101 protein-coding genes and 1 pseudogene (1 of these 102 running past the window's edge) are annotated in these 113,675 nt (G+C 69.2%); 54 read left to right on the top strand and 48 right to left on the bottom strand.

The window, feature by feature from the left end; genetic code table 11:
• Positions 1-12: the end of a DUF2171 domain-containing protein gene (locus D187_RS18830; RefSeq protein ID WP_002621976.1), read on the top strand. Its footprint begins 228 nt before the window's first position; the window shows 12 of its 240 coding nt (coding positions 229-240); its start codon lies beyond the left edge, outside the window; its stop codon occupies positions 10-12.
• Between the two features lie 6 nt (positions 13-18).
• Here D187_RS18830 and D187_RS18825 read toward each other — a convergent pair whose 3' ends face one another.
• Positions 19-1,437 carry a DUF2156 domain-containing protein gene (locus tag D187_RS18825; RefSeq protein WP_002621975.1) on the bottom strand — a complete coding sequence of 473 codons (1,419 nt, stop codon included), beginning with the start codon at positions 1,435-1,437 and terminating at the stop codon, positions 19-21.
• Positions 1,438-1,521: 84 nt separating this feature from the next.
• Between D187_RS18825 and D187_RS18820 the strand changes: the two genes are divergently transcribed.
• Entirely contained in the window at positions 1,522-2,277 is a 756-nt protein-coding gene (locus D187_RS18820; RefSeq protein WP_002621974.1) for a hypothetical protein, read from the top strand.
• Positions 2,277-2,855, top strand: coding sequence for a hypothetical protein (locus D187_RS18815; RefSeq protein WP_002621973.1), 579 nt, complete (start codon positions 2,277-2,279; stop codon positions 2,853-2,855). Before D187_RS18820 ends, D187_RS18815 begins: the two co-directional genes overlap by 1 nt.
• 12 nt (positions 2,856-2,867) lie before the next feature.
• Here D187_RS18815 and D187_RS18810 read toward each other — a convergent pair whose 3' ends face one another.
• Positions 2,868-3,545 carry a hypothetical protein gene (locus D187_RS18810; RefSeq protein WP_002621972.1) on the bottom strand — a complete coding sequence of 226 codons (678 nt, stop codon included), beginning with the start codon at positions 3,543-3,545 and terminating at the stop codon, positions 2,868-2,870.
• Positions 3,546-3,638: 93 nt separating this feature from the next.
• Here D187_RS18810 and D187_RS18805 point away from each other — a divergent pair, with 93 nt between their 5' ends.
• The 5 genes from D187_RS18805 to D187_RS55260 all read left to right on the top strand — a co-directional run bounded on the left by D187_RS18805 (position 3,639) and on the right by D187_RS55260 (position 9,123).
• Positions 3,639-5,366 carry a trehalase family glycosidase gene (locus D187_RS18805; RefSeq protein ID WP_081713755.1) on the top strand — a complete coding sequence of 576 codons (1,728 nt, stop codon included), beginning with the start codon at positions 3,639-3,641 and terminating at the stop codon, positions 5,364-5,366.
• A gap of 465 nt (positions 5,367-5,831) precedes the next feature.
• Positions 5,832-6,200, top strand: a complete 369-nt coding sequence (locus D187_RS55265) for a type 2 periplasmic-binding domain-containing protein (RefSeq protein WP_155893438.1) — start codon at positions 5,832-5,834, stop codon at positions 6,198-6,200.
• Entirely contained in the window at positions 6,173-7,927 is a 1,755-nt protein-coding gene (locus D187_RS18800) for a hypothetical protein (protein WP_002621969.1), read from the top strand. Before D187_RS55265 ends, D187_RS18800 begins: the two co-directional genes overlap by 28 nt.
• A gap of 33 nt (positions 7,928-7,960) precedes the next feature.
• A complete protein-coding gene (locus tag D187_RS18795) occupies positions 7,961-8,365 on the top strand; it encodes a DUF6392 family protein (protein WP_002621968.1) in 405 nt (134 codons plus the stop codon).
• 2 nt (positions 8,366-8,367) lie between these two features.
• Complete coding sequence (locus D187_RS55260) at positions 8,368-9,123, top strand: hypothetical protein (RefSeq protein WP_155893437.1); 756 nt, start codon at positions 8,368-8,370, stop codon at positions 9,121-9,123.
• Positions 9,124-9,246: 123 nt separating this feature from the next.
• Here D187_RS55260 and D187_RS18790 read toward each other — a convergent pair whose 3' ends face one another.
• Together D187_RS18790 and D187_RS50075 are read right to left on the bottom strand one after the other, a co-directional pair.
• Positions 9,247-10,536 carry an MFS transporter gene (locus tag D187_RS18790; protein WP_002621967.1) on the bottom strand — a complete coding sequence of 430 codons (1,290 nt, stop codon included), beginning with the start codon at positions 10,534-10,536 and terminating at the stop codon, positions 9,247-9,249.
• 78 nt (positions 10,537-10,614) lie between these two features.
• Complete coding sequence (locus D187_RS50075; RefSeq protein ID WP_002621966.1) at positions 10,615-11,187, bottom strand: HutD/Ves family protein; 573 nt, start codon at positions 11,185-11,187, stop codon at positions 10,615-10,617.
• Between the two features lie 207 nt (positions 11,188-11,394).
• On the opposite strand from D187_RS50075, the gene D187_RS18780 reads away from it, so the two are divergent.
• On the top strand, positions 11,395-13,950 hold the full coding sequence (locus D187_RS18780) for a M1 family metallopeptidase (RefSeq protein WP_002621965.1): 2,556 nt from the start codon (positions 11,395-11,397) through the stop codon (positions 13,948-13,950).
• 98 nt (positions 13,951-14,048) lie between these two features.
• Here D187_RS18780 and D187_RS18775 read toward each other — a convergent pair whose 3' ends face one another.
• Together D187_RS18775 and D187_RS18770 are read right to left on the bottom strand one after the other, a co-directional pair.
• A complete protein-coding gene (locus D187_RS18775; RefSeq protein WP_155893436.1) occupies positions 14,049-15,179 on the bottom strand; it encodes a zinc ribbon domain-containing protein in 1,131 nt (376 codons plus the stop codon).
• A 73-nt stretch (positions 15,180-15,252) separates the two neighbouring features.
• Positions 15,253-16,320 carry a DUF2804 domain-containing protein gene (locus D187_RS18770; RefSeq protein ID WP_002621963.1) on the bottom strand — a complete coding sequence of 356 codons (1,068 nt, stop codon included), beginning with the start codon at positions 16,318-16,320 and terminating at the stop codon, positions 15,253-15,255.
• Between the two features lie 313 nt (positions 16,321-16,633).
• On the opposite strand from D187_RS18770, the gene D187_RS18765 reads away from it, so the two are divergent.
• The 6 genes from D187_RS18765 (at position 16,634) to D187_RS18745 (ending at position 20,528) form a co-directional block, all read left to right on the top strand.
• Positions 16,634-17,641, top strand: a complete 1,008-nt coding sequence (locus tag D187_RS18765) for an SIR2 family protein (protein WP_002621962.1) — start codon at positions 16,634-16,636, stop codon at positions 17,639-17,641.
• The gene (locus D187_RS55255; RefSeq protein ID WP_155893435.1) at positions 17,619-17,792 is read left to right on the top strand and encodes a hypothetical protein; all 174 of its coding nucleotides are present in this window, start codon (positions 17,619-17,621) and stop codon (positions 17,790-17,792) included. Before D187_RS18765 ends, D187_RS55255 begins: the two co-directional genes overlap by 23 nt.
• Positions 17,793-17,874: 82 nt before the next feature.
• Positions 17,875-18,078 carry a hypothetical protein gene (locus tag D187_RS18760; protein ID WP_155893434.1) on the top strand — a complete coding sequence of 68 codons (204 nt, stop codon included), beginning with the start codon at positions 17,875-17,877 and terminating at the stop codon, positions 18,076-18,078.
• Positions 18,075-19,139, top strand: coding sequence for an MBL fold metallo-hydrolase (locus tag D187_RS18755; RefSeq protein ID WP_002621959.1), 1,065 nt, complete (start codon positions 18,075-18,077; stop codon positions 19,137-19,139). The genes D187_RS18760 and D187_RS18755 overlap by 4 nt, the downstream gene beginning before the upstream one ends.
• A gap of 66 nt (positions 19,140-19,205) precedes the next feature.
• Positions 19,206-19,934 (top strand): hypothetical protein, encoded by a 729-nt coding sequence (locus D187_RS50070; RefSeq protein WP_002621958.1) that lies wholly within the window; start codon positions 19,206-19,208, stop codon positions 19,932-19,934.
• A 114-nt stretch (positions 19,935-20,048) separates the two neighbouring features.
• Positions 20,049-20,528: a DUF4126 family protein gene (locus tag D187_RS18745; protein ID WP_155893433.1), complete on the top strand. Its 480-nt coding sequence runs from the start codon at positions 20,049-20,051 to the stop codon at positions 20,526-20,528.
• 18 nt (positions 20,529-20,546) lie between these two features.
• Here the strand turns inward: D187_RS18745 and D187_RS18740 are convergent, their stop codons facing one another.
• Complete coding sequence (locus tag D187_RS18740; protein ID WP_002621956.1) at positions 20,547-21,170, bottom strand: gamma-glutamylcyclotransferase; 624 nt, start codon at positions 21,168-21,170, stop codon at positions 20,547-20,549.
• 239 nt (positions 21,171-21,409) lie between these two features.
• Between D187_RS18740 and D187_RS18735 the strand changes: the two genes are divergently transcribed.
• A complete protein-coding gene (locus tag D187_RS18735; RefSeq protein ID WP_002621955.1) occupies positions 21,410-22,303 on the top strand; it encodes a TIGR02587 family membrane protein in 894 nt (297 codons plus the stop codon).
• Positions 22,300-22,680 (top strand): hypothetical protein, encoded by a 381-nt coding sequence (locus D187_RS55250; RefSeq protein WP_002621954.1) that lies wholly within the window; start codon positions 22,300-22,302, stop codon positions 22,678-22,680. The genes D187_RS18735 and D187_RS55250 overlap by 4 nt, the downstream gene beginning before the upstream one ends.
• A gap of 31 nt (positions 22,681-22,711) precedes the next feature.
• On the opposite strand, the gene D187_RS18725 is transcribed toward D187_RS55250, so the two are convergent.
• From D187_RS18725 to D187_RS18710, 4 genes are read right to left on the bottom strand one after another with little or no spacing between them, the layout of a single operon-like run.
• On the bottom strand, positions 22,712-23,515 hold the full coding sequence (locus D187_RS18725) for an alpha/beta fold hydrolase (RefSeq protein ID WP_043430550.1): 804 nt from the start codon (positions 23,513-23,515) through the stop codon (positions 22,712-22,714).
• Positions 23,516-23,524: 9 nt separating this feature from the next.
• Positions 23,525-24,697: an ABC transporter permease gene (locus tag D187_RS18720; protein WP_002621952.1), complete on the bottom strand. Its 1,173-nt coding sequence runs from the start codon at positions 24,695-24,697 to the stop codon at positions 23,525-23,527.
• A complete protein-coding gene (locus D187_RS18715) occupies positions 24,694-25,428 on the bottom strand; it encodes an ABC transporter ATP-binding protein (protein WP_002621951.1) in 735 nt (244 codons plus the stop codon). The genes D187_RS18720 and D187_RS18715 overlap by 4 nt, the downstream gene beginning before the upstream one ends.
• Positions 25,425-26,903, bottom strand: coding sequence for an alpha/beta hydrolase (locus D187_RS18710; protein WP_438356958.1), 1,479 nt, complete (start codon positions 26,901-26,903; stop codon positions 25,425-25,427). The genes D187_RS18715 and D187_RS18710 overlap by 4 nt, the downstream gene beginning before the upstream one ends.
• A gap of 108 nt (positions 26,904-27,011) precedes the next feature.
• On the opposite strand from D187_RS18710, the gene D187_RS18705 reads away from it, so the two are divergent.
• The 5 genes from D187_RS18705 to D187_RS18685 all read left to right on the top strand — a co-directional run bounded on the left by D187_RS18705 (position 27,012) and on the right by D187_RS18685 (position 30,035).
• A complete protein-coding gene (locus D187_RS18705; RefSeq protein ID WP_043430546.1) occupies positions 27,012-27,851 on the top strand; it encodes an LEA/WHy family protein in 840 nt (279 codons plus the stop codon).
• A 109-nt stretch (positions 27,852-27,960) separates the two neighbouring features.
• Positions 27,961-28,353, top strand: coding sequence for an aspartate 1-decarboxylase (gene panD, locus D187_RS18700; RefSeq protein WP_002621948.1), 393 nt, complete (start codon positions 27,961-27,963; stop codon positions 28,351-28,353).
• Between the two features lie 50 nt (positions 28,354-28,403).
• Positions 28,404-28,898: a hypothetical protein gene (locus D187_RS18695; RefSeq protein WP_002621947.1), complete on the top strand. Its 495-nt coding sequence runs from the start codon at positions 28,404-28,406 to the stop codon at positions 28,896-28,898.
• 15 nt (positions 28,899-28,913) lie between these two features.
• Positions 28,914-29,525 (top strand): EcsC family protein, encoded by a 612-nt coding sequence (locus D187_RS18690; protein WP_002621946.1) that lies wholly within the window; start codon positions 28,914-28,916, stop codon positions 29,523-29,525.
• Positions 29,526-29,534: 9 nt separating this feature from the next.
• Positions 29,535-30,035 carry a GGDEF domain-containing protein gene (locus D187_RS18685; RefSeq protein ID WP_002621945.1) on the top strand — a complete coding sequence of 167 codons (501 nt, stop codon included), beginning with the start codon at positions 29,535-29,537 and terminating at the stop codon, positions 30,033-30,035.
• A gap of 7 nt (positions 30,036-30,042) precedes the next feature.
• Here D187_RS18685 and D187_RS18680 read toward each other — a convergent pair whose 3' ends face one another.
• Entirely contained in the window at positions 30,043-31,545 is a 1,503-nt protein-coding gene (locus D187_RS18680) for a sigma-54-dependent Fis family transcriptional regulator (protein ID WP_002621944.1), read from the bottom strand.
• A 201-nt stretch (positions 31,546-31,746) separates the two neighbouring features.
• Here D187_RS18680 and D187_RS18675 point away from each other — a divergent pair, with 201 nt between their 5' ends.
• Positions 31,747-33,141 (top strand): FHA domain-containing protein, encoded by a 1,395-nt coding sequence (locus tag D187_RS18675; RefSeq protein ID WP_002621943.1) that lies wholly within the window; start codon positions 31,747-31,749, stop codon positions 33,139-33,141.
• An 8-nt stretch (positions 33,142-33,149) separates the two neighbouring features.
• Here D187_RS18675 and D187_RS18670 read toward each other — a convergent pair whose 3' ends face one another.
• From D187_RS18670 to D187_RS18645, 6 genes are all read right to left on the bottom strand, one after another.
• Positions 33,150-35,351 (bottom strand): patatin-like phospholipase family protein, encoded by a 2,202-nt coding sequence (locus D187_RS18670; RefSeq protein ID WP_155893432.1) that lies wholly within the window; start codon positions 35,349-35,351, stop codon positions 33,150-33,152.
• 84 nt (positions 35,352-35,435) lie between these two features.
• Positions 35,436-35,816, bottom strand: a complete 381-nt coding sequence (gene trxA / locus D187_RS18665) for a thioredoxin (protein ID WP_002621941.1) — start codon at positions 35,814-35,816, stop codon at positions 35,436-35,438.
• Positions 35,817-35,826: 10 nt separating this feature from the next.
• Entirely contained in the window at positions 35,827-36,150 is a 324-nt protein-coding gene (locus tag D187_RS18660; protein WP_002621940.1) for an FKBP-type peptidyl-prolyl cis-trans isomerase, read from the bottom strand.
• 145 nt (positions 36,151-36,295) lie between these two features.
• Positions 36,296-37,255 carry an outer membrane protein gene (locus D187_RS56380; protein WP_002621939.1) on the bottom strand — a complete coding sequence of 320 codons (960 nt, stop codon included), beginning with the start codon at positions 37,253-37,255 and terminating at the stop codon, positions 36,296-36,298.
• 130 nt (positions 37,256-37,385) lie between these two features.
• Positions 37,386-39,275: an NAD(+) synthase gene (nadE, locus tag D187_RS18650; RefSeq protein ID WP_002621938.1), complete on the bottom strand. Its 1,890-nt coding sequence runs from the start codon at positions 39,273-39,275 to the stop codon at positions 37,386-37,388.
• 76 nt (positions 39,276-39,351) lie between these two features.
• The gene (locus D187_RS18645; RefSeq protein ID WP_002621937.1) at positions 39,352-40,011 is read right to left on the bottom strand and encodes an LON peptidase substrate-binding domain-containing protein; all 660 of its coding nucleotides are present in this window, start codon (positions 40,009-40,011) and stop codon (positions 39,352-39,354) included.
• A gap of 128 nt (positions 40,012-40,139) precedes the next feature.
• Between D187_RS18645 and D187_RS18640 the strand changes: the two genes are divergently transcribed.
• Positions 40,140-40,706 carry a YqaA family protein gene (locus D187_RS18640; protein ID WP_002621936.1) on the top strand — a complete coding sequence of 189 codons (567 nt, stop codon included), beginning with the start codon at positions 40,140-40,142 and terminating at the stop codon, positions 40,704-40,706.
• Positions 40,707-40,717: 11 nt separating this feature from the next.
• On the opposite strand, the gene D187_RS18635 is transcribed toward D187_RS18640, so the two are convergent.
• From D187_RS18635 to D187_RS18615, 5 genes are all read right to left on the bottom strand, one after another.
• The gene (locus D187_RS18635; RefSeq protein ID WP_245591758.1) at positions 40,718-43,054 is read right to left on the bottom strand and encodes an ATP-binding protein; all 2,337 of its coding nucleotides are present in this window, start codon (positions 43,052-43,054) and stop codon (positions 40,718-40,720) included.
• A 212-nt stretch (positions 43,055-43,266) separates the two neighbouring features.
• The gene (locus tag D187_RS18630; RefSeq protein WP_002621933.1) at positions 43,267-43,944 is read right to left on the bottom strand and encodes an HAD family hydrolase; all 678 of its coding nucleotides are present in this window, start codon (positions 43,942-43,944) and stop codon (positions 43,267-43,269) included.
• Between the two features lie 93 nt (positions 43,945-44,037).
• Positions 44,038-44,622: an ExbD/TolR family protein gene (locus D187_RS18625; protein ID WP_002621931.1), complete on the bottom strand. Its 585-nt coding sequence runs from the start codon at positions 44,620-44,622 to the stop codon at positions 44,038-44,040.
• 15 nt (positions 44,623-44,637) lie between these two features.
• Positions 44,638-45,123 (bottom strand): ExbD/TolR family protein, encoded by a 486-nt coding sequence (locus tag D187_RS18620; RefSeq protein ID WP_002621929.1) that lies wholly within the window; start codon positions 45,121-45,123, stop codon positions 44,638-44,640.
• Positions 45,124-45,205: 82 nt separating this feature from the next.
• A complete protein-coding gene (locus tag D187_RS18615) occupies positions 45,206-45,952 on the bottom strand; it encodes a MotA/TolQ/ExbB proton channel family protein (protein WP_002621927.1) in 747 nt (248 codons plus the stop codon).
• 306 nt (positions 45,953-46,258) lie between these two features.
• Here D187_RS18615 and D187_RS18610 point away from each other — a divergent pair, with 306 nt between their 5' ends.
• Complete coding sequence (locus D187_RS18610) at positions 46,259-47,113, top strand: GspE/PulE/PilB domain-containing protein (RefSeq protein WP_002621926.1); 855 nt, start codon at positions 46,259-46,261, stop codon at positions 47,111-47,113.
• A gap of 10 nt (positions 47,114-47,123) precedes the next feature.
• Here D187_RS18610 and D187_RS18605 read toward each other — a convergent pair whose 3' ends face one another.
• The 5 genes from D187_RS18605 to D187_RS18585 all read right to left on the bottom strand — a co-directional run bounded on the left by D187_RS18605 (position 47,124) and on the right by D187_RS18585 (position 55,058).
• Positions 47,124-49,037 (bottom strand): GAF domain-containing sensor histidine kinase, encoded by a 1,914-nt coding sequence (locus D187_RS18605; RefSeq protein ID WP_002621924.1) that lies wholly within the window; start codon positions 49,035-49,037, stop codon positions 47,124-47,126.
• Positions 49,027-51,003, bottom strand: coding sequence for a PAS domain S-box protein (locus D187_RS18600; RefSeq protein ID WP_002621921.1), 1,977 nt, complete (start codon positions 51,001-51,003; stop codon positions 49,027-49,029). The genes D187_RS18605 and D187_RS18600 overlap by 11 nt, the downstream gene beginning before the upstream one ends.
• 27 nt (positions 51,004-51,030) lie before the next feature.
• Entirely contained in the window at positions 51,031-52,665 is a 1,635-nt protein-coding gene (locus tag D187_RS18595) for a right-handed parallel beta-helix repeat-containing protein (protein WP_002621920.1), read from the bottom strand.
• A 276-nt stretch (positions 52,666-52,941) separates the two neighbouring features.
• The gene (locus D187_RS18590; protein ID WP_155893431.1) at positions 52,942-54,531 is read right to left on the bottom strand and encodes a GMC family oxidoreductase; all 1,590 of its coding nucleotides are present in this window, start codon (positions 54,529-54,531) and stop codon (positions 52,942-52,944) included.
• Between the two features lie 137 nt (positions 54,532-54,668).
• Positions 54,669-55,058, bottom strand: a complete 390-nt coding sequence (locus D187_RS18585; protein WP_002621914.1) for a hypothetical protein — start codon at positions 55,056-55,058, stop codon at positions 54,669-54,671.
• A gap of 207 nt (positions 55,059-55,265) precedes the next feature.
• Between D187_RS18585 and D187_RS18580 the strand changes: the two genes are divergently transcribed.
• From D187_RS18580 to D187_RS18565, 4 genes are all read left to right on the top strand, one after another.
• Positions 55,266-55,940 carry a dienelactone hydrolase family protein gene (locus D187_RS18580; protein ID WP_002621913.1) on the top strand — a complete coding sequence of 225 codons (675 nt, stop codon included), beginning with the start codon at positions 55,266-55,268 and terminating at the stop codon, positions 55,938-55,940.
• A 169-nt stretch (positions 55,941-56,109) separates the two neighbouring features.
• Positions 56,110-56,625: a hypothetical protein gene (locus D187_RS50065; protein WP_002621911.1), complete on the top strand. Its 516-nt coding sequence runs from the start codon at positions 56,110-56,112 to the stop codon at positions 56,623-56,625.
• 112 nt (positions 56,626-56,737) lie between these two features.
• Positions 56,738-57,916 carry a metallophosphoesterase gene (locus tag D187_RS18570; RefSeq protein WP_002621910.1) on the top strand — a complete coding sequence of 393 codons (1,179 nt, stop codon included), beginning with the start codon at positions 56,738-56,740 and terminating at the stop codon, positions 57,914-57,916.
• A complete protein-coding gene (locus D187_RS18565; RefSeq protein ID WP_155893430.1) occupies positions 57,913-59,298 on the top strand; it encodes a DUF1444 domain-containing protein in 1,386 nt (461 codons plus the stop codon). The genes D187_RS18570 and D187_RS18565 overlap by 4 nt, the downstream gene beginning before the upstream one ends.
• A 17-nt stretch (positions 59,299-59,315) precedes the next feature.
• Here the strand turns inward: D187_RS18565 and D187_RS18560 are convergent, their stop codons facing one another.
• Positions 59,316-60,674 (bottom strand): thioredoxin family protein, encoded by a 1,359-nt coding sequence (locus D187_RS18560; protein ID WP_043430541.1) that lies wholly within the window; start codon positions 60,672-60,674, stop codon positions 59,316-59,318.
• A 195-nt stretch (positions 60,675-60,869) separates the two neighbouring features.
• Between D187_RS18560 and D187_RS18555 the strand changes: the two genes are divergently transcribed.
• The 5 genes from D187_RS18555 to traB all read left to right on the top strand — a co-directional run bounded on the left by D187_RS18555 (position 60,870) and on the right by traB (position 68,434).
• Positions 60,870-62,237, top strand: coding sequence for a sigma-54-dependent transcriptional regulator (locus D187_RS18555; RefSeq protein WP_002621904.1), 1,368 nt, complete (start codon positions 60,870-60,872; stop codon positions 62,235-62,237).
• A 60-nt stretch (positions 62,238-62,297) separates the two neighbouring features.
• Entirely contained in the window at positions 62,298-64,076 is a 1,779-nt protein-coding gene (locus D187_RS18550; protein WP_043430539.1) for a GTPase, read from the top strand.
• Between the two features lie 227 nt (positions 64,077-64,303).
• Entirely contained in the window at positions 64,304-64,666 is a 363-nt protein-coding gene (locus D187_RS18545) for a helix-turn-helix domain-containing protein (protein ID WP_002621902.1), read from the top strand.
• A gap of 139 nt (positions 64,667-64,805) precedes the next feature.
• A complete protein-coding gene (gene traA, locus D187_RS18540; RefSeq protein WP_043430537.1) occupies positions 64,806-66,818 on the top strand; it encodes an outer membrane exchange protein TraA in 2,013 nt (670 codons plus the stop codon).
• Positions 66,815-68,434, top strand: a complete 1,620-nt coding sequence (traB, locus tag D187_RS18535) for an outer membrane exchange protein TraB (RefSeq protein ID WP_002621900.1) — start codon at positions 66,815-66,817, stop codon at positions 68,432-68,434. The genes traA and traB overlap by 4 nt, the downstream gene beginning before the upstream one ends.
• Positions 68,435-68,598: 164 nt before the next feature.
• Here the strand turns inward: traB and D187_RS18530 are convergent, their stop codons facing one another.
• Both D187_RS18530 and D187_RS18525 read right to left on the bottom strand, forming a co-directional pair.
• Positions 68,599-69,435: an Ig-like domain-containing protein gene (locus tag D187_RS18530; RefSeq protein ID WP_002621899.1), complete on the bottom strand. Its 837-nt coding sequence runs from the start codon at positions 69,433-69,435 to the stop codon at positions 68,599-68,601.
• 171 nt (positions 69,436-69,606) lie between these two features.
• Positions 69,607-71,214 carry a lipase maturation factor family protein gene (locus D187_RS18525; protein ID WP_020918122.1) on the bottom strand — a complete coding sequence of 536 codons (1,608 nt, stop codon included), beginning with the start codon at positions 71,212-71,214 and terminating at the stop codon, positions 69,607-69,609.
• Between the two features lie 133 nt (positions 71,215-71,347).
• On the opposite strand from D187_RS18525, the gene D187_RS18520 reads away from it, so the two are divergent.
• Complete coding sequence (locus D187_RS18520; protein WP_043430535.1) at positions 71,348-71,998, top strand: MBL fold metallo-hydrolase; 651 nt, start codon at positions 71,348-71,350, stop codon at positions 71,996-71,998.
• Between the two features lie 55 nt (positions 71,999-72,053).
• Here the strand turns inward: D187_RS18520 and D187_RS18515 are convergent, their stop codons facing one another.
• Both D187_RS18515 and D187_RS18510 read right to left on the bottom strand, forming a co-directional pair.
• Positions 72,054-72,728 carry a hypothetical protein gene (locus D187_RS18515; RefSeq protein ID WP_002621895.1) on the bottom strand — a complete coding sequence of 225 codons (675 nt, stop codon included), beginning with the start codon at positions 72,726-72,728 and terminating at the stop codon, positions 72,054-72,056.
• A 17-nt stretch (positions 72,729-72,745) separates the two neighbouring features.
• Positions 72,746-75,919, bottom strand: coding sequence for a TonB-dependent receptor (locus D187_RS18510; RefSeq protein WP_002621894.1), 3,174 nt, complete (start codon positions 75,917-75,919; stop codon positions 72,746-72,748).
• Between the two features lie 154 nt (positions 75,920-76,073).
• Between D187_RS18510 and D187_RS18505 the strand changes: the two genes are divergently transcribed.
• Positions 76,074-77,858: a monovalent cation:proton antiporter-2 (CPA2) family protein gene (locus tag D187_RS18505; RefSeq protein WP_002621893.1), complete on the top strand. Its 1,785-nt coding sequence runs from the start codon at positions 76,074-76,076 to the stop codon at positions 77,856-77,858.
• A gap of 7 nt (positions 77,859-77,865) precedes the next feature.
• On the opposite strand, the gene D187_RS18500 is transcribed toward D187_RS18505, so the two are convergent.
• Complete coding sequence (locus D187_RS18500) at positions 77,866-79,158, bottom strand: dicarboxylate/amino acid:cation symporter (RefSeq protein ID WP_002621892.1); 1,293 nt, start codon at positions 79,156-79,158, stop codon at positions 77,866-77,868.
• Positions 79,159-79,344: 186 nt separating this feature from the next.
• Here D187_RS18500 and D187_RS18495 point away from each other — a divergent pair, with 186 nt between their 5' ends.
• Both D187_RS18495 and D187_RS18490 read left to right on the top strand, forming a co-directional pair.
• A complete protein-coding gene (locus D187_RS18495; RefSeq protein ID WP_002621891.1) occupies positions 79,345-81,039 on the top strand; it encodes a GTPase in 1,695 nt (564 codons plus the stop codon).
• A gap of 70 nt (positions 81,040-81,109) precedes the next feature.
• The gene (locus D187_RS18490; RefSeq protein WP_002621890.1) at positions 81,110-83,890 is read left to right on the top strand and encodes a serine/threonine-protein kinase; all 2,781 of its coding nucleotides are present in this window, start codon (positions 81,110-81,112) and stop codon (positions 83,888-83,890) included.
• A gap of 19 nt (positions 83,891-83,909) precedes the next feature.
• On the opposite strand, the gene D187_RS58770 is transcribed toward D187_RS18490, so the two are convergent.
• Complete coding sequence (locus D187_RS58770) at positions 83,910-84,671, bottom strand: M23 family metallopeptidase (protein ID WP_063724997.1); 762 nt, start codon at positions 84,669-84,671, stop codon at positions 83,910-83,912.
• 136 nt (positions 84,672-84,807) lie between these two features.
• Here D187_RS58770 and D187_RS52435 point away from each other — a divergent pair, with 136 nt between their 5' ends.
• Entirely contained in the window at positions 84,808-85,218 is a 411-nt protein-coding gene (locus tag D187_RS52435; protein WP_076606186.1) for a TfoX/Sxy family protein, read from the top strand.
• On the opposite strand, the gene D187_RS18480 is transcribed toward D187_RS52435, so the two are convergent.
• From D187_RS18480 to atpG, 9 genes are all read right to left on the bottom strand, one after another.
• A complete protein-coding gene (locus tag D187_RS18480; protein WP_002621888.1) occupies positions 85,145-86,983 on the bottom strand; it encodes an AMP-dependent synthetase/ligase in 1,839 nt (612 codons plus the stop codon). The two genes, D187_RS52435 and D187_RS18480, sit on opposite strands and share 74 nt — an antisense overlap.
• Positions 86,984-87,167: 184 nt before the next feature.
• The gene (locus tag D187_RS18475) at positions 87,168-87,695 is read right to left on the bottom strand and encodes a hypothetical protein (protein WP_002621886.1); all 528 of its coding nucleotides are present in this window, start codon (positions 87,693-87,695) and stop codon (positions 87,168-87,170) included.
• Entirely contained in the window at positions 87,692-88,096 is a 405-nt protein-coding gene (locus D187_RS18470) for a phage holin family protein (RefSeq protein WP_002621885.1), read from the bottom strand. Before D187_RS18470 ends, D187_RS18475 begins: the two co-directional genes overlap by 4 nt.
• A 141-nt stretch (positions 88,097-88,237) precedes the next feature.
• Complete coding sequence (locus D187_RS18465; RefSeq protein WP_002621884.1) at positions 88,238-89,275, bottom strand: ADP-ribosylglycohydrolase family protein; 1,038 nt, start codon at positions 89,273-89,275, stop codon at positions 88,238-88,240.
• Positions 89,276-89,391: 116 nt separating this feature from the next.
• On the bottom strand, positions 89,392-89,649 hold the full coding sequence (locus tag D187_RS18460; RefSeq protein WP_002621883.1) for a hypothetical protein: 258 nt from the start codon (positions 89,647-89,649) through the stop codon (positions 89,392-89,394).
• 118 nt (positions 89,650-89,767) lie between these two features.
• Positions 89,768-90,172, bottom strand: a complete 405-nt coding sequence (locus D187_RS18455) for a F0F1 ATP synthase subunit epsilon (protein ID WP_002621882.1) — start codon at positions 90,170-90,172, stop codon at positions 89,768-89,770.
• A gap of 31 nt (positions 90,173-90,203) precedes the next feature.
• The gene (locus tag D187_RS18450; protein WP_002621881.1) at positions 90,204-90,749 is read right to left on the bottom strand and encodes a hypothetical protein; all 546 of its coding nucleotides are present in this window, start codon (positions 90,747-90,749) and stop codon (positions 90,204-90,206) included.
• Between the two features lie 42 nt (positions 90,750-90,791).
• Positions 90,792-92,237 (bottom strand): F0F1 ATP synthase subunit beta, encoded by a 1,446-nt coding sequence (gene atpD, locus D187_RS18445; RefSeq protein ID WP_043430533.1) that lies wholly within the window; start codon positions 92,235-92,237, stop codon positions 90,792-90,794.
• A gap of 112 nt (positions 92,238-92,349) precedes the next feature.
• On the bottom strand, positions 92,350-93,246 hold the full coding sequence (atpG, locus tag D187_RS18440) for an ATP synthase F1 subunit gamma (RefSeq protein ID WP_002621879.1): 897 nt from the start codon (positions 93,244-93,246) through the stop codon (positions 92,350-92,352).
• Between the two features lie 212 nt (positions 93,247-93,458).
• Here atpG and D187_RS18435 point away from each other — a divergent pair, with 212 nt between their 5' ends.
• From D187_RS18435 to D187_RS18425, 3 genes are all read left to right on the top strand, one after another.
• Positions 93,459-94,097, top strand: coding sequence for a SanA/YdcF family protein (locus D187_RS18435; RefSeq protein ID WP_051256416.1), 639 nt, complete (start codon positions 93,459-93,461; stop codon positions 94,095-94,097).
• A gap of 105 nt (positions 94,098-94,202) precedes the next feature.
• A complete protein-coding gene (locus D187_RS18430) occupies positions 94,203-94,472 on the top strand; it encodes a hypothetical protein (protein WP_002621876.1) in 270 nt (89 codons plus the stop codon).
• Positions 94,473-94,487: 15 nt separating this feature from the next.
• Positions 94,488-95,630 carry an AI-2E family transporter gene (locus D187_RS18425; protein ID WP_155893428.1) on the top strand — a complete coding sequence of 381 codons (1,143 nt, stop codon included), beginning with the start codon at positions 94,488-94,490 and terminating at the stop codon, positions 95,628-95,630.
• A gap of 24 nt (positions 95,631-95,654) precedes the next feature.
• Here the strand turns inward: D187_RS18425 and D187_RS57110 are convergent, their stop codons facing one another.
• The gene (locus D187_RS57110; RefSeq protein WP_020918121.1) at positions 95,655-96,845 is read right to left on the bottom strand and encodes an SMI1/KNR4 family protein; all 1,191 of its coding nucleotides are present in this window, start codon (positions 96,843-96,845) and stop codon (positions 95,655-95,657) included.
• Positions 96,846-97,022: 177 nt separating this feature from the next.
• Here D187_RS57110 and D187_RS18415 point away from each other — a divergent pair, with 177 nt between their 5' ends.
• Positions 97,023-97,367, top strand: coding sequence for a thioredoxin family protein (locus D187_RS18415; RefSeq protein ID WP_002621873.1), 345 nt, complete (start codon positions 97,023-97,025; stop codon positions 97,365-97,367).
• Between the two features lie 13 nt (positions 97,368-97,380).
• Here the strand turns inward: D187_RS18415 and D187_RS18410 are convergent, their stop codons facing one another.
• A complete protein-coding gene (locus D187_RS18410; RefSeq protein ID WP_155893427.1) occupies positions 97,381-98,442 on the bottom strand; it encodes a terpene synthase family protein in 1,062 nt (353 codons plus the stop codon).
• A gap of 214 nt (positions 98,443-98,656) precedes the next feature.
• On the opposite strand from D187_RS18410, the gene D187_RS18405 reads away from it, so the two are divergent.
• Complete coding sequence (locus tag D187_RS18405) at positions 98,657-100,717, top strand: M3 family metallopeptidase (protein ID WP_002621871.1); 2,061 nt, start codon at positions 98,657-98,659, stop codon at positions 100,715-100,717.
• 319 nt (positions 100,718-101,036) lie between these two features.
• Positions 101,037-102,167 carry a hypothetical protein gene (locus D187_RS18400; RefSeq protein WP_155893426.1) on the top strand — a complete coding sequence of 377 codons (1,131 nt, stop codon included), beginning with the start codon at positions 101,037-101,039 and terminating at the stop codon, positions 102,165-102,167.
• Positions 102,168-102,179: 12 nt separating this feature from the next.
• Here D187_RS18400 and D187_RS18395 read toward each other — a convergent pair whose 3' ends face one another.
• Positions 102,180-102,755: a CDP-alcohol phosphatidyltransferase family protein gene (locus D187_RS18395; protein ID WP_155893425.1), complete on the bottom strand. Its 576-nt coding sequence runs from the start codon at positions 102,753-102,755 to the stop codon at positions 102,180-102,182.
• Between the two features lie 261 nt (positions 102,756-103,016).
• Here D187_RS18395 and D187_RS18390 point away from each other — a divergent pair, with 261 nt between their 5' ends.
• The 6 genes from D187_RS18390 to D187_RS18365 all read left to right on the top strand — a co-directional run bounded on the left by D187_RS18390 (position 103,017) and on the right by D187_RS18365 (position 109,995).
• Complete coding sequence (locus D187_RS18390) at positions 103,017-103,553, top strand: (2Fe-2S)-binding protein (protein WP_002621868.1); 537 nt, start codon at positions 103,017-103,019, stop codon at positions 103,551-103,553.
• Positions 103,550-104,545 carry an FAD binding domain-containing protein gene (locus D187_RS18385; protein WP_002621867.1) on the top strand — a complete coding sequence of 332 codons (996 nt, stop codon included), beginning with the start codon at positions 103,550-103,552 and terminating at the stop codon, positions 104,543-104,545. Before D187_RS18390 ends, D187_RS18385 begins: the two co-directional genes overlap by 4 nt.
• Positions 104,542-106,773, top strand: a complete 2,232-nt coding sequence (locus D187_RS18380) for a xanthine dehydrogenase family protein molybdopterin-binding subunit (protein WP_002621866.1) — start codon at positions 104,542-104,544, stop codon at positions 106,771-106,773. Before D187_RS18385 ends, D187_RS18380 begins: the two co-directional genes overlap by 4 nt.
• Before the next feature lie 571 nt (positions 106,774-107,344).
• Positions 107,345-108,043, top strand: a complete 699-nt coding sequence (locus D187_RS18375; protein ID WP_020918119.1) for a hypothetical protein — start codon at positions 107,345-107,347, stop codon at positions 108,041-108,043.
• Positions 108,044-108,404: 361 nt separating this feature from the next.
• The gene (locus D187_RS18370; protein ID WP_002632684.1) at positions 108,405-108,623 is read left to right on the top strand and encodes a hypothetical protein; all 219 of its coding nucleotides are present in this window, start codon (positions 108,405-108,407) and stop codon (positions 108,621-108,623) included.
• Between the two features lie 448 nt (positions 108,624-109,071).
• Positions 109,072-109,995, top strand: coding sequence for a DUF4382 domain-containing protein (locus tag D187_RS18365; RefSeq protein WP_002632685.1), 924 nt, complete (start codon positions 109,072-109,074; stop codon positions 109,993-109,995).
• A 278-nt stretch (positions 109,996-110,273) separates the two neighbouring features.
• On the opposite strand, the pseudogene D187_RS55245 reads toward D187_RS18365, so the two are convergent.
• Positions 110,274-110,402 (bottom strand): annotated as a pseudogene (locus D187_RS55245) (IS3 family transposase); the annotation flags it as partial.
• Between the two features lie 300 nt (positions 110,403-110,702).
• On the opposite strand from D187_RS55245, the gene D187_RS18355 reads away from it, so the two are divergent.
• From D187_RS18355 to D187_RS18345, 3 genes are all read left to right on the top strand, one after another.
• Positions 110,703-111,458, top strand: coding sequence for a methyltransferase domain-containing protein (locus D187_RS18355; RefSeq protein WP_002632687.1), 756 nt, complete (start codon positions 110,703-110,705; stop codon positions 111,456-111,458).
• Between the two features lie 166 nt (positions 111,459-111,624).
• Complete coding sequence (locus D187_RS18350) at positions 111,625-112,320, top strand: RibD family protein (RefSeq protein WP_020918118.1); 696 nt, start codon at positions 111,625-111,627, stop codon at positions 112,318-112,320.
• Between the two features lie 283 nt (positions 112,321-112,603).
• On the top strand, positions 112,604-113,059 hold the full coding sequence (locus D187_RS18345) for an SWIB-MDM2 domain-containing protein (RefSeq protein ID WP_020918117.1): 456 nt from the start codon (positions 112,604-112,606) through the stop codon (positions 113,057-113,059).
• Positions 113,060-113,675 lie beyond the last annotated feature (616 nt).

The raw sequence follows: 113,675 nt of genomic DNA, 5'->3' as shown, positions 1-113,675 counted from the left end.
CGCCGGGCGTGAGACCCCTCAGGGACCCTGAAGTGTCCGGTGTCCGCGCGCCCAGAAGAGCAGGGCCGCCGCCAGCGACGGAGCCATCACCGCCACGACCATGACCAGCCAGTCGCTCCAGCCCTCGGCGCGCGGCAGGTTGTAGAGCAGGGCCTCGAGCAGGGTGAGGCTCGCATCGCCGGTGATGACCCAGGCCAGCAGGGTGGCGAGCCCCCGGCGCCAGCGCCGCACGAGCGAGAAGAGCGCCACCGTCAGCCCCACGTCGAAGAGCACCCAGGCGGCCTGGATGTGCCAGGAGGGGAAGTGGCTGGTGGTGATGGGCAGCGCGAGCAGCACCGTCCAGGGCACCAGCAGCACCGCGGTCAGCCAGATGAGCAGCAGGGGATGCTCCAGCAGGCTCCTCGCGCCGAAGCGCAGCAGGCTGCCCTGGGCGAAGGCCTGGAGGGAGTCGAACACCGCGAGCACGGGGCCTCGCGTCCGGGGCCACGCCAGGAAGACGGGATCCCACGAATGGGGGCGCAACCGGGACTTGAAGGCCCGCAGGCCCTCGAAGTCATAGAGGGGCTTGCCCAGCCGGCGCGCCAGCCGCAGCACCCCGGCCACCTCGCCCGACAGCGGCGCCAGACCCAGCGTCAGGAAGCTCCGGCCCTCGGCCGCCGCGGCGCGCATCAGCCCGTCCACCAACAACTCCACGGTGCCATTGGGCGCCCGCTTGTCGCGCAGCAGGTGCTGCACGAACCAGCCCTCGCGCGCGTACACGGGAATGGCCGACAGGAAGGCCACCACCTCCCCGTCCCGCTCCGCCACGAGGCAGCGCCGCGCCTCGGGCCGATCGAAGGGCGACAACTGCACCAGGAAGCCCATGGGCGCCATCCGCCGCGACTCCAGCCAGCGCGCCATCAACCGCTCCATCCCCTCGCGCACCGGGCTCGTGGGCTCGCGCACCTCCGCCACGTCCACCGCCCGCACGCGCACACCCTTGGCCCTCGCGCGGCGCAGCTGCTCGCGCAGGTGGCGGCTGTCGCGCAGGCACTCCTCCCACCGCCGCGGATCCCACACCGGCTGCTCGCCGATGAGCAGGGACGCGAGCGGCGTGGCGTGTAACAGCCGTCTCTCGATGGCGAAGAAACACACCCGCCGGCCCTTCGCCGCCGCGTGCGCCGCGAAGCGCTCGGACACCGCGGCGAGCCGCTCCGTGGTGGCGATGGGCGCTCCGGCCACCACCCACGCGCTTCCCGTGTCCACGTAGGCCACGCACGCGTCGTCCCCGTCGAACCAGTACGCGTACCCGGGCTCCAGCACCTGGAAGGACGTGGTGTTCCAACCGTGACGCCGCAACAACTCCAGGACTCGAGACTTCTCCCCGCCTTCCCCGTTCATGGCCATGCCGTGCTCGCGTGTGGGTCCAGGTCCGAGCACGCCCCTGTCGGAGAACACCCACTCGGCCCCTCATTGAAGTGACACGGCGAGGAGCGGCGCGGTAGATAAATCCCTTCCCATCCCTGCAAGGAGTGAGTTGGGTTGACACCTCGACATGTATTCTCCGCTCTGCGCCGCCCGCTGGCGGCGGGGCTCGCGCTCTGGGCGCTCACCGCGCTCGTTCCCCTGAGCGAGGCCCGCGCCGATGAGGAGGAGGAGGACACGCGCCTCTTCCCCCACGCCGGCAACGCGCGCCTGCTGTCCAGCGATGAGGCCGCGCCCATCAAGCACCTCACCATTGGCCTGCAGCGCACGGCGCTGCCCCTGGCGCTGGGCATCGCCGTGGACACCTCGCTGCTCGCGGACATCGCCACCGCCGCCAACGTGGGCGTGCGCTGGGGCGCCGAGTGGGGCATCCACCGCTTCGTCATCGGCGGGCGCTACACGTGGTTCCTCGGCGGGGAGACGCTGTCCGGCGCCATCAACGAGCAGGTGCCTGAAATCCAGCGCGTCGACGTGAACTTCAGCGGGCCCAGCGTCTATGCGCTCTACGGCATCGTGCTCGGGCGCTTCCTGGTGCAGGGCGAGGTGCGCCACTACATCTACCAGAACACCGTCACCACGGCGACCGGCGCGGTGGTGTTCAACATCATCGGCAACCTGTCCGCCGTCGGTGAGCTCGGGGTGCGCTTCTCCGAGGGCATGCCCCTGCGCGGTGCGTTCGGCCTGCGCTACGGAGGCCCGACGCTCGGTGTGTCGCTCGGCCTCGCGTACGTCGACGTCGTCGAGCCCCTGCTGCCCTACAACGAGGGCCGCGTTCCCTTCCTCCCCGCCTTCGACCTGTCCCTGACCTTCTAATGAACCGCCTCGCTCCCGCCCTGCTCTGCTCCCTGCTGGTCACCGCGTGCTCCGCCGAGGTGGCCATCGACTCGGATCCCATCTCCACGACGGTTCCGGTCACCTCCATCTTCGAGCCCACCTATGCCGAGGTGGCCATCGACCTGCCCGCGGACACGCAGGATCTCGCGGTCCTCGTGAAGGAAGTGACCGCCACCCTCACCGTGGTCAATCCCTCGACCGTCTTCACGCTGAACGCGTCGGCGCGCCTGTCCCTCGAGGGCAACGCCACGCCGGATCAGCCCATCATCTACACCCCGCGCAACCTGCCCCCGTACTACGCCAAATCCCAGGAGCTGCTGTCGGCCAACTTCGGGCCCGCCTCGCGCACGGAAGCCACCATCCCCAGCTCGGAGACGTTCCTCAAGGCCGTGCGCCAGCCGCGCATCTGGTTCATCGTGACCAACACCATCTCCAATGCGACGCCCGGCACCGGCGGCCTGCCCGTGGAGATCCGCCTGGAGAACGCCATCCTCCACGTCGTCGTGGAGAAGAACTTCAGCGGCCTGGAGGGCGCGCTGGGCATCACCGGTCTCTAGCACCCGGCTCTCTCACCGCGCGCCCGCCGGACTCCTGGTGGGCAGCGCGAGTGAGCGGTACGCACGCGACTCGGCGAAGGTCGGCAAGTCGGTGGGACGCTGGTGCCACCAGTTCATCACCAGCGTCACCCGCAGGCGCGACGTCCCCGGCAGCTTCCCGTCGGGAATCTGGTTGCGCGCGTCGAGCACGCCGTGGGTGAGGTTGCCCCGAAAGCACGTGAAGCGGTTGGGCCGCGGCATCACCAGATCGAACTCGTCCGTGTCGGGCGCGAGCGAAGGGTTGTCCTCACACGGCAAAGCGCGCGTCACCGCGAGCGCCCCGCCCCGCACCCGGTTCATGAACAGCAGCGAGGTGAAGCGCGGATGCACGAGCGGCCCTCCCTTCAGGGCGAGCTTCTCGTCGCGATCCTGATGGAAGTCCACCTGCACGTCCGTCGTGTACATGCGCGACAACCACCACTCCACCCCCGCCAGCCCCCGGCGCACCGGCACGCGCGGGCGCAGCGCGAGGATGGCCTCCTCCACGAGGTTGGTGGGCTCGCCCAGGTCGAACCAGAAGGTCGTCTGGTAGGTCTGACGCAGCCGCTCGTTGCCCAGCGCGCGCACCCGCCGCCACAGGCGCTGGAAATGGGCCTCGGGAAGAGCGGAGTCCTGGAGGAAGACGAGCGGAGCGGGGGGCGCCATGGACATTCTTCTACACCACCGTCCCATTGCACGCCCGCGCGGGGATGACGAGCGTTGCCCTCTTCGCCAGCCCGTCCTCGCACGGGCCCGGGAGGACCGATGGCCGCCGCTCGACGCTCCAGGAGCGCTCCGTGGATGACGGGGCTGCTCGTCACGCTGGCCCTCCGCGCGAGCGCGGCGCCCGCCCCCGCCACCGCGCCGCCTCCTCCCGCCGCAGCTCATGCCGACGTGCGCGGCTACATCGCGCGCACCTGGGACGCGCTCACGCGCTCACTCGAGTCCTGTGAGGTGGTCGCGGATCCCAAGGTCGCGGGCCGCTCCGTGCTCTACCTGCCCCGGGAGCTCCCCGAGCCCGCCATCGCCCAGCGGCTGCGCCAGAAGTGTCCGAAGGTCGAAGTCCTCCGCCTGCCCCAGGAGATCACCGGGGCGGGACAGGTGGACGTGCGCGCGTTGAAGGCCCAGGGACTGCTCTACCTCGAGCACCCCTACGTGGTGCCCGGCGGCATGTTCAACGAGATGTATGGCTGGGACAGCTACTTCATCATCCGGGGACTCTTGCGCGACGGACGGCGGGAGCTGGCCCAGGGCATGGTGCGCAACTTCTTCTTCGAGATCCAACACTACGGCGCGCTGCTCAACGCCAACCGCACCTACCACCTGTCCCGCTCCCAGCCGCCCTTCCTCACCTCCATGGTGATGGAGATCCACCAGCGGCTCCCGGAGGAAGAGGGCCGCGCCTGGCTCACCGAGGCCTGGCCCTTCCTCGTGCGCGACCATGGGCTGTGGATGAGGGAGGAGCACCTGGCGGGCGACACGGGCCTGTCGCGCTACTTCGACTTCAACGAGGGGCCGGTGCCCGAGCTGGCGGTGGACCAGGGCCGCTACTACCGCGACGTGGTGAGCTACTTCACGCGCCACCCCGAAGAGGGACGGCCCTTCCTGCGCGAGGTGGACCGGGACGCCGTCTCCCCGAGCGCCACGGCCCCCGTGTTCCTCACCCAGGTGTGCCAGCGCGACCCCGGCACCACCCTCTGCACCACCCAGGGCGCCGTCACCCTCACCGAGGACTTCTACCGGGGCGACCGCGCCATGCGCGAGTCCGGCTTCGACATCTCCTTCCGCTTCGGGCCCTTCAGCGCGCGCACGCACCACTACGCCGCGGTGGACCTCAACAGCCTGCTGTACAAGGCGGAGACGGACCTGGAGCGCATCAGCACGCTGCTCGGCCGCGACGCCGAGGCCCGTGCCTGGCACGAGCGCGCCACGAAGCGCCGGGCCCTGGTGGACCGCTACCTGTGGGACGCCGAGCGGGGCATGTACTTCGACTACGACGTCGAGAAGCGCCAGCGCTCCACCTACGAGTACGCGACGACCTTCTACCCGCTCTGGGCGGGACTGGCCTCGCCCGAGCAGGCGCGCGCCGTGGCCGCCCACCTCCCGGACTTCGAGCAGGCCGGGGGACTCGCGATGAGCCGCCGGCGGACGTCCGCCCAGTGGGACCTGCCCTACGGCTGGGCCCCCCTCCAGCTCCTGGCCGTCGAGGGCCTGCGCCGCCATGGCCACGACGCCGACGCGGATCGCCTGTCCCGGAAGTTCCTCGACATGGTCGCCGAGAACTTCCACCGCGAGGGCAACCTGCGCGAGAAGTACGACGTGGTGAAGCGCACCACCGAGGTGCAGGTCACCGCGGGCTACGCGCACAACGTCGTCGGCTTCGGTTGGACCAACGGCGTCTTCCTGGAGCTGTGGCACGGCCTGCGCCGCGAGCCCACGCCCACGAAGCCGCCCGCTTCACCGTCCCAGACGCCACGGCCTCCGGCTCAGTGAGCCGACTGCGCCGCCAGGGGCTCGGGCTCGGGAGCGGATCGTGGCACGAACGGGCCGCAAGCACGCCTACATCGCGACCAAGGCTGGACACCGCCCGAACTCCATGTCGCCGAGGGCTATGACACCACTCATCTGACGGGCTTCGTCGCACGCTCATCCCACACGAGCCGGCTCGCTCCGCCGCAGTTCCACTGTTCACCGAGCGCGCTCAACACGCGGGACGCGACCGTTCGCCGCACTCGATGACATGGTGCGCCAACCCCAACCCCTCCGACTGGGGCTCCCAGGCTTTCTTCTGTGGAGAGTACGCTTTTCCACAGTTTTGCCAGGGCGCATCGCTTTTTCGGGAAGGCACGAACTTTATGACGCAGCAGTAAATACAGCTCCAATCCGTGCACGGTGCCACTGGCACGTCGCTTGTACACATGCGCTGGAACATAGTAGATAAGCAAGAGGATTGATTCGATGCTCAAAATATCGAAAGAGCAAATGCAAGCGCTGTCTCTCTCCAGGGAACTGGCATTCACACAGCGAATGGTCCAGCACTTGGTGAACAGCTTCACGGCGGAACTGAAAATCCATGATTTGAGTGAGCAAGACGTGGAACCGCTGGTACGGCGCGGCATGAAAGAAGCCAATTCATTCGGCGTGGTATCCGAGCGAGACGTGGAATTCTACATCGGATGCATGGTCGTTCTGCATCCAGACTTCGCACGCCATCCGCGCTTTCCATGGGCAGAGCAAGTGCTCAGGAGTCATGAACTCTCTGGCAGCGAAAAGATAGATCATCTCCATAACCATCTCATATGGCGCCCAGCACACAAAAACGTATAGCGCTCCCCATCAATCAGAATGCTGCGCAGGCAGCCAATGGCGTCCTCAAATCCGAGACAGGAGGCCGGCTACCCGACCCGGCTGCGCCAGAAGACTTCAGACTTCGGGAAAGATGGCTGAGCCTCTACGCGTTGTATGGAGGAAAGCTAGAGTCTGACCAATCCTCGACCTGCTCGGTTGGAGCGACGACCGCGCCCTGCGCGGTCATGAGCATCCGTCTAGAGTACCTGCATGCTGACGGCACACCCGTCAAGGGTGCCAGGTACATTGTCGAGTCACCAAAAGGTGAAGTCTGGTATACAGGCACGCTCGACAAGAACGGTCGCGCCCAGATCGACAACGTGCCGCCCGAGCGCAGTTCCTTCGTCTACTACTTCTTGGAAGACTTGGAGATCGAGGAACTGCATGTCAAGCCATCGGCCACTCCTGACAAGGAGGCGCCCAAGGCCGTTTATGAGTCAATGCTCGACTGGATCTGGGGCACTCTGCAAGGAGATTTCAACCCGGATCCTACCATCAGCCAGATAGCCGTCAACACCGCCTTGGGGCTATTCCCCGTAGTGGATCAGGCGTTGGATGTAAGAGACATCATCGCAGGCTTGAAGCACCTCATCGAGTATTACGCTGAAAGCAAGAGCGAGCAGTCGAAACACAAGCCCATTATCGGGCTCGACTATGAAGTCTACCTGTGGCTGAATCTGTTCATCATTGCGCTGGGGTGCATCCCCGAGATCGGCTCGCTTGTCAAAGGGGTACTCAAAGGGCTCATCACATTTATTCACAGGAAAGGGGCTCATGCAATCACGAAGCTTGCCCCAGAACTGTGGTGGTATCTGCTCAAGATCTTCAACTTCTTCGGCAAGTCCAATGCACACGAGTGGCTCAAGCGCCTGCCCGACAACATGGGCAAGTGGATGGACGAGGCAGCCGCCAAGATCAAGCAGAGCTTGGATACCATCCAGGAAGCCCTGAACAAGGGCAAGGAGCACGCCAACGGTTGGTTGGCCCGGACGTTTGCTAGCAAGCAACAAATCGCCGCCCTCATCGAAACCTGCAACCGGATCCAGGGGTCTATCCAGAAGACCTACTCAGCCTTGGATGCGATGAAGGCGAGAATCAATCAATGGCTGCGGGACCAGATAGGCCAACTGTTGCTTGGCAAGTCCCGTAGAAGCATGGTGGGCAGGGCAAGCACGAATGCAGAACCGCACTCGAACATTGTCCGGCAAGAGGCTCAGGAGCCGCCCCGATCCTTGCCAGAGGTGCCGCCACCCCATTCACTCAGACCCGTCCAGCCGCTTGATGTGAACTCCTATGGAAACCAGACGCAGCGCTCAATCAAGGGGGACAGACTAGAAAATGATCACATCCCTTCGTTTGCAGCAAGCAAGAAAGCAGCAGAAAAGCAACTGGGTCGTGAACTCACCAAGGACGAGGCCACCAAGCTGCGTAACCATCTGACGTCCATTACCGAACCTGAAGAGGTACACAAGAACTTCAGCCGCACTTATTTCAATAAGAACAACGCCGGAAAAGTCGCGGAGGATGCACAAGACTTGCAGAAGGCAGCACGGAACGATATGGAAGCACTGCGTGACGCGCTTGGCAGGTCTGGCACCAGTTCTCAAGTTGAAGAAGCCTTCAAGGCAATAGAAGCCAGAAACAAGAGTATTGGCCTCTACGACGACATGAACAAGCTCTTGAATTCCCTGGGCATCAAGAAATGAAGACCGTGTTCCAGGACACAGAGTGGAGATGATATGAGTTCGTTGAAACTGGGAGAGTTGGTTGGCAAGCCGTACGAGTCCGAGGAGGTTCAGGAATTCGTCGCCAGGATGGGAGAACCGGAGGTTGATGATGAGATCGGTGCTCCCGATACGATTTACTACACGTTCGAATCGCACGGCGTGGAGTTGACAACGAATAGCGAAACGAACCGGATCAAAACCATTTTCTTGAAGGCTCCTCTTCAAGATCAATTTGGTTATAGAGGGGAACTGCCTGGTGGGCTAGATTTCTCCATGGGGCGCGCTCAGGTCCACAAGGCGCTGCGTGCGCCGGATGACTCCCGGTCGTTCTACGATGTCTGGGAAGAGGGATCCCACGTCCTGCGGGTAGAGTATTCAGATGAGAAGATCAAGATGATCGTCCTCATGGGAGGGTGAGCATGGAGGACGTCGAGCAGATCAGGTTGCAATTCTTGCTACCGGGCTCTCCGTGGGACTGGAAACAGGAACTGCTGGAGATAATGGAGCGAGGGCCTTTAGGGGAACCTACCCACTGGGGGGAAGCTGAGGGGCTGCGCAATCCCTACCAGCGCAAGGAGTTGATACGTTTCGGTGACGGAGCGCGTCGAGGAGAGGATTCACCCGTGCCAGTACTACTGCGGACGGTTCAGCCACGCTATGGTGTGACGTGGAACATGAGTGACAGTGTTCCTGGGTGGCTGTGCATCGATAGCCGTATGCGGTTGCGACCCGGGGATCCGAGACTCTTCTTTGAAACGGCACAGCAACTGGCCACCGTTCTGCCCGTGGAGTACGGATTGGTGGACATCCAGTTCCAGGGGGCAGCCTCTGAGTTGCTGCTGAAAGGGGGGACCTTGCAGCATCCTCGGGGCTACGTGCGTTGGGGACCAGATACACTCTTTGCGCGGACATTCTTCGGGCCGCGACTGGCGCGACTGATGGGAGAGACCAGTCTTTGGGGGTGTGGAGCCGTGGCGCACAAGCTCGACAACGGTGTGATCATGTTGGACCTGCTACAAGAGCCATGGAAGCAGGGAGCGGTACTGCTCAAACAACGGCAGCAGCAGGTACTGTCCCAGCTTGAACACACGGGCATCTTTTCTCGCTCGGAGGCAGGGTGGACGAAGCCGGGAGAGCGTTGGGTACCTCCGAACGGCGGCCCCAAACAGGGTTGACGCATGGGACATCGGCTTCGGCTGGACCAACGGCGTCTTCCTGGAGCTGTGGCACGGCCTGCACCGCGAGCCCACCTCCCCGGCACGGCCCGCTTCACCGTCCCAGACGCCACGGCCTCCGGCTCAGTGAGCCGACTGCGCCGCCAGGGGCTCGGGCTCGGGCGGCAGGGGCTCGCGCGCCGCCTTCTCCAGGTGGTCCACCCGCCGCAGCTCGGGGAAGCCCCAGGCCCACAGCGCCACCACCACCAGCGTGCCCACCGCTCCGGACACCACCGCCTTCTCCGCGCCCATGTGCTCGGCGAAGGAGCCGGCGCGGAACTCGCCCAGCTCGTTGGAGGCGCCCACGCAGATCATGTTCACCGCGCCCACCCGGCCGCGCATGTCGTCCGGCGTGGCCAGCATCTCGACCGTGCCGCGCACCACCACGCTCACCATGTCCGCCGCCCCCGCCACCGCCAGGGCCACCACGGACAGCGGCAGCGAGTGGCTCAGTCCGAAGACGAGCGTCGCCACGCCGAAGATGGCCACCGAGATGAACATCTTCCACCCCGCCCGGCCGCCCAGCGGACGCGAGGCCAGCAGGATCGCCACCACCGCCGCCCCCGCCGCGGGCGCGCTGCGCAACAGCCCCAGGCCCCAGGGCCCGGTGTGCAGCACGTCCTGCGCGTAGATGGGCAGCAGCGCCACCGCGCCACCCAGCAACACCGCGAACAGATCCAGCGTGACGCTGCCGAGCAGCAGCCGCTGACGGCGCACGAAGTGGAAGCCCGCCAGCAGCGTCGTCATCGAGAAGGGCTCGCTCGAGGAGCGGCCCGTGCGGACCTTCAGCGAGAGCATCCACACCACGGTGAGCGCGCACAGCGCGGCGGAGCCCATGTAGGCCCCCGAGGCCCCCGCCCAGCCATAGAGGACTCCCCCCACGGCGGGACCCGCGATGGTGGCCACCTGCCACGTCGTCGAGTTGATGGCCACCGCGCGGGTGAGATCCTCGGCGGGCACCAGGCGGGGCACGAGCGCCGCGCTCGCGGGCGCGTAGAAGGCCCGCGCCGTCCCGAAGAGCACCAGCACGCCATAGACGAAGCGCACGTCCCGGACGTGGCCCATCGTGAAGGACAGGAGCAGCAGGCTGCACAGCAGCATGACGCTCTGGCACACCACGAGGATGGCGCGCCGGTCCACGCGGTCCGCCACCTGTCCGCCCACCAGCGCGAAGGCCACGAAGGGCAGGAACTGCGCGAGGCCCGTGTAGCCCAGCGCCAGCGCGCTGCCCGTCAGCTCGTACACCTGCCACCCGATGGCCACCGATTCGATCTGCATCGCCAGCACCGCGCACAGGCGGGCGAGCTGGTACAGGCGGAAGTCACGGTGGCGGAAGACGGAGGGTCTGGGCGCGGGGGTGTCGGACGAAGGCATGAAGTCCGGGGGCTCTAACGCAAACCCCCTCTCCTCGCCACTCATCCCCGGCCGGGCGGGCAGGGCCCCGCTCGCGGCTTACCCTCCTCGCGGGGTGAGATGGACGACCACCACGCGGGCGGCTCCCACCCCGCGCACCCGTAGGCTCCCAGGGGCTTCCCAGCCGAGCAGCTCCTGCTCGGCCAGTGGCTCGCCCGACACCTTCGCCCTCCCCTCCAGCCCGTACAGCCACACGCTCCCCGCGCCCTCGATGGAGTGCTCGCCGCCCGCCGCCAGCTCCACCACGTCGAGCCGGGCCTCGGCGAGCTCCCGGTCCACCATGAGGTTGAAGTCGTGCACCGGCCCCCCGAGCAGCCGGCTCTCGAAGGGCACCTCTCCCGGAAAGCGGAACGGCGCACTGCCCCGCTCGAGGACCACCTCGGGAGCTTCCTCCCGGCGCAGCGCCATGCCCTCGCCCTCGAGGAAGAGCAGCGTCCGGTCCACCCCCGGGAACAGGGAGAATGGCCCCGACGAGGCCACCGTGGCGATCGACAGGCGCATGAGGAAGCGCTCCGGCTCCCTCGGGTGCGGCAGCCTCAGCAGCTCCCGGGTGACGCCGCCCCCGTTCTTCCAGGGCATGTCGCGGTAGTCCGTGGGTCCCCATCGTCTCATCGTCGTCCCTCGCGCGCCGCGGCCCATGACTTCACGCCACCCCGGCTCGAACAATGTAGTCTATCAACATACACTCCCTCGCGGGCGGGGAAACGAAGGGCCGGCAGGGGGTGGCGCGGGGAGCCGTTACCCGGTGGACGCCCGAGGGAAAAGGCACGCGCGTCCGGCCCGGCAAGCGCTCGCGCTCCCGCTAGAGTGCCGCCGCCTATGGCTCACCTGACTGAAGACAAGAACTTCCGACTTCCCCTCTCCGTTCGTCCGCGCCGGTACGCGGCGACCCTGACGCTCGACCTGGAGGCGCGCGCGTTCACGGGCGTGCAGACGATCGAGCTGGAGCTGGAGAAGCCCACGGATGAAATCATCCTGCACGCCATCGCGCTGAAGATTGGAGAGGTGCTGTTCCGAACGCAGGATGGCCGCATCTGCGTGTGCAACGACGTGCGCGTGGTGCCGGAGAGCGAGACGGTGGTGCTGCGCTTCCCCGAGCAACTGCCCGCGGGAGCCGGAGCGCTGGACGTGGCGTGGACGGGCCGCTTCACCGAGGGCCTGCGCGGCCTGTACATGGCGGGTAAGGTGGCGGCCACGCAGTTCGAGGCGGCGGATGCGCGGCGGCTCTTCCCGTGCTTCGACGAGCCGGCCTTCAAGGCGCGCTGGGCGCTCACGGTGCAGGTGCCCACGGGGCTCACGGCGCTGAGCAACGGCCGGCTCGAGCGCGAGGAGTCCGACGGCCACCTGCGCAAGCTGTACTTCCAGGAGACGGAGGTGCTCAGCTCGTACCTGGTGGCGCTCGTGGTGGGCCCGCTGGTGGGCACCATCGAGGAGACGGTGGAGGGGATTCCGGTGCGCACCTGGGCGCTGCCGGAGAAGGCGCACCTCACGCGCTTCGGCCAGGACGCGGCGCTCGCGGCCCTGCCCCGGCTCCAGGCGTACTTCGGCCTGCCCTACGCCTTCGGCAAGGTGGACCAGGTCGGCATCCCCGACTTCGAGGCCGGCGCCATGGAGAACGCGGGCCTCATCACCTACCGGGAGATCGCCCTCTTGCTCGACCCGGCCACCGCGCCGCTGTCGGTGCAGAAGCGCGTGGCCGAGGTGGTGACGCACGAGCTGGCGCACCAGTGGTTCGGCAACTGGGTGACGATGGTGTGGTGGGACGACCTCTGGCTCAACGAGGCCTTCGCCACGTGGATGGCGTACAAGATCGTCGACTCGTGGAAGCCCGAGTGGCGGGTGTGGCTGGACTTCGACGCGGGCAAGGCGGCGGCGCTGCACCTGGACGCGCTGCGCTCCACGCACCCCATCCGCGGGGAAGTGCGCAACGCGCACGAGGCCGGTGAGAGCTTCGATCTCATCACCTACGAGAAGGGCGGCGCGGTGCTGCGGATGATCGAGGGCTTCCTCGGCGAGGACGCCTTCCGCGAGGGCATGCGCCAGTACATGCGCAAGCACGCGCGCTCCAACGCGGTGGCGGATGACCTGTGGCGGGCGCTCGCCAACGCCTCGTCGCAGCCGGTGCTGGAGCTGGCCAACGCGTGGATTGGCCAGAACGGCTACCCGCTGGTGAGCGTGTCGCTGGAGGGCCGCACGGTGAAGCTCTCCCAGCAGCGCTACTACTCGGAGCCCGGGGTGAAGAGCAACGAGCGCTGGCCGGTGCCCATGGTGCTGCGCTACGCGGACGCGGGCGGGGTGCGCGAGCAGCGGGTGCTGCTGCGCGAGTCCCACGCCGAGGTGAAGCTGGAGGGCACGGGCGAGGTGAAGTGGCTCGTCGCCAACGCGAACTCCACGGGCTTCTACCGGGTGCAGTACGACGCGCGGGCGCTGGAGCGGCTGTCGGCGAGCGTGGACGCGCTGGCGCCCAGCGAGCGCATCTCGCTGCTCGCGGATCAGTGGGCGCTGGCGCGCAGCGGCCAGGCGACGCTGGCGGCGTTCCTGGACCTGGCGGGCCGCCTCGGCCACGAGGAGGACGACGCGGTGCTGGACGAGTTGGTGGGCCGGCTCGCGTACGTGGAGAGCCGACTGGTGGACGGCGAGGACCAGGAGCGCTTCCGCCGGTGGGTGGAGAAGCTGCTGGGCGCGGGGCTCGAGAAGCTCGGGTGGGAGCCGGCTCCGGGAGAGACGGACCGGGTGAAGCTGCGGCGCGCGGCGCTGGTGCGGGCCATTGGCGGCGTGGCGCGCAGCCGCAAGGCGCTGGCCGAGGCGCGGCCCCGGGTGGAGCGGGCGCTCAACGGGGACACGAGCGCGCTGGAGCCCAACTTGCTCGACGTGGCGGTGAGCATGGTGGCGCGAGAGGGCGACAAGGCGCTGTACGAGAAGCTGCTCGAGAAGATGCCGGTGGAGCCGGATCCGGCGACGCAGCGGCGCTACCTCATGGCCATCACCTCCTTCGAGGATCCGCAACTGGCGGCCGCCGCGCAGCAGCTCTTCTTCGGCGAGAAGGTGAAGATGCAGGACGTGGCGAGCTTCCTCACGGGGCTGATGGCCAACCGCACGGGCCGCGACGCGTGGTGGGCGGAGAAGCAGAAGCGCTGGAAGGACGTGCTGGCGCGCACGGGAGCGGCGCCCATGCTGCTGCGGCGGGTGGTGGAGTCGCTGGGCGCGCTGCGCGAGCGCAAGCAGCTCGACGAGGTGCGCAAGCTCCTGATGGCGCACCCGGTGGAGGAGGCGAAGCAGGCCATGAGCCAGACGATCGAGAAGCTGGAGCAGGACGTGATGCTGCGCGAGCGCGCCCTGCCCGAGGTGCGCGCCTGGCTCCAGAACCAGAAGTGACAGGCAGTCTTTCCTGATGCTTCCCCGAGCGCCCCGTGAGGCCCCGGCTTCACGAGGCGCTCTTCTCTTTCGTGCGGAACGGTTCAGGGACGCAGGGCTCAGCCCTGGAGATCCAGGTCCGAGGCCGACTCCTTCGCCTCCGGGGTGCGTTGCGGAATGAGGTGGCGCGCGACGACGATGACGAGCGTCAGCACGCCCGGCAGGAAGACCCACGGGCCCGGGCTGTGGGAGTTCTTCATCAAGAAGAACCACAGCATGAGCCACACGGACATGAGGGTGAGGAAGAGCGGGTGCATCCCCCCGAGCCCCCGGTGCTTCACCGCCGAGCACGCGAGGAACAGCAACGTGAACTGGGTGAGCGCCACCAGCGGCAACTCTCCACCCCGCGTGCCCGACGCCCACGTACTCGCCGGCGTCCACGGCAGCAGGAGCGAGACGCTGCACAGCACCACGCCCGCCAACACCCACGGGTGCGACGCGGACCCCGGCTCCCCCTCGGGCAAGCCGTCCTCGGGAGGGACGAAGTACCTCCGGCCCTGGTCGTAGCCGAGCAGCCCCGCGGCGAGCATCCACACCCACGAAATGGGCCCGTAGCCCAGCATCAACAAGGCATACGCGCAGACGAGCAACGCGAACGTCTGGCCAACCGCCGGATGCTCCATCTCCCGGGGCAGGTTCGCGAGCGCCGGAGGCAGGGGCGGCACGGGCCGACCCGGGTACTCGGGCGCCTCGTGCACCTGGCGCCACTCGTTCACCGCCGCGAGCGCTCCCCACAGGAGCACCACCCCCGAGCCCATCAGGCCAATGCCCGGGATGGGAGGCGCCACGGAGAGCACCAGCCCCACCCCCACGAGCCCCACGCCCACCAACGTCAGCGAGCCGCCCGGCAGGCGCGCCCGGAAGCGGGGATCATCCAGCAGCCCCTGGAACGTGCCGCCCACCTGCGTCACGGCGACGAACAGCGCGCCCGCGGCCTGGGAGAACCAGTCCCCCCAGGAGTCCGCGGGAGCGGGCCGGTCCCGCTCCTCGTAATCCGGCTCGGCGCCATCCGGATTGTCGTCCTCGGTGTCGGTGACGGCGGTCGCCTCGTCCTCGGCGGCGTAGCGCGACTGGGAGACCTCGGTCCGCTCGTCGTCCTCGTCCGCCTGGACGTTCAGGGGCTCGCCACACTCGGCGCAGTAGTCCAACGACGCATCGTCAATGACGTGACCGCATTTCGAGCAACGCATGAAGCCCCCGAGCGCAACCCGAGCATAGGCCACTCCCACTCCCACCGCAGCCACCCCCTCCCGCCGGGGCTGTTCACCAGAGCATGTCCTGGTCCTCGGTGACGCCGGGCACCGCGGACAGCACATGCGTGTGGCCGTCCACGCGCACCGTGCCCTCGAAGAGCCCCAGGGGCTGGGCGAAGTGGCTCACCACCACCTTGAAGTCATGGTCCTCGCGGTGCACGTGCAGGGGTTGGAAGCTCAGGTCCACCACCCCGTCGTCCGTGCGCAACCGCCAGGGCTTCATCAACTCCTGACGGTCGTACTCGAAGCTGGCGCGGCCCAGGGGGATGAGCCGGTTGCCGAGCCACAAGGCGTTCTCGTTGGTGTGGGAGCTCACGTTGAAGCCATCGACGAGGTTGAGGCCCACGGGGGTGCCATCCGCGAGCCGTCCCGCCAGGAAGGCCCAGCGCCACGCGGTGTGCCGCGCGAGGTAGCCCTGGGTGTAGTCCGTGCCCCCCACGCCCCCGTCGAGTTGGAAGCGCTTGCCCCCCGCCTCGATCGTGCCGAAGGCCAGCATCCCGCCGCGCTTCTGGGTGACATTGACGAAGCCGTCCCCCTCCACGGGGGCGATCACCGACAGCGCCGGAGCCCCCCCGGCCACCAACAGGCTCCCATCCCACTGGAAGGTCTGGAGGCTGCCGGTGCGCAAGCGGCTCACGTCCACGCGCAGCCGGTAGCGCTCGTCCTCCGCGCCGCGCTGCGCCGTCATCCTCCCGCCCAGCGTGCGGAACGACACGGACAGCCCCGCCCCGGGCCGGTTGCCCACCTCGGCCAGCGGACCCGGTGCCCCCAGGAAGCTCACGTCGCAGAGCACCCGCCGCTCCTTCAAGTCCAACGCCACCGCGAAGGCATTGGCCGAGTAGCCCACGTCCACCACCGCGAAGAGCGCCAGCACCTCGCGCGTGGCCGCCAGGGTGTAGTGCCAGCGCTTGCGCTTGAGCAGGCGATCCTTCGCCGCCGACGGGGCCCACCGGCCGCTGAGCTTCTGCAAATCCACCTCGGGCAGTTCGCCCTGGTAGGTGCCAAATCGGGGCTCTCCGGACGCCGTGGCCACGGAGGCCGGCGCCAACATCAGCGTGAGTTCTCTCTCCGGGGTCATGTCGGCTCCAAGTCAGCTCCAAGGTGGGCCCATGCCCGCCCACCGTCTGTTGTCCGTGGGTACGGCCGGAGCGTCGCGCACGGAAGATCCGGCCCCAGTGTGTACAAGTGGCTGAAGCCCACTCCTGCTGGCCAGGTGAAGTGATTGTACCTGAATGAACGGCGGGCGCCTGCCCGTTCCCCCGCCGTGGGAGCACGAGGCACCGATGACGCGGCGCACCTTCCCTGGTGACTTTTCCGGTAGATGTGTCAGACGTTGTTCGTAAGGTAGTGCGCGTGGGGAACAACGGCGGGTACGGGGAAAGAGGGGCTCCATGAGCATGAGCAGTCTGTCGGCGGGTGATTTCGTTGCCAACCTCCAGCGGAGCTTCCAGGAGGGCTCCTTGGAGTTCCTCGTGGGCGCGGGCGCGTCCATCGCGTCGGGATTGCCGTCCTGGAACGAGCTGAACCGCCGGCTGCTGAGTTCCTTCCTGGCCCAGGAGCACAGCGACCTCGAGTTCCAATCTGGCGACCTCGATGTGGCCGCCCGGATCTTCGTGGACAACTTCGGGCGGGAAGCCGTGGTGGACGTCGTGCGCGACAAGCTGCCCGCGGAGCGCTACCTCGACATGCTCCGCGACGCGCTGTACCGGGGCGTCCCCAAGGACGTGAGCAGCATCCACCTGGAACTGGCCGCCATCCTGGCCACCTCGATGGACACGCCCAGGAGGCGGCTGCACGGCCTCTACACCTTCAACTTCGATGATCTGCTGGAGCGCGCGGCGGAGCGCCTGCTGGGAAAGGCACCCGAGGTCATCGTGACCGGGGAGCGGCCCGCGGAGCCACACGTCGTGCACCTTCACGGCTACCTCCCCCCGGCTCCGGGGAAGACATCGTCGGGCACGGTGGTCCTCTCGGAGAAGGACTACCACGAGGCGCGGGGAGACTGGGCGAGCCGCAAACTCGACGATCTCTTCACGGAGGAGAAGAAGACGGTGTTGATGGTGGGTTTGAGCCTGGCCGATCCCCGGCTGCGTGGGTTGTTGCTGGAGCGCGTGAAGAGAGCCCAACGCCACCAGCCCGTGGCCCGCGTCTACGCGCTGCTGTCGAACAATCCGCCCTCGCCCGGTGCGGAACTCATGGAGCGGCTGGCGCGCAACTTCGTGCGGCGGCACCAGGAAGACTTCTGGGCGTCCTGGCAGATGCACGTGCTCAACGTCGAGAGCCACGACGCTCGAAGCGTCCGGGGACCCCCGGCTGCATGCCAACTTCACGGCATCCATGCTGGAGTCATGGACGCACGATCAGATCTTCTCCTCCATGGTCTGTGTGCCCATCCATGACTCGGTCAACTGGGTCCCCATCGGGGTCGTCTACCTCACATCGAATCGACTCAAACCCTTTTGGGCAGGGCTCGACACCGAGGACTACGAGCAACTGGAGACATTGCTCCGCAACACCTTCGCCGAGGTCTTGAAATACGCCCCCATCTAGATGAGAGGACTCCGCTCGGAAGGTGGAGGTGGACGATGGACAGGCCCATGCGAAGATGCACACAGGTGAAGGAGAAGTGGCCATGAAGAAGGTCCAACGGGTCGAAGTGGATGGATTCACGGTGGTGACGGTGGGCGACTCCTCGCTGCACGGACGAGCGAAGGCCCGAGCCCAGGTCAAGGCGATCGCCCAGAAGGCCCGCGAAGAGGAGAGGTTGAATCGACAGGCAAAGCAGTCGTCGACCCAGGAGGCGCTGACCTCGCCTGGAGCCCCGAAGGAGCAATGAGCACGCTCGTCCCGACCCGTCTCCTGTCGCGCCTTGGCCTCGGAGTGCTCGTCCTGGGGATGGCGGTGGGCGCGGGAGGCTGCGTCTTCGCCGCGCCCACCTGGAAGGGCCCCCCGAGCGACCACTTCGATGGCCGGCGCTTCTTCAACCTGGAGCCCCGCGAGCAGCGCATGGGCTTCATGGACTGGATGCGGACGCGCCGGCCCGGCCCGTGGAAGGACTGGCACGACGTGCCGCACGGCCCGCCTCCGCCCGAGCGCGTGGGCCGCGGCGCCCTGCGCGTGACGTTCATCAACCACGCCACGGTGCTCTTGCAGCTCGACGGGCTCAACATCCTCACGGATCCCATCTACAGCGAGCGGTGCAGCCCGGTGTCCTTCGCGGGGCCCAAGCGCGTGCGTCCGCCGGGCATCCGCTTCGAGGACCTGCCACCCATCGACGCGGTGGTGCTCAGCCACAACCACTATGACCACATGGACGTGGCCACGCTGCGGCGGCTCCAGGAGAAGTTCCCCGCGATGCGCCTGTTCGCGGGACTGGGCAACGGGGCGTTGCTCGAGGGCGAAGGTCTGCGCCATGTGACCGAGGTGGACTGGTGGAAGGAGTTCCCGCTCACCCCCGAGGTGACACTGGTGAGCGCGCGCACCCAACACTTCACCAACCGGGGCATGACCGACGGTGGGGGCACGCTGTGGACGGGCTACGTCTTCCGGGGGCCGCACGGAGCGACGTACTTCGCGGGGGACACGGGCTGGGGCCGGCAGTTCGCCGAGGCCCGGGAGCGCTACGGGCCGATGCGGCTGGCGGTGCTGCCCATCGGGGCCTACAAGCCCGAGGGCTTCATGTCACCGGTGCACATCTCGCCGCGCGAGGCCGTGCAGGCCAGCGTGGACCTGGGCGCGCGCCACAGCGTGCCCATGCACTACGGGACCTTCCGGCTCGCGGATGATGGTGAGACGGAGCCCCTGTGGGACCTGGCGGGGGCGCTGGTGGAGCGCGGCGCGGAGGCCCCCAAGTGGTGGGTGCTCGGCTTCGGCGAGGGCCGGGACGTGCCGCCCTGACTTCCGACGTCTGTACACGGGCCCGACATTCCAGGTAGGAAGGCTCCGACAGCGGGAGGCACGGACATGAGCGGCACCCCAGGCAAGAAGGGCGACAGGATCGGGCCGTATCGGCTGGGCAAACGCTACCGGGGCACCGACCCGGACGAGGGTTCCATCCACGAAGCGCACCATGTCGAGACGGGCGCCCCGGTACTGGTGGTGCTCCCGGGCACGAGCGAGGACGGAGGTCCGCGAAGCGCCTGGAGCGTCCGGGCCGAGGGCTCCATCCACCCGCCCTACCAGGCCGTGCACGTCGAGCAGTCCCCCCAGGGACGCGCCTCCCTGCACGACTTGACGCTGCTGCTCATCCGGCTCGCGGGCGCCACCGCGCACATCGAGAAACGCAAGGACGCGCACGACCACTTCAACCGCGTGCCCTCGCGCCTCCGGCGACAGGTGCTCCGCTGGGGACTCGCGGGGGCCGCGGCGGCGACGGTGGCGGGACTCGCCCTCGTCCTCTGGCCTCACGCACTCGAAGAGACGAGAACGCGAACCGTGAACGAGAACCCCGTCGTCTTCTCCGACGGACAGGACCTCGCGTTTCCCATCGCCTCCTACCCGATGCCGGAGAAGCCCTTCAAGGAACAGCGCAAGCCTCCATGCTTCGAGGAAACGGAGGTGGAAATCCGAGGAGGCTGCTGGATTGAACACACGAAGAGGGCCCCCTGCCCGCGCAGCACGGCCGAGTACCAGGGCAAGTGCTACATCCCCGTGAGGAAGCCGGATCCCCCCCCGACCTCCCTCCAGCCCTGACGCGCGGGGAGCGGCAGCCGAGCAGGCAACCCCTGTGTGGGGAATGGTCGCTCCTCGTTGGCATCCCCATCCTCGCTGACAGGCGAAGTGGTCTCAGCCACGAGGGGTGGACACATGAATCGAAGCGACATGATGACCGCGGCGGGGATGGGGGCGATGGCGGGGATGAGGGCGCTGAGTGCTCCGACCTTCCTGAGCCAACACCTGGCCGAAGAGGGAGCGAGCGCGAAGGCGAGTCCCGTGGAGCAGTTCCTCGCGTCGTCGACGACGGCGCGCGTCCTGCCGGTGCTCGCGCTGGGCGAGCTGGTGCTGGACAAGCTGCCAGGGATGCCCTCGCGCCTCGTGCCGCCGGTGCTCCTCATGCGGCTGGCCTCCGGGGCCCTGGTGGGAGCGGCCGTGGCACGGCAGAAGGAGCGGTCCGTACTGGGCTTCGCCGTGGTGGGCGCGGTGGCCGCGTTGGCCTCCTCGTGCGCGCTCTACGCGGTGCGTGAGTTCGCGACCCGCAAGCTGCGCATCCCCAACATCATCGCGGGCTTCATCGAGGACGCGCTCGTCGCGTCCGCGGGCCACCGGCTGACGTCCGCGATGGGATAGGCACGCAAGAGCGCCGCCCTACCTGAGTTCGAGGCGGGCGGCGCGCACGGCACGAACGCGCTCGGCGAGGTGGTCCAGGCCCGTGTCGGGAAGGCCCACCTCGGCGAGCTGTCGCACGGTCTCGTCGAGGTACTCGGCATTGGAGCCGTTCTCGCCCTCGCACCGGGCGAGTCGCTCGATCATCGCCGGCTCGCTCAGGGACGGCTCGTACAATGGGCTGTCGGGATCGGTACAGAACGTCAGCGCGGTGATGAGGCCTCGCGGCGTCCGGGCCTCGAGCCAACAGGGCACGTAGAAGGGCAACAGCATCTCGCGTTCCCAGACGCGCCGTAGATCCTCGCGCACGGTGCGCGCGGCGAGCCGGTAGGCCAGTCCGCGGCAGCGGTGCCCCCGGACGAGTCCCAGACAGAGCCCGGGACGCCGCCCGGTGCCGCGCATCTTCGGGTCGGCGAGGCAGAAGACGCGCTCCCAGCCCTCGAGGGTCGCGGGCCGCCGATCCTCGGGCGAGAACGGCGGCTCCTCGAGCATGGAGCCATAGACGAGCAACCAGGAGTCACTCCGGGTGACGTCATGGGGAGCGGCGGCGAGTACCTGGTCGAGCGAGGCGTCGAGTTCGGCCTGGGTGCGGAGGTGGTAGTTCACGGTTCATTCCCTCGCGCACCAATGCCCGTCAGAGTCCTCCACGCCCCCCACCGAGGAAATGATCCACGACGCCCAGATGCGTGGAGGGAAGGTAGGGCGTGGCGGGTGGGAGGAGAAGGGGCTCGCGGAGGGGAGACGGGAAGGAGCCCATGGCGGCGAGTCCAGGGGCTCATGACCCACCGCGGCGTGCCTTCCGGGAACTGTCCCCCCGTACGGGGCTGGATACATTGGGCGGCGCCATGAATGACGCGCGGCACGAGCCCGAGGGAAACGCCTCGCCGGAGAGGCGCCGCCGCCCGGTGATGGAGTCCCTGCGCGAGTACGGCCGGGGCATCGCGGGCGGGCTGCTCTTCAGCCTGCCGCTGCTCTACACGATGGAGGTGTGGTGGGCGGGCTTCATCACCCGGCCCGCGCACCTGCTGCTCTACCTGCTGGGCACCTTCGTGCTGCTGCTCGGCTACAACCGCTATGGCGGCTTCCGGCGGGACGTGAACTGGAGCGAGGTGTTCACGGACTCGGTGGAGGAGCTGGGGCTCGGGCTGCTGGTGTCCACGGCGGTGCTCTTCCTGATTGGCCGCCTCACCGCGAACAGCTCGTGGCCGGAGGTGGTGGGAATGGTGACGGTGGAAGCGGGCTCCGTGGCCATCGGGATCTCGGTGGGCAGCGCGCAGTTCGGAGGTGGGAGCGGAGGCGAGGGCGGCAAGCAAGGGGACGACGCGAGCAAACGCGACGCGGCCGATCACGTGCCCGGACAGCTCGTCATCGGCTTCTGCGGAGCGGTGCTCTTCGCGGCCAACGTGGCGCCCACCGAGGAGATCGTGATGATCGCCGTGGAGCTGACACCGTTGCGGCAGTTGGGGACGGCGCTGCTGTCGCTGCTGCTCGGAGGGCTCATCCTGTACCAGCTCGACTTCACGGGGGCGAGCCGCTTCACGAGGCGGGGTCACCTGTGGGACGTGCTGGCGGGCACGGTCATCACCTACGCGCTGGCGCTCGTCTCCGGGGCGCTGGTGCTGTGGTTCTTCGGGCGCTTCGACGGCAACGGGTTGTCCATCTGCGTGGCGCAGGTGGTGGTGCTCGGATTCGCGGGGACGCTCGGCGCGTCCGCGGGAAGGCTGCTCATCCAATCATGAAGGCGCATTGGAACTGGCTGGAGTGGGTCGTCTTCGGGGTCAGCTGCGCGCTCGTGGCGGCGGTGCTGGGTTACGTGGCGGTGGACGCATGGACGATGGGCGACACGCCGCCGGATCTGGTGGTCACCGTGGGCAAGCCTCTCCAGGGGAGTGGACACTGGCGGGTGCCCATCACGGTGGAGAACCGGGGGGAGGAGACGGCGGAGGAGGTCCGGGTGGGGGTGGAGCTGCGCCAGGGGGGCGAGGTCCGCGAGCGCTCCGAACTCTTCATCTCCTACGTGCCCCGGCACTCCCGGAGGGAGGGCTGGGTGACCTTCCTCCACGAGCCCTCTCTCGCGGGATTGGAAGCACGGGCGCTCGGTTACGCGAAGCCCTGACCGGTCGTGCGAAAACAGCCGGACCGGCACCTCACGCGCGCGGAAGCGTGGAGACAAACCTCTCGATGATCGCGGTGACGGCCTCTGGCGCATCCTGACTGACAAGGTGCCCCGCATTGGGGACGACATGTTCGGTGATTCCTTCCGCCGCGGCCCACCGAGGCATCGCGGTGGCGATGTTTCCCGTCTCGTCGGCAGCGCCCCTGATCAAACAGAGAGGGAGTGGAGTCCGGTACGAGGGCTCGGGCGTGACGAATCCGACCGTCGCCTTCCAGACCTCGATGAACCGCGGCTTGCTCATCTGCGCGAACGCGCGAACCGCGTCTTCCCGAGCGGCGGACGTCACCGCCGACGCGCGTGCCATGAGAAGCGGAAGTCTCGACTCTGGCACCAACGCGAGTGACGGAGCCGCCAGCTTGAGCAGGAAACGCTCGGTGGCGGTGAGCGGCCCTGTGTTCCAGGTGGCGCCCATCACGATGAGGGCCCTGTAGGACCCGGGGCTCCGCCGAACGGCCGCCTGGGAGAGATTGCCACCGAGCGAGAGCCCAGCCAGCACTGGCTTGAACAGTCGCAGGTGCTCGATGAGCGCGATGAGATCCCGGCACGCGCGCTCCCCGGTGAAGGGTTCACCATTCGGCCTGGATGCCCCGTGTCCGCGCATGTCCCATACCACCACCCGGTGTCCCGACATCGCGAGCCGATCGTACTGCGCGTCGAACATGTGATGGTCGGCGCCTGCCCCATGAGTGAACACGATCGGTGTTCCTTCTCCTCCGCTGTCCGCATAGCGGAGAAGGCACCCGTCGACACGAAGTCCCTGGCTCAGCGTCACCATGGGAGCGGCTCAGGAGCGGCCGAAGATGATGCGCTCGTCGCGCAGCAGGCGGGCCGTCCACGCGAGGAACACCAGCGCGAGCGCCGTGCAGCTCACGAGCCCCAGCACGAAGGGCATGGGGCCGAGGGGCTCGCCGCGCATCAACTCCTGCACGAGCATCTCCTGACCCAGCACCGGCACGGCGAACATCCACGTCTGGCTCTGCACGGGCGAGAGCACCAGCACCATGCCGGGCAGCGTGGGCAGGAGCGACAACATCTGCATGTACGTCTGCGCTTCCTTGAAGGAGCGCGCGAAGGTGGACAGGAGCATCTGTCCCGCCGAGGCCATGAGCGCCAGGGGCAGCACGCCCGCCCACAGGCCCAGCACCGCGAGCGCGTCCAACCGCACCTTCACGCCCAGGTCCTGCAGGGGCACCCGGTTCATCACCAGGAGGAAGGCCACGAGGCACAGCGTCGTCGCCGCGATGGCGAACACCACGGCGGCGAGCCACTTGCCCACCACCAGCGCCTCGCGCCGCACGGGATTGAGCAGCAGGGACTCCAGCGAGCCACGCTCGCGCTCGCCCGCCATGGCGTCGATGGCCACGTTCATCCCGCCCGAGAAGGCGGCGAACACGAGGAAGATGGGGATGATGGACAGCAGGCTCGCCGCCAGCCGCTCCGGCGTGGACAGGTCCACCTCCTCGATCTTGACGGGCGAGGCGAGCTCCGGCGCCACCCCGCGCGCGAGCAGCCGCTGCGCGCCCAGCAGGCCCGAGTACCCGTTGATCAACTGCTGCACCCGGCGGATGGTGGTGCGCGCCTGGTTGCGCGAGTTGTCCATGACGAGGTGCACCTTGGCGGTGCGGCCCGCGGCGAAGTCCTCGCCGTAGTCCTCGGGGATGATGAGCACCGTGTCCAGCTTGCCCGCCTGGATGCGCGCCTCGTAGTCCGCGGGAGGCTCGGTGAGCGTGGCGCCGGAGCGCTCCAGGTAGGCGACGAGGCTCGGGGCATGGGAGCGGCCCAGCACGGGCAGCTCCAGGGGCTTGTCCTTGTTGAGCCAGGAGGCCATGACCGTGAACATGACCCCGAAGAGGAGGGGCCCCAGCAGGGTCATGCCCACCGCGCTCCACACCGAGCGGTGGTCGCGCAGGTGGTCGCGCATCTCCTTGCGGAACACCGTGGACAGCAGCGACTTCATAGCATCAACCCCTGGTCACTGCCGATGATCGCCACGAACGCCTCCTCGAGGTTCTCCCTGCCCGTGCGCGCGCGCAGCTCGTCCGGGGTGCCGTCCGCCACCACGCGGCCGCGCGCCACCACCACGATGCGGTCGCACAGCGCGGCCACCTCCTGCATCACGTGGCTGGAGAACACGATGCAGTGGCCCTGCTCGCGCAGGCGGCGGATGAGCGTGCGCACCGCGCGCGTGCTCATCACGTCCAGGCCGTTGGTGGGCTCGTCCAGCAGCACGTTGCGCGGCCCGTGCACGAGCGCCCGCGCCAACGCCACCTTCATGCGCTCTCCCTGGCTGAAGCCCTCGGTGCGCCGGTCGGCGATGTCCTTCATGTCGAGCAGCTCCACCAGCTCGGCGATGCGCGAGTCGAGCGCCGCGCCGGACAGGCCGTGCAACTCCCCGGTGTAGCGCACGTGCTCGCGCGCGGTGAGGCGCGGGTAGAGGCCGCGGGCGTCGGGCAGCACGCCCAGGGCGCGGCGCACGTCCAGGGGGCGCTCGGCGACGTCCAGGCCGTCCACCTTCACGCTGCCCCGGTCCGGGCGGATGAGCGAGTAGAGCATGCGCAGGGTGGTCGTCTTGCCCGCGCCGTTGGGCCCGAGCAGCCCCGTCACCACGCCGTCCTCGGCGCGGAAGCTCACGTCCTCCACGGCCGTCACCGCGCCGAAGCGCTTGTGCAGGTTCGTCACGTCGATCATGGCACCGGCCCCGCGAAGGAGGTGAAGAAGGGAGGACGGGCCAGGCTCTCGCGGCACTTGGGCTCGAGTCCCTTCACGCTCCCGCGCGTCAGGAAGTCCGCCATGAGGGTGCGCGCGCACCCGACGGAGCTCGTCCCATGGCCCACGCCGGGCAGCACCACGTGCAGGCTGTTGGACAGCGTCTTCTTCGCGTCCTCGGCCCACTGGGGCGGCGTCACGGGATCCAGCTCCCCGGACAGGAGCAGCACCGGCACGTCCGACGTCACCGGCTCCCGGTAGCCCGCGGGCACGCTGCCCCGGGGCCACAGCTCACACGTCTTGAGCGTGTCGCGCAGCTCGCGCTCGCCCATCCAGGAGCCGCGCGTCTCGCGCACGAGGGCCTCCTCGGTGATGAGGGGCACGTCCTCGGAGCACACCACGGACAGGTACATGCCCCGGCTCATGTTCCGCTCGAGGTTGCCGTGCATGGTGACGTAGAGGGCGACGAAGGGGCCCCAGTCGCCCTGGGTGGCGCGGTCCACCACGAGCGGGAGCATGGCGGCCGTCTCGGGCATGTAGAGCAGGGAGTGCAGCGCGCCCACGAAGGCCGTGCGGGTGAGGGTCACGTCCTCGAGGGCGCCGGTGAGGGGGTGCTGCACGCGGGTCTTCAGGGGCTCACGCGCCAGGCTCTCCAGGAGCGTGGTGAAGCGGTCGCGCAGGTTCGGGTAGCGGTGCGAGCACACCGCGTCCTGCTCGCAGCTCGTGAGCAGCAAGTCCAACGAGCGCTGGCCGTCGCGCGCGACGTAGAGGGGGAGCACGAGCGACAGGGGCGCCACGCCATCGAGGATGACGGTGCGCACGTGCTCGGGGTGCTGGCGCAGGTACACGAGCGCGGCGCGGGTGCCGTAGGACACGCCCCAGAGGTTGAGCTTGTCGTAGCCGAGCGCCGCGCGCACCTCGTCCAGGTCATCCATGGCGATGGGTGTGGTGTACAGGCGCACGTCCGCGTCGTAGCTGGCCAGGCACGCGCGCACCTCCTTCTCGCGGAAGGTGTCGTCGAACTGCTCGGTGAGCGGCGCGGTGGGCGGGATGGGATCGCACTCGAGCGGCCGGGAGTCGCCGGTACCGCGCTGGTCCACGAAGACGAGATCCCTCTGGCGTTGGATGCGCTCGAGCAGCGGCATCACCTGCCCGGCCAGCTTCGCGGCGCCCTGTCCGGGGCCGCCGGCCAGGAGCACCAGCGGATCCGACAGGGGCGAGGAGGCGAGCGCGGGCACCACCACGACCTTCAAGGGCACCTTGCGCCCCTGCTTCGCCGCGCGGTCCTCCCACACCTCCAGGGTGCCGCACAGGGCCTGCCTTCCCACGCCCTCCAGGCGGCACGGAGCGAGCGGCAGCGTACGGTTGGACTCCCCGCCCGCGCTCCGGGAGCAGGCGGACAGCGACAACAAGGCGCCGAGCAGGACGGACAACCAGCGGAATTCGCGCGGTCTCAAGGTGCTCAAGACTTACCATCGCCCCCCACCCGGTGCACTGTCCCGGTGACGGCCCGCGCGAGGGGCGATTGAATGGCCCCGGCGCTCTTCCCGTCCGCCTCCCTACCCATGAAGACGAATCGAACCTTCCTCCTCCTCGCTGTCCTTGGCCTCTCGCTCGGCACCGGCTGCGCCGCGCTGCAGAAGATGGCCAAGAATGCCTTCAAGAAGCCCACCCTCACCTTCAAGACGGCGCGCCTGTCCCAGGCCTCGCTCTCCGACGCCACCGTCGACCTCGTCTACCAGCTCAACAACCCCAACCCGCTGGGCCTCAGCCTCGCGTCGATCAGCTACGCCTTCTTCGTCGAGGACAAGCAGGTGGTGGCGGGCACGCCCGCCAAGGGCCTCAACCTCAAGGCCAACGGCAAGTCGGAGCTCGTCTTCCCCGCCAACGTGCGCTTCGCGGACATCGCGCCGGTGGTGACGACGTTCCTCAACAAGGACAGCGCCCGCTACAAGGCCCAGGGCAGCCTCGGCGTGAAGACGCCGCTGGGCGTGCTCAGCTTCCCCCTGGAGCACGAGGGCACCTTCGAGGTCCCCAAGATTCCCCAGGTGCAGTTCCAGTCGCCGCGCATCACCAACGTCACCGTGCAGGGCGCCACGGTGGAGTTCCCCCTGGTGGTGAAGAACCGCAACAGCTTCGCCCTGCCGGTGGCGGGCATCGGCGGCGCGCTCAAGGTGGCGGGCGCCAACGTGGGCAACCTCGCCACGGGCAACCTCGGCATGCTCGAGCCCGGTGGCACCAAGGAGCTCACCCTGCCCCTGAAGATCAACTTCGCCAGCGCCCTGTCCGCGGCCAATGCCCTGCGCTCGGGGGGCAACGCCCAGGTGATGCTCGACGGCCAGTTGCAGTCCGGCTCCCAGAACGTGCCGATGGACATCTCCCAACTCCTGAATTTCCGGAAGTAGTTCGCGGCGGAGAGGAGGGCAGGCTGGCGGACGAGGTGTTGTCGGTTGTTCCCCGGCGCATCCCCCGTTACGGTTGCGCCGGAATTCCCCACGGACCCCGACATCCGCCATGCGCCGAATCCTCTTCAAGTCCAAAATCCACCGCGCGACCGTGACCCAGGCCGATCTGGATTACGAGGGCTCGGTCACGATCGACCGGAACCTCTTGCGCGCCGCCGACATCCTCCCCTTCGAGAAGGTGGCGGTGTGGAACGTGACGCAAGGCACCCGCCTGGAGACGTACGCCCTGGAGGGTGAGGCGGGCAGCGGCGTCATCTGCATCAATGGCGCCGCCGCGCACCTGAACAAGCCGGGGGACCTGGTCATCATCGCCACGTTCGCCGAGGTGGAGGAGAACGAGGCGAGGAACTGGAAGCCGACGGTGGTGTTCGTGGACGCCGCCAACCGCATCGTGCCCGGGGTGACGGAGGAGATTCCGGGCCCGGCGCGGCGCATCGCCTGAAGCACGTCCCGTCCGCCTCGCTCCGCTTTACGCTCCCGCGCGGGCTTGCCATGCTCGCGCGCGAGGGGCGCGCGGAGGCGCTTCGAGAGGCGAGGGACGAGATGAAGTGGACGTGGGCAGGCGCGGTCCTGGTGGGGATGCTCGTCGGCTGTGGGACGAGCCGCGAGGCGTTCCGTCCCAACCCCAACGACGATGATCCATTGGTGGGCTCGGTGAAGGTGGTGCGCGCGCCGCTGAAGGATCGCTGCGAGCAGCATGGGCGCTCGTCGGTGCGCGGCCCGTGTGACGAGGCCCGCTACCTGGCGACCGAGTACACGCGGCGGCTGGCCGTGGGCGACGAGGTGTGCCTGGAGGACGGCTATGGCGAGGAGCCGGGGCCGGCGTGCAAGGCCCGGGCGGTGGTCATCGACACGGCGCCCGACCAGGTGAAGCTCGAGGTGCGCTCGACGAAGCCGGACTCGCGCTGGTTCCAGGTGGAGATGCGGCATGCCTGGTACGAGGAAGCGGCGCTGGTGGACCTGTACCTCGAGGAGCAGGGTTATTGAGGGGAGGAGGGCAGCATGGCGTTCTATGATCCCATCGCCGACACGGTGAAGAAGCTCACCCCCGCGGAGCTGAAGAAGCTGGCGGACACGAAGCTCACGGACCTGGTGCAGCAGGAGGTGCCGCGCGCGCGCAAGCGGGTGCTGGAGCTGGAGCAGCGCTACCCGTCCGCGGGCGTGCGCGAGCGGGCCCAGCGGCTCATCGACGAGAAGAAGCACGTGGCGAGCATGACCGGGGGCATCTTCGGTGCCTTCGGGCTCATGGGGCTGCCCGTGGATTTGACGGTGATGGCGTGGCTGCAGCTCACGCTGCTCGTGGACGTGGCCACGCTGTACAAGGTGAACCTCAAGGGCACGCACGCGCTCAACGAGCTGTTGGACCTGTACGGCTACACGACGGGCGTGGGAACCATCCAGCGCTCGGGGCCGCGGGTGCTGGGCAAGGTGGCCGAGGTGCTGCTCAAGAAGGGGGGCATGCAGACGCTCGGACGGGCGATGCCCCTGGTGGCCGGGCCGGTGACGGCGTACCTCAACAACAAGCACATCCAAACGGTGGGCGACAACGCGGTGCGCTTCTACGAGGGCTTCCACAAGGCGCACGCGAAGACACGCGCCGCCTCGCACAAGTGAGAGCCGCCGATGAGCGAACGCGCCCCCCAGGTGTGTCCCCGGACGGGCGCCTACCTGCGGCCCTACTTCGAGGAGTTGCTGGCGCGCGCCGTGTCGGACGCGCACCTGGCGCGGCTGCCGCTCACGCTGCTGTGGGTGGACGTGGATGAGACCCAGGAGGGCAACGACGCGCACGGCCGCGAGGCGATGGACACGGCGTTGAGCGCGCTGGTGGACGAGCTCGCCGCGGAGCTGGACGGGCGCGGGCCCATCGGGCGCATGGAGGGGGACGCCTTCGCGGCGCTGCTCTACGCGGTGACCCCGGACATGGGCGAGCGGCTCGCGCAGCGCATGTGCCGCCGGTTCGCGGCGAGGCGATTCGGCCCGGAGCCGGGCGGCTTCCACCTCACGGTGTCGGTGGGCGTCGCGGCGATGCGGCCCCAGGAGCCGTATGGCAACCTGCTGGACGCGGCCGAGGCGTCCTGTCTCCAGGCGAAGCAGGCCGGGCGCAACCGGGTGGTGCGGCGCTAGCCCCCGCTCACGACATCCCCAACGCCTTCATCCGGGCCTTGAGCGTGTTGAGCGCGATGCCCAGGTCCGCCGCGGTCCGGGTCTTGTTGCCACCCTGCCGGGCCAGGGCCTCCTGGATGTCCTGGACGGTCAGGGCACTGGGTCGCTTGCGCACGGGCGCCAGGGACTCCACCGGGGAGGAGCCCGTCATCGGCAGGAGCAGCGGCGCCAGCGGCCCCAGCGCGCCTCCGAAGCCCAACGCGCGCTGCTCCAGATAGGAGCGCACCGCCTCGAGCGAGATGAGGGCCGGCGCGCTCGCGTTGCCCTCCAGGGACTGCTGGGCCGCCTCGCGCGCCACCACCGTGCGCACGGTGGACTCCAGCTCGCGGATCTGCCCGGGCCAGTTCGCCCGCGCGAGGAAGTCGAGCGCCTCGGGGGTGAGCTGGGCGTCGTACTGCTGCTCGACCTTGAGCCGGTGCAGGAAGGTGGCGACGAGGTGGGGGATGTCCTCGCGCCGCTCCTCGAGCGTGGGCAGGATGATGAAGTCGCCCGCGGCGAGCCGCTGCGCCAGGTCCGGCCGCAAGTCCGTCTGCCGCAGCGGCACCTTGGAGGCGGAGATGAGGCGGAAGCGGGGCGGGGGCTCGCGGAAGTCCGCCGGAGCGCCCAGCGGCGCGAGGCTCCCGGTGCCCTCCAGCACGTCCACGAGGAAGTCCTGGGCGATGCGCGGCAGGAACTCCACCTCGTCCAGGAAGAGCGTGCCGCCGTTGGCCCCATAGAGCTTGCCCACGCGCGCGAGCGAGGCGCCCGTGTACGCGCCCTTGAGATGCCCGAGCAATTCACTCGTGAGCGAGGCGGGATCCTGTGGCAGCCGCCCACAGTTGAGGATGACGAAGCTGCCCTCCAGACCGCCGCGGCGGTGGATTTCCCGCGCGATGAACGTCTTGCCCGTGCCCGAGTCGCCCCGGAGGAACACCGGCAGCGGGTGGCGCGCGCACCGGTCGATGGAGCGCTCGAGCTGCACCGTGGCCGAGGAGACACGCGGTGTGGTGTGGGGACGGGCCCCACCCTCCAGGGGCATCTCGGCCAGCAGGGTGAGGCGGCTCTTGCCGTTGCCCAAAAGCACCATGTCCCCCGCCTCGAGCACCCGATCCTTCGAGGGGGTGAGGCGCTGGAAGCGCACCCGGGTCTCCTTGCCGGGCACGTCCGGGCGGCCCACGTAGCTGCCATTCTTCGAGTCGAGGTCCCGGTACACCCAGCGGCGATCCTCGCGCAGCGACAGGCGCCCGTGCTGCCGGCTCACCGCCTCGTGGGAGAAGACCACGGTGGACTCCGGCGACCGCCCGAAGATGTAGGCCCGGTCTGGATACAGCGGGGACACCAGATCCTCGATGCCCTCGCGCTGCACGCGCAGCGCCTTGGGCTCGCGGTAGGGCGGATTCCACCCCGAAGACGTGTCCGGCTCGTTCTCCCGCCCCGCCCGCCCCGCGGCGCCCTCGCCTCCCCCCGCTGTGTCCTTGTGCCCGCCTGCCATTCTCACTCCGGGTACGAGACTGCCGTCAGGACTGATAGCAGTTTTGACGTCTGGCGACCGCCCGGAGCGGACTTCCCGGAAGCGATGGGATTAAAAGTCTCTGGTAGCACGGTAATAAATGAGCGAGGGTGCGCTGGCATGCGACGTGCTTGGAACTGGTGCCGGCAACCGGGCGTACGGGCCCTCCTCCCAGGAGCACGCGTGTTCAACATCACTGTCGGGTTCATTGGTGAGAACAGCACCCAGACGGGGATCCTCAAGCGGCGGGAAATCGCCATCGGGAGGGATCCCGCGAACGATCTCGTCCTCGATAACGGCAGCGTCTCACGCACCCACTGTCGACTGGTTGCCATTGAAGGAGCCACCATCGTGTTGGACGAGAACTCGAAGAACGGAACCTGGCTCAACGGCAAGCCCGTGGACCACCCCTCCGTGCTCAAATTCGAGGACGAACTGGTCATCGGACCCTACTCCCTGCGCGTCCAGTCCCTCGTGGGACAAGGCACCGCCCAGGATATCCCCGGGGGGGTCGTTTTGAACCCACGCCTTGGGCACACATCATCCTCCACCCCGGGACAGACGGCGCTGATCCAGGGGCTGTCCTCGCTGGAGAACCGGCGGCAGGAGCTGCGCTGGCTCATGCGCGAGCCGGCCGCCCACCCGCGGGTGGACGGGCTGTTGCGCGCGGCGCTGAGGGATGCCGACCTGGAGGTGCGTCTGACGGGCGCCCTGACGGCGGCCAGGCTGCGCGCCCGGGAGATGCTGCCCCTGTTGCAGTCCTCGGACACGCCCACGCTGCTGCAGGAGGTGGACGAGCCGCGCGAGCGCCGCTTCCTCGAGCAGCTCTGGTACGGGGTCATCCGCTACCTCCAGGAGCGCCGCAACCCAGGGGACACGGTGCCCGGGAGGGATCCGCTCCGGCCGCTGTGGCAGTTGCTGGCGGGGGAGCTCGAGGTGACGGACTCGGCCTCGCTGCTCTTGCACTCGCTGAGCACCCCCCTGGAGACGGGGCCCGGACCCACCGCCCTGCCCCCGGGCGTGCTGGAGGAAGGCGGCCTGTACTTCCTGCGCCGCTCGGGCGTGCCCCTGCAGTGGGTGGCCCCCATCGAACACTGGCTGGGCGCTCCCCCCGTGCGCCGCGTGCGCTCCGCGGGCTTCTTCGTGGCCCGCGTCCCCATGGATCGCCCCCTCGCCAAGTGGGTGGGTCAGCCGCAACCCGTCCGTGTCGTCTCTGACCACGAGCAGGTGTGGTTGGGCTCGTGCAAGGAGGCGGAAAAGCTGTGCGCCCAGCTGTCGGAGCTGGAAGGTGTCACCTTGCGTCTGCCCACGGCGGACGAGTGGGAGATGGCGGCGCGCGGCACGGATGGACGGCGCTACCCATGGGGCAACATGCCCCAGGAGGACTGGGAGGAGTGCTGCTCGCCGTGGGGGGTGGACCACCTGGTGGGGGACGTGCCGGAGTGGACGTTCGAGCCGGACAGCGGCACCCAGTTGCTGCGCGGAGGCGTGGAGGCGCGCACGTGGGTGCGCCATCCCGTCTACGAAGGCGAGGAGGAGTTCGCCGCCGCGCTCCGGTTCGTCATCGCCGGCGTCTGAGCCCCGGCTCACGGCGGCACGTCACGTTGGCCCGGGCAGAGCAGGAGCTGCCGGGCACGCGCCTGGGCCTCGGGGCTCGCGGTGAGCCACTCGCGCACCGCGGCCACCTGGTGAGCCATCGTGGCGCTGTCCGCGGCGCGCTGCAGCTGCGCCACATCGTGCGCCGACAGCGCCCAGCTCAAGGGCGCCGTCTGGCTGAACTCGAAGGGCTGGGTGGTGAAGAAGCACGGCTGTCCGGCGTTCAGCTCGTCCTGCACGAGGCTCAGCAGCTCGTCGTTGCGAAACGACATGCTCGACTCGCGCGCCTGGAGCACCGCCTCGATGGGGGACGTGAGCCCTCCCATCACCGCGCCCGCCCCGCTCTCGCTCAGCTTCGAGAGCCGGCCGTTGCGCAGGTGATCTCGAATCTGCAGCAGCACCACGCCCGAGGTGCACGCGCGGATCCACTGGCGATGCGCGTGCAACCACATGAGCGCCAGGTCCACCCCGTAGTTGTCGTAGTAGCCGGCGTCCACCACCCGCACGCGCGGCGCGGTGGGCAGCGCGCTCGCCGGGCTCATGTAGGGAAACGAGGCGCTCATGCGCGCCGCCGTGGCCACCGAGAAGACGGATTGCTTGCGGGGGAAGAGCTGGAAGAGCTGCACGCCCGACAGCGAGAGCAGGGCCCGGGAAGCCTCCTCGCGCGAGTCTCCACTCGGGTCCGCCACCAGGATGCTCGACTCGGACGAGGTGAGCGCCGACAGATCCAGGTTGCTCACCAGCAGCCGCCGCCCGTCCTCCACCAGCATGGGTGAATACACGAGCGAGGGCAGCCACCCGGAGGCCTCGCCCGGACGCAGCGCCTCGAAGGAGCGCCCCAACAGGCCCTCGGTGTTGCGCACCCAGGTGTGCTCCAGCGAGCGGCCCCGGTCCTCGCCTCCGGGCAGCAGCAGCGAGATGGCCGGAGAGGAGAGGCTGTCCTGCTGCATCACGGCCGGCAGGGAGAAGTCCCCGGGCAGGCCCTCGGCCCGCAGCGCCGTCACCCAGGTGCCCGCCGCCACCATGCCGCCCGAGGCGCCGGTGACCAGACGCACGTAGCGGTGGAAGCCCGGCACTCCCTCGGGCCCCTGGAGCTTGGAGAGCACGTGCGCCGTCCAGGCCGCCGCGCGGATGCCGCCGCCGCTCGTCGCCACCAGCGCCATGCGGGGCTTGGGGCCCGGCGCGCAGGGGCCCCAAGCCTCCTCGGACACGGGCGGCGTGTCCCCGGGAGCGAGCCACGAGGCCCCGGGGGGTGGCTCCGCCCGCATCCGCGCCAGCCACGCCTGGAGCGCCTCCTCGTCGCCGAGCAGGCCCGTGTCCCGGGGAGGGCCCGGACGCGCGCCCGTGTACGCGGGCGGCTGGGACAGGGACAGCTCGGCGTAGACGGAGTCGTCCGCGCACCCGCGCCCGCCGAACAACACCAGGGCTCCGGCGAGCAGGAAGGTGCCCATGTGGCGCGAGGGAAAGAAGAAGCGGACCGCGCCATAGACGGCCCCGCTCAGGCCCACCGCCACGCAGATGACCACCGCGGGAGACACCCAGTTGTGCACCCCCGTGAGCGCCACGTTCGCGGCCACCAGCAGGTAGCCCAGCACGAAGAGCAACAACAACCAGGCCTGCAGCACGTGCAGCACCAGCAGGTGGGTCGAGCGCCGGCGGAAGAACGTCGCCCCGATGCGCCGCAGCAAGCGGTGCCGGCGCCAGTCCGACTCGCTCCAGCGCCGCAACCACTCGGTGCCCCGGGTGAGCAGCACCATGACGCCCAGCGCGGCCAGCTCGCCGAAGAGGAAGGCGAAGTGCCGACGGATGAGGCACGGCACGCTGAGCACGCCCAACAGCAGCGGATAGGTGCCGGTGCGGAACAGGTACCAGCCGAGCGAAGGCGGCACCCCGCCGCGCTTGCCCCGCCGGGGCGCCAGGGCCCACCGCTCGTCCGCGTCCAGCAGGTAGCCGATGAAACACAACTGCCCGAGCAACATCGCCGCGATGAAGCCCGCGATGAACGTCACCCGGGGCACGTCATGGAAGAAGAGATTCGACAGACCCAGCGCGTCGAAGGCGCCCCACACCATGGACACGACGAGCGCCTGGAGCACGAGCAGCACGGGGCTGCGGCTCCACCATTCCAGGAGGGGACGCAGCGGTTGCGCCGTCCTGCCCCGCCACCAGTTGCGCACCCACGCCCAGGACATAGGCCCCGAGCCTGCCCCAGAACGCCTGCCCCGGGAACCCCCACCGCTCACGGGCCGCGGGGGGTGCCCCGCGCGCCCGGGCGCTCAGGCTTGCGGCTCCTTGGCCTTCTTGCTCGCCTCGATCTGCCGATGCACCTCGGCCATGTCGAGCGCGCGCACCTGCCGGATGAGATCCTCCAGGGCCGCCGCGGGCAGGGCGCCGGGCTGCTCGAAGAGCAACACCCCATCCCGGAACACCATCAGCGTGGGGATGGAGCGGATCTGGAAGCTGCCGGAGAGCTCCGGCTGCGCGTCCGTGTCGATCTTCCCGAAGACGATGTCCTCATGCTTCTCGGCGGTCTTGTCGTAGATGGGCGCGAAGGCGCGGCAGGGACCGCACCACGAGGCCCACCAGTCGAGCATGACGATGCCCGGCTTGGAGACCGTGTCCTTGAAATTGTCCTTGGTGATTTCGAGTGTGGCCATGGGAAAGCTCCTAACGGACCTCCAACAATTCCACCTCGAAAAGCAACGTGGAGTTGGGGGGAATGACGGGCGGGAAGCCCCGGGCGCCGTAGCCCATCTCCGGCGGGATGGTGAGCTTGCGAATGCCCCCGACCTTCATGCCCGCCACGCCCTTGTCCCAGCCCTGGATGACCTGACCCGCGCCCAGGCGGAAGGTGAAACCCTCCTTGCGGTCCCGGCTGCTGTCGAACTTCGAGCCGTTGGTGAGCGTCCCCACGTAATGCACCGTCACCGTCTTGCCCGCCACGGCCTCGGTGCCCGTGCCAACCTTCGTGTCCTCCACCTGCAAGCTCATGCGTCATCTCCCATTGGAAAGAATCCCACCTTAACGTCCCCCGTCCGCGCGCCGCACCCGGAAGGCTGCAAAAAGAGCGGCGCGGCGCCCGGAATCGCAGGGCACCGCGCCGTGACTGTCCTGACTTCGTCACTCTCGGGGGGACCTAGAACGTGCCACCCAGGTTGATGGTGCCGGTGTAGCGGCCCGTCCAGGTGTCGGCCTCCACGCCCGTGGAGAAGTCGTTGTTGAGCAGGAAGTTGTAGTTGATGCGCGCATCGGCGGTGAAATCACCGATGTGCGTGCGCAGACCCGCGCCCACCGGGATGTTGGCGTTGGTGTCGTCGCGGAAGCCAGTGTCACCGGCATTGCGGACGTTGTAGCGGTTGAGACCGAGGCCGCCGAGCACGTAGGGCTGCACGGGCGTCGCCGCGAGGCCGAAGGTCAGGGCCGCCTGGCCGCCGTTGCGGATGATGTCCGGACCACTGCCCGCGTTGCCCCGCAGCTCGTTCGCCGCGCCGGAGTAGCCGAGTTCCAGGCCAAACACCTTGCTGGGCTTGATGGCCGCGGTCACGCCCACGGCCGCGCCGGGCCGCACCTCGGGAGCCAGTCCGCCGGTGTAGCCTTCCACACCGCCGCCGACCATCACCGTCAGGCCGCGCATGTCCGCTTCCTTCTTGGGCTTCTCGTCCAGAGCCCTCAGCGCCTCGGCCTCCTTCACGTCGTAGCCGGAGCCGCCAATGGCCTCGGAGTCATGCACGTCGTAGTCGCGCTGCAGCGACGAGGGCTGCTCCCCGGGCAGCAGGCCCGCGTGCGGATCCTGCGCCGGCAGGCCCGCGCCGCCCGTGCCCGGCTGCAGCGGCGTGCAGTAGAGCGTCACCCCGCCCTGGCCTTGGATGATCTGCGAGTTCGGAGCCGAGGGTTGGATCGCGGAAGGTGCCGCCACCTGACCCGATCCTCCGAGCCCCTGCTCTTGGAGGTTCGCATCTCCGGCGCCGCCGATGCCCATGTTGGCCGGGGCTCCCTGATCATGCCCCTGATTCACATCCGTCTCGGCTTCCTGGGCCATCGCGGCGCCGCTCGAGAGCACCGCCGTCACAAGACCCGCCAAAATCTTCTTGTTCATCCGAACCTCCAACCGTCGTGTGGGTGACAGGAAGTTCGTTACCGGTGTGACGATCGGCAAGGAGTGGCCCCCGGGGGAGGGCCGTCCTCCCGCTCCGAGGGCACTCGACCAGACGGCCCTGGAGGACGGGTCAGCCGCGCGTCCAATCACTGCTCGTCACGACGGGCAGTTGCAGGGCGCGCTCGCGATCCAGGTCCAGGTTGCCGATGTGCAAGGACAGCGGGGCCTGCACCCACTTGTAGATGGACTGGAGGAAGAGCCGGATGAACTTCTCCACGTAGCCGCGCAGCCGCTCCGCCTCGACCTCGGGGAACATCGCCTCGAGCGCCAGCATCATCTCGGCGGGCACCAGCTTCTCCCCAGCGAACAGGTAGAAGCACGCGTCGAGGATGGGAAAGGGCATCAGCTCCTCCTCGCCCACCTGGTTGTGCGCCAGCTCCGGCCCGGCCGGCTTGGAGAGCACCTTGCGGATGCCCTCGTGGTTCGTCTGCTCCAGCAGATAGTCCAGGAGGTACATGACGACCGTCTTGGGCACGTTGGCGATGACGGCGAGCGCCCCCATCAAATCTCCACCCACGGTGGTGTAGCCCACCGCGCGCTCGCTCATGTTGCCCGTCTGCAGGAACAGGCCCCCGCTGGAGTTGGACCAGTTCCACATGCGCTGGGCGCGCAGGCGCGCCTGGATGTTCTGCTCGGTGAGGGCCGTGGGCTGGGCGCCGCCGAGCATCGTGCGGGTGACTTCCAGCTCCCGGTCGAACGCCTCCTCGATGGGGATCACCTCGAAGGGCACGCCCAGCTCGCGGGCGATCGTCTCCGCCGCGTCGCACGTGGCGTCACTCGAGTAGCGGCTGGGCATGTAGAAGGCGCGGATGAGGCTGCCCGGGTTGTCGGGCCGCACGCGCCTGGCGTAGCGGTGGGCGACGAGCAGGGTGAGCAGCGAGTCGCGCCCGCCGGACAGGGCGATGCCGAGCACCTTGAAGGCCCGCGTCTTCTCGAAGTAGTCGCCCACGCCGAGCGACAGCGCATCGAGGATGTCCTCGCACAGCGCCTCGCGTCCGGAGCGGCGGGTGTCGGGCCCGGGCAGGAAGAAGCTGCGGTGGGCGGGCACGGGGTAGCGCAGCTTGTCGCGCCGGGTGGTGACGACCTGCGTGCAGTCGATGGTGGGCACCAGCTTGCCGCCCTCGCGCAGCCACGTCTCCCGATCACTGCGCCAGGTGGTGTTCTCCGTGCGCAGGCGCAGCGTGCGGTCCAGGTCCACCACCGCCGCGGCGAAGCCCTGGCGGAAGCGGGGCTCCTCGGCCACGGGCTTGCCGTTCTGGTTGATGAAGCCGCCGCCATCGAAGATGAGGCCGTCGTTGCTGCCCAGCGCGTTGGAGTAGGCGATGGTGCACTGGAAGTCCGCGGCGCGCGTGGCGAGCTGCTCGCGCCGGGTGTCCACGTGGCCCAGCCGGAAGGGCGAGGCGGACAGGTTCACCACCAGCTCTCCGCCCGAATAGGTGCGCCGGCGGATGGGCCCCTCGGGGCTCCAGATGTCCTCGCACACCTCGGGGGAGATGATGCCGAAGTCGAAGCGGAAGAGATAATCGCCGAGCGGAATGCCCCGGAAGTGCTCGTGCATGCCGGGCACGCCGCGGGCGAAGGTGCGCCCCTCGTAGAAGATGCTGTAGGTGGGCAGCTTCTCCTTGGGGACGAGGCCCACCACCTTGCCGCCCGCCACGATGGCGGCGCAGTTGTAGCGCAGGCCCTGATGCGCCACCGCCACGCCGATGAGGAACACGGTCGGCAGCGAGGCCGTCTCCCGGGCGAAGCGCTCGAGCTGGGGCCACTGGTTGTCGACGAAGCCCTGCCACTGCACCAGGTCCTCGGGGGGATAGCCGCCGACGAGCGATTCCTGGAAGACGCCCACGGTGACGTCGTCGGCCGCCATCTGGCGTGCCAGCTCCAGCGCCGCGTCCACGTTGCGGGCGAAGGCACCCACGGTGACGTTGACGCTGGCGAGCCCAATCTTCACGAGCCGCATGGAAAGAGTGCCTCCTCGAACTCAGAACGGGATGAGGCGCGCGAGCAGACGCCCGGACGGCACGCCATGCAAGCGCCTAATTCAGCGGACCCGTCGGCTTGACCGGACTCAAACGCGCGACGAGCTCCGCCACCTCGTCCACCACCTCCAGCAGCCGCGTGCGCACGTCCAGCTCGCACAAGAGCTCCTGGCGCCGCTCGGGCTCCGGCACGATGGCGGCGGCCACCACGTCCGCCAACATGCCCCCCTGGGAGCGCGCCGCGAGCGGCAGGAGGTTCTCCGCGAAGGACACCGGCACGCGTCCGGCCAGGTCGAGCACCGCCTGCCGCAGCCGCTCCTCCTCGGGACCCTGGTAGACCGGGTCCGGCAACGGGTGCACCCGCACCTCCCGGTAGAGCTTGTCGGCGGGAAGCTCCGCGAGCAGCCGGGCGCGGCAGACGCCCTGCAGGAGGATGTTGTAGCGCCCGTCCGGCAGCTCCTCGTGCCAGATGATGAGCCCGGCGCACATCATGGGCTGCAGGGGGGGCCGCTCCGCGTACTGCCCTTCCCAGCCCGGCTCGAGCTGGGCGAGCGCCATCACCTTGTCCCCGGCGAGCGCATCGCGCACCAGGGCCCGATAGCGCGGCTCGAAGATGTGCAGGGGCAGAACGGCGTGCGGCAGGAGGACCGCGGAAGGCAGCGGAAAGACCTTGAGAGCCTGGGTGGTTCGCTCGATGCGTTCGAGGGCCGTCGTCATGGGGGCGCACCGTAGCCCGGTCCCCGGGCCCGGGTGAATGAGGGGGTGTCGCCAGCCGGCAGGCGGGCGTCTTCCGGGGGACGGAAGGCTGATAACGCGTCCACTTTCCGCTAGCGTGCGCGCCCTCGATGACCGAACCCGCTCCCGTGGCCGCCCCTTCCGAGAAACCCTCCTGGTACCGCCGACTCTACCTGCGCGTGGAGTCCCTCTCGTCCACCCCCCATGCCCTGGGCGCCATGATGTTGGTGTCCGTCGTGGACGCCTCGGTGTTTCCCATTCCGCCCTTCGCGCTGCTCGTGCCCATGGTGCTCGCCCAGCCGCGCAAGTGGGTGCGCTACGCGCTGCTCGGCACCGTGGCGAGCCTCCTCGGGGGCTTCATCGGCTACTACCTGGGGGTGCTCGTGCACCAGGGCGCCCTGAGCGCCCTGAACATCAACCTGGATGCGCGCATCGAGCGCTTCGGCATCAACGCCACCGTGGGCGAGCTGCTCGGCCAGAACTTCTGGGTGTTGGCGCTTTTGTGCTCGGTGCTGCCCACGCCCTTCAAGATCGTCGCCATCGGCAGCGGCATGGTGAGCGTGCCGTTGGAGCGCTTCTTCCTCGCGGCGCTCATCGGCCGCTCGGCGCGCTTCTTCGCCGTGTCCGGGGTGATGCGCTTCTTCGGACCCACGGCGCGCAAGTGGCTGCGCGTGTGAGCTGAGCCGCGCTAGGCCGCGGACGAGGTGGCGAGCGCCTCGTCGATGGTGGCCAGCAACTCGTTGGGCCGCACGGGCTTCTCCAGGACGCGGTTGCGCACCGTGCGCACGAAGTCGCGCATGGCCTGGGTGTAGGCCCCGCCGGAGATGAAGACGAGCCGCTCGAGCAGCTCCGGCGCGTGCGCGCGCAGGTGCGAGTAGACGTCCATCCCGGTCGTCCCCGGCATCTGCAAGTCACACAACACCAGATCGAAGCGCTGCCCCGCGCTCACCCACGCCAGGGCCTCGGCGCCGCGAGTGGTGATGACCACGTCGTGCGAGGGCTCGATGAGCATGCGCATGGATTGGGCCAGGCGGGGCTCGTCGTCGATGATGAGGATGCGTCGGCGCGGAGCGGACTCGGCCACGGCACCAGCCGGCTCGGGCTCGGAGGGCGTGGCGGACGTCTGCGTCGCGGCGGGCAGCACGAGCGTGAAGACACTGCCCTTGCCCAGCTCGCTGCGCACCCGCAGCTCGCCGCCATGGGACTGGACGATCTGCTGACAGATGGCGAGCCCCAGGCCCGTGCCCTCGCCGGAGGGCTTGGTGGTGAAGAACGGCTCGAAGATGCGCGAGAGCACGCTGGGAGACATCCCACAGCCCGTATCGGACACCTCCACCAGGGCGCGGCCGAGGCCGTCACCCCCCGTGCGCACGCGCACCTCGTGCCGCTCGGGATTGCCCTCGGGGATGGCCTGCAGCGCGTTGACGAGCAGGTTGAGCAGCACCTGCCCGAGCCGGGCCTCGCAGCCGAGCACCGGAGGAGGTGAGCCGAAGTCTTCCACCAACCGGGCCCGGGCTCGCACCGCGTGAGCCGCCATGCGCATCGCGGGAACCACTACCGCGTTGACGTCCAACATTTCCCGCTCCTCTCCTTCCTGCCGACTGAAGACCTTCAGGTCCCTCACGATGACGCGAATGCGCTCGGCGCCCTCGCGCACGGAGTCCAGTCGGGTGCGTGCCTCGGCGAGGTGCTCGGGCCCCTGCCGCAGGCTGCGCGCCACGCCTTCCAGGTTCAATAGAAGGTAAGCCAGTGGGTTGTTGATTTCATGGCCCACACCCGCCGCCAGGGTGCCGACCGCGGCGATCCGCCCCGCGGAGACGAGCTTCTCCTGCAACTGCCGTTGCGCGGTGAGATCATGGTGGGTGCCCACGACGTACGAGACCTGTCCGCCCCCGCTCGGGATGCGCGACAGGTGCATCTGGCTGAACAGCCGTGAGCCGTCCTTGTGCATCAGCACCACTTCACCACGAAAGTCACCCTCCTCACGCAAGGTGTCTTCCACCCGCTGCTGGATGTCCTGCGCCGCCGCGCAGAGCTCCCACGGGGAGCGGCCCGCCAGTTCCTCCTGCGTCCAACCGCACATCTCCTGGAAGAAGGGGTTGAGGAAGATGATCCGGGGCCCCTCTCCCGGGCGCTTCTCGCAGATGACCACTCCCTCGCGCACGTTGCGCACGGCGGTGGTCAACGCCTCCAGTTGCGTCCTGGCCGCGCCCTGTTCGCGGCGCACCTCCCTCCACAACAGCCCGACGCCGGTGGCGAGCGCCAGCAAGAGCTTGAACCCGAGCAGGCCCGCCACGCGCGCCCCCTCCGCCGACACGAAAACATCCGAGGCCACGAGCGCGTTGCCCATGGACACCGCCACGAGCAGCACCAGGCTGAGCGCCGCCCCCGGTGAGCCGAAGCGCAGGGCCGCCCACACCCCGAGCGGAAAGAGCACGAGCACCTGCGCGTAGACGAGCGAGGAGCCCCGCAGGCCCACGCTGAAGGACCACAGACACACGCCCAGCAACAGCCCCATGAGCGCCAGACCCTCGCGCCAGAGCGTCTCCGGCTTGCGCCGCGCGAGCAGCATCAAGGCCACCCCGGCCCCCAACATCCCCAGCAGGCTCTCCATCCAACCCCGCCAGACGAGCCCTCCCACGGCTTCCCAGGAGAGGGACGTCCGGGATGCGAGCGACAGCACGCCCGACGGGAGGCCCACCAGGGTGCCCGCCGTCGCGGCGCAGGCGAGCACGCCCACGTCCTGGAGACGTGCCTGCCTGGCGGAGAAGCCGAGGTGCCGCAGCAGCCACACCCCCAGCACCGCCTCCAGGGTGTGACCCGCCGCAAGCATCAGCGCCAGGCCGGGGGAGGCGGAGCCCGCGAGCAGCTGGACGCCCAGCGAGCCCAGGAAGACGGCGGGCCAGCGTGAGCGGCCCAACAGAAACAAGCCCGCGAGGGCCACGCCCAGGGAAGGCCACACCGGGTGGGTGATGCCCACGAGCGATGCCTGGGTCATCCCGAGCCAGGAAGACGCGAGATGCACGACCGCCAGCGCGAGCGTTTCGGCGAATCCTCTCGAACCTTCCACACGGAAATGCTCGAGGCGCTGTGATTGCGTCGGAATGGCGGTGCCCCCCACACACGTCCCGGCTCTCAGCGGCGTGGATGAGGCATGTTAACCGGCCCGCCGTGCAGCGGAAACGTCCACCGTCCTGGCTGTTCTCCTACCGAACAGACATTCCCGGGCGCGCTCCCTCAGGAAGCAAGGGCGCGAGGCAGGGCCAGCAGGTGCTGGAGCAGTTCCTCCACCGAGCGGGCGATCACCCGGGCCTGGTGGGTCCGCAGTTCCTCCTCGTCGCGGAAGCCCCATGTCACGCCCACGCCGTACATGCCCGCGGCCCGGGCGGTGTCCATGTCCACGGACGTGTCGCCGATGAAGGCGCACCCGCTCGGGTCCACGCCCAGCTCCGCCGCCACGCCGAGCGCGGCCGTGGGGTCCGGCTTGCGGGGCACCCCGGCGCGCTCACCATAGACGGCCGCGAAGCGCACACCGGGCAGGAGCTCCGTCACCAGCCGGCGGGTGGCCGCGTCGGGCTTGTTGCTGAGCACCGCCAGCTTCACGCCCTCGCCCACCAGGCACTCGAGCAGGGGGAGGATGCCTGGGAACGGCCGGGTCTCATCCAACATGTGCTCGGCGTAGAAGGCGCGGTAGGTGGCGAGCACGGCCTCCCGCGCGTGCGCGTGTGCCTCGGGGACGGCCCGGGCCACCAGCACCTGGGCCCCCTCACCCACGAAGTGCCGGTAGGCCGGCAGCGGATGGGGGGGCAGGCCGTGGGTGCTCAGGGCATGGTTCATCGCCGCGCCAATGTCGTGCAGCGAGTCCACCAGGGTTCCGTCCAGATCGAAGAGCGCGGCGCGAAGGGAGTGGGACATACCTTCCCGCAAACACCAACGCCCCGGTCCGGACAAGTCCGAGACGCGGGGCGCGGGTGGTTTCCAGGCCCGGGGGCCCGGAAGGGACGACGATTACGGCGTGGCGGCGGCGGAGGGCTCGCCAGCGGCGCCCGCCTCGCCCTTCTGCAGGGTGGCGAAGTTGATGTTGTTGTAGCCCGCGCTGGCGCAGCTGAACATCACCCGCTTGATGATGGCGAACTCCACTTCCTTGTGGGCCTGGATGTTCACGTCACCCTTGAAGGCGTTGGTGTTGCCCTCGGCCATGGCGTGGAGATCCTCGAACTGCTTCTTCATGTCCCGCAGCTTCTCCTCCAGGGCGGGAATGTTGAGGTACTCCTCTTTGACGAGATCCTGAACGCGGCCCACGACGTTGCCGGAGATGGAGACCTCTTCCCCGGACACCATCACCACCGGGTTCATCTCCACTTCCTTGACGTTGACCGCCTCGGGCAGCTGGATGTCCTTGGTCATCATCAGCACCTCGCCCGTCGCCGAGAAGTTGGCGATGAGGAAGAGCACGATGATCACGAACATGTCGACCAGGGGCGTGATGAGCACGTCGGCGTTGCCACTCTTGTGACCGTGCGTGCCGTGGCCGAACACCTTGGAGTGTTGCAGCCGTTTGCAGTAGCGCTTACCGGGAGCCTTGATGGCCATGGTGTGGATGCCTTCCTAACCCATGATGGCGGACACCGAGACCTGGGGCAGGCCGGCGCCGATACACTGGTCGATGATCCGCACCAGGTCTTCGTAGTGGACCTTGTCCTCGGTCTGCAGCGTGATGGCAGACTGGTCCGGGAACTGCGACTTGAGCTCCTTGAAACGAGCGAGCAGCGGCGCCAGGTCCAACTTGCCGTTGGCCCCGCGCTTGGCCTCGATCGACGGGAACTCACTCTGATCCGCCACCAGCTTCAGCTCGGTGGGCGTGACGAACAGCGTGAGCTGAACCGTCTTGGTCTGCTCTTCCTGCTTCTGTTCCTCGTCGGTGGAAGGCCCTCCGGCCTGTGCCACCTGGAGACGGCCGATCTGGGTCCAGACCGCCGTCATGATGAGGAAGCTGATGGTCACCGCCATCAGATCGATAAAGGGGGTGAGGTTGATGGCAACGTCGAGCGACTTCTTGCCTTTGCCTCCCCCCAGGTCCATTCCGCCGGCCATGGGGCTCTCCTTTCCTTTCCGGAGCGCGTCGCAGAGCTACCGACAACGCGCCCAGGGTTCAGGTTTCGTCAGGAACGAGGAATTACTCCTCGTCGTGGCCCGCGGACGCCGACACGGTGGCGTTCTTGAACTTGTCGCGATTGTTGACGATCAGGTTGAGCACCGCGACGCTCGTCTCGTTGATGTCGTTGACGATCGACGTGGCACGACCCGAGAGGATGGAGAAGGCGACGACGGCGGGGATGGCCGTGAGCAGCCCGAAGCCCGTGCAGTTCATGGCTTCCGAGATGCCGTTGGCGAGAATGGTCGCCTTGTCGGCCGGGTTCACGTTGGCCACCGCCTCGAAGCAGGCGATCAGACCGGACACCGTTCCGAGCAGACCGGCGAGCATCGCCGCGTTGCCGAGCATGGCCAGGTAGCCGGTGCGCGCCTCGATGCGGGGCGTCTCGCGCAGGCTGGCCTCGTCGAGCGCCGCCTGGACCTCCTCCTCGCCCTTGGGCACGTTCATCAGGCCGGCCTTGATGACCTGCGTGAGCGGCGTCTGCTTCTGGCCGGACACGTAGTTGATGGCCTTGTCCAGATCACCCGCGTAGATGTGCTTCTTGAGGCCGCGCAGGAAGGCCTCCTTGTTGATGGACGCCTTGCCGAACAGCACGAAGGCGCGCTCGACCATGATGGCCAGAGCGAACACCAGGCAGACGGCGATGGGGTACATACCCCACTGACCGGCCTCCCAGCGCTTGGCGACCTCCTCGAAGAAGGAGCGCTCAGCGCCATGGCCGCCGGCGTTGGCAAGAATGGTCAGATTCGTCACAAAGCCCAGGTTCATAGTTGCTTGTTGCCTCCAAAAAACATGCGGACCCGGCGTGACGGGCCTTGCCATTCCGAGCCCCTGATCCCCACCTCTACTTCCGCGTGGATCATTGGCCCGCCATTGGCATCAATTGGGGGCCGACTTTAAGAACGCCTCCTCAAGTGTGTCAAGACACGGCCTGCTCCCTTAGTTGCTGAAATCTCACGGGAATTTTGGCAGGGAACTTCGCCCGGACGGCTGGTCACATGGCGGACGGACGGTCTTTGATGCACCGCGTCGTCCCCTTGACTGGGTGGGTGAGGTGCGACTAAGGCGCCGCGCATGGCCCGAAAGCGGATCGGTGAGTTGCTCCTGGAGCGGGGGGCGATCAGCACGGCCCAACTGGACGCGGCGCTCCTGGCCCAACAGCGCACCCGGCAGCGGTTGGGCGCCACATTGGTGGCCCAAGGCGCGATCACCGAGAAGACCCTGGCGCACGCGCTGAGCGAGGCCCTGGGCGTGCCGGTGATGGATCTGACGGGCCGCGCCCCGGACTGGAGCGCCCTCCACCTGCTGCGCGCTCGCTTCTGCGAGCAGCACGACCTGTTCCCCATTTCCCTGGAAAACGTGGGCGGGCAGCGCGTGCTGATGGTGGCCATGGCGGATCCGCTCGACTCCGCGGCCCTGCAAGAAATGGAGTTCACCACGGGGATGAAGGTGAGCCCGCGCGTGGCGCCCCTGTCGGCCGTGCGCGCCTGCATCCAGCGCTACTACCACCCGGACGTCCCCGCTCGCACCACGTCCTCCACCGGCCTGCCCCTGGCGGACGAGGACGACGTGGAGGAGATCATCCTCGGCCAGGAGGAGATCACGGCGGAGGCCGACGAGATCATCGTTGGCGAGGAGGAGCTGCCCCCGGGGGAGATGACACGCCGCGTCTCGCTCGAGCAGCTCATCCAGGAGCGCGAGCAGAAGCGGCGCGGCACCCGGCGTGGCCCGGCCCGGCGCGCGCCCTCGGGGGACGTGAGCGCCGCGCTGGACTCGCTCTTCGGCGAGCCCCAGGCGCACGCCTCGGCGGTGGACCCGGTGGAGGAGCTGGAACGCAAGTTCTGGGCCCTCATGCGCATCATGGCGCGCAAGGGGCTGCTCACGAACGAGGAGTTCACCCGCGAGCTGGACGACGAGCCCGAGGGCTGAGAACAGGCGTTCAGTCCGGCAGGGGCAGGCGCACCGAGAAGGTGGTGCCCTGACCCAGCACGCTCTCCACGTCCAGCCGGCCGCCGTGCTTCTCCACGATGCGCTGCACGATGGACAGCCCCAGCCCCGTGCCGTGTCCCTCCGTCTTGGTGGTGAAGAAGGGCTCGAAGATGCGCGAGAGGTGTCCAGGCTCGATGCCGCTGCCGGTGTCCTTCACCCAGACCACCGCCTCGCGCCCCTCGCACCGCGAGCGCAGGGACAGCCGCCCTCCGGGACGCATCGCATGGCAGGCATTGGTGATGAGGTTGACGAACACCTGCTCCAGGTTGGCGGGCACCCCGGAGAGCTGCGGCACCTCCCCGAAGTCGCGCTCCACCTCCACCTGCGCCTTGACCACCACGTGCTCGCAGTAGCCCAGCGCCTTGTCCAGCAGCGCGTTGAGCCGCACCGGCTCCGGCTTGTTCTTCGACGGCCGCGCGTAGGACGTCAAATCCCTCGTGAAGCGCAGGATGCGCTGGCCGTTCTCCAGTATCTTGCGCAGCTTCTCCGCGTCCGGGCCTCCCGAGGCCCCCACGGGCACGCGCTGCAGGAGCGCGTCGGCGTACGTCACCACCGCGGTCATCGGGTTGTTGATTTCGTGCGCCACGCTCGCGGCGAGCTGCCCCAGCGAGGCGAGCTTCTCGGCGTGGATGATGCGCTGCTCGAGCTGCGCCACCACCGTGACGTCCTGCCCGATGGCCATGACGCCCTCCACCTCTCCCTGGGAGGAGAGCGACGTGGAGGTGGCGAACGAGGCACGCGCCTCGCCCGAGCGCGTGCGCAGCCGCAGCTCGAAGTTGGGCAGGTCCTCGCCCCTGAGGGCCGCGAGCAGCACGGGCATCAGCCGCAGGTGCTCGTCGCGGTGCACCAGCCACGCCACGTCCCGCCCCAGCACCTCTTCCTTGCTGAAGCCCGTGAGGCGGCTCATCGCCCGGTTGAAGACGACGATCTTGCCCTCGCGGTTGGCCACGACGATGAGGGCGTTGGCCTTCTCCAGCAGATCCTCGAGGTACTTGCGCACGAACGTCAGCTCGTCGATGAGCTTGGCGTTCTTCACCGCCACCGCGACCTGGTTGGCCAGCTGCACGAGCACCCGCTCGTCCTGGTAGGTGTTCATCTCCGCGCGCGAGGCGGGGTACTCCAGGTTGATGGCGCCATAGAGCTGGCCACTGGCCACCAGAGGCGCGCTCACGCCCGCGACGCTGCCCTCGAAGAGCAGCGGCACGCGGCCGGCCACCACCACCTTGCCCGCGGGCAGCGCCGACTCCACCAGGTGCATCTTCTCCGCCGCGCTGCGCTTGAGCACCAGCGGCTCGCGCGAGCCCTCCTTGAGGCGGCCCTCGGCGTAGAGGCTGGTGAGCGAGCCGGTGCGCGCGTCGGTGATGCGGATGCAGAAGGAGCGCCCGGGAAACAGCTCCTTGACGCCGCGCGCCACCGCCGCCACCAGCTCCTCCTCGCTGCCCGCCTCCGCCACGCTGCGCCCCAGGTCCAAGAGCACGCCCTCGGTGCGCGCCTGCTCGAGCAGCGCCTGCTCCACCACCACCAGATGGCCGCGCATGTGCTCCGACTCGCGCCGCCCCACCACCGACACCGAGTCGCCCCGCCGCGTCAGCTCCATCACCACCGCGCCGCCCTGGGGCAGCGCCACCTTCACCTCGCTCGAGCCCCAGTCCTCGGGCACGGGCGTGTCCGCGAGCGCCTCCATCATCTGGTCCACCGTGAGGCCATGGTCGAAGCAGAAGCGCTTGAAGGCGGCGTTGCCCCGCAGCAGCCGCAGCGACAGGTCGCAGAGCGCCGCGGGCACCTCCACCGCCTCGAAGAATGCCCGGAAGGCCTCGGCGGAAGGCTCCTCCAGCCCGGGTACACGGCGCGACTCAGTCGTCATTGGAGCTGGCCTTGTCGAGGTCCAGGATCTGCTGCGACCCCATGTAGGCTTTCGTCTCGAAGCGGGTGATGCGGCCTATCTTGCGGACGATCTCCGCCATGCGTTCCGCCTCGCGATAGATGATGTCCACCGGCTTGTACGCGGCGTCTTCCTCCTTGAGCTTGCGCTTGAGCAGCTCCGCGTAGCCCATCACCGAGGTGAGGGGCTGGTTGAGCTCGTGCGCCGTGGTGCCCGCCAGCGCGACGATGACGGCGTTCTTCTCGCTCTCCTCCAGGCGCGTCTCCACGTCCGACAGCTTGCGCTCGAGCGCCATGCGGTCGCGCAGGTCCGTGAAGATGCCCACGCTGGCCACCTCGCGGCCGCCTTCGTGGACGATGGAGGCCGTCATGTTCACCGGCACGAGCTGCCCGGTACGGCTGACGACCTCCTGGCGGCACACCTCCAGCCGGCCCCGCCCGCCGAAGTCCGGGCCGCGCAGCTGGCGCATGATGCGCCGCGACACCCCCTGCGGGTAGAGCTGGTCCACGTGGAGTCCTCCCAGGGCCTGCGCGGCGGTGTAGCCGAAGATGGCCTCGGCCCCCTTGTTGAAGAGGATGATGCGGCCCTGCATGTCCGCGGCGACGATGGCGTCCACTGAGGAGTCGATGAGCCGCTCCAGGAAGTCCTTGGTGTGGTGCAGCTCGTCGGCCAACAGGCGCGCCTGGGTGACGTCCCGGAAGGAGAGGATGATGGCCCGGCGCCCATCCTCCAGGGGCCCCGCGGAGAAGCACAGGGTGAGGCGACGACCCCCGGGCAGGCGCACCATCATGTCCACATCCGAGCGGGACTCGCCGCGCCGGGCCGCCGTCACCAGCTCCATCAGCACCGTCTCGTCCAACGGCTGGGTGATGTCCACCAGGTGACGGCCCATGGCGGCCTCCGAGGACGTCTCCAGGATGGTCTCGCCCGCGGGGTTGAGGCTGAGCACGCACGCCCGGTCATCGAGGATGGCCACGCCCTCGCGCACGTTGGCGAAGAAGAGGTGGTAGGTCTCCAGCGAGGCGGCCTTGGCCTCGGCGGCGATGCGCGCGGACATCTCGCGCTCCGTCTTGCCGCGCACCGACAAGAGCAGCGAGGCGTTGCGCAGGGCGACCGCCGTGGAGTGGGCCACCGTGTTGAGGAAGTCCATGTCGTGGGGAGCGAAGGTGCGCCGGTCGCTCCCCCGGGCGCGCAGCAGCAACACCCCGCGCACCTCGCCCGTGATGATGAGCGGCAGCGCCACGAGCGTGTGGATGTCGCGCACGGCCAGCTCCTCCTGCACGCCCTCGAACAGCGGATGGTGCGGCGCGTCCTCCACGACGACGGGCTCGCCCGTGCGTGCCGCCTCGCGCACCTCGGGGTAGCGCTCCAGATCGATGGGAACGTCCTGCGGGCCCGAGGCATCGCTGGCGGCCACCACGCGCGCGCCCTGGCCCTCCCGGTCCAACATCACCAGCGTGGCGCGCCCCACGCCAAGCCGCTCGGCGATCCGGCGGGTGACGTCGTGCAGCAGGGCCTCCACATCGAGGCTCTCGGCGTAGTCCGCGGTGAGCTCCACCAGGAGCGCCAGGTCCTGCTGCCTTCGCCGCACCTCCTCGCGCTTGTATTGGTGCTTCATCGCGCGCCGCAGCCGCCAGGCGACCTCATGGCAGCCCGCCCCGGAGGTCATCACCTCCTCGGGGTGGAACGAATCCACGGTGGAGAAGGCCTCCTCGCCCGGCGCCACCCACACCACGACGGAGAGCGCCGCCCCCACGGGCGTGGCGATCAGCGAGGTGAGGGCGGCGTGCGCCTCGGGCAGGGTGAGATCCGCCAGGACAAGGGAGGCCCGCTCGGGGGCCTCCACGCACTGGAAACCCGCCCGGGCCACCGCTTGCCTCAGCGGCTCGCGCGTGGCCAGGACCGCGGGCACCAGGATGACGCCAGGACTGGACTCGGGGACGGACACGCCCCCGACTCTACCCCGGCCGCCGGCTCAGGGGCAGTCGGACTCCCGCGCGCCCATGTCCGGAGCCCGGCCGCACCAGTCCTCGCCCACCGCCAGGCCGGCGTCACGGCCGGGCGAGGAAGAAGCCAACCAGAAGTCCCCCGCCTCGGCGTCCACGAATTCCGGAGCCTTCTCCACGGAATGGGCGTCCCAGCCCGTGCTCTCCTGCCAGGTGGAGAGATCCTGGTCGCGAGAGTCCTTGCGGAAGGTGGGCGCGTCCCCGAGCGGGGAGTAGAGGTTGCCGTCGAAGGACAGGCCGTTCCATTCCGTGCCGACCCGCACCGCCAGGGCCGCGCAGCCCCCGAGGATGTTGTTGCGCACCTCCACGTCCTCGCTCGCGCCCGACTCCCCCTTGCCCACGACCAGTCCATAGGTGGGCATGTTCCACACGGTGTTGTGCACCACCTTCACGTCGATGGCGGTGTCGATGCGGATGCCCGAGCCCTCGCTGCCGTCCGAGTTGACCCCGTCGAACACGCGGTTGCGCCGCAGGACGATGTGGGTGGGCGGAGCTCCCTCCCGGACGCCGCCAATCTGGATGCCCCGGCCGTTGTCGCGCACGTCGTTGTCCTCGAGCGTGACGTCGCGCGCGGACATGTGCACCACCACGCCCTCCCCGCCCGAGGTGGAGGAGCGGCGATGGCCCCAGATGCGGTTGCCCCGGAGCGCCACGCGGGTGCACGTCTTGATGTCCGCGCCGTTCTCCTTGTTCTCGTGCAGGTCATTGTCCTCGACGAGCAGGTTGTCGAACGGAGTGCCCTCCTCGGTGGAGCCTCCCTCGGAGCTCAGGCACTGCACACCATCGCCGGAGTTGTGGTGGATGTCATTGGCGCGCACGGTCACGTTCTTGGAGTTGGTCTGCACACACACGCCGTGGCTGTCCGCTCCGGAGCGCTGGAAGTTGGAGATGGTGTTGCCCTCGATGAGCACGTCCCGGGCCTTGCCGGCGACGAAGACGCCCGCCCCATCGGTCCCGTTCTTGAGCGTGCAGCCACGAAGAATGCCGTGGTGCGCGCCCTCGCCGTGCCAATACGCCGCGAAGGCCTTGTCCCCCGCCGCGTCGAAGGTGATGCCCTCGACACGCCAGTAGGCCCGGCTCACCTGCAACATCGGCGTGCGGCTCCCCGAGCCCCCCTTGAAGACGGGCTTGGCGCCGGGCGCGGCCTTGAGCGTGAGATAGCGCCCGGAGGAACCATCCCGGGCATCGAGCAGCAGCCGCTCCGTGTACGTGCCGGACTTGAGGAAGATGGCCTCACCCGGCTGCAGCAGCGACTGTGCCTTCTCCACCGTGCGCAAGGGCGCCGACTCCGTGCCCGCGGCGGAATCCTTGCCACTGGGGGACACCCACAGGATGCGGGAGAACTCCGGGGGAGGCGGCGGGGATGAAGCCGAATCCGTCGTGGGCGCGGAAGGAGCGGAGGGAGATGCCGGCGCCCCAGGCGTTGCCGGAGCGGTGGGCGCCGGCGTGGAGACGTCCCCGGAGGGCGCAGGAGAGGCCGTCGTCGAGGAGGATAGATCTGGAGCGGAAGGTTCCGTGACCGGAGCGGGTTCTCGTGAGCCACAAGCGACAACCCCCACCAGCACCACGCAAGAGACGACGGACTGCAGCCAGCGGACGCGCATCCACACTCCTTGTATGAGCCGCGATCCCAATGGGGACCCGGAAGACCCGCGCCGGACAGGTCGCCACATCCCGGCATTCCCCCCACCGCTCCTTCCGCTGCTCGTCCGTTCGCGCAGCAGAGGGGCAAGGGAAGTGATTTCAAGGGGTTGATGATCTGCCAGGAAAGGCGCTCCCCGCCCACCCCAGCCATCCAGGTCGCAGGTGGGCCCACCCGAGCAGGGAACGAGCCCCCACTCCTGGTGGAACCTCCTGGCGGGAGTGGGGAGCGCTCCGGTTCAGCCGCCCAACAGCAGTCGTGACGCGAACTCGCCGATCATCACGGACGGCGCGTGAGTCCCCGCCGAGGGAATCGTCGGCATGATCGACGCGTCCGAGATGCGCAGACCCTCGATGCCGTGGACGCGCAGTCGGGCATCCACCACCGCGTCCTCGCCCGAGCCCATGGCGCAGGTGCCCACGGGATGGAAATAGGGAGAGCACGCCTGGCGAAGGAAGGCCACCGACTCCTCCCGGCTCATCCGCTTCGTCGGGGCGACCCAGCTCCTGGTCAACTCACGGAACGCCGGCTGCGACGCGATGTCGAGCCCGAGCTCGAGTCCCGTCAGCAGGGCATCGACATCGGCCTGTTCCGACAGGAGGTTGGGTTGGATCTCGAGCGGGCCATCGTGCCGTGCGGTCTTCATGCGCAGGTAGCCCCGGCTCTGGACCCGGACCAGGCCCGGCGCGATGCAGAAGGAGTTCGCGGGAATCGGGTACCGGGCGCCGATCTCGGCCGAGACATAGGGGATTTGCACGGACACGAACATCAGGTCCGGCACGCGCAGCTCGGAGCGGCTCTTCCAATGAAAGGTGCTGCCCACGAGGTTGTTGTTCAGCGGCATCAGCGACTGCTTCGCCTCGAAGCAGAGCCCGGCCACGATGATGTGCTCCTGGAGGTTCTGCCCCACTCCCGGCAGCGCGGCCACGACCGGGATGCCGAGCCGCTCGAGTTCCTCCGCGGGGCCGATTCCCGACAGCAGGAGGAGGCGTGGGGTGTCGATCGCTCCGGCACAGAGGATCACCTCCCGGGAGGCGCCGACGGAACGCCGCTCGCCCTCACGCAGGAACTCGAGCCCGGTGCAGCGCGTGCCGGACAAGGTCAACGAGAGCACCTGCGCCCCGGTCAGCACCGTCAGCTTCTCGTCGTGCATCACCGGCCGCAGATAGGCGCGCGACGTACCGCAGCGCTCCCCCGCGCGAACGTTCATGTTGATGGGGCCCACGCCCTCGGGGTGGGGCACGTTCACGTCGTCGAGGTACGGCATCCCGTAGGAGCCACCGGCATCGATGAGCGCGGCGGCCACCGGGTGGAGATTCCTGGCGCGCTCGACCCGAATCGGACCGCCCGCGCCGCGCAGGTCGCTGGCCCCGTCCTCCCAGTCCTCCGACTTCTTGAACAGGGGCAGAACGGAGTCGTAGTCCCAGCCGACATTCCCGGCCTCCGCCCAGCCATCGTAGTCAGCCCTGTTCCCACGCGCCCAGATCAACGCATTGGTGCTGCCCGAACCACCCAGCACCCTGCCGCGCGACAAGAGGATGGAGCGGTGAGCGACGTGCGGGCTCGGCTCGTAGAAGTAGGTCTGGGCGTGGGGCGAGCCGATGTTCTCGATCCACCGCAGGGGATCCGAGAGGCTCGCGACACCTTCGTCCGACCCGCCCGCCTCGAGCAGGAGCACGGTCGCGTCGGTGCCTTCCACCAGGCGGCGCGCGAGGACACAGCCCGCCGTTCCCCCACCCACGATCACATAATCGAAATGCCTGGCGAGCACCTCGTGGTGCTCCGCCCCGCGGCGAGGCTCCCCCCCGGACGTGGGCGTGACCGACATGACCTTCCTCCTCTGGCTCGAGCGCCAATACCGGTCACGCACCGTGCCTCTTCGCGACGAAGAAGTCTCCGGAAACACGAACGCCCCGGCCCGAAGGCCGAGGCGTTCCCGGTGAAGCGTGGCGATGCGGCGAGGGCCTACCCGCGACCGTAGTGGCCCCGGCCGCGGGGGACCCAGACCCACTGCTGAGAGGTCTCGGTGTAACCCGGCACCCAGCGCCGCTCGTAGTGACCCGGCTCGCACGCGCGCACGTAGCGGCGGGTCCTCACGCACTGCTCCTCGACCCAGACGCGCTCGTAGTGACCCGGCACCTCCGTGCGCACCGTCTGAAGCTCGTAGCGGCCATCACGGCCCCGCGAATGCGCGGGAGGAGGAGGCGGCGGCGCCCGGTGCGAATCGCGGCTGGGAGCCCAGTTGCTGGCCACGGGAGACGCCGCGTGCCGGGTGTTGTCGGCGGCCGTGGCGGCCACGGGGGTGAACAGGAGAGCGGAGAGAGCCAGGGTGAAGAGTCCGTGCTGAAGAGCCATCGTCGTGTCCTCCCAAATCGTTCTTGCTCCTTCTGACGGGGACCCCGTGCGTTGATTCAAAGCCAGTGTGTTTTCCCCTCGGGCCCTCTTGTCGCCTTCCCCCCGGTTTGCCCGTTGACAGTCCCGAGCGGTGCCCGCTCACGCGCCGGGCGGGCGGACACACGGGCTTTATTCTCCGCCTCCTCCACGGACCACAGGAGCGGACACATGACGAAGCAAGCGAAGCTGACCACGGCGGATGGCGCGGAAGTCGCGGGCTACTTGAAGGCGGCCGAGGGAAGTGCCAGCCGGGGAGCGGTCATCCTCATCCACGAGTTCTGGGGCCTCACGGACCAGGTGCGCGGCGTGGCGGATCGTCTGGCGCGCGAGGGCTTCACCGTGTTCGCCCAGGACCTCTACGGAGGCAAGGTGACGAAGGATCCCGCCGAGGCCACGAAGCTGATGAACGCCCTGGACATGAAGCGGTCCGCCCAGGAGATCTCCCGCGCGGCGGAGGCCCTGCGCCATCGTGCTCCCGGCACCAAGGTGGCGGTGCTCGGCTTCTGCATGGGCGGCGCCCTGACACTCGCGGCCGCGGCGACGGATGGGCACCTCGCCGCCGCCGTCCCCTTCTATGGGATTCCCCCCGAATCGGCCGCCGACGTGAAGAAGATCCGCTGCCCGGTGCAGGGGCACTTCGCCAACCACGATGACTGGTGCTCGCCGGACCGGGTGAACGCGCTGGAGAAGACGTTGAAGGGCGCGGGCGTCTCCACCGAACTCCACCGCTACGACGCGAGCCACGCCTTCTGCAACGAGCAGCGGCCCGAGGTCTACTCGCCCAAGAACGCCGAGCTGGCCTGGAAGCGGTCCGTGGAATTCCTCCACGCCCACCTGGGCTGAGCCGCTCACGGCGCACGGGCTCCAGCCAGGCGGACATGGGCCGGCTGGAGCGCAAGCAGGGCCTCCAGCAGGGCTCCAGCCGCTGCCCCTCCCGGGATGCTGTCCCATCTTCAACAGGGCAGGTCGCACGTCGGGGGACTCCGCCCCCAACGGCCTCGGGAGGAAACGCATGTCCGACATCATCGATCCCAAGGGCTCCGTCCCCGTGAATCCACGCTCCGATGTCTTCGTGGACCAGACGCGCGGGCAAGAGTTGGAGGGAAGCCAGGTACGTGCCGCCGCCTACTCCCTCGACGATGGACCCGTGCTGGTGCGCTCCAGCGATCCCTCGCTGAAGCACCGGGGTCTCACCATAGGCGTGCTCACCATGGTGAGCGTCAGCCTCATCACCTTCTGGATGCCCGGACTCGGCTCGCTCATGGCCGGCTTCTTCGGAGGCTTCTTCGCCAAGCGCTGGAAGCGCTCCTTCATCGCGGCCGCGCTCGCCTCGGTGGCGGTCCCCCTGACGCTCCGCTTCCTCGACATCATGCGGCCCGCGCAGGGGCTCCACGACCTGTATGGCATCGGGATGGTGAACTGGACGATCGTGCACATCATCAGCCTGTTCATCGGTACGGCCATCGGCGTGTACTCGTGCCCCCTGGTGGAGCGCAGTGGCGGTCTGCGGCAAGAACTCCCCGAATAGCTCTCCCCGCGGCACCCGCGCCCGGCCGTGGGTGCCGCTCTTCGGGTGGCGAATGACATCTGGCCCGGAATCGCCGCAGCACCCGCCCTCGCGCGGGTTCTAGGATGGGCTTGTGAGCACACCCCGCATCGAGGCCGCCCTCGCCCTCGCCACTTCCGCCGCCCATCAGGGCCCCCGCTCGACGGCGCCCGATGGGCGAGCCCGCCGCCGCCACTTCGCCATCGGCGATCCCCAGGCGGACATCACCCGCTTCTTCGCCGTGCTGGATCGGCATGGACTGCTCGGCGCGGATGGCCAGCTGCTCCCCGACATCCAACTCATCTCGGTGGGGGATCACTTCGACTGGGGCAAGTCCCCCGAGCGCGACGCCGTGGCCACGAGCGCCGTCCGGCTGATCGCGTGGATGGCCGCGCACCCGGCGGATCAGGCGGTGCTGCTGCTGGGCAACCACGACCTGGGCCGAGTGGGTGAGTTGGCCAGCTTCACCGACGCGCGCTTCGCCACCGCCCAGGTGGAAGCGGACGGCATCTACCGGGGAGGAGACGTCGACGAGGCACGGGAGCGCGACTTCCTCGCCCGCCACCCCGAACTCCCCAACGTCGAGCTGGTGGCACGCGACTTCGGCACCTTCCGCGAGGAGCAACGCCGCTGGGTCGACTACCTGCTGCGCGCCCGGCGATTCCGGGTGGCCCATGCCGCCGCGGAGCGGATGATCGTTCTGCACGCGGGAGTGACTCGCGAGGATCTGCACGCGGTGGGGCTGTCCGAATCCCTCCATTCGCACGCCGCCTCCGTGGTGGAGACCCTCAACCAGGCACTCGACTCCGCCGTGTCCGCCTGGACGCGAGGACCCTTGCACATCCCCGGGCTGTACCGGCCTGGCGACGCCACGTACGGCGAGGGCCGGGGCATCTTCTACCACCGTCCAAGTCTGAGCCCCGAGGACACCCTCCACCGCGACGCCACCCCGCGCCGACGCTTCGATCCCCGCCGGCTGCCACTCGGCCTCACCCAGGTCGTGGGCCACACCCGGGACAAGCGCTGCCGGGAATTGCTCGTGCTGCCTCACGACACACCCCATGACGGCGTGCTGCGCTACCTCGTCACCGATGGCACCACCATCGACTACCGACCCGGCACACCACTTGCCTCCCACCCGGGCGAGGCCGTGCTCCTCTTCACCGATGGCGGGATGCGGGAGTCGCCGTTGGAGTCCTTCCAGCTACTCGACCTCGATACCCGGGGTCCAGCGACGCCCCTGCCGGGCACCGCGCCGGGAGAGCTCCCATGACGAGGGTCTGGCGGAAATCGATGCTGGTGCTCCTGGGGCTGCTGGGTCTCGGCGGATGCGCGGGGCCCTCCCGGACACAGAAGTCCTCTGCCCTCGAGGAAGCCCGGCGCGCCGAGGAACGGCTCGCGGAGCATGTGGAACTCCAGGAGTCCTCCGCCGACGGTGACGAGCGGGCGGAGCGCGAGTCCTTCGCTCAAAAGGCCATCGCGGCCCTGCGCGACGAGGGCGAGACGCTTCCCATCCGCTACGACGCCGAGGGCTTCCTGCTGGAAATTGGCGACAAGGACCCGAACACGGTGTTCCTCGGCAACTTCTTCGACGAGTACCGCGCCACGCCCCCCGAGCAGCGCCACGAGGTGCTCCGCCGCCTCACCCACGTGCGCTCGGCGCCCACGATGCCGGAAGCCTTCGCCGACATCAGACCCCACCTGATGCCCGTGGTGCGCGGCCGCACCTTCTTCGAGCGACTCCGGCTGGAGGTGAAGGGCCGGAAGGATCTCGCCACCCTCCTGTCCTGGAAGCCCCTGGGCGGATTTCTCGGCGTGGGCATCGCCTTCGATGGCCCGGACACCTTGCGCTACATCGGCACGGACGAGCTGCGGCGCTGGGGCATCTCCTTCGAGGAGGCGCTCGCGCTCGCGCTGGAGAACCTGCGCCGGCGCAGCTCCGAGTCCCTCGAACAACTCGCCCCCGGCACCTGCCAGGCGCCCTGGCAGGACACGTACGCGGCCTCGCGACTGCTGCTCGAGGAGGTGGTGCGCCGCTGCCCGGTGCGCGGAGAGCCGGTGGTGCTCGTGCCACACCGCGACCTGCTTCTCATCACGGGCTCCGACGACGAGGATGGCTTGAGCCGGGTGGCGAGCATGTCCCTGGACGCCCTGCTGGCCCCTCGCGCCGTGGATGGACGCGCCCTGCGTCTGACGTCCGGAACGTGGGTGCCCTTCATGCCCGAGCGGCTCAGCAATGCCTGGAAGGACTTCCGCCAGCTCGAGCTCTTCACCCGGGCCCGGGACTACGACGAGCAGACCCAGCAGCTCGACAAGCACTACCAGGACACGGGCGAGGACGTCTTCGTGGCCGCCTTCACGCCCTATCAGGACGAGCACGGGCGGAGCCTCAGCTACGCCGTCTGGCAGAAGGGCATGACCACCCTGCTGCCCCGCGCCGATTTGATCTTCTTCGTGGACCCCGATCAGGGAGAGCGGGCCCCCCCCGTGGGGGTCGCGCGGTGGGAGGACGTGGCGAAGGTGACCGGCGCACTGGGCGCCCCGGTCGAGGGGCTCTATCCAGAGCGCTACCGCGTCCGCGACTTCCCCACCGACCAGCAGCTCGCCCGGTGGCGTGCGGACCCGGGCGACCTCTTCGACGAGAACGAGCGCTGACGGCACGAGGGCGGCGACTACGGCGCGCGCTGCCCCTTCACCTCCGCCAGCTTCTTCTCCAGCGAGGCCACCGTGCGCGGCGAGGCCTGCACCGCGGAGAGCGACTTCGCATAGGCGAGCGCGTCCTCCAGCGTGCGGGCCGCCTCGTCGCGCTCTCCCCGGGCGAGGTGGATCTCCGCCCGCTCCGAGAGCACCCGCAGCCGCCGGCCTCCCTGCACCTTCGCCAGGGCCCGGGTGCTGGCGGCCAGCGCGTCGTCCAGCCGGTTCAGCCGCCGGTAGAGGTTGGCCAGGCGCGCGGGCGGGTTGTAGTCGTTGGGGAGATCCCGCTCGCTCTGCTCGATGGCCGGCACCGCGCGCATCGGCTCGCCCAGCACCAACGCCGCCGACATGCGGTGCGAGTCGAACACGGAGCGCGCATCGGGCGTGGGCGCGCGGGCGGCCTCGCCCTCGAGGAACGACAGCCACTGTCCGGCGAGCGCCTTCGCCCCGGCCTCATCCCCCGCGTGCTTGCGCGCCTCGACGAGCAGCTCGTACACCCCTGAGCGGTCATCCACCGGCATCGCGAGGTCCGGAGACAGCGCCTGACGCCCCTTCTCCTCCAGCGCGGCGATCAGCTCCTTGGCACCCGGAGTCTCCGGCGGCACCTGGAGGGCACACGACAGGCCCAGGCCCGCGGCATTCGCCCACGAGGCCGACGGAGGCACCCGGGGCAATTCCGCCAGCGCCGCGCGCGCGCACGCCTCATGACGTTTCGCCCCGTGCTGCGCGACGAGGAGCGACTCCAACGCGCGCCCACGACGGGACCAGTCCGCGGGGGCCTCGGCGAGCGCCTGGGCGAGCACATCCGCCGCCTCGGCCGATTTGCCCTCGCCATAGAGCGCGTCGCCTCGAGCGAGCAGGGCCTCGGGCCCCTGGGCCTCGCCCCGGTACGCGCGCTCCCCGTCCTCGAAGAGCTTCTCCAACTGCGCCACGGTGGCGCTGCCCGCGAAGCGCACCAGCGCCTTCTCCTCCTTGGGATCGAGGATGAAGAAGGTGGGCCAGAACTCCACGGGGTACTTCTCCAGGAAGGCCGCGCTGGAGGGCAGGTCCGTGTCCACCTCGAGCCAGACGAAGCGGCCCGCATGCCGCGCGAGCGCCGCGTCCGTGAAGACATAGGCACGCATCGAGCGGCAGGTGTGACACCACGGAGCCCAGGTATCGACGAACAGGGGCAGACCTCGCGCCCGGGCCTCCGCGAGGGCGCGTGGATAATCATTCTCGATGAACGGCAGGGCGGCTGAGGCGTGCGCGGCGGGCGACTCGGACACGGACGCGCCTCGCTCCGTGGCGCACCCCCATACCCCCACGGCGAGCAAACAGAAGATGGGCAGTCTCATGGGCCCGGCACCCTAGCCTGGAGCCGAGCGAGGGAGAAAGCAGAGGGGCCGCTTCCCTCTCACCCGCCGCTCCTCGTGCCCACCTTGGAGGGCAACGCGTGACCATCCCCCGCGAGCCCGGTGGTAGGCTGCATGTGCGCAACCCACCGGCGAGGGGACCCGCTTCACTCTCTTCCCGCCCCCATGAGGGACCTAATGAGCGGCCGAGTCCTCCTTGTCGATGACGACCCGAGCATGGTGGAGCTGCTGCAGACGCGCCTCACCCGCCGCGGCTTCTCCGTCACCTCCGTGACCCAGCCGGAAGCGGCCGTGCCCCTGGTGATGGAGCAGCCCTTCGACGTGGTGCTCACGGACCTGAACATGAAGGGAATGAGCGGCACGCAGTTGTGCGAGCGCGTGGTGGCCAACCTGCCAGATCTCCCCGTGGTGGTGGTGACGGCCTTTGGCAGCATGGAGACGGCCGTGGCCGCCATCCGCGCCGGCGCCTACGACTTCATCACCAAGCCCGTGGAGATGGACGCACTGGTGCACACCCTCACGCGCGCCGTGCAGCACTCCCAGCTCAAGGGCGAGGTGGTCCGGCTGAAGAAGGTGGTCACCGAGTCGCAGAGCCTGGGCGGCCTGCTCGGCTCCAGCCCGCCGATGCTCAAGGTGTACGATCTCCTCACCCGTGTCGCGGACTCGGACACCACCATCATCATTCACGGCGAGAGCGGTACGGGCAAGGAGCTGGTGGCGCGGGCACTGCACGACAAGAGCCGACGCGCCTCGGGCCCCTTCGTGGCCGTCAACTGCGCGGCCATGCCCGAGGCGCTGCTGGAGAGCGAGCTGTTCGGTCACGCCAAGGGCGCCTTCACCGACGCCAAGACGGCCCGCGCGGGCCTCTTCGCCCAGGCGCACGGGGGCACGCTCCTGCTCGACGAGGTGGGGGAGATGCCCCTGGGACTCCAGCCCAAGCTGCTGCGCGCCCTCCAGGAGCGCCGGGTGCGTCCGGTGGGCGGCAACCACGAGGTGCCCTTCGACGTGCGCGTGGTGGCCGCCACCCACCGGGACCTCGAGGGCATGGTGGAGGAGCAGCGCTTCCGCGAGGACCTCTACTACCGCCTCAACGTCGTGCAGTTGGAGCTGCCGCCCCTGCGCGCGCGCGGCGGCGACTGCCTGCTGCTGGCCCAGCACTTCATCGAGCACTTCGCCGCGCGCGCGAACAAGCGCGTGACGGGCCTCGGCGAGGCCGTGGCCGAGCGGTTGATGAGCTACAGCTGGCCCGGCAACGTGCGCGAGCTGCGCAACTGCATCGAGCGCGCCGTGGCCGTCACCCTCACCGAGCGTCTCGCCGTGGACGACCTGCCGGAGAAGATCCGCGCCTACCGCGCCTCGCAGGTGGTGGTGGCGAGCCTGGACCCCTCCGAGCTGACCACGCTGGAGGAGGTCGAGCGCCGCTACATCCTGCGCGTCATGGAGGAGGTGAAGGGCAACAAGTCACTCGCGGCACAGATTCTCGGCCTGGACCGCAAGACGCTCTATCGCAAGCTCGACCGTTTCAAGGAGGGTACGGGAGAGTAGTCCCCCCGCACCGCTTTCCATGGGCATCCCGCCCAGCGCGTGCTGTCCTCCGGGAACTGGATGAACGACCTCGCCCCCCTGCGCACCGCGCTCGAGTCCGCCCTCGCCCTCCTCCCCTCCCCCGATCACTTCGTCGAAGAGGGCGACGCGGACACCGCCCGCCGCCTCCATGAGCGCCTGAGGCGCGACCTGCTGCCCCGGCTGGGAGGCACGGACGCGCCCCTCCTGCTCGTGGCCATCGCCGGACCGAACAACGTGGGCAAGTCCACGCTCTTCAACGCACTGGTGGGCACGCCCCTGTCCCCGGCCCGGCCCGAGGGTGGCCTCACCAAGCAGTGCCTCGCCGCCGCCCACCCGGACACCTGGACGGGCTCGCTCCGGGACTTCCTCACGCGCCGCTACGACATCGTCCTCGTGGCGCCGGGCGAGACGGCCCCGGTGGATCAACCCGGGCCGGCGGGACGGCTCTATCTCGTCCTCGCCGACGCCGTGCCCCGAGGCCTCGTGGTGATGGACACGCCGGACTTCGACAGCGTCTACCGCGACAACCGCGAGCGCGCCGAGGCCCTGCTGGTCACCGTGGACGTGCTCGTCTTCGTCGTCAGCCGGCAGACGTACCAGAACGCCGCCCTGGTGGACTTCCTGCGCACGGCGGTGGGCCACGGGCACCCCTATCTCCTCGTCTACAACGAGGCCACTCGCGAGGAGACGGCCCGGGGCCACCTGGAGAAGCTGGCCGAGGACGTGGGCCACCCCGCCCTGGCGCGCTACCTCGCGCCCCACCAACCCGAGGTGGAGGCCGGCGAGAAGCCGCTCGCGACGCACCCGCTCGACGGCGGCCCCCCGCTGTCCTCGCTCCTGGGAGAGCCCGAGCACACCCGCGCCCTCAAGGCCCGCGCCCTGGAGGCCTCGCTCCGGGACGCGCGCGCGGACATGGAGCGGCTGGCCGAGGCCTCCACCCGGGCCGCGCGGGAGCCCGAACGGTTGCGGCAGCGGCTGCGCCACGAGCTGCTCGGAGTGGGCCGGGCCGCGGCGCTCAAGGCGGTGCCGGCGGATGTGCTGGTGGAGGCCTTCCGTGACGAGCTCGACGCGCGCAGTGCCTTCCACCGCTACGTGCGCCTGCCCTTCCGGGGCCTGGCCACGGCCCTCACGTTCCTCTCGCGCCAGGTGCGCCGCTCGTTCACCGGCCCCGAGCCCACCGCCGCCCCGGTGCCGCAGGCGACCGAGGACACCCTGCGCGATGGCGTGCGCCGGCTGGTGGAGGGCTTCGCCCCGGAGGTGGCCGCCTGGCGGGGAGAGGCCGCCACGCGCGAGCTGCTCGCCCAGGCCTTTGGTCCCGCGACCCTCGCGCGCCTGGAGGAGCCGTTGGGCGTCGAGGGGCTCCACTCGCGACCCGAGGAACGTGAGGGCCTGTACGGCTTCTGCCGTGGACTGGTGGCCCAGGAGCTCCACGGCGGCGCGCGCGAGGAGTTGCTGCAGACGCTCGCCACGCTCGTCTACTCGGTGCCCTCGGGCGCCGCCGCCGCGGTGACGGTGGCCACGGGGGGCCTCGGCCACGACGCGGTCATCTGGGCCGGCACGCTCCTGTCCACCCCGCTGCTGGAGCGTTTCGTGGACCTGCTGGGCGCGGACCTGCGCGAGCGCGTCACCCAGCGCTGGGCCGACTCCCATGGCGCCCTCCTCGCCCAGGCCCTGGAACAGCGCTTCTTCGCGCCGCTCCTGGGCTCCCTGGACACCCAGGTGGCCGGGTGGGAGCGCACCGCGAAAACCCTGTCCGAGACAACCTCGCGAATCTCCCTCACAAGAGCAGTCGTGTCAGACCCCTCCCGCATGATGTAGTTCACCGCGACACGCGGACCACGAGGTGGGTGGGAGTTCGTCGTACATGGGTTGGAATCTGGCTCGGTGCGGAGTGGAGAAGCAGGTTGGGGACAGCGAAGTGGGGGTGGGCGAGGGGGTTCGGGGTGACTTCGGAAATAGGGTCGCGGAAGTGACCTTTGCAGTCCTGTTCCAACAACCTGATGCGTCGTATTCCGCCGTGCCTACACTGTAGGGTGGGTTCAGGTATGGATAAGAAACTGGCGAAGACGATTGGAGAGGCCGCGCGTTCGGCCCGTCTGCGTGCGCAACTCACCCAGGCGGATGTAGCGGAGATGGTGGACCTGGTGACGGAGGTGTACGGACGAATCGAGCGCGGCGGCATGGTGCCGAGCGTGCCGACGTTGTTGAGGCTGTGCCGGGCGCTGCGGATCTCCGCGGACGAGTTGCTGGGGCTATCGGGTCCCGACGGAGCGCTCAAGCTGAGCGAGCCACCCAACGAGCAGGGCGAGAAGCCCGAGGTGAGGGCAGTGCTCAGGGTGCTGCGCCAGTTGGACTCCGGGCAGATCAAGCTTCTGGGGCGGCTCGCGGTGGCCCTCAAGAAGGAGTAGAGCGTCCACGAGTGTCAGGTGGGATCGTATGCCGGGCAGGCTTCCGTGCCCCCTCCTACAGTGAACCCCGGGGCATTGCTTGACCGGGGAGGTTGGCCGGGGAATTCTGCGCCCCGTGCTCGTGGACCACATACGAAGAATGGCCGCCTTGGTGGTGATGCTGCTGGTGGCTGTGGGCGTCGAGGCCCACGCCGAGCAGCTCCCCACGGTGGTCATCACCGGCGAACCCGTCGCCCCGTCGCCCGCTCAAGACGGAACTGGCTTGTGCGCCGCGTCACGGGTGTCGACGAATCCGGCCGCGGACTTCCCCACGAGTAACTCCGCCTTCAACTTCGGGGTGAACACCTTCCTGGACACCCCGCCGGACGCCGCCAATCCGAACGCGCGCGTCAGCTTGGTGCTCCGGACGTTGTTCGATCTGTCGAACAACAACGACTCCGGGTTGAGGCTGAGTTACGGCGACTTCGAGAACGCCGCCCCTGGGTGCCGCAGCGGCGGTTGTGACTTCATCGTCAACGACACCTACACCTCATTCGCGACCCGGCTCCGCGGTTACTTCCACGTCACCTCGGCCATGGTGGGTCTGCCGGTTCATTTCGGCTTCTACGCCGACGACGCGGTCGCCTTCACCATCTACGACAAACAGTCCCAGGCCTATCGGGTCATCAACCGGCCCCCGCAGCTCGGAGCGCCCACCTGGCGCACCACCAACAGCGTGACCTTCCTGAAGGACGGCCTCTACGCCGTGGAGATCCTCTACACGGAGGTCACGGAGCACGCCGCGTTGGAAATGTCGGTGTTCGTGGGAACCTTCTCCGACTTCGAACGTCCGGCGAATCAATCCCCCGTCGTCAAACTGAAGGACGCGGGCTTCGCTCTCGTCTCGCCCGTCTCGCTCTACCAGACGGAGACCGGGCGCCCGTCCTACCCGCAGGACCCCAACAAGTGCCAGCAGTGCAACCGCCAGTACGCGAACACCTCGGGCAACAACGGCTGCGACCCCAGCTACTACTGCAACGGAGCGGCCCTCTGCGCCCCCTGTGACTCGGCCTTCTTCTGTGGTCCGAGTTGCTCTCCCTGTGGCGGAAACACGCCCCTGTGCGTCAATCGCAACGGGACCTTCACCTGCGGCCAGTGCACGGATGACTCCCAGTGCAACGGCCTCCGCTGTGACCCGCTCACCAACCAGTGCGGTGGCTGCAACACCGACGCGCAGTGCCCCAGCGGTCAGCACTGCGATACCGAGCAGCACGAGTGCCGTGAGTGCATCACCGACGAGCACTGCGGCCGCGGCCAGTCCTGCACCAACAACACCTGCCAGGCCTGCTCCACCAACGACAGCTGCGCGGGCACCTCCTGCAACTGCTGCCCGGACGGTCTCCAGTGCGCGTCGCCCACCCCCGGTGCGCCCCCCTCCTGCGTCGAGTGCACCAACGACACCCAGTGCTCCGACGGCAAGCGCTGCGACACCGCCAATGGCCGCTGCGTCGCGCAGGTCCCCGAGTGCAACACCTCGGAGCGCTGCGGCTCCCAGTGCGCCAAGTGCCCCACGGATCGCCCCTACTGCCTCGACGGACAGGTCTGCGTCACCTGCCGCACGGACCTCGAGTGCGGTGACGGCAAGTTCTGCCTCAGCGGGGAGTGCGCCTCCTGCACCACCAACAACCGCTGCGGCTCGCGCTGCGAGGCCTGCCCCTCGGAGACCCCCATCTGCCTCACCGACGGCACCTCCGCTGGCAGTTCCTGCGTCGGCTGCACCGAGGACTCCCACTGCGGCCCCGGCGGCACCTGCGACCCCGTCTCGCGCACCTGCTCCACTCCCACGTGCTCGGTGACCTGCGCCGAGGGCGCCCTCTGCAATGGCGACTCCTGCGTCGAGTGCTTCGTCGACGCCCACTGCCCCTGCGGCGGCACCTGCGACACCGCCACCAACCAGTGCACCAGCTCCTGCAAGACGAGCAACGACTGCCTCGGGGTCGAGTACTGCTCGGCCGTCACCCTCGAGTGTGAGCGCGGCCGGCGCAAGCCCGGCACCGAAACCCAGGGCGGCGCTCCCTGCTGCGGCGCCACCGGCGAAACGCCCCCCAGCGGCCTCGCCCTGCTGCTCATCGCGGCCGCCCTGCTCATGCGGCGCGCCCGGGGCGCCGCATGAGCCGTCTCGCGCCCCTCCTGCTCGTCCTCCTGCTCACCCGCATCGCCTCGGCCCAGGACGCACGCTTCGACGTCCAGGCCTTCCGCCCCTCGGGAGCACCCCAGGACCTGGTCGGCGTCGGACAATCGCGGCCCCTGTCCCACCTCTCCATCTCCGGCGGCGCCTACCTCAACTTCATGTTGGATCCGCTGGTGCTCGTCGCCGCGGGCACCAACTCCAAGTCCGTCAGCCTCGTGGGCAACCGCCTCCAACTGGATGTCATGGCCTCCGTGGGCCTGTACAACTGGGTCGAGGTCGGCGTGGACATGCCCCTCGTCCTCTTCCAGGGCTCGGACAACCTGGAGGCCATCGGCACCGAGGGCTTCATCCAGTCCTTCACCCCCGCGGACCTGCGCCTCACCGCCAAGGTCGCCATCCCCAGCCTGCGCCGCTCCGCCGAGGGCAACGGCTTCGGCGGCGCCCTCACCCTCGGCATGAGTCTGCCCACCGGCCTCCAGGACGCGTTCGCCAGTGATGGCTCCGTCACCTGGTCTCCCGGCCTGGTGACGGACTACCGCTTCGAGTCGGGCGTCCTCCTGGCCTTCAACGCCGGATTCTGGCTGCGGCCCGCCCGCCAGTTCGCCGACACCCTCTGGGGCAACTCGCTCACCTTCGGGCTCGGCGCCGAGGTCCCCATCCTGCGCGCCAACGGCATCACCGCCATGGGCATGCTCACCGGCAGCACTGCCCTGGAGAAGCTGCTCAACCAGCCGCAGGCCCTGCCCACCGAGCTCCTCTTCGGCCTGCGCTGGTACACCGGCCTCGGCCTCACCTTCACCGTCGGTGGAGGCGGCGGCTGCGGCTGCTCTCCCACCTCCCCCACCCTGCGCCTCTTCACCTCCATCATCTGGGTGCCCGCGAAGACCCGGGAGTGGGAGGCCATCCAGCGCTTCAAGGAGCCCCCGGAGCCACCCCTTCCCCCGCCTCCTCCCGTGGATCCCGACGGCGACTCCGTCATCGGCGAGGGCGACCGCTGCCCCAACGCCCCCGGCCCCGTGGAGAACGGCGGCTGCCCCGACACCGACCGCGACGGCGACGCCGTGGTGGACCGGCTCGACCCCTGCCCCGTGCTCGCCGCGGGCCCGCGGGGCCGCAACGGCTGCCCGCTCGCGCGCATCGAGGGCAACAAGATCGTCATCCTCGACCAGGTCCACTTCGCCACCGACCAGGACGTCATCCTCCCCGAGTCCTTCCCCATCCTCGAGGAGGTGGCCCAGGAGCTGCTCGCGCACGAGGAAATCCAGCGCGTGCTCGTCGAGGCCCACACCGACGCCCGCGCCAACGACGCCTACAACTACGACCTGTCGCGCCGCCGCGCCGTGAGCGTGCAGAACTTCCTGCTCGACAGCGGCATCGCCGTGGAGCGGGTGTGCTCGGCGGGCTTCGGCCGCAGCCGCCCCCTCACCGCCAATGACTCCGAGGCCAACATGGCCCTCAACCGCCGGGTGGAATTCACCATCCTCCCGCCCGCGGAGGGGGCAGCCCTCCCCCCCTGTCCGCCGGATCCCGCCGCGGGCTGGCAGGTGCCCCCGACGAAGAAGGGCGGCAAGCGCTCCGCGCCCCAGGGCGCGCGTTGAGGAGGCAGGACGCAGGCCCCTCGGAGCCCGGGGCCGCCCCTCGGTGACGAGGGGCTCCACGCACGGGCCACTTCGAGGCAGCGGGAAAGGAAGGCTCGAGGGGGAAGGCACTCCCCGGGGACTCCGCCCGGGACGACCCGGGGCGGGCCCTCACGGGGAGAGGACTAGCGGCTGGCCGTCTTGACCTCGAAGACGACCTCGGCCGCGGCCTTGCGCCGACCGGCGGTGGCCGTCACCACCGTGCGCCCGGGCCCCACCGCCGTCACCTGCCCCGTGGAGGACACCGTCGCCACCGACCAGTCCGAGCTGTACCAGGTGACGGGCACGTCGCTCAGCGCGATGCTCCGGTTGTTGAACGTCCGGGCGCGCATCTGCTGCGTCTGCCCGGGCTTGGCGAAGATGACGTGGGTGGGCTCCACCTCCATGCGCGCGAAGTCCGAGCGCACCACCTGAACCGGCAGGCGGCGGCTGAGCGGCGGCACCGTCACGGTGATGGTGGCATGGCCCGGAGACACGCCGATGAGCCGCCCGTTCTCCACCCGCGCCACCGTCTCGTCACTCGACTCCCACTGGGGCGGCACGTCCACCAGGGGCTTGCCCAGCTCGTTCTTCACCACGGCGGAGATGGCGATGGAGTTGCCCGCCAGGAGGAAGTCCGCTCCCGCCACCCGGATGTCGAGCTGGCTGGGAATGGACACCTGCACCTCCACCGAGGCGCGCACCTTGCCGGCCGCCGCGGCGATGGTCGCCCGCCCGGACTTGCGCGCCACCACCACCCCGTCCACCACCGAGGCCACCTCCGGTGCCGAGCTCACCCAGCGCAGGTCCGCGTCCTCCACCGGCTTGCCCGTTGCATCGAGCGCGATGGCCTCGAGCACGACGGACTCGCCCTGCTTGTGGAGCGGGCGGCTCTCCGGCATGGCGAGGGACAGGGTCGCCGGAGCGGAGCGGCAGCCCCCCAACACGAGAGAAGACAGCAAGAGCAGGGAGCGAGCGGACATCGAGCGATTCACGGGGGCAGGGGGGCGGGCGGTCGTCAAGACGACGTGTCGAACGGCGGCGAAAGGGATTGTATTTCGTTACGCCCATCACGCCATTCTTTGCAAGCCCTCCCCCCTCTCTCTGCTCGCTCGAGCGAGCCTCCCTTCATGCGCGGAGGAAAGTTCCGCGGTTCACGCCTCCGCGGCCCACGCCAGGCGGTAGGTGGCCCCCGGCGGGGCCAGGCTCACCGGAGGCAGATAGAGGCCGGTGTGCTCCCGCGTCCACCACGCGCCCGTACGCCGCCGGGTCTCCCGATCCGTCATCCGGTAATCGTAGAGCACCGCTCGAATGAAGCGCGGGGGCTGTCCCGGAAAGGGGTTGCCCGCGAAGAGCCCTTCCACCTCGGGAGCGCCCTCCAAAAGCCTCACTACCAGTGCGAGCAACCAGGCAGGCGGTGAACCCAGCGCCGCGAACCACATCTGCCAGTCCAGGCGGGGCTGGTGCGGCGCCACCCACCGGGGCGCCTCCTCCAGCGCGCCCACCTTGTAGCGAAAGGGGTACTCGCGCCACGTCCGCCCATCCTCGGAGCCCTCCAGGGAAATCTCCGGCCGCCGCACCGTCATCACCGCGAAGAGCCCATACCCATTCACCGCGCGCAGGGGACGCGCCCGCCGCTCCAGCCACGCGAGCCAGTCCGGCACCCGGCGCGGGCGGTCGAAGCGGCCCAGGACGTCGAGCGCGCCCAGGGCGAGCGGCGGCGCCACGCACAGCGCCCCCACCGCCGTGCGCCAGAGGGCCCGAGGCCGGGCGGGCGGGGGCTCGGGCAGCACCCGCCCCAGGGCCGCGTCGTCCAGCAGCCACAGGCCCAGGGCCAGCGACTGCACGTTGAAGAAGCCGTAGTTGCCCGTCATCAGGATGACGCCCTGCAACCCCGCCAGGAGCCAGAAGGTCAGCAGCCGCAGCGGCCTCGGGGCGAAGACGAGGAAGGGAAACACCGTCTCCAACGCCAGCACGGACAGGGTGGAATAGCGCTGGACCCGGCGGGGCAGCTGGTGCGCGGCCCACCCGCCCCGCGTGGGCAGCGGCGCCGTCTCGTAATACACGTCGCACGCGGTGAGCTCCCGCCACGTCCGGTCACCCGACTGAATCTTCGACAGCCCCGAGCCCAGGTAGAGGCGGAAGACGAGCATCCGCCACGCGAACACCTCCAGGGCGGTGGGCTCCCGGAGCCCCGCCCCCGGCCTCAACCCCGCCGGAGCGGTCAGCACCGCCAGCAGCCCCATCTCCAGCAACAGCGCGTCCCACTGGAAGGAGAGGAACTCCCGCCCCACGGACACGTAGGACAGGTAGAGCGCCCACAGCCCCACCAGCGACGCCTGGGGCGCCACGCCCAGCATCACCGCCAGGGACAGAGCCTGCCCGGCGCGAATGCCCCGCACCAGGGCCGCGTCGGACGCATCCCGCCAGAACACCGTGGGCGCCTTCAGGTAGCGCTCGCGGCCCAAGGCGACCAGCCGGGGCGAGCCGAGCAGATCCTTCACGGGCAGGATGCCCCGCGAGCCATGCAGCCCCAACACCTGCCGGCCCAGGGAGGTGAAGGCGATGAAGTAGATGCCCCCCAGGGCCACCAGGAACGCCTGCCTCACGCGGCGGTGCTGGGGCGGCGCCACGGACCGCTCCACGAACCGCGCCAGCACCCCTCCCCCACGCGCCCGCGGGCGCCGCCGCCCCTCCCAGAGGGGCAGGGAGCCGAGCATCCGGCAGAACACCTGGGCATCACGGGGACTGACAGCACGCATGGGGGCCTCCTCCGTCCTCCACCAAACCTGGGAGCGGCGCTCCCCGGTGCCACCCTCGCGAGTCCCCCGCTCCCGAAGGGCCCAGGCGGCCGAGCCGGACTCCACTGCGCGCGCGGGTGCCTAGCTTCTCCCCATGAGCCAGCCCAAGAAACGAGCCAGGCGGACCGAGCAGGTGGTTCCCGGAATCCACCGCTGGAGTGTCGAGGATGACCGGATCGGCGGCGTGCACAGCGACGCCTACGCCGTGGTCGCCGAGGACGGCGCCGTCACCCTCATCGATCCCCTCCCCATCGCCGCGGACGCCCTGAGCGCCCTGGGCCGGGTGGAGGCCATCGTGCTCACCGCGGGCAACCACCAGCGCGCGGCGTGGTCCCTGCGCAAGACCTTTGGCGCTCCGGTCTGGGCCCCGGTGAACGCCCATGGCCTGGAGGACTCGCCCGATGCCAGCTACACCAACGGGGACAACCTCCCCGGAGGTCTCGTGGCCTACCACACGCCCGGCCCCGCCGAGGTCATGTTCACCCTCTGGCTGGAGCGGCCCCGGGGAATCGTCTTCCTCTCCGACCTGCTCACCCATGACGAGGAGGGCACGCCCCGCTTCGTCGACAGCCAGTACCAGGACGACCCGGCGCGCACCCGCGCGAGCGTGCGGCGCATCCTCGAGCACCTGCCGGTGGAGGTGCTCTGCTTCGCCCACGGCCGCCCCATCCTCCAGGACGGAGCGGCCGCGCTGCGCCAGGCCCTGAGCGAGGACTCCGAGTTCCCCGCCCCCGCCGGGGCCTGAAACGAAGAAGGCCCGCGAGCCACCCCGCGGGCCTCCCCTTCAGCTCGAGTTCAGCTCAAGGCGCCGACGTCAGGGCCGGCGGCAGACCGTCCAACACGCACAGGTTGGTGGTCTGCTCGCAATAGATGGGGAACGCCGGATCCAACGTCGAGCCCTGCCGCACCGCCCGGCAGAGGCTCTCATCGCGCACGGGGGGCGTGCCCGCTTCGCACTTGATGGCGGGGAACACGCCCACCGCCTCGTACGAGGCCGTGCAATCCCCTTCCGAGTAGACCAGGTCCGCCACCCACTGCGTGCCGGGAATGGCCGCCCGGCCCTGAACGCGCACGTTGCTCCACCGGTAGACGCGCTCCACGCCGTCCACCACCTGCCGCGCCTCGCTCATCTCCGGCACGGTGCAGACGTTGTCGTCGGACGGATACTCGGTGGTGAACGGCCCCGAGGCCGACGTCGCCACCGGCGCACCGGGGGTGCCCGTCACCAGGGAGGCGGCGTTGAAGTAGACGGTGGGCGGGGTGCCGGAGTTGGGGATGCGGAAGGCCTGCGCCCCCACGATCTCCGCCTTCTTCTGGGCGCAGGTGCCCGAGCCCGTCTTCAACACATAGCGCACGGCGTGGTCGCCACGGCCCACGGTGCACTGGGGCGCGGGCTGTCCGGTGTCACAGGCGCCCAACAGGGCCACGCATCCAGCGGAGAACATCCAGGTGGCGAGGAGTCGTTGTGTCTTCATGATGTCTGGCTCCGGACTCAGAACGCCACGCGCGCGCCGATGCGGACGCTGCGCGGAGGCTGGTAGGAAAGGGGCTTGCCGTAGTTGGGATTGAGGGTCGCCGGCTGGCCCGAGCGGTTCTTCAGCTCCGCCAGGGGCGAGCCATTCGTGATCGCCTCGACGTTGTCGAAGGTGTAGTTCTGATCCTGGTTCGTGACGGCCTGGAAGTTGAACAGGTTGAAGGCGTCCAGGGTGATGGTGCCAGTGAGGCCCCGACCGAGCTTGTAGTTGAAGCCCACGTGCGCATCCACGTTGTGCACCCAGGGCAGCCGGCCACCGCTGCCGCGCGGCAGGATGTACGTGAAGCCCGGGCCGTAGATGTACTGCGAGCCCGTCACGTTGAGCGGCGTGCCCGACTGGGCGCGGTACGACAGGCCCACGTCCAGGCTCGAGCTGTTCGACAGGAGGAACTCGCGCGAGCCGAACAGCTTGAGGTTGTGGGTGCGGTCCGAGGCGAGCGGGCCCACCTTGTTCTGCGTCATGGAGACCAGGTCGAACTCCGAGGTGACGTTGGGCGCGAGCTGGCCGTTGTCCGGGCGGTAGAGGCCCGGGTAGTTGCCGCGCAGAGAGGACCAGGTGTAGCTGGCCTGCGCGAGCCACAGGTCCGCGAACGCCTTGGTGAGGTAGACGGACACCGCGTCGTAGTCGCGAATGGCCTCGGGGAACGCGGCGCCGATGCCCCGGCCCGGGTTGCCGATGAAGTAGTTGGTCGCCTCGTTGATGGACATGTCCTCGATGACGTCGTTCATCGTGCGCCGCACGTAGCTGACGCCCAGCGTCGCGCGCGGGAGCACCTCGTACTCACCGCCCAGGGTGATTTCGTCCGAGGACTGGGGCCGCAGCTCGGGGTCCACCGGGCTGTTGATGGCGAAGGTCTGCCCGTTGTAGCGCGTCACCGCGGTGGACGGCGCGCCCGACACCGTCGACAGGTTGTTCGGGTCGCGGCACTCCGAGTACGGCGCGGCCTGGGTGAGCGGATCGCACCCGGGGCCTCCCCTCGCCGTGGGAGTACGGCTGCGCGTGGCGGTCAGGCGCGTCACGTTGGAGAACTGGGAGTTGATCATCGCCAGCACGCCGTTCTGGTAGTAGCGCGCGTAGGTGGCGAACAGCTTGGAGCGGCCCGTGCGGGTGAAGTCATAGATGAGCCCCACGCGCGGAGACACCTGGTTGGGCAGCGCGAAGGCCACGTTGCCCCCGTTGCCATAGATGGTCTGGGTGTCGTAGCGCAGGCCCGCGTTGAGGGTGACCCGGTCCAGGATGCTCCAGCTGTCCTGCAGGAAGACGCCCAGGGCGTCGGCGCGCGTGAAGGTGGGCACGCTCGGCTGGACGACCGGCTGGTCCGGACCCCGGAGGTAGCCGAAGGAGCGGAAGTCCGAGAAGCTCGAGCCGTCGTTCGACTCGTTGTAGAGCACGCCGCCCGAGTAGGCGCGCTCGTCCTGGTTCGTCATCACCTCCACGTCGGCGCCCGCCTTGATGACGTGGTGGCCGAGCGCGGTGAGCAGCAGGGTGCCCACGGCGTTGGCCTGATAGCGCTCCACCGAGCGGTCCAGCAGGAAGCCGGGGCCGCCCAGGAAGTAGCGCGACACGGGGCAGCGCACGGCGTTGGTCGTGCCCGCGGGGTCACACACGGAGGGGTCCGGCAGCGTCTCGAAGTCGTTGATGGAGTGGTAGCTCGGCGCGGTGTTGGTGCCGGTGCGGCGCATGTCGAACTGGGGGATGCCCGACAGGCCCGTGGTCTGGCCAATGCCACTGCCATCCACCGGCAGCGTGGTGTCACGCTGATGGTGCCAGCCCACGTTGGCATCCAGGAGCACGCGCTTGTCCAGGAAGGACGAGGACAGCTTCAGCGCGATGTCGCGCGTGTCCTGCGTGTAGATGTGAGCGAGCGTGTCGTAGCTGCCGTTGATGATGTTGCCGGAGGGGCCATCCGTCTCCACGAGCCCGCTGTCCAGGTTGTAGCCGAAGCGGCCGTTGCCTCCCGAGCCGCTCGGCGTTCCCGTCACCGACAGGGTGAGCCCGTGGTCGGGATGCACCTGCCAGGTGAGCTTGCCGATGTACTGCACCGAGCGCTGATCGGCGAAGTAGCGCTGGAAGGTGCCGGGAATGGGCTCCGTCTGGGAGAAGCCCTCGGCGTTCTTCACCGGCTTGCCATCCTCGCCGAGCACGAAGACGTTGAGGTTGCGATTGAGCGCGCGGCGGGTGAAGGACGGCGCCACGCCCGCGAAGAACCACAGCTTGTCCTGGACGATGGGGCCGCCCAGGGTGGCGCCAAAGTCTCCCAGGTTCCACAGCCGCTGCGTCGTGGTGATGACGCTGCCCTCGGCCGCCACGCGCGTGGGCGTGCCCTCGAAAACGCCCGGGGTGAGGTTGCCGAACACCGAGCCATGGAATTCATTGGAGCCGGACTTGGTGACGGCCGTCATCACGCCACCCGTGGAGCGGCCGAACTCCGGCATGAACCCGCCGGTGATGACGTTCACCTCCTGGATGAACTCGACCGACAGGGGCGAGCCCAGCGTGCCGAGCGCGGGGTTGTTCGTGGAGAGGCCATCCACCTGGAAGCCGTTCTCCGGCGAGCTGGTGCCATTGAGCGACACGCCATAGGAGTCCGTGCTGGAGCCCGGGGCGAACTCGGCGAGGCTCTCGAAGGAGCGCGACGCGGAGCCCTTGCTGCCGGGGCGCACCGTGGCCAGCCGGTTGATGAGCTCCGAGTCCACGCTCACGCCCGTGCGCGCCGAGCCCACGTCCACCGAGGGCGGCGTGCCCGACACCTCCACCACCGTGGAGAAGTTGTCCGGCAGCAGCTCCGCGTTGAGGCGGATGGTGCGGTTGAGGCGCAGGGTGATGTCCGTGCGCGAGTAGGGCTGGAAGCCCTCGCTGTCGAAGCGCAGGGTGTACACACCCGGAGGCAGTTGCGGAATGAGGTAGAGACCCGTCTTGTCGGTGACGACGACCTGTTCTCCCTGGAGGCTGGGAGAGGTCGCGGTGACCACCACGTCGGCAACGGGTTGCTTGTTGCTGGCATCCACCACCGTGCCGGTCAGCACGGATGTGTTTTGCTGTGCCTCGGCGCGCGGCATCCACATGCACGCGCCCAGCAGCAGCGTCGCCACGAGGACACGCGCCTGTTTGGACTCGAGATGAAGGTTCAAAGAACTGGCCTCTCCGTGCGGCGCCAGCGCGCCCCATGCCCGCTGGTGCCGCGGTGCGTCGTCACCTAACGGGAAATCCAGACAAAAACAAGAGAGGGCCGGCGGATCCCACCCCATTGCCCGGCTTCCCGGCCGCGTGACATGAAGCGAGGCAATGTCCTTCCTGCATCAGGCCTTGATCTTCCTGACCGCCGCGGTGGTGTTCGTCCCTCTCTTCAAGCGGCTCGGATTGGGCTCGGTGCTGGGCTACCTGGCGGCGGGACTCGTCATCGGACCCTGGGGCATCAAGCTCGTCTCCGACGTGGAGAGCATTCTCCATTTCTCGGAGCTGGGCGTGGTGCTGTTGCTCTTTCTCATCGGACTGGAATTGCGGCCCGCGCGCCTGTGGGAGTTGCGCCGCTCGGTGTTCGGCCTGGGCGGAGCGCAGGTGGTGGGCACGGGCGCGCTGCTCGCGGCGGTGGGCTGGGGGCTCGGGCTGCCACTGCCCACCGCGCTCATCGCCGGGCTCGGGCTGAGCCTGTCCTCCACCGCCTTCGCCCTGCAATTGCTGGCGGAGAAGAACGAGCTGACCACGGACCATGGACAGGCCGCCTTCGGCATCCTGCTGTTCCAGGACCTGGCCGTCATCCCCCTGCTGGCGCTCTTGCCCTTCCTCGGCGAGGCCCCGGAGCCCCGGGCCCCGGGCGCCTCCGGATGGCTGCATGCCGTGCAGGTGGTGGGCGTGTTGGCCGCCGTCGTCCTCGGGGGCCGCTACGTGCTGCGGCCCGTGTTGCGCCGCGTGGCCGCCACCCATACCCAGGAGCTCTTCACCGCCACGGCGCTGCTCGTGGTGGTGGGCACCGCGCTGCTGGTGAGCCAGGTGGGACTGTCCATGGCGCTCGGCGCCTTCCTCGCGGGCGTGCTGCTCGCCGACTCGGAGTTCCGCCACGAGCTGGAAGCGGACATCGAGCCCTTCAAGGGTCTGCTGCTCGGACTCTTCTTCATCGCCGTGGGCATGTCGGTGAACCTGGGGCTGCTGGTGCGCTCGCCCCTGCTCGTGGGAGGGTTGGTGCTCGGGCTGGTGCTGCTCAAGGCCCTGGTGCTCTTCGCGCTGGGCCGGCGCGTCTTCCACGACACCGCGCCCTCGCTGAGCCTCGCCATCTGCATCTCCCAGGGGGGCGAGTTCGCCTTCGTCCTGTTCAGCCTCGCGGTGGGCTTCCAGGTGATGGAGCGCGAGCTGGCGGAGCTGCTCGTGGTGGTGGTGAGCCTGTCCATGGCCGTCACCCCCGTGCTGCTCATGCTCTACGACAAGGCCCTGCGCCCCCGTCTGCGCCGCGCGAACACGCGCGCCTTCGACGTGTCACCCGAGGAGGACCAGCCCGTCATCATCGCGGGGCTCGGACGCGTGGGACAGGTGGTGGCGCGCGTGCTGCGCGCCCGGCGCATCGGCTTCACCGCCCTGGACATCGACGCCGAGCACATCGACTTCCTCAAGAAGTTCGGCAACACCTTCATCCACTATGGCGATGCGTCGCGGTTGGATCTGCTCCGGGCCGCGCGCGCACACAAGGCGCGCGTCTTCGTGCTGGCCATTGATGACGTGGAGGCCTCGGTGCGCACGGCGGAGACGGTGCGCCAGCACTTCCCCCACCTCACCCTCTTCGCGCGCGCCCGCAACCGCCAACATGCCTACCGGCTGCTCGGCGCGGGCGTCACCCACGTCATGCGCGAGACCTTCGCGGGCAGTCTCGAGATGACGGAGGACGTGCTCCAGGCGCTCGGGCTGTCCTTCTCCCAGAGCAAGGACACCGTGGAGCGCTTCCGCGCGCATGACGAGGAGCTGTTGCGCTCGACGTACGAGCACCAGGGCGACGACCAGAAGCTCAAGGCCATGGCGGCCCAGGCGCGCAAGGAGCTGGAGCAGCTCTTCGACAAGGACGAGCAGGAAAAGCCCGTCTGAAGCGGGCTCAGTCCTTGGGCGGGGTGTTCATCGCCGTCTGGAAGGCCTCGCGGTCGAGCGCCCCCTCCCAGCGCGACACCACCACCGTGGCCACGGCGTTGCCGATGAAGTTCGTCAGCGAGCGGCACTCGGACATGAAGCGGTCCACGCCGAGGATGAGCGTCATGCCCGCCACGGGCACGTCGGGCACCACGGACAGCGTCGCCGCGAGCGTGATGAAGCCCGCGCCGGTGACGCCCGCCGCGCCCTTGGAGCTGAGCATGGCCACCAGCAGCAGCAGCACCTGCTGGGACAGGGACAGGTGCGTGTTGGTCGCCTGGGCGATGAACAGCGCCGCCAGCGTCATGTAGATGTTCGTCCCGTCGAGGTTGAAGGAGTAGCCCGTGGGCACCACCAGGCCCACGACGGGCTTGGCGCACCCCGCGCGTTCCATCTTGTCGATGAGGTTGGGCAGGGCGGACTCGGACGAGCTGGTGCCGAGCACGAGCAGCAGCTCCGCCTTGAGGTAGCGGATGAGCTTCAGGATGTTGAAGCCGTTGAAGAACGCCACCAGCCCCAGCACCCCGAGCACGAAGACGAGCGAGGTGATGTAGAAGGTGAGCACCAGCTTGGCCAGGTTGTAGATGGAGGCAATCCCATACTTGCCGATGGTGAAGGCGAACGCGCCGAAGGCACCCACGGGCGCCGCCTTCATGAGGATGCTCACCAGCCGGAAGAACACGCTGCTGAGCGACTGGAGCAGCTCCAGCACCAGCCGGCCCCGCTCCCCCACCATCGCCAGGGAGACGCCGAACAGGATGGCGACGAACAACACCTGGAGGATCTCCCCCTCGGCGAAGGCGCTCACCACCGTCTTGGGGATGATGTTGAGCAGGAAGCCGGTGACGCTCTGCTCATGGGCCTTGGCGGTGTAGGAGGACACCTGGCCCACGTTGAGCGAGGCCGGATCGATGTTCATCCCCGCGCCCGGCTGCACCACGTGCGCGATGACCATGCCCACCACCAGCGCGAGCGTGGAGAAGGTGAGGAAGTACGCGAACGCCTTGAGGGCGATGCGGCCCACCTTGCTCAAGTCCTGCGAGCCCGCGATGCCCGTGGTCACCGTCAGGAAGATGATGGGGGAGATGACCATCTTCACCAGGTTGATGAAGCCATCCCCCAGCGGCTTCATGGACGCGCCGAGCGCCGGGTAGAAGTGGCCGAGCAGCGCTCCGACCGAGATGGCCACCAGGACCTGGACATACAGGTGCTGGTGAACCTTCCGGGGAGCGGCGTCCTTCTTGATGTCCTGAACATCCATGGTGCGTGAACCCCCTTGGGGGGACCGAGGCGAGGCGCGCAGCCTAGGGTCCGTGTTCCGCGCCCGCCACCGGACAGACGGGTTTCGGAGTTGCTTGGAGCACGGAGTGCATGACGCGCAACGTCAGCGCGGGCCCCGCCTCACTCCGGGCTGGGCAGGGACGCCCGCCTTGGCGAGGCTGGGCGCGTGGACACCTCCCTGCCCGACCCCGAGCACCTCGAGCGCCTGCTCTCCGCCGCGAGCACCCTGCCCGCCCTCGCCCCCCATGCCGCCCGCCTGGAGCGGCTGCGCCAGGACTACGCGCGCGGCCTCGAGCGGCGCGACGCCCCCCTCACCGTGGCCCTGGTGGGCGCCACCGGCGCGGGCAAGTCCACCCTGCTCAACGCCCTGGCCGGACAGGCCCTCGCGCGCGAGGGGGAGGACCGGCCCACGAGCACCGCCGCCACCGTGTTCGCCCCCGAGTCGCTCGCCCTGGAGGAGCTCGCCGGGGTGGGCGCGCGGGTGGTGCGCTACACCCCGGGCCCGCGCGGGTTGTGGAGCGGCCAGGTGTTCATCGACACGCCGGACCTCAACAGCGTGGCCACCGTGCACCGCGAGGTGGCGCGCGCCGCCCTGGAGCGCGCGGACGTGGCGCTGGTGGTGATGCACCGGGGCAGCGTGGCCGAGGCCACCCAGGCCGAGTTCCTCGCGGAGTTCGCCCGGCGCCGCGCGCTCGTGTTCCTCGTCAACTTCGCGGATGAGCTGTCGGCCGAGTCGCGCGAGGCCCTCAAGTCCCAGGCGCGCCGGCTCGCCGTGGAGCGCTACGGAATGGAAGCGGAGTCCGTGCCCGTCTTCGCCATCAGCGGCCGCGCCGCGCAGCGGGGGGAGGACCCGTCCGGCGAGTTCGGCGCCCTGCTCTTCCACCTCCAGTCGCTCGCCACGCGGGCGGTGGCCGAGCGGGTGCGGCGCACCAACGCCGAGGGCGCCCTGGCGGAGCTCTCCTCGCGGGTGGAGGGCGCGCTGAAGGAGACGGAGGACACGCTCGCGCGGACGCGCTCGGCGCTCCAGGAGGGGCTCGGCCGGGCCGCCACGGGGTTGAAGGAGGACTTCGGCGCGAGGCTGCTGCTCGCGCAAGGCCACCTCGCCACGGAGGTGCGCGGACAGGCGGCGGGACGCTTCTGGGGCCCGGCGGCCTGGGGCATGCGGCTGTCGTCGGTGGGCGTGGGGGGCCTCGGCGCGGCGACGCTGGTGGCGCGGCGCAGCCTGCCCGTGGGCCTGGCAGTGGCGGCCACCTCCACCGTGCTGGACGCCGTCCGGGAGCGCGCGCGCGCGCGCGCGGCGGAGACGGCGGTGGTGGAGCCCTTCGAGGACGACTTCGCCGTGGAGGCCGCCGCCCGCGCCTCGCTGACCCAGGCCCGCGCCCTCGCGCACGCGGGCGGACTGACTCCCGAGTCCCTCGGCCTGCCCGACGTGGAGACGCTGCTCGCGGAGCTGAAGTCCGCGCGCGCGAGCGCCTGGCGCTACACCGTCACCACCGCGGTGGCCGAGGCGGTGGCCGGCTGGTGGCGCACCGCGCGCTGGTTGGTGCTACCGCTCATCAACCTGCCCCTGCTCGCGCTCCTCGGCCATGTGGGCTACCGCGTGGTGCGCGCCTATGTCGAGGGCCCCCTGCTGGGCGTGGACTACTTCCTCAACGCGGGGGCCCTGCTCGCGCTGCTGGCGGGAGCCGGCGCGCTCATCTCCTCCGCGAGCCTGGCGGGCACCACCCGCGCCGTGCGCCGCGCGGGCCAGGAGCGCTTCACCGTGCTCCTGGAAGCGCTGGGCGTCCGGCTCGGGGAGGCGGTCCAGGACAGCCTGCGCCCCGGACGCGAGGCCGCCCGGGCCCTGCTCCAGAGACGCTGACTGCTCGACACCCACCCCGTACCCCGGTCCCCGTGGGCGTGGCGGCCCCTCGTGCGCATCCTGGTGGCCGATGACACCGGCCCCCTCGACGATCCCCTCGTCCGTCCAACCCGGGCTGCGCCTCCAGCACTACGAACTCATCCGCGAGCTGAGCGGCCACGGCCTGGGCCAGAGCTTCCTCGCGCGCGACACACGGCTGGGGCGCCGCGTGACCCTCAAGCTGCTGCCTACCCGGGACGACGGCTTCACCCAACGCATCCTCACCGAGGCCCGCGCCGCCGCGCGCTGCGCCCACGAGAACATCGCCACCCTCCACGAGGCCGGCCAGTACGAGGACGGCCCCTTCCTGGTGTTGGAGCACCTCCAGGGCCAGTCCCTGCGGGAGCATTCCCAGGGGCAACGGCTGCCCTCGGTGCGCGCCATCGAGCTGATGGTGCCGGTGATCAGGGCCCTGGCGTGCGCGCACGAGCAGGGCCTCGTCCACCACGCGCTCACCCCGGACAACATCGTCGTCACGGACTCGGGCGGCATCAAGGTGCTCGACCTCGGCATCGCCCGGGTGTTCCAGACGGGCGAGCCCTGGGGGGACACCGCCCAGGAGGCGCTCTCCGGCGGGCTGCTCGATGACGACGGGAAGGATCTCACGAGCCGGGGCACGCTGCCCCGCACCCTGGAGTACCTGTCCCCGGAGCAGTGGGGCCAGGGCGGCCCGGTGGATCACCTCACGGACATCTGGGCCGTGGGCATCATCCTCTTCGAGCTGCTCGTCGGCCAGCACCCCCTGGGCCCGCTCCGGGGTCCGGAGCTGGCGGTGACGGCCCGGCTCGACCTGCGCATGCCCCCGCTGCGCACGCTCGCCCCGGGGCTGCCGCGCGAGCTGGCCGCCGCCGTGGATCGCTGCCTGCTCAAGTCCAGGGACCAGCGCTGTCCCGACGCGGGAATCCTGCTGCGCGCCCTGGAGCCCTTCCTCCCCAAGCGCTTCCGCCCCGAGCCGCGTCCGGACACGTCCCCCTACGTGGGCCTCGCCCCCTTCCAGGAGGCCGACGCGGACCGTTTCTTCGGCCGCACGCGGGAGATCGCCACGCTCGTGCACCGGCTCCACTACCAGCCGCTGGTGACGGTGGCGGGCCCCGCCGGCGCGGGAAAGACGTCCCTGGTGCGCGCGGGCCTCCTCCCCACCCTCGAGCGCTCGGGTACCCCGTGGGAGACGTTCACCCTCCGCCCGGGCGCGGCGCCGCTGGCCGCCCTGGCCCAGGTGGTGGAGCCCCTGGTGGGCTCGTCCCAGTCCATCGAGCAGGACATCCAGGAGCAATTCCAGCGCGAGGAGCGCCTGCGCGCCGAGCCGGGCTACGTGGGCAGCGTGCTGCGCGACAGGGCCCGGCGCCAGCGCCGGAAGATCCTGCTCTTCGTCGATCAATTCGAGGAGCTGTACACGCGGGTGCCGGATGCACGTGAGCGCGCGGCCTTCACCGCGTGCCTGGCGGACCTCGCGGACGATGCCACCTCGCCCATCCGCGTGGTGCTCTGCGTGCGCTCGAACTTCCTGGACCGGGTGCCCGAGGACGAGCGCTTCATGGCGGAGCTGGCCCAGGGCATCTTCTTCCTCGGCGCGCCGACGCGGGACGGCCTGAGGGACGCGCTGGTGCGGCCGGCGGAGCTGGCGGGCTACCGGTTCGAGACGCCCTCGCTGGTGGACGACCTGCTGGCGCACCTGGAAACGACTCCGGGCGCGCTCCCGCTGTTGCAGTTCGCCGCCACCTGGCTGTGGGAGTCCCGGGACACGCGCGACAAGCTGCTGACGCGGGATGCCCACGAGGCGATGGGCGGCATCCCCCACGCGCTCGCGAGCCATGCGGACCGGGTGCTCGCGGGCCTGTCCACCCGGGAGCGGGCGCTGACGCGGCTGTTGAGCACGCGCCTGGTGACGCCCGAGCGCACGCGGGCCCTGGTGATGGTGCAGGAGCTGTGCGAGCTGACGGACGACACGGCGGAGCTGCGGCGGCTCCTCGAGCACCTGGTGCGCGCGCGGCTGCTCGTGATGCACAGCGCGGGGGACGAGCCGGACACGGCGGTGGAGCTGGTGCACGAGTCGCTCATCCACGACTGGCCCACGCTGCGGCACTGGTTGAACGAGGGCCAGGAGGACGCGGCGTTCCTGAAGCACCTGGGCCAGGCGGCCCGGCAGTGGCAGGAGGGTGGCCGCGATCGGCGCCTGTTGTGGCGCGGCGAGTGGGTGGAGGAAGCCCGGCGCTTCCAGCGGCGCGCGCACGGGGTGCTACCGGCGCTCCAGCGCGACTTCCTGGAGGCCGTCTTCACCCACGAGCAGCGTCGTCTGCGCCGCGAACGGGCGCTGCTGGTGGGGGGCGTGGCGGTGCTGGGGCTGGTGCTCCTGGCGCTGGCGCTGATGTTCCTGCGCGAGGCGAGGACGGAGGCCGAGTACCAGGCCGCGGCGGCACGGGCGGCCGAGGAGATGGCGCACGGCGCGGAGACACTGGCGCGGGACGCCCAGGTCCAGGCCCACGCGGCGGAGAAACGGGCGCTGAGCGAGCTCGCCGAGCGTCAGGCCCGGGAGCTGGAGCGGAGCAAGGAGCAGTCCGCCCAGGAGGAAGCCCACCGGAGGATGGAGCGCGCCCACGAGGCGCTGCGCCTCGTGCATGAGGAGTGGGTGGCCGCGGTGCGGCGCGAGCGGACGGCGCTCGAGACCATCGAGCGGATGCGCGGTCCTCGCGGCTCGGCGCGGATGCGCGAGGCACGGCGGGAGGCCGTGCGCGCGGGGAGGAAGCTCGATGCGCTGCTGCGCCAGGAGCAGGCGCGCTCGACGCCCCTGGTGCAACGGGAGAAGGGGCGCTGACAGCGGGGGGACGCGCGGACTAGCGCGAGCCGCCCGAGCCGTCGTCGGACGCCTGGGCCTGGGGAGGAATGCGCGAGGAGTCGAAGGCCGACTTGGACACGCGGTCCATGATGGCCTTGGCGCCCGTGGGGATACCGCCCGCGGCCTGCTCGCCGTCACGCGCGGGGGTCTCGGGCGCCAGCGGCTGCTGGGCGCGCGTCGCGTCGTTGGCGGCCATCACCGACAGATCCGACGTATTGCCACACCCGGGAGCGGCGATGAGGGTGTCGCGCACCGGATCTCCATAGCCGGCGATGAGCGCGGGCACGGAGGGGTTGTTCCACCCGGGGCTCACCGTGTTGGCCACCTTGAAGTGCAGGTGGGGGCCGCACGACCAGCCGGTGTTGCCCGAGTAGCCGATGAGCTGCCCCTTGCGCACCGTATCGCCGGGCTTCACCACCACGGCGCTGAAGTGCAGGTACTGGGTCTCCAGGCCACCGGCGTGATTGATGACGACGTAGTTGGCGTACGGCGCCATCTTGGGATCACACGCGCCCTGGGTGCTGTCCCCGCGCGCCATGCGCACCTTGCCATCCTGGGCCGCCACGATGGGCGTGCCAATGGGCATGCGGAAGTCCCAGGCGTAGGTGTCGTTCTGCAGGTGGCTCCCCGTGTCGTGGCCCTGACTCACCGGGAACACGCGACCACAAGCGAAGGGAACACCCACCTCGGGGACCACCGTGTTGCGGGTGGGCTTAACTGCCGGGGCGGAAGCGAGCAGGAAGAGTGTGGAGATGAGCATGGGGGAGCCGCGCGAGAACGGCCTGCTCCCTTTTTACTATTCCGCAACCCCCCGCGTCTCCCTCCCCCCCCGAGCCCGCCAAGGGGGTAGGCAGCCAGGCATCATGGCGTATGAAGGGGGCGACGGAGGCAGTCCCATGGCACGCCAGAACAGTTACGTGGAGTACACGCTGGAGCTGCTCGAGCCGCTCGGGCCCGTCCAGGCGCGAGCCATGTTCGGTGGCTGGGGCGTGTACCTGGGGGGGAGGATGTTCGGGCTCATCATCGAGGAGCGGCTGTACCTCAAGACGGATGAGCTCACGCGCCCCCGCTTCGAGGAAGCCGGGGGCGAGCCCTTCGTGTACGACGCGGGCAAGGGACGCAAGCCCGTCACCCTGTCCTACTGGACGCCGCCGTCGGACGCGGCGGACGACGCCCTGGCGCTGCTGCCCTGGGCCCGCCGGGCCGTGGAGGCCTCCCTGCGGGCCCCGCCCGTCAAGCGGCGCGCGTCTCGCCCTTCTTCTCCGCCTCGACGTAGAGCTTCTCCACGTCCTCGCCGTACTTCTTGAGCACGCTGCGCCGCTTGAGCTTGAGCGAGGGCGTGAGCATGTCGTTGGCGGTGGTGAAGTCCTCGGCGACGAGCAGGAAGTGCTGGGGCTTCTCGTAGTTCTTGATGCCGGGGGTGAACTCGATGATCTGCTCGCGGTAGAGCTGCCGCACCTCGGGCAGCTTGAGCAGCGCGGGCATCGAGGTGTCCAGGCCCTTGTCCTTGGCCCACTGGGTGAGCGCGGCCATGTCCGGGACGATGATGGCGGTGTTGAAGGGCTTGTTCTGCCCGTGGAGCATGACGTTGGTGATGAAGGGCGAGAGCTGCAGCGCCTGCTCGATGGGCGCGGGCGACACGTACTTGCCGTTCTCCAGCTTGTACTGCTCCTTGATGCGGCCGGTGATCCACAGGAAGCCGTCGTCGTCCAGGAAGCCCATGTCGCCGGTGCGGAAGCCGCGCTCGGTGGAGGGCACCTGGGGCTCCTTGCCGGTGAAGACCTTCTCGTTCTCCTCGGGCAGGTTGTAGTAGCCGAGCATCACGTTGTGGCCGAAGACGACGATCTCCCCCTGCTTGGGGTCCCCCGTCTCGGTGCGATCGATCTCCACGCGGATGCCGGGCAGGGCCGTGCCCACCGAGCCGATCTTCCGGCGGTTGGGGTAGTTGGCGGTGGCGATGGGAGACGTCTCGGTGAGGCCGTAGCCCTCGTAGACGGTGATGCCGAGGTTGTCGATGAACTCCGCCACCTCGCGCGAGATGGCCGCGCCGCCGCTGAAGGCGTACTTCATCCGGCCGCCGAAGCGCGCGCGCACCTTGGAGAAGACGACCTTGTCGAAGAAGGAGTGCTGCAGGTCCAACAGCACGCTGGAGCGCTTCTGCTCGGCGAGCGTCTTGCGCTGGCGCGCGACCTCCAGGCCGCGCATGAAGAGAGCGCGCTTGAGGGGCGACTCCGTGGCCATGCGCTTCTGCAGCGAGTCATAGATGCGGTTGAAGATGCGCGGCACGGAGAAGATGAGCGTGGGCTGCACCTCGCTCAGGTTCTCGATGATCTTCTCGGTCGACTCGGCGAGGCCCATGCAGGCGCCCATGGAGAACAGGGCGTGCAGTTCCACCGTCTGGCCGAAGACGTGCGCCCAGGGCAGGAAGCACAGCGAGCGATCCGCCTGCGACATGGGGAAGATCTGGTGGATGGCGCTCACGTTGTTGGCGATGTTGCCGTGGCTGAGCATCACGCCCTTGGGGTTGCCCGTGGTGCCCGAGGTGTAGATGAGGCCGGAGAGATCCTCGGGTCCGGGCGAGGCGCTGGGCGAGGCCGCCTCGGCACCGCGACGCAGCAGGGACGCGAAGGTGTCGGGCTCCTGCTCGGTGCCCGAGAAACGGATGATGTGCTGGAGCGCGGGCAGCTCCGCCTTGGCCGCCGCGAGCTTCTTGGCGATGGCGTCCGTGGCGGCGAACACCAGCGTGGCGCCACAGTCCTTGAGGATGTACTGCCACTCCTTCTCCTGCTGCTGCTCGTACATGGGCACGTAGGCGGCCCCGAGCGTGTAGGCCGCGTAGGCGCCCACCGCCCACTCGTGACGGTTGTTGGAGATGACCGCCACGCGATCTCCCGGCTTCACGCCGAGCTGCACGAGCCCACCGCGCAGGTCGTCCACCTTCTGACCGAACTGGATGTACGTCATCTCCACCCACTGGCCGTTCTTCTTCTCGAGGAAGAGCGGACGCGGACCGAAGGTGGCGATGCTCTTGAGGTAGATGTCGACCAGCGTCTCGAACCGAGGACTCGTCATGAGGTGTGGGCTCCTGGAATGGGCGGTGTCACGAGACGCCCCCCCTTGAATCTCCGTGACCGCAAACTATCGCAAAACATGGCCCTACTGGATGAGTCCCAAAAGGTGACGCAGGGCGTCAGAAGAAAAACGAAAAACGGCGCCCCCCTGGGTGGAGAGCGCCGCCTCACGATGTGACGGTTTTTCAGGCGCGGGCTTCTTGCTGCATGAGGTGCAGACCCATGCGCTTGTTCCCCTGCTTGCCAGGCTGGGCCTCGGACGAGGGCACCAGTGTCGCCACGGCGTTCTTCGCCAGCGCCGAGGCGAGCGCGGAGCCGAAGATGAACACGAGCTTGCGGCCCAGCTCGAGCGCCAGGGGCTGCTTCTTGGAGGCGGAGGCCACCTGATCCGGATGTTCCCAGGCGCGCCGCAGGGCCCGGCCGCGCCGCTCCCACACGATGCGCGACTGGCGGCGCTCGTTCCACCAGGAGAAGCCCGCCCCCACGACGACCATCGCCACCGCGACGCCGCCCGCCGCGAGGAGCGTCTCGCGGTTGCGCGCGAGGAGCTGACGCACCTGGTACTTCACGTCGAGGGCCCGCTCGCGGCGCCGGTCCAGCTCCTCGAGGGTGAGCAGCAGCTCGTCGCGCAGACGATCCGCGGTGCGCTCCACCTGCTCACGATCGCTCATGCTCGAGGTGATGGAGCCGCTGGGTTTGTTCTGGTCACTCATTGCAGTGTCTCCCGGGTGCGCACGACATCGGTCTTCAACCGCTCCTGGGTGTGCGGCAGGGGCTGGGTCGGCAGGCGCTTCTTGCCGGCGAACGCGAGCCCTCCGGCCACCAGCACCAGGAAGACGCCCACCAGGAGCACGCCCAACCATTGCGCCAGGGGAAGCGCGAGCCCCACGGCCACCAGCATCGCCGCCAGCCCCACGAGACCCAGCACCGCACCCGCGCCCAGGAGGATGCCCGCCGAACGGGCCGCCTTCACTTCCTCCTTGAGCTCCTTCTTCGCGTGCAGGATCTCGGCCCGCGCGAGCAACCGTGCCTCGTCGATGGCATGGCGGATGAGTTCCGCCGTGGACAACGACTCCAGCTGCCTGCGCTCCAGCTGTTCCGATTCGATTTCCACGCCACTGCCTCCCGAAGCGTCCAGGACCGCACCAGGTGGTGCCAGGTGTGTCCCGCTCTCTCCCAGTAAGCTGGAAGCGGGGAAGCGTGGGCGGAAGTCAGACAGGACGAGGCGGGGCTTGCCCGCATGCTCGCCGAGCCTTCAGCGGCGGCGGCGCTGCTGTGCCAGGGCGGTGGCGAGCGTCTCGCGCACCTGGCGAGCCTGGAAGAGGCGATCCGCGGCGTCCACGAGGGTCTCCCCGTACAGCACGCTCTTGCGCAGCCGGGCGGGGATGGCGGCGGTGCCCAGGTGGCAGCCCATCAGGGCGCCGGTGCAGGCGGCCGCGGCGTCGGCCTCGCCCCCGCAGCGCAGGGTGAGTTCCACGGCCTGGCGGAAGTCGTTGGGGGCCTTGAGCGTGGCGTAGAGCGCCATGAGCAGCACGGGCACCACGTGCGGGGGCAGGCCGTCCACGCCCTTGAGCTGACTGGGTGGCACGCTCACCTTGCGCAGCTGGGCCATGGCGCGCGCGGGATCCCACGTGAGCAGACGGGGCAGGTGGCGCAGCTCCTCGGCCAGCTCCTGATCATGCGCGGCGGCCGCCAGGGCCAGCTCCTCGCAGAACGCGGCGGGCGTGGGCGGCTCCTTGGTGGTGAGCCCCAGGGCCACCGCCTGCGCGAAGGCGGCCGCGGCCGCGGCGCACGTCGGATCCTTGTGCGTGAGGACGGACAGCACGCCCGCGTCGTGGCGGATGCGCACGCGGCTCTTGCTCTCGAAGAGGCCCACCACGAGCGCGCGGCTGAGCACCGAGTGGCACTTGACGCCCAGGGGGGCGCCCGCGCTCATCCACGGCGTGCCCTGCGCGAGCTTCTGCAGGGCCTCGGCGAGCGCCTTGGGAGGCTGGAGGATGATGCCCTCCTGCCACAGCCACGCCAGGTGCGCCGCGGCGCTGCGCCCATCCACCTTGCCCTCGCGGATGACGCTCTCGGCGGTGGCGAGCATGAGCTGCGTGTCGTCGGAGAACTGGCCCTTGGCGTACTTGCCCCCGCGAGGACGGGGCGCGAAGTCATCCGCGAGTCCCGACACGCGCATGAGATTGGACGGCGGGACGCCACGCAGGGGAAAACCCAGGGCATCTCCGATGGCGAGTCCCAGAAACGCCGCTTGAAACCTGTCCTGGCGCTCGGCGGGAGTCATCGACATGGGGAGGGGCAAGATAACCAAAACGCGAGGCATGACCAGCCCCGACTTTCATCTCTCGCGACTTCGTCACGACTCCCGTAGGGATTGCGTGAAGGGGCCGCTCCCACCACAAGCCACTAGGCATCGCGACCCAGGTTGACAACGGCCTGCAGTCGAGCCACGACCGCCTCGGCGCCCTGGTGCAGGTGCACACCATCCCAGAGCGCGGGCGTGAGTTGTCCACCCAGTTCTCGCCACGCTGTCTCCGCCTCGGCGAAGGCGACGTTGCGAAAGCGCACGCGATCCTCCAGCGCGTAGTCCACCACGTAGCGGCGAGCCACCGCCGAGGGGGGATCCGCGATGCGGTGGAAGAGCACCAACACGGGTGAAGTCACCGGAGGCTCCAACGAGCACCGCCCCCGGCCCCATCAACCAGACAGGGAACGGGGGCGGAGGGCAGACGTGAATCCCTAAAGACAGACTCGGCTCCGGGAAGGAGCGCGGGAGGAGCGCTCAGCGGGAGGAGGCCGCGATGCGGGCCGTCTCGCGGCGCACGACGGCCTGCTCGACGGCGAAGCGCGCGTCGTCCGAGGACAGGCCCCGCAGGCGATCCATCGACTCGCTCAGGCGCCGGCGCGCGCCCTCCACGTCGATGCCCGAGATGGGCTCGGCCACGTCCGCGAGCACGAGCACCTTGTCGTTGGTCACCTCGACGAAGCCACCGGCCACGAAGTAGTTGTCGGTGTGGCCGCCCTCGCCCTTGAGCGTGAGCGTGCCCGCGTCCATCAGGGACAGGAAGGGGGTGTGGCCCGGCCTCACGCCGAACAGGCCCTTGGCGCCCGGGACGATCGCCTCGTCCGCCTGCACCGACAGGATGCGCTTCTCGGGGGTCACGATCTCGACCGTCAGCTTGGCCATGGGGCTCGCCACTCCGTGGGGACTGCTTGTGTCAGAAGGTCAGTCGGTGGGTCTTGTCGCCGCCCACCACCTCGAACTCGATGTTTCCGGCATCCGTCAGGCGCGGGCTCCTGCCCGGCACGCCGACCATGCCTTCCAACCACTTGATGTGCTGCGACATCTGCCGCACCTGGGGCAGGGCGCGCGTCGGCACGAACTCCAGCAGGCGCCGCTCCTGCAACCGCGTGCCCTTGCGGTCGACCTCCACCGCCACCTGGGTGTTGGCCCACGCGGGAACCTTCTTGTACTTCCTGCCCGCGAGCTTCTTCTGGCCCTTGGGCGCCAGCGGGTACACCACCCAGACCCGCTGGCCGTCGTTGGAGACGAAGTAGAGATCGTCCGCCCCGCCCACGCACTGCTCGAGCGTCCACACCGGGCCACTCTCCTGGGAAACCTCCAGGGAGCACTGGCCCGGGCCCCGCTCCACCAGGCGCACGGAGAAGTCTCCGTTGGCGCTCACCCGGGGTCGGCTGGCGCGCTCGTCGGCCAGACCAGGAAGTGCCCACAACATCATTCCCAAGCAGATGGAACGCAGCATGTGGAAAACCTCCTGGCCCGGGCGAGGAAGCGGCGGAAGGGCTCAGCTCGCCGCGAGCTTGCGCGCCTTCTCGACCGCCTCGTCGATGCCGCCCACCATGTAGAAGGAGGACTCGGGCAGGTCGTCGTGCTTGCCCTCGGCGATCTCCTTGAAGCCCTGGATGGTGTCCTGGAGCTTCACGTACTTGCCCTTGGCGCCGGTGAAGACCTCCGCCACGTGGAAGGGCTGCGACAGGAATTTCTGGATCTTCCGCGCGCGCGCCACGAGCATCTTGTCGTCCTCGGACAGCTCGTCCATGCCGAGGATGGCGATGATGTCCTGCAGCTCCTTGTAGCGCTGGAGGATGCCCTGGACGCGGCGGGCCACGGTGTAGTGCTCCTGGCCCACGACGTCCGGCGACAGGATGCGGCTGGTCGAGTCGAGCGGATCCACCGCGGGGTAGATGCCCAGCTCGGAGATGGCGCGGTTGAGCACCGTGGTGGCGTCCAGGTGGGCGAACGTGGTGGCCGGCGCCGGATCCGTCAGGTCGTCGGCGGGCACGTAGATGGCCTGCACGGAGGTGACGGAGCCCTTGGTGGTGGAGGTGATGCGCTCCTGCAGACTGCCCATCTCCGTGGCCAGCGTGGGCTGGTAACCCACGGCGCTGGGGATGCGGCCGAGGAGCGCCGACACCTCGGAGCCCGCCTGGGTGAAGCGGAAGATGTTGTCCACGAAGAGCAGCACGTCACGGCCCTCCACGTCGCGGAAGTACTCCGCGATGGTGAGCGCGGTGAGGGCCACGCGGGCGCGGGCGCCGGGCGGCTCGTTCATCTGGCCGTACACCAGCACCACCTGGCTCTCCTCCAGGTTGTCGACCTTGATGACGTTGCTCTCCTGCATCTCGTGATACAGGTCGTTGCCCTCGCGGGTGCGCTCGCCCACGCCGGCGAACACGGAGAAGCCGCCGCGCTCCACCGCCACGTTGCGGATGAGCTCCTGCAGGAGCACCGTCTTGCCCACGCCGGCGCCGCCGAACAGGCCGATCTTCCCGCCACGGGTGTAGGGGGCGAGCAGGTCGATGACCTTGATGCCCGTCTCGAACATCTGCACGCGCACGTCCTGCTCGGTGAACGGCGGCGGCGCGCGGTGGATGGACCAGCTCTCCTTGGCGGCGACGGGGCCCTTCTCGTCCACGGGGTCACCCGTGACGTTCAGGATGCGGCCGAGCGTGGCCTTGCCCACGGGCGCCTGGATGGGCGCGCCCGTGTTGGTGACGGGCTGGCCGCGGCCCAGACCCTCGGTGGAGTCCATGGAGATGCAGCGCACGGTGTTCTCACCCAGGTGCTGGGCGACCTCGAGCGTGAGGTTGTTCTGCTCCGCGCTGATGTTGGGGTTGGTCAGCTTGAGGGCGGTGTACACCTCCGGGAGCCCACCGGGCGGGAACTCCACGTCGACCACAGGACCGAGAACCTGGGTCACCTTGCCTACCGTCGGAACTTGAGCGCTCATGGACTGTCTACCGTCTCGTCGAAAGGGTTGCCCGGGGGATGGGCGCGCCCCCTCTACAGGTGGGCGCCCCCGGGGGTCAAGCCTGGAGGCCGTCTGGCCAGAAGCACTGCTTCTACTTCAACGCCTCCGCGCCCGACACGATCTCCATCAGCTCGTTGGTGATGACGGCCTGGCGGGTGCGGTTGTAGGTCAGCGAGAGGCTGGCGATCATGTCCGTGGCGTTGCTGGTGGCGTTCTCCATCGCCGACATGCGCGCGCCGTGCTCGCTGGCGATGCTCTCCAGGAGCGAGCGGTAGAGCTTGATCGCCACGGCCTGGGGCACCAGGCGATCCAACACCTCCTGGCGGCCCGGCTCGTACTTGAAGTCCACCAGGGCGGTCGTGGCCGCGGGGGCCTCGGGAGCCGTGGTGGCGGCGCCGGCCGTCAGCGTCTGCAGGGGCAAGAGCTGGGAGACCGTCACCTTCTGGTTAATGGCGGAGAGGAACTCGTTGTAGATGACGTAGACGGCGTCCACCTCGCCCCGGAGGAAGCGCGCGCTCATCTCCTCGGCGACCTGGGAGGCCTGGGCGTAGTCCGGCTTCTGGGACAGGTGGCCGAAGTCCTTGCGCATCTTCTGGCCGCGCTGGCGGAAGAAGTCGTTGCCCTTGCGGCCCACGGTGGAGATCTCCAGCTCCACGCCCGTGCCCTTCTCGTACAGGAAGCGGCTGGCGCGCCGGATGACGTTGGAGTTGAAGCCGCCGGCGAGGCCGCGGTCCGAGGTGAGCAGCAGCACCTCCACCCGGCGCTCGGGGCGCACGGTGAGCAGCGGATGCGCCAGCTCCTCGCCCTGGGAGCGCGCCACCAGGTCGGAGATGATCTGATCGAGCATCTGCGCGTAGGGGCGCGCCGCGGTGATCGCGTCCTGTGCCTTGCGGAGCTTGGCGGCGGCGACCATCTTCATCGCCTTGGTGATCTGCCGCGTGTTCTTCACCGAGCGGATGCGCTTGCGGATGTCGCGAAGGGACGCCATGGGGCCAGCAGCTCCTCTGGAAACTCGGGTATGACAGCGGAACCCGGACGCGGCCCCCTATATAGGCTGGTGTGGTGGCCGGTCAACCTTGGCCTTGCACACCCGGCGGATCACTCCGGAGCGAGCAAGCCGCTTCCCCACGCCCTCGCGAGGGACGAGAATGATTCCCCCGGCGGTTGAGCCGGAATCGCATGCGAAGGGGCCGTCAAACGATGCGCCGGGCACGCCGGTGGCCGAGGGCGTTGCTCGTACTGGGGCTGGGAGTCGCCCTGGGCGTGGCGACCGCCTCGCTGTACGTGGAACACCGGTATGTGGACCGGATCGTCCCCCGGGCCCAGGCGCCCCATGCTCCGGTGGCGCTCGTCTATGGGGCGGGGCTCGCGCCAGGCGGTGTCCCCTCCCCCGTGCTCGCCCAGCGACTGGACGCTGCCCTGGCCCTCTACCATGGGGGCAAGGTGGAAGCGCTGCTGCTCAGTGGGGACAACTCGGACCGCTTCCATGTCGAGACGCACGCCATGGCCCAGTACGTGCGCGACCGGGGCGTGCCGGACTCCGCCATCCAGCAGGACACCGCGGGCCTGTCCACCTACGACAGCTCCGTACGGGCCCGGAGCATCTTCGGCGTGCGGCGGGCACTGCTCGTCACCCAACGCTTCCACCTGACGCGCGCGCTCTACATCGCCAACTCGGTGGGCATCGACGCCTGGGGCGTGGCGGCGGACGAGAGCAGCCCCCGGACGCGCCGCTATGCCCTGCGCGAGACGCTCTCGCGGGTGCTGGCGCTCGGCATGGTGTGGGCGGACGCGCCCCCCCGCTACCCCTCCGGACAAGTCCCAACTCCCTCGCGCTGAGCGACCCGGCAGGCGGGCAAGCACGGCCGCGTTGCGAGGAATCCCCCGGGTCCGCACCGTTGGGCCAGAGCAGCCATCCCGGCGTGCTTGCCTGGAGAGAGCGTCATGCGATTCAAGAAGCTCGGAGCCGAAGACGTGGGTGAGTCCGAGTCCCTGCGCCACCGGGACCCGGTCACCGGCCGCGAGGAAATCAACTTCACCGATGCGGAGCTCAGCGCGAGTCCGCCCCTGGAGGACGAGCCCGACTTCCGGGACATCCTTCCGGATCAGATCCAAGCGTTCGGGGAAGTCGACGAGGACGCCGAGGATACGATCACCGCGCGGCCGAGCCAGCCGGTGCGTCCGTATGCGCCGGATGAGCTTCCCGAAGGCTAGCCGACGGGCCCGCTCATGACCCAGCGCCCCCGTTCCCACTCGCAGGTGACGCCTCGCACGGTGTGGACGGTGGGTCTGCACTCCCTGGCGATCCTCGCCGTGTTGTGGATGCTGGTCATGAGCTGGACCGTGCTGTCCTGGGCCCTGGTGGCGATCTTCCTCGCGCTGGCGGCACACCCGCTGGTGAGCGCGCTGGAGAAGCGGGGGATGCGCCGGGGCGTGGCGGTCATGGGCGTGGGCCTGCTCGGACTCGGCCTGCTGGCGGCGTTGGTGGTGACGCTGGTGCCCATGCTCCTGGATCAGGGACGCGGCCTGGCGCAGGCGGCTCCGGACTTCATCGCCCGACTGCGCCACCATCCCTGGGTCGAGCGGATGGACGAACGCTACGATCTCATCTCCCAGGCGTCCGAGGAGCTTCGCCGCCACATCTCGATGGCCCCGGGGCCCCTGCTCGGCGTGGTGACGGACGTGCTGCGCCACGTGCTGGCCGGAGTGACGATCTTCGTCCTGACCATCTTCTTCCTGCTGTTCGGCTCCGACCTGTTCAACACCGCGCTGCAGTGGGTGGAGCCCTCCCGACGCGAGCACTACTGGCGCATGGGACGGAGGATGAACCAGGCGGTGGGCGGCTATGTGGCCGGCTCGTTCCTCGTGGCCCTCATCGGAGGCGTCTTCACGTCGGTGATGACCCTGCTGCTCGGCGTGCCCTACTTCCTGCCCCTGGGCCTGGCCATGGCGGTGCTGGGACTCGTCCCGTTCGTGGGCTCCTTCCTCGGAGGACTGTTGGTGGCCGGGACCACGGCCGCCTCGGTGGGAGGGCGCCAGGGACTCATCGCCCTGGGCCTCTTCCTCGTCTACCAGCAGGTGGAGGGCAACCTGCTCCAGCCGCTCGTCCAGCGCCGGACGCTCAAGATGAACCCCCTCATCATCGCCCTGGTGATGTTGGTGGGCACGGGCCTGGCGGGCCTCATCGGAGCCCTGTTGAGTCTGCCCATCGCGGGCGCGATCCAGGTGTGGTTGGAGGATCGGCTGGCGCGGCTCAACGAGCAGTGGCGCCACCAGCGGGAGGAGGACGGCAAGAGCCGCCTCATCCTCCCCTCCCCTCCGCCAGGGCCTCGTGAAGGCCCCCGTCCAGAGCCGGCTCCCATGAACCACTAGGAAGCCGGAGCGAGAGGCCGTGGCTCAGCGCCGGCCACGCCCACCCGCGGGCTTCTTCGCCGGAGCCTTCTTCGCGGCGGCCTTCTTCGCCGGAGCCTTCTTCACGGCGGGCTTCTTCGCCGGAGCCTTGCTCGCCGGGGCCTTCTTCGCGGCGGCCTTCTTCGCCGGAGCCTTGATCGCCGGAGCCTTGGTCTCGGCTGCCTTCTTCGCGGCCGACGTCCGAGCCGGAGCCGTGGTGTCCGCCTTCGCGGGACGCGTCGCTTCGCGCCTGGCGCTCGGCCTGGACGGCGCCTTCGGCTCCACCTCGCGCAGAGGCGTCACGGGCGCGGAGCGTTCCTGGGAAGCCTCCTTCCGGATCTTCCCCATGCGACGCCTGGCGGCGGCCACCACGGGCTGCTGCAACTCCTCGTCGGACTCGTCCGCGCCAACGGGCTCGGCTTCCTCCTCGACGGCCTCTTCCGCCTCCTCCTCGTCGCCCTCGTCGGCCGCGGCTTCTTCCTCCTCCTCGCCCTCGTCAGCCGCGGCTTCTTCCTCCTCGTCGGCCGTGGCTTCTTCCTCCTCGCCCTCGTCGGCCGCGGCTTCTTCTTCCTCCTCGCCCTCGTCGGCCTCCTCCTCCTCGCCCTCTTCCTCCTCGGCCTGGGCCTTGGGGGACTCGCCCTCCTCGTACTCCACCGAGAGGCCACTCAAGGCGCCCTGCACCGCGGAGAGGGCACGGGCGTAGGTCCGGTCGCCGAACTCCTCCACCTCCTTCTCCGCGGGAGGAATGAGCACCTCGAGCATGGTCTGGAGCGAGCGGTACAGCCGCAGCTCGCGCGCCTCGGTGTCCCAGGTGCCGTAGACCCAGTCGTCACCCAACAGCGGCTCCACCCAGCCCGGCAGGGGGCTCTCGGCCTGCTCCTGCAGCGCCGACTTACGTGCGGTGAACAGATGACGGTGAGCGCCCTTCAGGCCAATGCGCCAGAGCCCCGCGGCTGGCAGCCCCTCCACCATCAGCCGCGTCTTCTCCAGCACGCTCGGAGAACCCTCGGGACCCTGCAGCGCGAAGATGGTGACGTCCCCCTGGAACTCCCCTCCGTTGAACGCGCGGAACAGCGTGGCGAGTTCCTCGGGGAAGGGAACCCCGTACTCGGTCTCGGCCCGCTGGACGTCCTCCTGCCCCACGCCCGCCGACGTCCGTACCGCCGACTTCTGAAGTCCCTCCAGCCACTCGTGCATGTGCCCTCCACGTCGATGGACCCAACTTATGGCGCCCAGTCTCGCGATGCAGTACGCCTCGCCCCGTATTGTGCACGGCCCCGCTTCCCAACGGACAGCCTTTCCGCGAGAGCCCCCTCTTCCCTCCCCCCCCCGCGCGGTTGAATCACCGGCCCGGTGCCGTTAGACGGAGTCGGCATGGCACATCCCGTGAGCTACGACGCGACGCCACAGACCTTCGATGCCCTGGTGCTGGAGCCCCGGGACGAGCTGGTCGTGGTGGACTTCTGGGGGCCCGGCTGCCCCAACTGCGACATCTACGCCGCCGCCGAGCCCTCGCTCCTGTCCGAGCTGGAGGGCGCGCGCATGCGCGTGGTCAAGGTGAACGCGTACGAGCACGAGGAGCTCGCGCGACGCTTCGGCCTGTATGGCATCCCCACCTTCCTCCTGTTCCGCGACGGCGAGCGCATCGGAAAGATGAGCCAGTACTACGGGCGCGAGTACTGGCTCGGCGTCATCCGAGATCACCTGCCCCCGGCCTGAATCCACCCCCAGCTCACGGGGACGCCCCGCGGCGCAGCTCCGGAAACGGCGAGGTGGGCGAGCTGTAGCGCCCCGTCACCAGCGACCAGTGCACGTTGCCGCGGATCCACGCCTTCAGGCCCTCCACGTACCCGAGCAGCCGGGGGTCCGCCAAACGGGACGCCTGGAGCAGCTCCTCGCACGCGATGAACGCGTCCGTGTCCGCGTTGATGATGTCGATCGCCGTGGAGATGGCCTCGCGCAGCTCCAGCCCCCGGTCCACCCGCAGGACGTGGACGAAGTTGTTCGGGTTGCGGTGCCAGAGGACCTCCTTCTCGAAGGAGAAGAGATCATTGGTCAACGCCACCACCCGGGTGCACAGCAGCCGCAGCCGCCGCACCAGCGGCAGGCGCAACAGCTCCTCGGGCAGCTCCTGTCCCGGCTCGGCGAACTCCACCAGGTCCTGCGCCGTGTACACCGCCGAGTCCAGGGCACGCTGCTCGATATAGGACTCGAGGTCCGGCACCGTGCCCTCCGTCCAGTGGCGCGCCGCCGGCAGCGTGCCCCGGTGCAGGTAGTCCTCCACGTCGCGCACGAAGCGCTCCATCCACGGCTCGCTCGCCAGGCGGCTCATGCGCTGGCGCAAATCCCAGGTGAAGCGCTCGAGCGGCGTGGCCCGGGCCCTCAACGCGCCGCCGCGCAACACCTCGAGGCACGCGTCCACGTACGCCTTCAGATACGCCGGCCGCTGGCCCACCTCCACCCGCTCGTCGACCTCGTCGTCGAAGAGGAACAACCACACGTGCCAGTCGTTGCACAGCTCCAGCCGCTCCCGCGTGCCCCGCGGATAGACGTGCGCCGTGAGCAGGCCGAACTGGCTCGCGTCGAAGCGCCGCACCTGCGCCGGCTCGCGCCGCAGCAGCTCCAGCGCCAACACCCGCCCCCGGGTGCTCCGCTCCATCGCCGCCGCGTACAGACTCGGCTCGCACGGTAACGCCGCGGGGATGCGCAGCAGCGACAGACTCAGCCCCTCCACCCGCGGAGGCTCCTCGAGGAGCGCCGCGCCAGGACCGGACTTGAGGGTGCGTTGTCGCATCGAGGCACCTCGCATGGCGCCCCTCCACGAGGAGCCCATGCATCCTTTGAAGACGCCAGCCGTTCAAGCCCCTCCCTGTTGCTGAACGTAAGCAACCTGCACTCTAGAACGAACGGTGTTCACCGGGAACCACGGAAAACGTCGAAAAAGCGATAATACCGGGCCGCACGAGCGAGGGGCCACGCTCGCGGGGTGCGCGCTAGAGTCCGGCGCCATGAATCCCAGGCCGGCGGTTGTCCTCAGACTCGCGGCATGTGGCCTCGCGGCCGTGCTCGCCTCGGTGGGATGCGCCCACTCCCCCTCGTGGAAGTCCGTCCCCACCCCCCTCGCCTCCGCTCCCGTGGCCCCGCCCGAGGGCTCCCGGCCCCTGGCCGGCTCGCTCGAGGACTTCACCCGGGCGTGTTCCACCGGGCTCGACCGGGCGCGCGAGCGCATCACCCACCTCAAGACGCTCTCGCCCTCGCGCGAGGGCCCCGCGGTGCTCGAGGCCTATGACGAGGCCATGGCGGCGCTCGGGGGCTGCACGAGCCTGGCCGGGCTCGCGCGCGAGGTCCATCCCCAGGCCGCCTTCCGCGACGCCGCGCGCCAGAGCGAGCAGCGGGCCGATGCCCTCCAGGTCTCCATCGCCCAGGACCGGGCCGTGTACGACGCGCTGAGCGCGGTGGACCTCGCCCAGGCGGATGCCGCCACGCGCTACTGGATGGAGCGCACGCTGCTCGACTTCCGCCGCGCCGGCGTGGACCGCGACGACCCCACGCGCGAGCGGGTGAAGGCGCTCAACGAGGCCATCCTCAAGCTCGGCCAGACGTTCAACCAGAACATCGCCGAGGACGTGCGCCGGGTGGAGTTGGAGCCGCGGGAGCTGGCGGGCCTGCCCGAGGACTTCGTGCGCGCCCACCCGCCGGGAGCCAACGGCCGCGTGGTGCTCACCACCAACTACCCGGACTACTTCCCCTTCATGACGTATGCGCGCGACGCCAAGGCGCGCGAGAAGCTCTGGCGCGTCTACCACCAGCGCGCCTTCCCCCAGAACGAGCAGGTGCTCACCCAGCTCATCGCCCGGCGCCACGAGCTGGCCACGCTGCTCGGCTACGCCTCCTGGGCCGCCTACGTCACCGAGACCAAGATGACGCGCACCCCCCAGGCGGCGGGGGACTTCCTCGCCCGGGTGGAGGGCGCGTCGAAGGCGCGCGCCCAGGAGGAAGCGGAGCGGATGCTCGCGCGCAAGCGGCGGGATGAGCCGGCGGCCTCCCGCGTGGAGCCGTGGGATCAGGACTACTACGAGGACCAACTGCGCACGGAGCGCTTCGGCTTCGACTCGCAAGCCGTGCGGCCCTACCTCGAGTACGGGCGCGTGAAGAAAGGGGTGATGGACATCACCTCGCGCATGTGGGGCATCGCCTTCGAGCCCGTGAAGGACGCCGCGGTGTGGCATGCCGACGTGGAAGCCTATGACGTCACCGACCATGGCGAGCGGCTCGGGCGCATCTTCCTCGACATGCACCCGCGCGAGGACAAATACAAACACGCCGCCCAGTTCGACGTCGTCACGGGCCAGGCCGGCAAGCGTCTTCCGGAGGGCACGCTCGTGTGCAACTTCCCGCGCCCCGGCGAGCTGATGACCCCGGACGAGGTGGAGACGTTCTTCCACGAGTTCGGCCACCTGCTGCACCACGTCTTCGCGGGCCGGCAGAAGTGGAAGGGCATCAGCGGCATCTCCACCGAGTGGGACTTCGTGGAGACGCCCTCCATGCTGTTGCAGCAGTGGGCCAGCCAGCCCGCCATCCTCCAGGAGTTCGCCCGCCATCACCAGACGGGAGAGCCCATCCCCACCGCGCTCGTGGAGAAGCTGCGCGCGGCCCGGGAGTCCGGCAAGGGCTTGTGGACGCGCCGCCAGCTCTTCCTGTCCGCGGTGTCCCTCGAGTACTACTCACGGCCGCCGGGCTTCGACACCACCCAGGTGCTCGCGCGGTTGCAGGAGCAATACAGCCCCTTCCGCCACGAGTACCGCGAGGGAACGCACTTCCAACTGTCCTTCGGACACCTGGAGGGCTACTCGGCCGCGTACTACACGTATCTCTGGTCACTCGTCATCGCCAAGGACCTGGAGACCGAGTTCCAGAAGCAGGGCTACCTCGACCCGGCCACCACGATGAAGTACCGCCGCACGGTGCTCGAGCCCGGTGGCTCCAAGCCCGCCGCGGAGCTGGTGCGGGACTTCCTCGGCCGGCCCCACGACTTCGACGCCTATCGCGCATATCTCGATGCGTCATGACGGGCGGACACTCCACGGGAGCGGCTCGTTTGAGAGCCGACAAGCTCCCCTGTCTGTTCGCCCGGACAGTAGACCGAACCCCAGGAGTAGGTCCATCCTCCCTGACGATTCACGACACGCAGGGGGGGGTACCATGAGCAATGGACAGAAGAGGTGGATGCGTTGGTTGAGCCTCGCCGGGACCACGGCTTTACTCCTGGGCGAAGGAGCATCCGCGCAACCCAGATGCATTCGGGTCTTCGCATGTGGATGTGACGCGGACGGCAGCTACGTCTATTGCTCCGAGTACTGCTGATCCCAACGCCGGGAGAACGTGCGCATGCGGCGTGACCATTCCCATGCGGGTTGGAGGGTATCGGCGGTGATGATACTCGGGCTGGGGCTCCTGCTCTGGCTCACCCCCTCCATCCCGGATGCAGTCGGTGAGTTCCTCGATGAGCCCTGCGAGTCGGCCGTCACGGGCATGCCTTCCGCCCGTCACGTCCTCCCGCCCGCTCCACCGCTTCCCCAGGACACCTCGCGGGAAGCGGTGGCGCCACGGTCCACGGCGCCCCCTTCCACCTCCTGGTCCACCGCGCCCCCTCCCTCCGAACACCTGCTCACCCGTGCCTCCTCGAGCGCCTCGGTGGACGCCTCGATCCTGCCACCGGCCGCCAAGGACATCTCGTCCGATGGGCTGCCCGCCGCCGCCACGCGCTGCCATTGGGAAGGTGACGTGTTCAAGTGCGGAAGCTGCCAGAGCAGCGCGGACTGCCCCCAGGATCAAGGCTGCCTCATCAACCGCGAGACACGCCGCCTGGAATGCATGGCGTCCGAGTGCGAGGAAGACGCGCACTGCTTTCCCGGCACCACCTGCCGTGAGCTCAAGACGGGCACCAGCAACGCCGCCATCCGCCGGTGCATGCCCGTGGGCGAGCGCGACGTGGGCGAGAGCTGCGATCCCGACTACATCTCCCGCTCCGGAGCCTGCCGCGAGGGCCTGCGTTGTCTCAACCAGGTCTGTACCCAGCCCTGTCAGCTCGGCGAGCCCACGAGCTGCCCCCGGGGCCACACCTGCACGGACGACGCGGATGGTCCGGGCTGCGTCCCCGACTGCGAACAGCTCGGCTGTGCCCCGGGTGAGCAATGCAAACGCCTGCCGAATGGCGGCAACCGGTGTCTGGCCCGGGTGACGGGCACCTGTCCGGAGACGCCCTGCGCGCAAGGCGAGCGCTGTCTCATGGACGGGGGACGCGGCCGGGGCTCGTTCTGGTGTGCCCGCGAGTGTGAGCCCTTCCGTCCCGGAAGCTGTGGCGCGGGACACGTGTGCGGATGGGCGGGCGGCACCACCAGCGCCTGCTTCCGTCAGTGCGACCCCAAGCAGCTCGACTCGTGCGGCGAGGGATGGATGTGCGCCACCGTCTCCGAGGACTTGACCCAGTGGGGCTGCCGCCCCTCGGCGTTCGAATGAGGCCCGCCTGCCCTAGGCCACGCGCTGACGCGAGGACTCGGGCAGGTGCTCGGCCCCGGCGGCATGACGTGCCGCCGACCGCCACATGAACGCCGTGTAGTCCACCACCGAGGCGATCGCCGTCAGGCCCACCGCCACCACCAGCAGCGGCACGAGCACCGGCACCACCAGCACGGCGAGCAGCGCCCCGAGCTGGAGCGTCGTCACCACCTTGCCCAGCATCCGCGCCTGGAACTTCACCGGCCTGAGCCTCGGCACCACCCGGGCCACGAGGAAGCCCAGCCCCGTCGCCATGTCGCGCACCACGAGCACGCAGAACGCCGCCAACGACAGCTTGCCCTCCAGCACGTACGTCAGCAGCGCCACCATCACGAAGCCGCGGTCCGCGAGCGGATCGATGAGCGCGCCCCAATACGACTCCAGGTGCTTGCGCCGGGCGATCCACCCGTCCAGGAAGTCCGACAGGGCCGCGGCCATCACCAGCCCCACGCGCAAGAGCGACGCCTCCCACAGTACGAAGGCGGCCGCCAGCGGCAGGCGACAGAGCGAGAAGGCGTTGAGGAGCACGAGGCTCGTCCGGCGACGCATACCCTCAAATTAAGAACGCCACCCATTCATCGCATGAGGGCTCGCCAAGGCGCCCCACGAGGGCAAGGCACGTCCGGCCGCCCTCCAACGAGGCGTCTCGAGCGGCCGGTTTTTCGCTAGTCCACACATCGCGGTTCCACGCGCCGCGCCTCTTATCGACTACCCGATAGAGCCACTCATTCCCGGGGGAAACCCGCGCCCGCCCGCATGGCCCGACGGAGATTGCACGCCCGCTGTGCTCAACCCAGGAGCGTGTTCCCTATGAGTTCCTCCGCTGGAGATCCGGGCGCCGGCCGGCCGCCCACGACAGCCCCCTCCCCCCACCCCATCACCCTCCGGGTCAACGGCGCGCCCAAGCAACTGGACGTCGCCCCGTGGACCACCCTGCTCGATCTGCTGCGCGACACGCTCGATCTGACCGGCACCAAGAAGGGCTGTGACCACGGCCAGTGCGGCGCCTGCACCGTGCTCGTCAATGGCAAGCGCATCAACTCCTGTCTCTCCCTCGCCGTCACCCAGGACGGCGCGGAGGTCACCACCATCGAGGGGCTCGCCTCGGGCGGGACGCTGCACCCCGTCCAGGCCGCCTTCGTCGAGAAGGATGCCTTCCAGTGCGGCTACTGCACCCCGGGGCAGATCTGCTCCGCGGTGGGGCTGCTGCGCGAGGGCCGCGCCCAGAACCTCGACGACATCCGCGAGCTCATGAGCGGCAACCTCTGCCGCTGCGGCGCCTATCCCAACATCCTCGCCGCCATCGATCAGGCGCGGCGCCAGGGCAACGGAGGCCAGACGCCATGAACCGCTTCTCCTACGAACGCGCGGACACCATCGCCGGGGCCGTGAGCGCGGCGAGCCAGACGCCCTCGGCCCGGTTCATCGCCGGCGGCACCAACCTCGTGGACCTGCTCAAGGCCAACGTCATGCGCCCCGAGCGGCTCATCGGCCTGTCGCGCCTGCCGCTCGACACCATCGAGGAGACCAAGGAGGGCGGCCTGCGCATCGGCGCGCTCGTGACCAACGCGGACACCGCCTACCACCCGCAGGTGGAGCGGCGCTATCCACTGCTCGCCCGGGCCATCCTCGCGGGCGCCTCGGCGCAGTTGCGCAACATGGCCACCACGGGCGGCAACCTCCTGCAGCGCACGCGCTGCTACTACTTCTACGACCCGGGCACGCCCTGCAACAAACGCGAGCCCGGCAGCGGCTGCGGCGCGCGCGAGGGCATCAACCGCATCCACGCCATCCTCGGCACCAGCGACCAGTGCATCGCCACCCACCCCTCGGACATGTGCGTGGCGCTCGCGGCGCTCGCCGCCACCGTGCACGTCACCGGGCCCCGGGGCGAGCGCACCCTCGCCTTCGCCGACTTCCACCGGCTGCCCGGCGACACGCCCGAGCGCGACTCCAACCTCGAGCCCGGTGAGCTCATCACCGCCGTGGAGCTGCCTCCCCAGGGCTTCGCCTCGCACTGTACCTACCTGAAGCTGCGCGATCGCCAGTCCTATGCCTTCGCGCTCGTGTCCGTCGCCGCCGCGCTCGAGCTGGACGGCGGCACCATCCGCGAGGCCCGCATCGCGCTCGGCGGCGTGGCCCACAAACCCTGGCGAGTCCCCAGCGCCGAGGCCCTGCTCCAGGACAAGCCCGCCACGCCGGAGAACTTCCAGCCCGTGGCGGACGCGCTGCTCCAGGGCGCGCGAGGCTTTGGTCACAACACCTTCAAGATCGAACTGGCCCGGCGCGCCATCGTGCGTGCCCTCTCCCAGGCCGCCGGATTGGAGCACTCCTCATGACGACGCCCTCCTCCCTGCTCGGACAACCCATCAGCCGCGTGGATGGGCCGCTCAAGGTGACCGGCCAGGCGAAGTACGCCGGGGAGTTCAACGTCCCGGGCCTCACCTACGGCCATGTCCTGTCGAGCACCATCGCCCGGGGCCACATCAAGAAGATCGACGCCAGCGCGGCGCTCGCGCTGCCGGGCGTGCTGCACGTCTTCACCCACGAGAACCGGCCGAGCACCGCCTGGTTCGACCGCAACTACAAGGACGAGGACGCCCCCGCCGGCTCTCCCTTCCGGCCGCTGGATGGCGCGGACATCGTCTACAGCGGCCAGCCCATCGCGCTCGTCGTCGCCGAGACCTTCGAGCTCGCCCGCCACGCCGCCTCCCTCATCCGCGTGGAGTACAAGACCAAGGAGCACGAGACGGACCTCGCCGCGCAGCGACACAAGGCCCACTCGCCGGCCCCCGGCAAGGGCGGCTACCAGCCCCCACCCAAGCCCCGGGGCAACCCGGACAAGGCCTTCAAGAGCGCTCCCATCCAGGTGGACGCCGAGTACTCCACGCCCGTCGAGCACCACAACCCCATGGAGACCCACGTCTCCACCGTCATCCACGAGGACGACGGCACGCTCAGCATCTACGACAAGATTCAAGGCGTGCAGAACAGCTACGACTACGTCTCGCGCGTCTTCAAGCTCGACAAGGATCAGGTGCGCGTGCGCGCGCCCTTCGTCGGCGGTGCGTTCGGCTCGGGGCTGCGGCCGCAATACCAGTTGTTCCTCGCCGTCATGGCGGCGCGCGAGCTCAAGCGCTCGGTGCGCGTGACGCTCACGCGCCAGCAGATGTTCACCTTCGGCCACCGCCCCGAGACGCACCAGCACGTGGCGCTCGGCGCGGCCCCGGACGGCACGCTCCTGTCCATCATCCACGAAACGCTCAGCGAGACGTCGCGCTTCGAGGACTACTGCGAGGTCGTCGTCAACTGGTCGGGCCTGCTCTACCAGTGCGACAACGTGCGGCTCGACTACAAGGTGGCCCCGCTGGACCAGTACACGCCCATCGACATGCGCGCTCCCGGCGCGGTGCTCGGCGTCTACGCGCTCGAGTGCGCCATGGACGAGCTCGCGTACAAGGCCGGTGTGGATCCGCTCGAGCTGCGGTTCAAGAACTACGCGGAGAGGGATCAGAACCAGGACAAGCCCTTCTCCAGCAAGGAGCTCAAGGCGTGCTACTACCAGGGCGCCGAGCGCTTTGGCTGGGGCAAGCGGAGCCCCGCGCCGCGCTCGATGCGCGAGGGCAAGCAGCTCATCGGCTGGGGCGTGGCCACGGGCATCTGGGAGGCCATGCAGCAACAGGCCGCCGCCAAGGCGGTGCTGAGCATCGATGGCACGCTCACGGTGAGCAGCGCCACCGCGGACATCGGCACCGGCACCTATACGGTCATGACGCAGATCGCCGCGGAGACGCTCGGCCTGCCCCTGGACAAGGTGACCTTCAAGCTGGGTGACTCCTCGCTGCCCAAGTCTCCCATCGAGGGCGGCTCGTGGACGGTGTCCTCGGTGGGCACGGCGGTGAAGGAGGTCTGCGAGAAGGTGCGCGAGCAGGTGTTCGCGTTCGCGCGCAAGGTGCACCACTCGCCGCTGGCCAAGGCGGAGCTGGACGAGGTGACGTTCAGCGGGGGCCACATCCGGCTCAAGTCCGATGCATCGCGCGCGGTGTCCCTCACCGAGGCCATGCGCCACGCGGGAGTACTCCACGTGGAGGAGCAGGCCCTGGGGCTGCCCAATCCCAAGCAGTTGCAATACACGCGCGCCACACACTCCGCCGTGTTCGCCGAGGTGAAGGTGGACGAGGACCTGGGCGTGGTGAAGGTCACCCGCGTGGTGAGTGCCATCGCTGGTGGACGCGTGCTCAATCCCAAGACGGCGCGCAGTCAGATCATCGGCGGCATCGTTTGGGGCATCGGCATGGCGCTGGAGGAGGAGACGTTGCTGGACCAGAAGCTCGGTCGCTTCATGAACCACGACCTCGCCGAGTACCACGTGCCGGTGAACGCCGACGTGCACGACATCGACGTCATCTTCGTCGACGAGGAAGACACGATCGTCAACCCTCTGGGCGCCAAGGGCCTGGGAGAGATTGGAATCGTCGGAGTGGCGGCGGCCATCGCCAACGCCATCTTCCACGCGACGGGCAAGCGCGTACGCGAGTTGCCCATCACGCTCGACAAGCTGCTGTAGGCGCCGGAGCGCGCGGAGGGGGGCGGGCGAAACAGGCCCGCTCTGGCAGTGCCGTACCTCTTTGCCGGAGGCCGCCGAGCGGCGGGTTCGCTTCCCGCCACCTCCAATAAAGGTTGCCCGCCGCTCTGAGCCGAGCCGCCTCCCGAGGAGGAGGCTCAGCTCGCCTTGGGGGACCAAATCGGTTCTTGTCGGACCAAATTTGGACCAAATCCGTTGGCGTATAGGCAGGATAGAGGACGTGTTGAGGGGGAGGGCTGGTGCAGAGGGGCCGCGGAGGGCCGCTGACGGGTGCCGGCCGAGCTGTGAGCCGGGCCGGTGGAGAGGCCACGCAGCCTCCTTGGGCATGACTGCCCAGGCCGCCTTCCCATGAGGGGCGCGGCAGGGGCATCAGGTCTCTTGACTGTGGCGGCGTAAGCCTCAACACCCTGCGCCCTGGGGTGGCGCTCGCGCCGGGGTCAGGCTCGCACCTGCCGGGGGCAGTCCCAGGATGATTCAGGCAGCCGCCGCCAATGCCGAGGCGCAGAACACTCTCGATGAGCTCCGTGCTGGCAGCGGAAGAGGTGGACGCTAGATGAAGCGCGGGCTCGTTATTCATGTACACGGCGTCGCCTCGCCCGAGGAGGCGGAGCAGCTCGAGTCGCTCGGTGTAGACCTGATAGGTGTCGTCGTGGGCGAGCGCACGACGGGTAGGGTCATCGCCAGGGACGACGCACACGCGATCGCGGCGTGCCTCAAGCGAGCTCGGCTGTGCGTGGAGTTGCTCGGCGAGGCTTCGCTGCTGGAGCCCCAGGCGGCGCGGAGGATGGGCGTCCAGGTGGTGCAGGTCCCGTGGGGGACAGAGGTGCCACAGACCTGGCGCCAGGCGCTCGCGCGGGCCAGCATCGAGTGGGCACTCGTGCGCGTGCCAGCCGACGAAGACGACGACCCGGCTTGGGTGCGAGCACGGATAGAGGAAGTGGGTACGCCACCACCCGCATGGACGCAGGTGGAGCTCTGCCCATCGCTCGAAGATGGCTGGCGCGTCATCCGCGATGCCAGCGAGGACGAGCTGGACGCGCGTGACCTCGACGCGCTCGCCGCGAAGCTCCCGCTCCTGTTCTCCCTCCCCTTACGCCTCGACGAGCTCAAAGAAATCCGACGGGGGCTGTTTCACGCGCGGGGCTTCTCCTTCACCCTCGGGGACAAGCTGGGCGAGGCGCTCGGGGCGCATCACTTCACCCTGAATCAGGTGCGCGAGCTACTGAAGCGGCTCGAAGCTGAAAGTAACTGATCGCCCTGCCCTGTCTGAGAAGAAGAGGGGAGCGGCCTGTCGAACCGGTAAAGCACACAAGATAGAAGTGACCAGGGTTCGGACCACGGCCTGAGCAGGTCGGTGAGTGCTTTCAGCCGATCTGACACCTCCCGATCTCCATGTCGCGCCTACGAGTCGTCTGACACCTTTTTCGGAATGATCCAGCCCTGAACACTCCCGCACGCTCGGAGCACGAACAGCGGACAGCCGCATCGTAAAATCAAAACCACCTGATTTACTTGGATAGTCAACATTACTGGTTTTTCTTCTTGAATCCTGAGAGCTGATTTATAAGATTTCCATACCTTCTCAGGGATGTGCCTCCCGGTAGGAGATCGCCATGAAGAAGTCTGGGCTCGCACTGGTTTCGAGTCTGTCTCTCGTTGGATGCGCCGGGCAGGAGGATGTGGCCGACGTGGAAACGCAGGCGCAGTTGGGAACGCAGACCCAGAGCCTGGGCCGTGCCGTCGCGGGTGATGGAAAGACCACCCTGCTCTTCATCAACCGGTGCACCACGGCGGTGGTCTTCGCTGGCAACGGGGGCATGGCCTCGGGCTAGAGCGCGACAACCCCAACAGCGCCGTGGCCAGGTACTTCGACGCGGCGTGCCCGCGGGCCTACGCCTGGTCCGGCGATGACGCGGGGCCGATGGCCGCCTGCAACGTCGAGGACTTCGATGTCGTCTTCTGCCCCTGCAACCCTGATTCCGGGCAATGTCCCGCTGCATTCGTCCCAGGCAGTGGCCGCGCAATCATTCAACTTCACCGGATGGTAGGAATGATGGGGCCCAAAGTGAGGGCTTCTCGTGCGGAGGGCGGTCTCGCCTGGGGTGAAGCCCGCGCGCCTCGCTGTCGCTGGAATGAAGGAGATGCAGCGGGTTGAATCAACCTCGCCACTGGCCTGGAGGTGTGTCCGGGGCCGTGGTCGCAGCATCTCGGGCCGGGTGTTGGAGCCCGAGAGTCCCCGACGGGTTGGGCCGGACCCGTCCTCAGCTTGGAGTACCCCAAATGAAGACTCATCTCATCTCCCGACTGACTGCGCTCGTGGCCGTCATGCTGCTGCCCCTGCTGGGGTGTGGCAGCGGCAACAGCAAGCTCACCGTGCTGCTCAAGGACGCCCCTGGCGACTTCAAGGAGGCCGTCGTCACCATCGACCAGGTCTACCTCCAGGGTGAGGGTGGCAAGCTGGTACTGAGCGACAAGAAGGTCACCACCGATCTGCTCACGCTGGCCAACGACACCGCGACGCTGGTGCAGGACGCCGTCGTCCCCGAGGGCACTTACGGCGAGCTGCGCTTCGTCGTCAGCGGCGCCTATGTGCGGGTGGACAACGGTGACGGCACCACCAGCATCTACGCCACCTCGCCCAACTACGAGGGCCTGCCCGACGGCGCCCAGGTGGACGGCGATCTGCAGGCGCCGAGCCTCGGCAGCTCCGGCCTGAAGGTGAAGCTGGACGGCGACAAGCTCGAGGTGACGGGCGAGCAGAAGGTGCTCGTGGTGGACTTCGACGTGTCGCAGAGCTTCGGCCACGACGCGGGCAACATGCGCAAGTGGGTCATGCACCCGGTCATCAAGGGCGCGGATATCACCCTGACGGGCAGCGCCGCCGTCACGCTGACCCTGGCCGACGGCACCACGCTGCCGACCGTCAACGGCGAGCAGCTCACCCTGGCCGACTTCAACGCCGTGCTGACCAACTCGGACGGCACCCGCACGGTGGTCGCCCTGGCGGACACCAACGAGGACGGCGTCTTCGAGGTCAACTTCAAGTTCCTCTTCCCGGGCGCCTACACCCTCTCCTTCGAGGGCCCCATGGGCGTGACGAGCATCAACGTCACCCCGGCCATCCCCTTCACCGTCAACGTCGAGTCGGGCAAGGAGGGCACCTACGCCTTCACGCTCAACGGCGTGGTGGCGGGCGCGCAGTAGCCCCTTCGGCGCTGGTCACCTGCGCTCCAGGCGCGTAACCGCGGCCATTCCTTGGTGACAGACGCCACCTCGCGCGCATTCACGGTCGCGGTTCCCTTCCAGGTGCACGTCACCTTCGCGTCGCGGGTGTCGAATGAGCCCGTGGGCGGCGTCAGCACCTTGATGAGCGTCAGGCGGTCCAGTCGATCGGGTAGCCGTTCCGGTCGAGCTGATCGGACGGGTAGCTGTTCCACCCGTTGTCCGAAGAAGAGGGCACGCCGCCAGTGGACTGGAGATGAGTAGCCCGAGCGCGACACTCCCAGTTGCTCGCACATGAAGTTCACCGGGAAGAGGGCCTTCCGCGCGTCAATCAGCTCGAACTTCACGTCGAGCCCTCCTTCGCGAAGAAGGCCGCTGCTTTTTACCAGGCAGCGGGGGGCGTCTGGTACGCCTTCTCCTGGGTGGGTCCGAGCCGCTCTTGAATCCATCCGGAGAATGTAACCAGTATCATCGGGGACCCGTCCAAAACCTCGAACAGCCGCGCCGTGTCCGCCAGGTCGCGGCCGAACGGACGAGGTGGAGCTGGAAGCCAACGTCAGACATGGGCGGACGCCAAAGGCGGATGCATGTCTGGGTAGACGGTCGAGCCGCGACATGATGCCACACCCGGTCGATCCTCCAGGAGTCGCGAGCGCCGGGTGATATCTGACGCGAGGACAGGAGGAGTCATGAAGAACCTGGCGGAGGAGTGGACGCGTCGGCTGCTCGTCGACGCGGGCGTGCGCGAGGGCATGCGCGTGCTCGACATCGGCTGTGGATCGGGCAACGTCACATTCCTGGCGGCGGAGCTCGTCGGGGAGCGGGGGCGGGTGGTGGGCATCGACCGGGATGCGGCGCCGCTCGAGGTGGGACGTCAGCGCGCCCGCGACCTCGGCCTGACGAACGTCCACTTCGTGTGCGCTGACCTGGCCTCACCGCCGGGCGAGTACGGTCCGTTCGACGCGGTGCTCGGACGGCGCGTGCTGATGTACCAGCCCGACGCGGTGGCCAGCCTCACGCGGCTCGCCGACGCGCTGGTGCCCGGGGGCCTCATTGTCCTGCAGGAGCATGACTCGACGGCGATGCCCGTCTGTCTGCCGGAGCTGCCGCTGCACCGTCGGGTGAGCAGCTGGATGTGGGAGACGGTCGCGCGCGAGGGCGCGGACCTGCGCATGGGCCTGCACCTCGCCCCGGTGCTGGTGAAGGCCGGGTTCAAGGTCGAGCGCGTCCGCGCCGAAGCCACCGTCCTCACGCCGGAGCAGTCGCACCCCATTGGCCACATCCTGCGCGCCATGCGCGGGCGCATCGTGGAGAAGGGGGTCGCGACGGAGGAGGCGCTGGCGCTGGACACGATCGACGAGCGGCTCGCCGAGGAGATGCGGGCGGCCAACGGCACCTGTCTCTGGGAGATGGTGTTCGGCGCCTGGGCGCGAAGGGCCGGCTGAGCGCGGGCGCTGGGCGTCAGCAGTCCACGCAAACTTCCTACTCACCGCTTGGGGGAGCCTTCTCCTCCTCCGCCTCCCTGCACCCGCTCGCCGCCGGGCAACAGGGCCCCCATTCCGCCTATACTTCCGGGTAGGAAGGCGAGCACATCTCACGAGGAGCTGACAGATGACTGGAGCGAAGCGACCGTATGTGATCTGCCACATGGTCCCCTCCATCGATGGACGGATCGTCCTCGAGAGCTGGAAGACTCCGCCCAGCACGCTGGCGGAGTACGAGCGGCTGGCCCTCACCTTCGGCGCCGATGCGTGGATTGTCGGCCGGATCTCCATGGAGCCCTACGCCGGGAAGTCGAAGGTCCCGGCACGCAAGACGCCGCAGCCGATTCCGAGGACGGACTTCATCGCGAGGCGCGAGGCGAAGTCCTACGCCATCGCGCTCGACCCCTCCGGCAAGCTCACCTGGAAGTCGAACGTCCTCAGTACTGGGGAGCAGGCGGTGACGATCCTCTCCGAGGCGGTCTCGGACGACTACCTGGCCTTCCTTCGAGCCAGGGGCGTCTCCTACCTGTTCGGAGGCAAGACGGAGCTGAATCTGAAGAAGGTGCTCGAGAAGCTTCGGAAGGAATTGGGCATCAAGAAGCTGCTCCTCGAGGGCGGCGGGAAGATCAACGGCTCCTTCCTGGCCGAGGACCTCATCGACGAGTTGAGCGTGTTGTTGGTGCCCGTCGCGGACGGAGCCATCGGCACGCCGTCACTCTTCGACGTGCGCGAGGGCAAGGGTCCAGCTCGCCACCTCAAGCTGGTCTCCATCGAGAAGCGCAAGGGAGACCTGGTCTGGCTGCGCTACAAGCTGAAGCGCTGACGCGCCGCCTGCTTGATGGACAAGCCGGAGGAGAGGCCACGCAGCCTCCTTGGGCATGCCTGTCCAGGCCGCCCTCTCATGAGGGGCGCGGCAGGGGCCCCGAGTCTCTTGGCTGTAGCGGCGTAAGCCTCAACACCCTGCGCCCTGGGGTGGCGCTCGCGCCGGGGTCAGGCTCGCACCTGCCGGGGGCAGTCCCAGGATGCTCCAGGCGGCCGCCACCAATGCCGCGGCGCAGAACACCCTCGAGGAGCTCCGTGCTGGCAGCGGAGGAGGTGAACGCTAGATGAAACGCGGGCTCGTTATTCATGTACACGGCGTCGCCTCGCCCCAGGAGGCGGAGCAGCTCGAGTCGCTCGGTGTAGACCTGCGCGTGCCAGCCGACGAAGACGACGACCCGGCTTGGGTGCGAGCACGGATAGAGGAAGTGGGTACGCCACCACCCGCATGGACGCAGGTGGAGCTCTGCCCATCGCTCGAAGATGGCTGGCGCGTCATCCGCGATGCCAGCGCGAACGAGCTGGACGCGCGTGACCTCGACGCGCTCGCCGCGAAGCTCCCGCTCCTGTTCTCCCTCCCCTTACGCCTCGACGAGCTCAAAGAAATCCGACGGGGGCTGTTTCACGCGCGCGGCTTCTCCTTCACCCTCGGGGACAAGCTGGGCGAGGCGCTCGGGGCGCATCACTTCACCCTGAATCAGGTGCGCGAGCTACTGAAGCGGCTCGAAGCTGAAAGTAACTGATCGCCCTGCCCTGTCTGAGAAGAAGAGGGGAGCGGCCCGCCGAACCGGTAAAGCACACAAGATGGAAGTGACCAGGGTTCGGACCACGGCCTGAGCTACGAGTCGTCAGCTGTCGGGTAGACCGGGGCAGTTGCCCACCCCGGCCCCCCACAGATCCGGACGTGCAGAATTCCCGCATCCGGCTCCTCGGCTCATGGTTTCGCTGCGAGTCGGTGACACCCCTTCTCGCACCCTGCGCTGGATGAGCTGCTCGCCAGCGTCGCTATCCGTTGGAGTTTCGTTGAGACGGTTGTAGGGCTCGGTGTCCCCGCCATCTTTCCCTCCCTCGGTTCCATGTTCCGGTGCCCCCTTCCCTCCACAGGGTCCGCCCGGGTGCGTTCCCCTGCTTCAGCGGTACTACGAGGCACTCCGACTTCCTGACGACCTTCACGCCCGGCTTCGTTTCCTTCGCCAGCGCGCTACCACCGCCACCCGTCCTTCGCTCCCGCGGGAGTCGGGCGCCCATCTCCCTCGGGCCTGGGCTTTCTTCCGGTTGCCCTCCGGCCACTTCGACGTGGAGTCGTCAGCACCTCCCAGGTTCCTGGAGGACCCTCTTGTCTGCGTGCCCCGCTCTCAG

The sequence above is a fragment of the Cystobacter fuscus DSM 2262 genome, assembly GCF_000335475.2.
In the GTDB taxonomy this organism is placed as follows: domain Bacteria; phylum Myxococcota; class Myxococcia; order Myxococcales; family Myxococcaceae; genus Cystobacter; species Cystobacter fuscus.
Note: the sequence above shows the minus strand (reverse complement) of the source record. Positions and strands in the feature narration are given on the sequence as shown.

Bases quoted from the DNA above. Each gene is read 5' to 3' on its own strand.
- D187_RS18660 (WP_002621940.1), bottom strand. From the start codon at position 36,150: ATGAGCTTGCAGGTGGAGGACACGAAGGTTGGCACGGGCACCGAGGCC.
- D187_RS18395 (WP_155893425.1), bottom strand. From the start codon at position 102,755: ATGCGTCGCCGGACGAGCCTCGTGCTCCTCAACGCCTTCTCGCTCTGT.
- D187_RS18350 (WP_020918118.1), top strand. From the start codon at position 111,625: ATGACTGGAGCGAAGCGACCGTATGTGATCTGCCACATGGTCCCCTCC.
- D187_RS55260 (WP_155893437.1), top strand. From the start codon at position 8,368: ATGGAGGACGTCGAGCAGATCAGGTTGCAATTCTTGCTACCGGGCTCT.
- traA (WP_043430537.1), top strand. From the start codon at position 64,806: ATGGCCGCCTTGGTGGTGATGCTGCTGGTGGCTGTGGGCGTCGAGGCC.
- D187_RS18755 (WP_002621959.1), top strand. From the start codon at position 18,075: ATGAGCACGCTCGTCCCGACCCGTCTCCTGTCGCGCCTTGGCCTCGGA.
- D187_RS55265 (WP_155893438.1), top strand. From the start codon at position 5,832: ATGCTCAAAATATCGAAAGAGCAAATGCAAGCGCTGTCTCTCTCCAGG.
- D187_RS18805 (WP_081713755.1), top strand. From the start codon at position 3,639: ATGGCCGCCGCTCGACGCTCCAGGAGCGCTCCGTGGATGACGGGGCTG.
- D187_RS18430 (WP_002621876.1), top strand. From the start codon at position 94,203: ATGCGATTCAAGAAGCTCGGAGCCGAAGACGTGGGTGAGTCCGAGTCC.
- panD (WP_002621948.1), top strand. From the start codon at position 27,961: ATGCGCCGAATCCTCTTCAAGTCCAAAATCCACCGCGCGACCGTGACC.
- D187_RS18590 (WP_155893431.1), bottom strand. From the start codon at position 54,531: ATGTCGGTCACGCCCACGTCCGGGGGGGAGCCTCGCCGCGGGGCGGAG.
- D187_RS18435 (WP_051256416.1), top strand. From the start codon at position 93,459: ATGCGCCGGGCACGCCGGTGGCCGAGGGCGTTGCTCGTACTGGGGCTG.
- D187_RS18815 (WP_002621973.1), top strand. From the start codon at position 2,277: ATGAACCGCCTCGCTCCCGCCCTGCTCTGCTCCCTGCTGGTCACCGCG.
- D187_RS18415 (WP_002621873.1), top strand. From the start codon at position 97,023: ATGGCACATCCCGTGAGCTACGACGCGACGCCACAGACCTTCGATGCC.
- D187_RS52435 (WP_076606186.1), top strand. From the start codon at position 84,808: ATGGCACGCCAGAACAGTTACGTGGAGTACACGCTGGAGCTGCTCGAG.
- D187_RS18345 (WP_020918117.1), top strand. From the start codon at position 112,604: ATGAAACGCGGGCTCGTTATTCATGTACACGGCGTCGCCTCGCCCCAG.
- D187_RS18405 (WP_002621871.1), top strand. From the start codon at position 98,657: ATGAATCCCAGGCCGGCGGTTGTCCTCAGACTCGCGGCATGTGGCCTC.
- D187_RS18680 (WP_002621944.1), bottom strand. From the start codon at position 31,545: ATGGCAGGCGGGCACAAGGACACAGCGGGGGGAGGCGAGGGCGCCGCG.
- D187_RS18795 (WP_002621968.1), top strand. From the start codon at position 7,961: ATGAGTTCGTTGAAACTGGGAGAGTTGGTTGGCAAGCCGTACGAGTCC.
- D187_RS18375 (WP_020918119.1), top strand. From the start codon at position 107,345: ATGAAGCGCGGGCTCGTTATTCATGTACACGGCGTCGCCTCGCCCGAG.
- D187_RS57110 (WP_020918121.1), bottom strand. From the start codon at position 96,845: ATGCACGAGTGGCTGGAGGGACTTCAGAAGTCGGCGGTACGGACGTCG.
- D187_RS18455 (WP_002621882.1), bottom strand. From the start codon at position 90,172: ATGGCCAAGCTGACGGTCGAGATCGTGACCCCCGAGAAGCGCATCCTG.
- D187_RS18505 (WP_002621893.1), top strand. From the start codon at position 76,074: ATGTCCTTCCTGCATCAGGCCTTGATCTTCCTGACCGCCGCGGTGGTG.
- D187_RS18355 (WP_002632687.1), top strand. From the start codon at position 110,703: ATGAAGAACCTGGCGGAGGAGTGGACGCGTCGGCTGCTCGTCGACGCG.
- D187_RS18465 (WP_002621884.1), bottom strand. From the start codon at position 89,275: ATGTCGATGACTCCCGCCGAGCGCCAGGACAGGTTTCAAGCGGCGTTT.
- D187_RS18565 (WP_155893430.1), top strand. From the start codon at position 57,913: ATGACGAGGGTCTGGCGGAAATCGATGCTGGTGCTCCTGGGGCTGCTG.
- D187_RS18580 (WP_002621913.1), top strand. From the start codon at position 55,266: ATGACGAAGCAAGCGAAGCTGACCACGGCGGATGGCGCGGAAGTCGCG.
- atpG (WP_002621879.1), bottom strand. From the start codon at position 93,246: ATGGCGTCCCTTCGCGACATCCGCAAGCGCATCCGCTCGGTGAAGAAC.
- D187_RS18790 (WP_002621967.1), bottom strand. From the start codon at position 10,536: ATGCCTTCGTCCGACACCCCCGCGCCCAGACCCTCCGTCTTCCGCCAC.
- D187_RS18500 (WP_002621892.1), bottom strand. From the start codon at position 79,158: ATGGATGTTCAGGACATCAAGAAGGACGCCGCTCCCCGGAAGGTTCAC.
- D187_RS18530 (WP_002621899.1), bottom strand. From the start codon at position 69,435: ATGTCCGCTCGCTCCCTGCTCTTGCTGTCTTCTCTCGTGTTGGGGGGC.
- D187_RS18695 (WP_002621947.1), top strand. From the start codon at position 28,404: ATGCTCGCGCGCGAGGGGCGCGCGGAGGCGCTTCGAGAGGCGAGGGAC.
- D187_RS18775 (WP_155893436.1), bottom strand. From the start codon at position 15,179: ATGCGTTGCTCGAAATGCGGTCACGTCATTGACGATGCGTCGTTGGAC.
- D187_RS18690 (WP_002621946.1), top strand. From the start codon at position 28,914: ATGGCGTTCTATGATCCCATCGCCGACACGGTGAAGAAGCTCACCCCC.
- D187_RS18715 (WP_002621951.1), bottom strand. From the start codon at position 25,428: ATGATCGACGTGACGAACCTGCACAAGCGCTTCGGCGCGGTGACGGCC.
- D187_RS18800 (WP_002621969.1), top strand. From the start codon at position 6,173: ATGGCGCCCAGCACACAAAAACGTATAGCGCTCCCCATCAATCAGAAT.
- D187_RS18760 (WP_155893434.1), top strand. From the start codon at position 17,875: ATGAAGAAGGTCCAACGGGTCGAAGTGGATGGATTCACGGTGGTGACG.
- D187_RS18630 (WP_002621933.1), bottom strand. From the start codon at position 43,944: ATGTCCCACTCCCTTCGCGCCGCGCTCTTCGATCTGGACGGAACCCTG.
- D187_RS56380 (WP_002621939.1), bottom strand. From the start codon at position 37,255: ATGAACAAGAAGATTTTGGCGGGTCTTGTGACGGCGGTGCTCTCGAGC.
- D187_RS18810 (WP_002621972.1), bottom strand. From the start codon at position 3,545: ATGTCCATGGCGCCCCCCGCTCCGCTCGTCTTCCTCCAGGACTCCGCT.
- D187_RS18585 (WP_002621914.1), bottom strand. From the start codon at position 55,058: ATGGCTCTTCAGCACGGACTCTTCACCCTGGCTCTCTCCGCTCTCCTG.
- D187_RS18625 (WP_002621931.1), bottom strand. From the start codon at position 44,622: ATGGCCATCAAGGCTCCCGGTAAGCGCTACTGCAAACGGCTGCAACAC.
- D187_RS55250 (WP_002621954.1), top strand. From the start codon at position 22,300: ATGAAGGCGCATTGGAACTGGCTGGAGTGGGTCGTCTTCGGGGTCAGC.
- D187_RS18380 (WP_002621866.1), top strand. From the start codon at position 104,542: ATGACGACGCCCTCCTCCCTGCTCGGACAACCCATCAGCCGCGTGGAT.
- D187_RS18610 (WP_002621926.1), top strand. From the start codon at position 46,259: ATGGCCCGAAAGCGGATCGGTGAGTTGCTCCTGGAGCGGGGGGCGATC.
- atpD (WP_043430533.1), bottom strand. From the start codon at position 92,237: ATGAGCGCTCAAGTTCCGACGGTAGGCAAGGTGACCCAGGTTCTCGGT.
- D187_RS18385 (WP_002621867.1), top strand. From the start codon at position 103,550: ATGAACCGCTTCTCCTACGAACGCGCGGACACCATCGCCGGGGCCGTG.
- D187_RS18520 (WP_043430535.1), top strand. From the start codon at position 71,348: ATGAGCCAGCCCAAGAAACGAGCCAGGCGGACCGAGCAGGTGGTTCCC.
- D187_RS18745 (WP_155893433.1), top strand. From the start codon at position 20,049: ATGAATCGAAGCGACATGATGACCGCGGCGGGGATGGGGGCGATGGCG.
- D187_RS18735 (WP_002621955.1), top strand. From the start codon at position 21,410: ATGAATGACGCGCGGCACGAGCCCGAGGGAAACGCCTCGCCGGAGAGG.
- D187_RS18450 (WP_002621881.1), bottom strand. From the start codon at position 90,749: ATGCTGCGTTCCATCTGCTTGGGAATGATGTTGTGGGCACTTCCTGGT.
- D187_RS55255 (WP_155893435.1), top strand. From the start codon at position 17,619: ATGGTCTGTGTGCCCATCCATGACTCGGTCAACTGGGTCCCCATCGGG.
- D187_RS18640 (WP_002621936.1), top strand. From the start codon at position 40,140: ATGACCGAACCCGCTCCCGTGGCCGCCCCTTCCGAGAAACCCTCCTGG.
- D187_RS18725 (WP_043430550.1), bottom strand. From the start codon at position 23,515: ATGGTGACGCTGAGCCAGGGACTTCGTGTCGACGGGTGCCTTCTCCGC.
- D187_RS18560 (WP_043430541.1), bottom strand. From the start codon at position 60,674: ATGAGACTGCCCATCTTCTGTTTGCTCGCCGTGGGGGTATGGGGGTGC.
- D187_RS18705 (WP_043430546.1), top strand. From the start codon at position 27,012: ATGAAGACGAATCGAACCTTCCTCCTCCTCGCTGTCCTTGGCCTCTCG.
- D187_RS18780 (WP_002621965.1), top strand. From the start codon at position 11,395: ATGGCTCACCTGACTGAAGACAAGAACTTCCGACTTCCCCTCTCCGTT.
- D187_RS50065 (WP_002621911.1), top strand. From the start codon at position 56,110: ATGTCCGACATCATCGATCCCAAGGGCTCCGTCCCCGTGAATCCACGC.
- D187_RS18475 (WP_002621886.1), bottom strand. From the start codon at position 87,695: ATGAGTGACCAGAACAAACCCAGCGGCTCCATCACCTCGAGCATGAGC.
- D187_RS18615 (WP_002621927.1), bottom strand. From the start codon at position 45,952: ATGAACCTGGGCTTTGTGACGAATCTGACCATTCTTGCCAACGCCGGC.
- D187_RS58770 (WP_063724997.1), bottom strand. From the start codon at position 84,671: ATGCTCATCTCCACACTCTTCCTGCTCGCTTCCGCCCCGGCAGTTAAG.
- D187_RS18620 (WP_002621929.1), bottom strand. From the start codon at position 45,123: ATGGCCGGCGGAATGGACCTGGGGGGAGGCAAAGGCAAGAAGTCGCTC.
- D187_RS18550 (WP_043430539.1), top strand. From the start codon at position 62,298: ATGAACGACCTCGCCCCCCTGCGCACCGCGCTCGAGTCCGCCCTCGCC.
- D187_RS18515 (WP_002621895.1), bottom strand. From the start codon at position 72,728: ATGAAGACACAACGACTCCTCGCCACCTGGATGTTCTCCGCTGGATGC.
- D187_RS18605 (WP_002621924.1), bottom strand. From the start codon at position 49,037: ATGACGACTGAGTCGCGCCGTGTACCCGGGCTGGAGGAGCCTTCCGCC.
- D187_RS18720 (WP_002621952.1), bottom strand. From the start codon at position 24,697: ATGAAGTCGCTGCTGTCCACGGTGTTCCGCAAGGAGATGCGCGACCAC.
- trxA (WP_002621941.1), bottom strand. From the start codon at position 35,816: ATGGCCACACTCGAAATCACCAAGGACAATTTCAAGGACACGGTCTCC.
- D187_RS18365 (WP_002632685.1), top strand. From the start codon at position 109,072: ATGAAGACTCATCTCATCTCCCGACTGACTGCGCTCGTGGCCGTCATG.
- D187_RS18595 (WP_002621920.1), bottom strand. From the start codon at position 52,665: ATGCGCGTCCGCTGGCTGCAGTCCGTCGTCTCTTGCGTGGTGCTGGTG.
- D187_RS18525 (WP_020918122.1), bottom strand. From the start codon at position 71,214: ATGCGTGCTGTCAGTCCCCGTGATGCCCAGGTGTTCTGCCGGATGCTC.
- D187_RS50070 (WP_002621958.1), top strand. From the start codon at position 19,206: ATGAGCGGCACCCCAGGCAAGAAGGGCGACAGGATCGGGCCGTATCGG.
- D187_RS18480 (WP_002621888.1), bottom strand. From the start codon at position 86,983: ATGACGAGTCCTCGGTTCGAGACGCTGGTCGACATCTACCTCAAGAGC.
- D187_RS18410 (WP_155893427.1), bottom strand. From the start codon at position 98,442: ATGCGACAACGCACCCTCAAGTCCGGTCCTGGCGCGGCGCTCCTCGAG.
- traB (WP_002621900.1), top strand. From the start codon at position 66,815: ATGAGCCGTCTCGCGCCCCTCCTGCTCGTCCTCCTGCTCACCCGCATC.
- D187_RS50075 (WP_002621966.1), bottom strand. From the start codon at position 11,187: ATGAGACGATGGGGACCCACGGACTACCGCGACATGCCCTGGAAGAAC.
- D187_RS18400 (WP_155893426.1), top strand. From the start codon at position 101,037: ATGCGGCGTGACCATTCCCATGCGGGTTGGAGGGTATCGGCGGTGATG.
- D187_RS18685 (WP_002621945.1), top strand. From the start codon at position 29,535: ATGAGCGAACGCGCCCCCCAGGTGTGTCCCCGGACGGGCGCCTACCTG.
- D187_RS18545 (WP_002621902.1), top strand. From the start codon at position 64,304: ATGGATAAGAAACTGGCGAAGACGATTGGAGAGGCCGCGCGTTCGGCC.
- D187_RS18670 (WP_155893432.1), bottom strand. From the start codon at position 35,351: ATGTCCTGGGCGTGGGTGCGCAACTGGTGGCGGGGCAGGACGGCGCAA.
- D187_RS18425 (WP_155893428.1), top strand. From the start codon at position 94,488: ATGACCCAGCGCCCCCGTTCCCACTCGCAGGTGACGCCTCGCACGGTG.
- D187_RS18490 (WP_002621890.1), top strand. From the start codon at position 81,110: ATGACACCGGCCCCCTCGACGATCCCCTCGTCCGTCCAACCCGGGCTG.
- D187_RS18555 (WP_002621904.1), top strand. From the start codon at position 60,870: ATGAGCGGCCGAGTCCTCCTTGTCGATGACGACCCGAGCATGGTGGAG.
- D187_RS18370 (WP_002632684.1), top strand. From the start codon at position 108,405: ATGAAGAAGTCTGGGCTCGCACTGGTTTCGAGTCTGTCTCTCGTTGGA.
- D187_RS18390 (WP_002621868.1), top strand. From the start codon at position 103,017: ATGAGTTCCTCCGCTGGAGATCCGGGCGCCGGCCGGCCGCCCACGACA.
- nadE (WP_002621938.1), bottom strand. From the start codon at position 39,275: ATGCGGCTCGTGAAGATTGGGCTCGCCAGCGTCAACGTCACCGTGGGT.
- D187_RS18645 (WP_002621937.1), bottom strand. From the start codon at position 40,011: ATGACGACGGCCCTCGAACGCATCGAGCGAACCACCCAGGCTCTCAAG.
- D187_RS18770 (WP_002621963.1), bottom strand. From the start codon at position 16,320: ATGACCCCGGAGAGAGAACTCACGCTGATGTTGGCGCCGGCCTCCGTG.
- D187_RS18765 (WP_002621962.1), top strand. From the start codon at position 16,634: ATGAGCATGAGCAGTCTGTCGGCGGGTGATTTCGTTGCCAACCTCCAG.